Raw genomic sequence first — 112,103 nt, 5'->3', positions numbered from 1 at the left:
GACGCGCCGTTCATCTGCAGGGCGGAGCTGACGCCGAGCTTCTTGCGGACCATGAAGCCTTGGCCGTCGTAGTAGTTGATGCCGGTGAAGGCGAGGCCGAGAGAGGCGTCGCGCGTCATCGTCCAGGTCGAGTTGCGGACCAGGAGATCGACCTCGCCCGACTGCAGAGCGGTGAACCGGTCCTTGGCGGACAGCGGAATAAACTTGATCTTGGTCGGGTCGTTGAAGATCGCCGCCGCAACCGCGCGGCAATAATCGACGTCCAGACCGGTCCAGTTGCCCTGCGCATCCGGCACGCCGAAGCCAGCGAGGCCCGTGTTGGAACCGCAGTTCACCATACCGCGCTGCTTGACCTGCGCCAGCGTTGCCTGAGCGGAAGCACCGGTTGCCGTCAATGCTACGCCGGCGCCCGCGAAAAGGGCTGCTGCCAGAAACTTCTTCATCCACATTCTCCCATCGATGCAAAGCATTCCGGCCATGCCGGAAAGCCAAAAAACTGGTTTCGCCGCCGGCGGCTCCCTCACCGCTCGGTTATTCCAGAAATGAAGCGGCGTCCCCTCGCTTAAGTCGATTGCCAGAGCGACCCATGAGCGTCAAGCAAGGGTCATCCGCCATTCTCGCCCCTTGTTCGCCACATTCATCACATGCGAGTTTCTGAATGTGGTCAAGTGTGCCACCGTTCCGTCCTGCCCCAGACCTGTCGGTTCCATGAAAAAGCTGCCTCCGTCCGAATTTGCGCGCCTTGGCGAGCAAACCCGTCTCGTCCTTGCCGGGAGGGACCCGAGTGACAGCTACGGTTTTGTCAATCCGCCCATCGTACGAGGCTCGACCGTCGTTTATCCGAACACGGCCGACTTCCTCGTCCGCAAGGCCCGCTACACCTACGGCACGGATGGCAGCCCGACCCTCGATGCTTTGAAAGCGGCCGTCGAGACCGTCGAGAATGGCGCCGGCGTGGTAGTGACCCCCTCCGGCCTGCTGGCCTGCACGCTGGCGCCGCTGGCGGTGGTCTCGTCCGGCGATCACATCCTGGTGACGGACAGCGTCTATCGGCCGATGCGGAATTTCTGCGACACGTTCCTGAAGCGGATGGGTGTCGAGACCAGCTATTACGATCCGCTGATCGGCGCCGATATCGCCACGCTGTTCAAGCCCAACACGAAGCTGGTCTGGACGGAGGCACCGGGATCCCAGACCTTCGAGATGCAGGACATCCCGGCGATCGTCACGGCGGCCCATGAACGGGATATCCTCGTAGCGATGGACAACACCTGGGCGACGCCGCTGTTCTTCGACGCGCACGCGTTCGGCGTGGATCTGTCGGTGCAGGCCGGAACGAAATACTATGCCGGTCATTCCGACGTGCTGATCGGCACCATCTCTGCACGCACCCCCGAGCTCTACAAGAAGCTCAATGCCGCCTGGCACCAGCTCGGCCTCATCGTCGCGCCCGAAGATGCCTTCCTTACGCTGCGGGGCATGCGGACGATGGCCATTCGGCTCAAGGAACAGATGCCCGCGGGTATCGCCATTGCGCAATGGCTGAGCGAGCGGCCGGAAGTCGCGCGGGTGCTGCATCCTGCCCTGCCGGGCGCACCGGGCCACGAAATCTGGAAGCGGGATTTCACCGGCGCCTCCTCCCTGTTCTCGATCGAACTTAACCCCGTTTCGATGGAGGCCGTGGCTGCGATGCTGGACGGGCTGACGCTGTTCGGGATCGGCGCGTCCTGGGGTGGCTATGAGAGCCTCGTGCTTCCCTTCGATTGTCGCGACTATCGCACGGTGACCGTGCCGGCCCATAAGGGGCCGACGATCCGCATCCATATCGGGCTGGAAAGCCTCAACGATCTCAAGGCGGATCTCGACGCCGGCTTCGCGCGCTTGCGCGCCGCCGGCTGAGTAGAGGCGCGTCAGCCCCTCACGATCTCGACCTCCCGCCCAAGCAGCTTGGCCAGCTGCTTGACGCGGCCTTCGACGCGCGCGCTCGACAGCGCCGCCAGATCGTACGGAAAGCGCAGTCTCAGACGCTTGTCGACGCAGCCTGCCAAAATTCGCGGCAGTATGCCGGCCATCCCGGCGGAGAGCAGATAGGCCACCCGGAAGATCGCGGCGATGAGCTGGACGCGCTCGAAAAGCAGCGGAGACAGCAGCGTCTTGAGGCCGTCGGCGGCAGGCGAGACCGCCTTCAGCCCGGCATAGCGATGGAACATCGCCAGCGCCAGAAAAGCCCGGCCAACATGGTCGATGCCTGTGAAATAGGCATGGGCGATGACGTTCATGCTTTGCTCGCCACGATAGTCGGGATGCGCACGCCAGCCGATGTCGGACAGCAGGCAAACGGTCTCGATCATTCGCTCGGAGGTCTCGTCGGAGGCCAGCCCGGCTGTCTGCAGGATCCCTTGCGTCCAGCGCACGAGTTCGGCGGCATGGCGCGGATCGCGGGCGCGGAGCAGATTATAATCCCTCGCCGCCTGCAGAAGCGGATCGATCACCTGCTCGGCCGGCGAGAGCTGCTCATGCAGCAGCCCCTCGCGCACGCCCTGCGCCGAGACGATGATGCTGCGCGGCTTGCCGCGCTTGATCAGTTCGTCGAGCACCAGCGCGCCATAAGCCAGCAGAGGCCGACGCGCCGACGAAACGGCGTCGATCGCCTCCAGCATCGATGCGTCGGCCCGCTCGATCAGCTTGACGAAATCGGCCGCGTCCCGGGGCGGGATGGCGTAGCCGTGCATCACATTGAGCGGATAGGCGACGCGGCGCTGGTGAAGCGTCGCGAGCGCACGCCAGGTTCCGCCGACGGCGAAAAAGTCTCGCCCCTTCATCGCGTTGAGCTGCGGCAGCTTGTCGAGCTCGTCCTTGACGATCTTCTCCGCCGCCTTGAGCGAGCCTTTCGAGCGGTCGAGCAGGGCCAGCCCCCCGAGCGGCACGCTGGCGCCCTGCCCGACACCACCGCCAGATACGGAGATCAACTCCAGACTGCCGCCGCCGAGATCGCCGACGACGCCATCGGGCTCGTAGAAGCCGGACATGACTCCAAGCCCGGAAAGGATCGCCTCGCGCCCACCGGAGATCAGCTCGATCGGCTGGCCGACCGCTTCCTCGGCGCGCGCGATAAAGGCCGGACCGTTCTCCGCATAACGCGCGGCGGCCGTCGCGATGACGCGGATCTGGCCGACATGCATAGCCTGGCACAGGATGCGGAAGCGAATGAGGGCCTCGATCGCTTTCTCGATCGCGTCGTCGGCCAGTCGGCCGGTGGTCGCGACCTGCCGCCCGAGACCGGCCATTTCCTTTTCGTTGAACACCTGCGCAGGCGCGCGACCGAGCATCTCGTAGACGACGAGACGCACCGAGTTCGACCCGATATCGACGATGGCGATGGTGTCTGACAGCGCGAGCCGGCCGGGCGCGTGTCTCATCTCAGGCCTTGCGGCCGCCGCGGCGGGAAAGCGCACGGGGGCTCGAGCTTGAAAGCGATTTTCCACGTCCGGACAGACTCGGGTTCGTCATGAAGTACTTGTGGGCATTGAACGGTTCCTCGTTGGGCCCGGGCGTGACCCGGCGCGAGCCGCCATCGGGCAATATCGTCCAGCTCTGCTCGTTGTCGAGGAAGTTGGCGAGCATGATCTGGTCCAGCAGTTGCTGATGCACGGTCTGGTTCAGGATCGGCGTCAGCGCCTCGACGCGACGATCGAGGTTGCGCGGCATCAGATCGGCCGAGGAAATGTAGATCTTCGCCTTGGGCGAGGGCAAGCCGTGTCCGCCGCCGAACGCATAGATACGGGTATGTTCGAGGAAGCGGCCGATGATCGACTTCACCCTGATATTGTCCGAGAGGCCCGGCACACCCGGCCGCAGGCAGCAGATGCCGCGCACGACGAAGTCGATCTCGACGCCGGCCTGGCTCGCATCGTAGAGCGCGTCGATGATCTCGGGATCGACGAGCGAATTGCACTTGCCCCAGATCGCGCCCTTGCGACCGGCCTTCGCATAGGCGACCTCTTCGGCGATGTCGGCCAGGAGACGCTGCTTCAGGCCTGATGGCGAGACTGCCATGTTCTCCAGGCCGGCCGGCTCGGCATAGCCGGTGATGAAATTGAAGATCCGCGCCACGTCCTGGGAAAGAGCCGGATCGGCCGTGAAGAACGAGACGTCGCTGTAGATACGTGCGGTAATCGGGTGATAATTGCCGGTCGCGATATGACAATAGGTCACGAGCTGGCCGGCCTCGCGGCGCACCACGAGCGATAATTTGGCGTGAGTCTTCAGCTCGATGAAGCCGTAGACGACCTGGACGCCGGCGCGCTCCATCTCCTTGGCCCAGCGGATGTTGGCCTCTTCGTCGAAGCGGGCCTTGAGCTCGACCAGCGCCGTCACCGACTTGCCGGCCTCGGCCGCCTCCGTCAGGGCCTTGACGATCGGCGAGTTCGAGGACGTGCGGTATAGCGTCTGCTTGATGGCGACGACGGAAGGATCGCGCGCCGCCTGCTGCAGGAACTGCACGACGACGTCGAAGCTTTCATAGGGGTGGTGGACGAGCAGGTCCTTCTGGCGGATCGCGGCGAAGCAGTCGCCGCCATGCTCGCGAATGCGCTCGGGAAAGCGGGCATTATAGGGTTTGAATTTGAGATCGGGCCGGTCGACGCCGACGAGCTGCGACAGCTCGTTCAGCCCGATCATGCCATCGACCTCGACGACCTCGTCGCTGTCCACCTTGAGCTCACGCACGACCATGCGGCGCAGGTGTTCAGGCAAGCCGGTCGAGATTTCGAGCCGGATGACGACACCGAGGCGCCGCTGCTTCAGCATGGTCTCGAAGACCCGGACGAGGTCTTCGGCCTCCTCCTCGATGTCGAGGTCCGAGTCGCGGATGATGCGGAAGGAACCGGCGCCCTTCACCTCATAGCCGGGGAACAGCTTGGTGATGAAAAGCGAGACGGCGTCGTCCAGCGTGATGAAGCGGTGCAGACCTTCCCGGGCCAGATCCGGCAGTTCGATGAAGCGATCGATCTTGGTCGGCACGCGGATCAGCGCGTCGAGGTTGCGGCCGTCGCTCTTGCGCTCCAGCGCCAGCGCGACGGTGAAGCCGAGATTGGGGATGAAGGGGAACGGATGGGCCGGGTCGATGGCCAGCGGCGTCAAGACCGGGAAGATGTAGTTGAGGAAGTAATCCTCCAGCCAGATCCGGTCTTGCGGGCCGATGTCTCCGGGCGCCAGCAGGTGGATGCGATTCTCATGCAGGTCGCGGCGCAACTCGGCCCAGCGCGCCTGCTGATCGTCCGTCAACGCCAGCACGGCCTTGCCGATCTCGACCAGTTGCTCGGCGGGCGTCAGCCCATCCTGGCTGCGTGTAACGACGCCAGCCTTAAGCTGCTCGCGAAGGCCCGACACGCGGACCATGAAGAACTCGTCCAGGTTGTTGGCGGAAATCGAGAGGAAGCGCAGTTGCTCCAGCAGCGGGTGGCTGCGGTTCGACGCCTCTTCCATGACCCGGCGGTTGAACTGCAGCCAGGAAAGCTCACGATTCATGAAACGCCCGGGCTGCTGACGCACCGGCAGCGCCTCGCTTTCGCTCAAGGCCTTTTCCGGAGCATCCGTGACGATTTCGGTGCTCATGCGCTTCGCCCGGGTTCTGGTCGGTCTGATCATGTGCTCGTTGAAAGCCATTCTAGCGTGACGTTTCGATGACAAAACCGGATTTCATCTCGCCGGCTCACGAGAGGATGTCCATGGGGTCGTCCGGGAAAAGCTCGGCCAGCGCCTCTTGCACCAGCGGACGCGTGACGCGTCGGCCGCGCTCCAGCGCCAGCCGGTCGAGCCTCTCGACAACGAGCCGCGCGGCGCTGAAAGAACGCTCCATCCGCAACGCCAGCGTGTCGATCACAGCCGTATCGACCACAAGCTGGCGGTCGATGAAGAGCTTGACCAGGACAGCTCGCAGCAGCCCGTCATCGGGCGGGCCGATGATCGCGCCTGGCGCCAGCCGGAGCCGCGATAGAAGATCCGGCACCTTCACGCCCCAGAGATCGGGCGCGGAGCGTGCCGTCAGCAGCAGATGCCCGCCTCGCGCCTTGATCGCGTTCATCAGGTGGAACAGGGCCGCTTCATCGAACGGGCCTGCGTCGCAATTCTCGATCACGAGGGCGCCGTTCGAGATCAGATGCGCGACCTTGTCGTCGGCGATCTCGGAGGCGGGCACAGTCCAGGCATGGGCCCCGCGGGCCCAGATCGCCGCCAAATGCGTCTTGCCGGCGCCGGCCGGCCCGATCAGCCGCAGCCAGGACTCTGGCCAGTTCGGCCAGGCTTCGACGAGCCCGTAAGCCGCTTCGTTGGAAGGGCCGACAAGAAAATCCTCGATGCCGTGTCGGCTGTCGAGCGGCAGGTCGAAGGCCAGTTGGCGCGGGCGCGCGGGACTATCGGACATCGGGCTTCAGCGATCGAGATCGACCTTGACCACGATCTCCTTCGTCTCGGGTGCCGGCCCGCCCCGATAGAGGTTGCTGGCGAGATATTGGCGCAGCGCGAAGCGGCACAACACGCCGGCGATCGCGGCCATCGGCACCGCCATCAGCAGGCCGACGAAACCGAACAGGGTGCCGAAGGCGAGCAGCGCGAACATCAACCAGACCGGGTGGACACCGATGGAATCACCGACGAATTTCGGCTGGAAGATATTTCCTTCCAGGAACTGGCCGACGAAGAAGACGCCGAGCGTCGCCAGCGGCCAGGTCCAGTCCGGCCAGAACTGGACGGTCGCCACGCCGACCGAGAGCACGAGCCCGGTCAACGAACCGACATAGGGGATGAACGAAAGGAAGCCGGAGATGATGCCGATCAGGGCGCCGAAATTGACGCCGATGATGCTCAGCCCAATGGCATAGAAGGTGCCCAGCAGCAGGCAGACCAACGCCTGTCCGCGGAGGAACCCGGCGATGGCGATGTCCATCTCGCGCAGCAGGCCGCGAATGGTGTCGCGGTGGTCGCGCGGCAGCCAGCCATCGACGGTCGCCACCATGCGGTCCCAGTCGACCAGCAGGTAGAACGCGATCACGGGCGTCAGGACCAGCAGCGAGAACACACCGACAATCGCCGTGCCCCCGCTCCAGACCGACTGGAGCAAACCGCCGACCCATTTGGTCGCCTCCCCGACCAGATTGCCGAGCGAGTTCTGCGCCTCCTTGGCGATATCGCCACCGCCGAAGCGCTCGAGCCAGGGCGCGCCTTTTTCCATGAGCAGTTCCTGAAGCCGCGTCGCATCCTGCGGCAGCCGGGTCACGAGCCCTGCGAGCTGTTGACCCAGCAGCGGCGCGAGCAGCACCAGCGCCAGCACGAAGATCATCAGGAACACGACCAGGATCACGATGGTCGCGGCGAGCCGGCCCATCCCCATGCGCTCAAGGCGATCGGCCAAGGGATCGAGCAGATAAGCCAGCGCCAGAGCAGCGATGAAGGGCAGCAGGATGTCCCGGAAGATCACCAGGAAAATGACGAAGACGAGGAGCGATCCCAGCCAAAAGCCGATCTGGCGTTGCAACGTCATCCATCAGCCTCTTCGCGCGGCGGGCGCCCTCTCTTCAAGAGCGGCGCTTCCACAAAGTTCCCCAAAGGCAAGGCTATAGAGCGATCAGGCCGCCATATGCCGAAACCAGAAGGCGAGATAGGCTGCCATGGAGGCGAGCGTCAACATGGCGACCGCCGCCTGCCCTATCGAAAAGGCGATACCGGCATCGACGCCGAAGGCGCGGGAGCCGAGCAATAATGCTGCGAATCCGATCTGCGCCACCGTATTGAGCTTGCTGACGCGGAACGGCTTGATCGCAAGCGGCCGGCCCAACAACAACGACAGAAGAACCGCCGCGACGATCATCAGGTCGCGCATGACGATGAGGACGACGAGCCAGACGGGGACAGCCCCTACGATCGCAAGCGTCACGTAGATCGAGACGATCAGCGCCTTGTCCGCGAGCGGGTCGAGCCAGGCGCCGAGCTCGCTCGCCATCCCGCAGTGACGCGCCAGATAGCCGTCGACCGCATCCGATAGGCCGGCTGCGACGAAGATGACAAACGCCGTCTGCCACTGCGCGTTCACGATCGTCACGATGATCAGCGGAACCAGAAACAGCCGGGCCACGGTGATCAGGTTGGGGATCGTCATGCCGGCAGCTTGGCGCAACGCGGCAGATGACGCCAGCGGCCGGCAAGGCCGACAGCCATCCGCTTCTCACCCTTGACGCGCGCGAAGGCGGGTATCCGGCGCGCGTATTCGCCCGTGCGAAACGGCATCTGCCGATCCAAACGCCTTGCCAGCCGCCACCCGCTTGCCTATCGCTCGCGCGAACAGGAATTGAAGGCGAGAGCGTGATGAGCAAGCCCGGCGCGAACGGACTGACCTATGCGCAGGCAGGCGTCGATATCGATGCCGGCAACGCCATGGTGGACCAGATCAAGCCGCTCGTGCGCGCCACCCGGCGCCCCGGAGCGGATGCCGAGATCGGTGGATTCGGCGGGTTGTTCGACCTGAAGGCGGCGGGCTTCAGCGACCCGATACTGGTCGCGGCCAATGATGGCGTCGGCACCAAGGTGAAGATCGCGATCGAGAGCGGGCTGCACGCGACGATCGGCATCGACCTGGTCGCGATGTGCGTCAACGATCTCATCGTGCAGGGTGCCGAGCCGCTTCTGTTCCTAGACTATTACGCGACCGGCAAGCTCGATCCGCAGGTTGGGGTCGAGATCGTGCGGGGCATCGCCGATGGCTGCCGACAGGCCGGTTGCGCGCTGATCGGCGGCGAAACCGCCGAAATGCCGGGCATGTATGCGGAGAAGGATTATGATCTCGCCGGCTTCGCTGTCGGCGCGGCCGAGCGTGGCACCTTGCTGCCGCGCGAGGATCTGAAGCCTGGCGACCGGGTGTTCGGCCTGCCCTCCTCGGGGGTTCATTCGAACGGGTATTCGCTGGTGCGCCGCATCGTGCAGATGAGCGGTCTCGCCTGGGATGCCCCCGCCCCCTTCGCACCGGCCAAGACGCTGGCGAAGGCCTTGCTGGAGCCGACGCGCATCTATGTGAAGCCGCTGCTTCAGGCGCTGAAGATGACGGACGGCATCAAGGCGCTGGCGCATATCACCGGCGGCGGCTTCCCCGACAACATCCCGCGCGTGCTGCCGGCCGGCCTCGGCGTCTCCCTCGATCTGGCGGCGATCCCGGTCCCGCCCGTCTTCGGCTGGCTGGCGAAGGGCGGCGGGGTCGTCGAGCGTGAAATGCTGCGGACCTTCAACTGCGGCATCGGCATGATCGTCGCGGCCGATTCAGGCAAAGCTGAAGAGGTCTTCGCCGCGCTCGAAAACGCCGGCGAAAAGCCGGTCAGGCTCGGCGAGGTGGTCCCGGTTGCGGACGGCGAGGAGCAGGTCGCCTATCGCGGCACGCTCGCGCTGTGAGCGCACGCGGCCTGTCTTCCTCAGCCCTCATCCTGAGGAGCGCTTCGCAGAAGCGCGTCTCGAAGGATGGTTCTGGAGGCTCCGGCACCATCTGGAGCATCCTTCGAGACGCGGCCTGCAGCCGCTCCTCAGGATGAGGGCTTCGCATGATCGATGAGCAACCAAGCGTTGCCTCCCGCACCCGCGTCGGCGTCCTGATTTCCGGGCGCGGCTCCAACATGGCGTCGCTGGCCGAAGCCGCGCAAGCGCCGGATTATCCGGCCGAGATCGCGCTGGTCCTCTCCAACATTCCCGATGTCCTGGGATTGGAGCGGGCGCAGGGTTTCGGGATCGCCACGGCAACGGTCGACCACCGCGCCTTCGGCAAGGATCGGGAAGCGTTCGAGAGAACGGTGGACGAACGGCTGCGGGCGGACCAGATCGACCTCGTCGTGCTCGCGGGTTTCATGCGGATATTGACGCCATGGTTCGTCCAGCGCTGGGAGGGGCGGATGATCAATATCCATCCCTCGCTGCTGCCGCTGTTCAAGGGGACGCACACGCATCGGCAAGCTTTGGAGGCCGGGGTCATCGAGCATGGCTGCTCGGTGCATTTCGTCGTGCCGGAGCTCGATGCCGGGCCCGTGATCCTGCAGGCCAAGGTGCCGGTGCTGCCCGGCGACGACGAAGACGCCCTGTCGCAGCGCGTCCTCGTCGAGGAGCTCAGGCTTTATCCGGCCGCGCTGGCGGAGGTCGCGTCCGGGCGGGCGAGGCTGGTGGCCGGAGACGTCGAGCGCGGCTGAGACATATTCTGAAACTCGGGCGCTGAGGCGCCGCCCTGCCCGCCTTCGCGCTGGCAGCGCGCCCATTCCTCTCGCGCCTGCTCCTCCTCCTTCTGCCAGCGGCGGAAGAGATCGGCGCGGCGGCCCGGATAACGCTCCTCCAAAGCCGAAAGCTCGGTGATCCGGTCCGTGCGGAAATGTCTGAACGCCTGGCGCAGTTCGCACCAGGCGATGACGACGCGGACACGCTCGTAAAACGTCATGCCGATCGGCCAGATCATCCGCTGCGTCGCGTGTCCGCTCTCGTCGCTATAGGCGATAGAGAGCTTGCGGCCGTTGCGGATCGCGGCCCGGACGGGCCCGATATCGACTTGATCGACCGGCAGGTCACCGGGATAGGAGGCCGCGAACAACGCCCCATCCAGCAGCACGGGCCTGAGATGCGGCGGCAATACGGCCGCGACCTTGCTGACGACGTCCTCGGCCGCGCGAGCCAGCGTCGGGTCGGCCCGCTCCGTCAGCCAGCGCATACCGACGAGCACCGCCTCGATCTCGTCAGGCGAAAGCATCAAGGGCGGCAGGTCGAAGCCGGCATCAAGCACATAGCCGATTCCGGCCTCGCCGCGCACTGGCACGCCCTGCCGTACCAGAGCGCCGATGTCGCGATAGACCGTGCGTACGGAGACACCGAGCTCCGATGCGAGCGTCTCCGCGGTCACAGGTCGCCTGCGGCGCCGCAGGCTCTGGATCATGTCCAGCAAACGTTCGGCGCGCTGCACGGCTCTTATCCCCCACCGGTTCCTGATCGGCCATCGCGAACGCTCGGCGAGCGATGGCGTGTTTATCGGCAGCGTCAGGATGACTCAGCTCGACTGACAACTACTGTCAGGAGCATGGCAGCAGAAAGGCGGGAGGCAAAGTTGGCCCGGCTTGTTGTCCTCAAACGCCCCGAGCGTTCTGGTGACGAGAGGCCGTGGCCTATCCGTGCGCTCATTCTCGGGCCGAAGCTAAGTTTCGCCCGAGAATGACCTAAAGGCTTGATCAGCTCAGAACGGGCGCTTGAGCTTGCATTTGTCGAGGAAGCCCAGCGCCTTCTCTCGCGCCGAATCGTTGAAGTAGCCGGTGTCGCGGAACGACTGGATTTCGTCCTTGCTCATGGCTTCGATTGTGCCGTTGGCGTAGCAGCTGCAAGGTGTGTGCACCGCCTCGCGCATCGTCCCCATCAGGCCGGATTGGGTGACCAGGCAGGCATCGAAAGCGCGCAGCTTGATCATGTAGGGGGTAAGGTTCTTCGCCGTCGGGTCCGTTTGCGGGATCGGCGTCGTGCTGCTGGCGGCATAGGCCGCAGCGCTCAGAAGAAGCGAAAACCCACCGGCCAGAACGACCGCACTCATCCGCCGCATCATCATGATGTCCGCCCGTCTTTCTCGAAAGAAGCGGATCGCATGCTGATCGGCGCCGCCTTGCCTCCGCATGACACAGATGCCCGAAAGGTCAAGAGGACTGACCGTCACGCTTTCCTGATCCAGACCTTGTTGTCGTGGAAGGCGGCGCCGCCGAAGGGCGCGGGCGAATCCGCGCCGGTCAGCGTGTTGATGCCGCGCCCATGCCTGTGCGCCGCGTTCGGCCAGATCGACTCGGCGATCGCGACGCCGCGAACGACGCCGGGGAAGAGCACGGCCGTGAGGTGCACCGTCCCCCGGCGATTGCCGAGGATGACCTCATCGCCATCGATGATGCCAAGTCCCGCCGCGTCGTCCGGATGCAACATCACCGTGGGGCCGCCCTCTTTCTTCACGGAGCCGGGCGTCTCGGTGAAGGTCGAATTCAGGAAGCTTCGGGCCGGGCTGGTCGCGAGGCGGAAGGGATGTTCGTCGTCGGCGAGCTCGATCACATCCCACTGGTCAGGCAGGGCCGGCATCGCGGCATAAGGGCCGACAAGCCCGTCATTGGCGTTCGGCACCTTCGGCCAGTCCGGCTTGAAGCGGAACTTGCCGTCGCGATAGCCGAAGCCCTTGAGATAATGTGCCGTCTCGAAATCCGGCTGCACATCGATGAATTCGCTGGCGATCAGCTCCTCGAGCGTTCCGCGGCCGGTGTCCTGCAGGGTCTGGTCGACGATCTCGCGCGGCGTCATGGCGAAGCCGCGATGCTCGGCACCGAGACGCAAGGCGAGCGCCGAGACGACCTCGTGGTTCGAGCGGCATTCTCCCGGAGGCTCGATCAGCTTGCCGCCCCACATGATGTGTTGATGGCCGCCGCCCTGGTAGAGGTCGTCATGCTCCAGAAACTGGGTGGCGGGCAGCACGATGTCCGCCATCCGGGCGGTCTCCGTCATGAACTGCTCGTGGACGACGGTGAAGAGGTCTTCGCGGGCGAAGCCCTGTTTGACCAGCTCCTGCTCCGGAGCGACCGAGACCGGGTTGGTGTTCTGGATGAACAGCGCCTTGACCGCACCGCCCTGGCGCAAGGCGTCCGGATCGCCCGTCAGGACCCGCCCGATCTGCGATTGATCGAGCTGGCGCACGCTGCGATCGACGGTATCGAGCCCCTCGATCAGCCCCTTGCGCCATTTGTAGATGCCGCTGTTGCTGTGGAAGGCGCCGCCGCCCTCATATTGCCAGGCGCCTGTCACGGTCGGCACGCAGAGCGCGGCGTGCATGGCGACCGCGCCGTTGCGCTGGCGGGAGAAACCATAGCCCAGCCGGAAGAAGCTCTTCCGGCGCGTACCGACGAGTGCCGCGAATTCCTCGATCTCGGCAGCGGTGAGACCTGTGATGGCGGCGGCCCAGTCCGGCGTCCGGATTGCGAGATGCGCTTCCAGCTCGTCGGGACAGTCGGCATGGCGCGCGAGATAATCCCTGTCGGCATGGCCGTCGCGAAACAGCACATGCATGACCGCGCAGGCCAGCGCCGCGTCGGTGCCGGGCTTCAGGACAAGAGCGAGATCGGCCTGTTGCAGCGTGGCGTTGCGGTAGATATCGATGGCGACGATCTTGGCGCCGCGCTCCTTCCGGGCCTTGATCGCATGGTTCATCACATTGACCTGGGTATGAACCGGGTTGGTGCCCCAGATCACCACGCAATCCGACTTCGCCATCTCGCGCGGGTCCGGCCCCGCGAGACGCCCCGTCCCGGCGATGAAGCCGGTCCAGGCGGTGGTGGTGCAGATGGTCGAATACTGTCCCGAATAGCGCTTGACGTTGCGCAGGCGGTTGATGCCGTCGCGCATCACCAGCCCCATTGTCCCGGCATAGTAATAGGGCCAGACGGCCTGCGGTCCGTGCTCGGCCTCGATGGCGAGAAAGCGGCGTGCGATCTCGTCCAGAGCCTCGTCCCAGGAGATGCGCTCGAACGGCCCGGAGCCTTTCGGCCCGCTGCGCTTCAACGGATACAGAAGACGATCCGGATGGTGGATGCGCTCGGCGTAGCGGGCGACCTTCGCGCAGATCACGCCGTCGGTATAGCTCTGGCGCTTGGAACCGCGCACCCTTCCGATGCTGCGCCCGTCCACGACCTCGACCTCCAGCGAACAGGCGGAAGGACAGTCATGCGGGCAGACCGAGGGGCGGATGTCGATGCGGGGCAGCGCGTTCATGGGAAAGGTTCTAGAGTTTTTCTCGCCGCTGTTGAACCGTCATTGCGAGGAGCACAGCGACGAAGCAATCCAGTAAGACTGGGTTAGACGCTCCACCCCGTCCTCCTGGATTGCTTCGCTACGCTCGCAATGACGGCTTTGGAGCCCACCAAAGCGTAACAACCCGTCAACGCTAACCAGCCCTTAATCCTCATCACGGACATTGCCGGCAGATCCCTTGTGTGAGGTGCCTCGGCGCCGGAGTTGTGGACCATGCGTTGCGTTGCGTATCTGGCGGGCCTCGTGCTCGGCCTCGCTACTCTTTTGCCCGGTGCGGGACACGCCCAGTCTCGGGACTACACCCAGCTGACCTCGGCCCAATCGGCACAGAACTGGTATCTGACGCTGGGCGCCGGCGTGCGCTATCAGCCCGATTACACCGGCTCGGACGACTATGTCTTTCGGGCCCGGCCGATCATCTCGCTCGGCAAGGGCCTGAAGAGCACCTGGTGGAGCGCCGAGGACGATACGACGCTGAGCATCGGCGTGTTCTCCGGCCAGGGCTGGCGCATCGGCTTCTCGGGCGACCTGCTGTGGAAGCGCAGCGCCAAGGTCAATCCGGCGCTGGTTGCCGTGCCCGCGACGAAGTTCGGCGGCGAGGCCGGCGCCTTTGTCGAGTTCTACCCCGCATCCTGGCTGCGTGGCCGCGTCGATGTTCGTCGCGGCATCGTCGCGCATGACGGCATCGTCGCCGACCTGAAGCTCGACGCCTTCACCAATATCGGCCCCTGGACGCTTGGCGCGGGCCCGCGCATGCGCATCGCCTCGGCCGATTATGTCAGGACGTATTTCGGCACCGCCGGCGCCCTGCCCGGCACGGGCGGCCTGCTGCAGCGCTTCAATACGGGCGTGCATTCGGTCGGCGCGATCGCGCAAGCGACCTATAACTGGTCCGACAGCTTCAAGACGACGGCCTATGTCGAGTACAAGCGCCTCGTCGGCGACGCGGCTCGCTCGCCGATCGTGACGCCCTACGGATCGAAAAACTCGATCACGATCGGCCTGTCCGCGAGCTACTCCTTCGACACCGGCTCGAGCTATTCGTTCGGGATGTGAGGCCGTTGGAGGCCGTCTTGCTCGGGCTTGACCCGAGCATCTTGGAAACCGGAGTAATCGGGTCATGAGCTTCTCGGGTCAAGCCCGAGAATGACGACCTCCAAGATCAAACAAAAAAGGCGGGCTCGAAGCCCGCCTTTCGCGTCTCTAAAGCGCGGCTAAATCACCCGACGATTTCGTTGCCGGCGAAGAACTGGGCGATCTCGATGGCGGCCGTCTCGGCGGCATCGGAGCCGTGAGCGGTGTTCTCGCCGACCGACTGGGCGAAGAGCTTGCGGATGGTGCCTTCGGCCGCGTTGGCCGGATTGGTGGCGCCCATCACGTCGCGATACTTGGCGATGGCGTCCTCGCCTTCCAGCACCTGCACGACGACCGGGCCGGAGGTCATGAATTCGACGAGTTCGCCGAAGAAGGGACGCTCCTTGTGCACGGCGTAGAAGGTCTGCGCCTGCTCGGTCGTCATCTGGATGCGCTTCTGCGCGACGATGCGCAGGCCAGCCTTCTCGATGACCGCGTTGACCGCGCCGGTGACGTTACGCTTGGTCGCGTCGGGCTTGAGAATGGAGAAGGTACGCTGGACAGCCATCGAAAAATCCTTGGGGAGGTCGAATTCGGGAATGCGGCGCGCTTATAGCCGCCGCCTCCCCGCCCCACAAGGCTCGTGGCTCGATCCCGGCGTCAAACCCACCAGCCCTCATCCTGAGGAGCCGTTCCGTCAGGAGTGACGTCTCGAATGATGTTCGAGGAGGCTCCCGGACCAGCGGGATTATCCTTCGAGACGCAAGCTACGGTTGCTCCTCAGGATGAGGGCTGAACGGGGATATCCCGGCTCAGTGCCGCGTGAGAACCGCGCGGGCCTCGCGCAGCGCCACGGCGATCTCGTCGCGGCTCATCTCCGCCGCGAGTTCCTGACGGGCCGCGGCGGCGCGAGCGCAGCCGCGGGCGAAGGCGACATTGAACCAGGTTTGCGCCTTGACCCGGTCGACGGGGCCGGAGCGACCGGAGGCGTGCATCAGCCCCAGCTCGTAATAGGCCTCGGCCGCAACCTCCGCTGGTGCCACCAGCGAGGCGGGAATTGCGCTCATCTCCATACGTGCCATGACGAACCACCCTGTTGTCGTTGCTCGCCGATCACCCGTCCAAAGGTCCCCGGCCGATGAGCTGAGAGTGGCTGCGATCCTTAAAGCGGGCGCTAAATTTCGCGATGAATCCGGTGTCAACGAAACGTAATCGCCCGGTTAAATCAACGGATCGTTCACGACAAGATTCCGAAAAACCAAGTGATTTCAAACGACTGGCGATCGCCCCGAAACCGCGGCGTTGACGATGGATTCACCCTGCTCCACGGGGCCTGCCACTGAGCCCCACGCAACGACCGCCTTGATGCTCCGAAAAAGCGCGTTATCGTTCATATCTAAACGATGACGACGATCATCCGGCATGGGAGGATGGAATGAGGAACACAGGTTCAGCGCTCGGCGCGATGGCCGCTCTGGTATTGATCGGTTGCACGGCCGGCGCCTCGGCGCAGGAGGTTCTCGGCACCTGGCAGCGCGACACCGGCGCCTCGCGGGTACGTTTCGCCAAATGCGGAGACGCGCTTTGCGGAACGATATCCTGGCTGAAGGATCCCGCGGGGCCAGCCAAGGTCGGCCAGCGCATTTTCTACGACATGACGCCGAACGCGGCCGGCAAATGGAGCGGCAAGGCCTTCAATCCGGAAGACGGCAAGACCTATTCCGGCACCATGACGCTCGCCGGCGATACGCTGACCACCGCCGGCTGCGTGCTCGGCGGCCTGATTTGTCGCTCGGCCGGCTGGAGGCGGGCCGACTGAAGCCACAGACCGATCCCACTGCTGCCCGCGACGCTCGGCGTCATTCTCGGACGAAGCAAAGCTTCGATCCGAGAATCTCATGCCAGAATAGGCTCCCGCGCTCCTGCGTCCTGAGATGCTCGGGTCAAGCCCGAGCATGGCGTGCAGGCCCGACAGGCCACGGCCTCAGCGCGACTTTTGGCCGAACAGGACCGCTCTTTCCTCGGGCGTGCTGATGCCGGCCGGATTGCGAAGCTCTTCACCGACCTTGACGCCGCGTGCGACAGCCGGGCGAGCCATCATCGTCTCGATCCAGCGAGCGACGTTCGGAAACTGCGCGATATCCTGCCCCTGCTTTTCCCAGCTGCGAGCCCAGCCGATGCAGGCCATGTCGGCGATGGAATATTCCCCGCAGATGTAGTCGCGGCCTTCGAGACGCTTGTTCAGCACGCCGTAAAGGCGGTTAGCCTCGTTGGTATAGCGTTCGATGGCGTAAGGCACCTTTTCGGGCGCGTAGCCACGGAAGTGATGGGTTTGGCCAAGCATCGGCCCGAAGCCGCCCATTTGCCAGAACAGCCATTCGTCGACCTCGACGCGGTCGCGCTCGTCGCTCGGATAGAACTGCCCGGTCTTGCGACCGAGATATTGCAGGATCGCGCCGGATTCGAAGACCGAGATCGGCTTGCCGTCCGGCCCCTGCGGATCGACGATCGCCGGCATGCGATTGTTCGGCGCGATCGCCAGGAACTCCGGCTTGAACTGTTCGCCCTTGCCGATGTTCACCGGCACGACCGTATAGGGTAGCCCGCATTCCTCGAGCATGATGCTGATCTTGAAGCCGTTCGGCGTCGGCCAGTAATGCAGTTCGATCGGCTGGGTCTGCGGCGCTTGGGGCATGGGATGCGTCCTTTCCATAGGGCTTCGGGTGCGAAGCTAAGCAGCCGGGCGCCCGGCTGGAAGTGGCCGAGCCTGCCTGCGGTGCGGCCGCGCCATGCGGAGAACGCGCAAATCCATACACAGCCCTCATCCTGAGGAGGCCCGCAGGGCCGTCTCGAAGGATGGTCCAGGAGGTTCCGGGGCAAGCTGGAGCATCCTTCGAGACGCCGCTGACGCGGCTCCTCAGGATGAGGGCTGAGGTTCAGGGCGATGGCTGAGTTCCGGCGTCAGCGTTGGTCAGCCGAGCTGCATCTTGAAGCCCTCATGGCTCTGGGAGAAGCCGAGGTCGCGGTAGAAGCGGTGCGCGTCCAGCCGCAATTTGTTTGAGCTGAGTTCGATCAGCCCGACGCCCTGCTGCTTCGCGAAAGCCAGCGCATGCGCGATCATCAGCTTGCCGATGCCCATGCCACGGCATTCCGGCGCGACATGGACGCTCTCGATCTTGCCGCGCCTGGCGCCGCGCGCCACCATGCCGGGTATCGACGTGACCTGAAAGGTGCCGACGACCTCGCCGGCCCGCTCGGCAACGAAGAGTGTGTTGTCCTGGCTGGCTTCTATCTCGGCGAAGGCCTGCACGTAACCTGGGTGCCGGGCCTCCTCGCGGATAGCGTCCGGCGTCATCGTCTGCGTCGCGGCGCCATGCATGATCAGTTCGGCGATGCGGGCGGCATCGCCGGCCTTGGCGCGCCGGATGGTGATGTCGGCTGGAGATACGCGCGCGTTGGTCATCGGCGGCTTTCGGCTCAGGCAGAGACGGGAACGGTCATTCGACGAAGAGGCGCTTGGCCATCAGCAGCGTGTTCGGCGTGTCGTCGTGACCGTCGAAGCGAGCCTGACGCTGCAGAAAAAAGCCCATCCGCTCATAAAACGCGATCGCGGCCTCGTTGCGGCTCTCGACTTCGAGACGTGCCACCGGCGCTTCGGGGAAACAGGCCAGCGCCACCTGCAACAGGTGCGGCCGATGCCGGTGCCTTGCCAGGCCGGCAGGACATAAAGCCGTGTCAGCAGGGCCGTGCGGTCGCGCTCCTTGCGGGCCGACGCGGTGGCGACGATCTCATCGCCAACCAGCGCAACGAGAAAGACGCCCTCCTCGCGTCCGAGCTGGCTGGAGAGGTTCTCCAGCGAATGCCAGGCATTGGTGATCTCGGCGACGCGCTGCCAGCCATAGAGGCCGTCATAGGTGGCATGCCAGGTCTCGACCAACAGCGCCCGCACCGCCGGGAGATCGGCGGCTTCGGCGTCGCGGATGACGAGGCCGGCAGGCGTCACGCGCTCACTCGATTCCCAGCTTTGCTTTCAGGATCTCGTTCAGGGCCTGCGGGTTGGCCTTGCCGGCGGAGGCCTTCATCGCCTGACCGACGAACCAGCCCAGCATGGTGGGCTTGGCCTTGACCTGCTCGACCTTGTCGGGATTGGCGGCGATCAGCTCGTCGACCGCCTTTTCGATGGCGCCGGTGTCGGTGACCTGCTTCATGCCGCGGGCTTCGACGATCTGGCGCGGATCGCCCCCTTCGGTCCAGAGGATCTCGAAGAGGTCCTTGGCGATGCGGCCGGAGATGACGTTCTCGCCGATGAGGTCGACGAGACCACCGAGCTGGCTCGCGGAGACCGGCGAGGCGCCGATGTCCTTGCCTTCCTTGTTGAGGCGGCCGAACAGCTCGTTGATGACCCAGTTCGCGGCAGCCTTGCCGTCGCGGCCTGTCGCCACCGCCTCGAAATAATCGGCCTGATCGCGCTCGGCGACGAGGACCGAAGCGTCATAGGGCGACAGCCCGTATTCCGCGATGAAGCGCGCTTTCTTGGCATCCGGCAGTTCGGGCAAGCCGCCCTTGAGCTTCGCGACGAAGGCGTCGTCGAACTCCAGCGGCAGCAGGTCCGGATCGGGGAAGTAACGGTAGTCATGCGCCTCTTCCTTGGAGCGCATCGAGCGGGTCTCCCCCTTGGCGGGGTCGTAGAGCCGCGTCTCCTGGTCGATCGTGCCGCCATCCTCGATGATGCCGATCTGGCGGCGCGCCTCGGTGTCGACCGCCTGGCCGATGAAGCGGATCGAGTTGACGTTCTTGATCTCGCAGCGTGTGCCGAGCGGATTGCCGGGCTTGCGCACCGAAACGTTCACATCGGCGCGCAGATTGCCCTTTTCCATGTCGCCGTCGCAGGTGCCGAGATAGCGCAGGATGGTGCGCAGCTTGGTGACATAGGCCTTGGCCTCGTCGGCGGAGCGCAGATCGGGACGCGAGACGATCTCCATCAGCGCAACGCCCGAGCGGTTGAGATCGACGAAGCTCATCGTCGGGTGCTGGTCGTGGATCGACTTGCCGGCATCCTGTTCCAGATGCAGCCGCTCGATGCCGACCGTGATATGCTCTGTCGGCGAAAGATCGATGACGATCTCGCCCTCGCCCACGATCGGGCTCTTGAACTGGCTGATCTGATAGCCCTGCGGCAGGTCAGGATAAAAATAGTTCTTGCGATCGAAGACCGAGCGGTTGTTGATCTGGGCGTTGAGGCCGAGACCGGTGCGCACGGCCTGGCTGACGCATTCGGCATTGATGACTGGCAGCATGCCGGGCATGGCGGCATCGACGAGACTGACATGGGCGTTGGGCTCGGCGCCAAAGCCCGTGGAGGCGCCGGAAAACAGCTTGGCGTTGGAGGTGACCTGGGCGTGGATTTCCATGCCGATCACGACTTCCCAATCCCCGGTCGCGCCCTTGATCAGCTTCTTGGGGTCGGCGGGGCGGACATGCGCGTTCATCTGGACTCTTCCGGCTTCGAATTCAGCTTACGCGTTACGATGTCGGCGCGAAGGCAGCAAGTGTTGGAGGCTTCGGCGAGGGCCGGAAACAGCCGGAATTAGCCCGCCCTCATCCTGAGGAGCGCTCCGCAGGAGTGCGTCTCGAAGGATGCTCCCGGAGGCTCTGGAAACATCTGGAGCATCCTTCGAGACGCCGCGAGACCGCGGCTCCTCAGGATGAGGGCTCTTATTTGGATGCCGTGCCACCCACCACGATCACGATCCGTTGTGCTCCTGCAACCGGATGGCGGAAATATTGCTAGATTGCGACCAGAAAGCGTCATGTGATAGGTGATGGTTCTTGACATTCGTCACACCCCACCCCTTTTAGCGGCGACGACGGTGGGGAAGCATCCGTGGCGTGCCCCGCCTGCAATCCGGAGTCTTCCCATGTCAGGCAGCCGTTTCTTCGGCCTGGTGCTCACCGCCGCCGCATCCGCCACCCTGCTCGGGCAGGATTCGTGGGCTCAGGGCGCGCCGCCAGCCCCGCCCGTTCAGGTGTCCAGCCCACTCGCAAAGCGCGTCGCCAACTGGGACGAATATACCGGTCGCTTCGAGGCGAGCGAGCAGGTCGAGGTGCGCGCCCGCGTCTCCGGCTTCATCGACAGCGTCAGCTTCACAGACGGTGCCCTCGTCAAGAAGGGCGACCTGCTCTTTACCATCGATCAGCGACCTTACAAACTCGCCGTCGACGTGGCCAAGGCCGATGTCGCGCGCGCCAAGGCGCAGATCGAACTCTCCCAAAACGAGGTCGAGCGCGCCGAAGGCCTGACGCAGAACCGCACCATCACGGCGCGCGACGTCGACCAGCGCCGCGCTAACCTCAACAGCGCCATCGGCACGCAGCAAGGCGCCGAAGCGAACCTGAAGAACGCCGAGCTCAACCTCGAATGGACGGAAGTGCGGGCCCCCGCTGCCGGTCGCATCTCCAACCGCCGCGTCGATCCGGGCAACCTCATCGCGGGCGGCCAGTCGGGCGCGACGCTGCTGACGACGATCGTCGCGGTCGACCCGATCTACTTCACCTTCGACGTCTCCGAGGCGGATTATCTGCGCTACGCGCGCATGGCCAATCTGCGCGACAATGCCAGCAAGAACTCCGGCACGCAGGTCGAGGTTCGGCTTGCCGACGAGGCTAAATGGGAGCGCAAGGGCAAGGTCAACTTCCTCGACAACGCCCTGAACGCCCGTTCGGCGACGATCCGCGGTCGCGCCGTCTTCGACAACAAGGACCAGTTCCTGACGCCCGGCGTGTTCGGGCGGCTGCGCTACTACGCCGGCGAAAGCGACGCGCTGCTCGTGCCCGACACCGCGATCTCGTCCGACCAGGCTAACAAGATCGTGCTGACCGTCGGTCCCGAGAACAAGGTGGTGCCGAAGACGATCGTGCTCGGTCCGCTGAGTGAAGGCCTGCGCGTCGTTCGTTCCGGCTTGACCCCGCAGGACAAGGTCATCGTCGGCGGCAACGCAAACCCGATGGTGCGCCCCGGCGTCGCGGTCACACCGCAGCCCGGCGAGATCAAGGTCGCGACGACCAACTGACCGGGCCTTCGGCGCTCACGCGCCGGCCCGACGCTTGAACAGGGGCGCCTATGGCGCCCCGCCCGCCTTTTTCGGCCAGGACATCTTCCATGTTCCGCTTCGCCCATTTCTTCATCGACCGGCCGATCTTCGCGACCGTGCTCTCGATCCTGCTGACCATCGCGGGCGGCGTCGTCATGCGCACGCTGCCGATCGCGGAATATCCCGAAATCGCGCCGCCGACGGTCTCGATCGTCGCCACCTACCCCGGCGCCTCGGCCGAAACGGTCGCCGCCACGGTGGCGACGCCGATCGAGCAGGAGGTCAACGGCGTCGACGACATGCTCTACATCTCGTCGCAGTCGACCGGTGACGGCATCGTCACCATCAACGTCGTGTTCAAGGCCGGCGTCGACGTCGACCAGGCGCAGGTGCTGGTGCAGAACCGCGTCTCCTCGGCCGAACCGCGCTTGCCCGAAGCCGTCCGCCAGATCGGCGTGCAGGTCCGCAAGGCCTCGCCCGACGTGCTGATGTTCATTCAGATGATCTCGCCGGACGGGTCGCGGAACCAGCAATACGTCTCGAACTACGCCACGCTCTACGTGAAGGACGCCCTCACCCGCGTCGACGGCGTCGGCAACGTGCAGGTCTTCGGCGCGCGCGATTTCTCGATGCGCGTCTGGCTCGATCCCGCCAAGGTCGCGGCGCGAAACCTGACCGCTGGCGATGTCGTCACAGCGCTCCAGGCCGCCAACGTCCAGGTCGCGGCCGGCGCGATCAACCAGCCCCCGGCGAAGTCGAACGAGGCCTTCCAGCTCTCGGTCAATACGCTCGGCCGCCTGACCGACATCTCGGAGTTCGAGAACATCGTCGTACGGGCCGAAGCCAATGGCGGCGCGATCCGCGTCCGCGACATCGCCCGCGTCGAGCTCGGCGCGCAGGACTACACCACCAATAACTACCTCGATAACCGCGAGGCCGTCGCCATCGGCGTGTTCCAGCGCCCCGGGTCGAATGCGCTGAAGACCTCGGATGCGCTGATCGCGGAGATGAAGTCGATCGCCGCCACCTTCCCGACCGGCGTCGATTATCGCGTCATCTACAACCCGACCGAGTTCATCGCCCAATCCGTCGACGCGGTCGTGCACACGCTGTTCGAGGCGGTCGCGCTCGTCGTGATCGTGGTGATCCTGTTCTTGCAGACCTGGCGCGCGGCGGTGATCCCGATCGTCGCGATTCCGGTGTCGCTGATCGGCACCTTCCTCGTCATGGCGGCGGTCGGCATCTCATTCAACACGATCTCGCTGCTGGCGCTCGTGCTCGCCATCGGCATCGTCGTCGACGACGCGATCGTCGTGGTGGAGAACGTCGAGCGCTATCTGGCGCAGGGGATGACCCCGAAGGAGGCCGCGCACAAGACGATGGACGAGGTCGGCGGTGCGCTCGTCGCGATCGCGCTCGTTCTCTGCGCCGTGTTCCTGCCCACCGCTTTCATCAGCGGCCTTCAGGGCACGTTCTACCAGCAGTTCGCCGTCACCATCGCGGCGTCGACCGCGATCTCCTGCTTCGTCTCGCTGACGCTGTCGCCTGCCATGTCGGCGGTGCTCCTGCGGCCGCACAAGCACTACGACCCCAACGCCAAACACGGCTTCTTCTCCAAGCTGGGCGCGCCGGTTCGCTGGTTCTTCCATTATTTCAACGCCGGTTTCGACTGGCTCTCGCGCAATTACGGCCGCGTGACCTCGCGCCTGATCAAGCTCGCCGTCATCCTGCTGATCGTCTATGGCGGCCTGATCGCGCTCACGGCCCAGCGCCTTATGCAGACGCCGACAGGCCTCGTGCCGCAGCTCGACCGGGGCTATTTCATCCTGGTCTTCCAGCTGCCGCCGGGCTCGTCGCTGTCGCGCACCGACACGGTCATCCGCAAGGCCGGTGAACTCGCCCTGTCGCGGCCTGGCGTCGAGCATGCGGTGGCCTTCGCCGGCCTCGACGGCGCGACCTTCACCATCGCGCCCAATGCCGGCGTGATCTTCGTGACGCTCAATTCGTTCGAGGAGCGGGTCAAGAAGGGGCTGACCTATCAGGGCATCCTGAACGACCTACGCGGGCAGATGTTCGGCAATATCACCGACGCTTTCCCGCTCGTCATCGAGCCGCCGGCGATCTCCGGCATCGGCAATGGCGGCGGTCTCAAGGGCTATGTTCAGGATCGCAGCGGCCGCGGCCTCGCCGCGCTCGAAGGCGCGACCTGGATGGTGGCGGGTGCTGCGGGCCAGATCGACGGCATCCAGCAGCCCTTCACGCTGTTCTCGACCAAGACGCCGCAGATCTTCGCCGATATCGACCGCACCAAGGCGGAGATGCTCGGCGTCCCGATCACGCGCATCTTCGAGACGCTGTCGGTCTATATGGGCTCGGCCTATATCAACGACTTCAACCTGCTCGGCCGGACCTACCGCGTCACCGCGCAGGCGGACAACCCGTTCCGCCTGACGAGCCGCGACGTTGCCGATCTCAAAACCCGCAACGCGGACGGGGAAATGGTGCCGATCGGCTCGGTCGCGACCTTCCACGACACGACCGGCGCCTATCGCGTGCCGCGCTACAATCTCTATCCAGCCGCCGAAGTGCAGCTCTCGATGAAGCACGGCTATTCGACAGGGCAAGGCATCGCCGCGGTCGAGGCGCTGACCCAGAAGGTACTGCCGCCCGGCTTCGGCTTCGAATGGACCGAGATCGCGCTGCAGGAGAAGCTCGCGGGCAATACGGCGGTGATCGCCTTCGGCCTCGCGGTGATCTTCGTCTTCCTGCTGCTCGCGGCGCTGTACGAGAGCTGGCTGTTGCCGCTTTCGGTGATCCTGATCGTGCCGATGTGTATTCTGGCAGCGATGATCGGGGTGAACATCGCCGGGCTCGACCGCAACATCCTCGTCGATATCGGCCTTGTCGTGCTCGTCGGCCTCGCCGCCAAGAACGCGATCCTGATCGTCGAATTCGCCAAGCAGGCCGAGGAGGAAGGCATGCACCGGCGCGACGCGGCGATCGCCGCCGCGAAGACCCGTCTGCGGCCCATCCTGATGACCTCGATGGCCTTCGTGCTCGGCGTGCTGCCTCTGACGATCTCGACCGGCGCCGGCGCCGAAATGCGCGCGGCGATGGGCATCGCCGTCTTCTCCGGCATGCTCGGCGTGACCTTCTTCGGGCTGATCTTTACCCCGGTGTTCTATGTGATGGTGCGCTGGCTGGCCGATCTGCGCGGAAGCAAGAAGGCCCCAGGCGCGCCGCCGGTGCAGCCGACCGGGGCTCATTGAGCGCCAGACCTCATCCATCAAAAGAAAAAGGGCCGCTCGCGCGGCCCTTTTTCTTTTGATGGCTTGGAAGGCTTCAGTCTTGCGCCTGTATCGAGAAACGTATGCTCCCGATCCGGGAGGTCTTCATCCGGCCAGAGATGCTCGGGTCAAGCCCGAGCATGACGGCTGCCTGGGCCTTGGCTTCAGCCCCACCAACGCTCGGTGACAGGGAACCGGCCTGCCGCCTGCTCGATCACCGCACCCAGCGAGAACAGCGTTTCCTCGTCGAAGGGGCGGCCTATGAGCTGGAGGCCCAGGGGCAGGCCCTGAGCGTCCAGCCCCGCCGGCACGGCGATACCGGGCAGGCCGGCCATGTTCACCGTTACCGTGAAGACGTCGTTCAGATACATCTCGACCGGATCGGCCGAGCCCTTCTCGCCGATGCCGAAGGCCGCGGACGGCGTCGCCGGCGTCAGGACGGCGTCGATTCCATCCGCATAGACCGTCTCGAAGTCGCGCTTGATGAGGGTGCGGACTTTCTGGGCGCGCAGATAATAAGCGTCGTAATAGCCGGCCGAGAGCACATAGGTGCCGATCATGATGCGGCGCTTGACCTCGGCGCCGAAGCCGGCGGCGCGGGTCTTCTCGTACATCTCGACAATGTCCTTGCCCTGCTCGCGCAGGCCGTAGCGGACGCCGTCATAGCGGGCGAGGTTGGACGAAGCCTCGGCCGGCGCGACGATGTAATAGGCTGGCAAGGCGTATTTCGTGTGCGGAAGCGAAATCTCGACGATCTCGGCGCCAGCCGCTTTCAACCAATCGATGCCCTTCTGCCAGAGCGCGTCAATCTCGGGGTTCAGCCCGTCGAGCCGGTACTCCTTGGGAATGCCGATCTTCATGCCCTTGACCGAACGGCCGACCGCCGCCTCGTAATCGGGCACGGCCCGATCGACTGAAGTGGTGTCCTTCGGGTCATGCCCGGCCATGGAGCGCAGCATCACGGCCGTGTCGCGCACGGTCTTGCCGATCGGCCCGGCCTGGTCGAGCGAGGAGGCGAAGGCGACGATGCCCCAGCGCGAGCAGCGGCCATAGGTCGGCTTGATGCCGACCGTGCCGGTGAACGCCGCCGGCTGCCGGATCGAGCCGCCGGTATCGGTCGCGGTCGCGGCCAGGCAGAGGCTGGCCGCCACAGCCGCAGCGGAACCGCCCGACGAGCCGCCCGGCACGAGATGGGCGCCTTCGACGGCGCCGCCCGAGTTCCCTTCGACATTCGAACCCAGCCCTACATTGGAGCCTTTTCGGCGCCACGGGTTCACGACATCGCCGAAAGCCGAGGTCTCGTTCGATGAGCCCATGGCGAACTCATCGTTGTTGAGCTTGCCGAGCATCACCGCCCCGTCGCGCCAAAGCTGGCTGGAGACGGTCGATTCATAGGCCGGCACGAAGTTGCCGAGGATTTTCGAGCAGGCCGTGGTGCGCACACCTTCCGTCGCGAAGAGATCCTTGATGCCGAGCGGCAGGCCTTCGAGCGCGCCGCCCTGCCCCCTGGCAAGCTTCTCGTCGCTGGCGGCGGCCTGCTTCAGCGCGTGCTCGGGCGTTTCCAGCACATAGGCGTTGAGGGCACGGGCCTTCTCGACGGCGGCGATATGTGCCTGCGTCAGCTCGGTGGCGGTGAAATCCTTGGCCTTCAGCCCATCACGGGCTTCGGTCAGCGTCAGGCGGGTGAGATCGGTCACGGGGCTATCCAGCATCTAAACGGGCGGGCAGATCGAGGCCGTCATTGCGAGGGGCGAAGCGACGAAGCCATCCAGAGGCCGTAGCGCGGAACGGTTCAGTCCGGTCCTTTTGGATTGCTTCGCTGGGTTCGCAATGACTCGAGAGCGAGCGGGCGATGCGGCTTTACTCGATCACCTTCGGCACCATGAAATAATTGTCCTCGGAGGCCGGCGCATTGGCGACGATCCTGTCGGCGATCTCGCCATCATTCACCACATCCGCGCGCTGGGTCATCGCCATCGGCGTCACCGAGGTCATCGGCTCGACGCCCTCGACATCGACCTCGTTCAGCTGCTCGACGAAGCCGAGCATGGCGTTGAGCTCGCCTTGGAGCTTGGGCAGATCGGCCTCCGGAACGGCGATGCGCGCGAGATGCGCGACGCGCTTGACGGTGGCGAGATCGACCGACATGGCGGACTCCTGGATGGGGCGCGGATCAACGCGCCGGAAACGTTCGCCGCGCTATAGCGCGGCGAACGTGCCGACGTAAATCAGCATTGACTTCACGGAGCGGATTGTCGGGTTCAGACCGCGAAAACCTCGCCCTTGTTCGGCACGATGGCCTGGATGCCGCTGCCTTTCAGGCCGTCGACGAAAGCGTCGGCATTCTGATCGATCATCGGGAAGGTGCCGTAATGGCACGGGATCGCGATCTGCGGCTTGACGAAGCGCGTCATCGCCAGCGCCGCGACCTTGCCGCCCATGGTGAAGCGGTCGCCAATCGGGCAGATGCAGGCCTCGACGCCGTGAATTTCAGCCAGCAACGCCATATCGGAGAAGATATCGGTGTCGCCCATATGCCAGAGCGTCTTTTCGCCCTTTGCCTTCAGGATGGCGCCATTGGAGCTTCCGACGGGCACCATGACACCAGCCTCCCCCAGCCCGGCCGAATGGTCGGCCCGCGTGAGCGTGACGCTGAAGGGCCCGAGATCGACGGTGCCGCCGGTGTTCATCGGCTGGAAGCTCTTCAGCCCCTTCGACGCCAGATGCATGGCGAGATCGTAATTCGTCACGACGGTCGCGCCGGTCTTCGCGGCGATGTCGAGGGTGTCGCCGACATGGTCGCCATGGCCATGGGTGACCACGATATGCGTCACGCCCTGGGAAATCTGCGCGACATCGCCCTCGAAGGACGGATTGCCCGTGAAGAACGGGTCGATGAGGACCACCGCACCATCGATTTCGAGGCGGAAGGCGGAATGGCCGTACCAGGTGAGGTTCATGCGAAGGCTCCGGGCTCGCGATTGGCAGCGATATCTAAAGCGCTCCGGCGTTTCGACCAAGTCGACAATGCCGTTCGAGAGAGGCAGGTTGCCCCCATGACGATCCAAGGACCTCGCCCCATGACCGATGCCACGACCCTCGCCCGCCGGATCGCGCAGGGGCATGGCGACGAGCCTGCCGATGTCGTGATCAAGGGTGCACGGTTACTCGATCTCGTCACCGGCGCGCTGGTCGAGAGCGATATCGCTATTTGCGGCGATACGATCGTCGGCACCTATGGCACCTATGAGGGCCGTCACGTGATAGACGCTAGCGGGTTGATCGCCGTTCCCGGCTTCATCGACACGCATCTGCACATCGAATCCTCGCTGGTGACGCCGCTGGAGTTCGAGCGCTGCGTTCTGCCGCACGGCGTCACCACCGCGATCTGCGATCCGCACGAAATCGCCAACGTGCTGGGCGCCGAGGCGTTTCGCTATTTCCTCGCCTGCGCCGAGGCGATGCGGATGGACCTGCGGGTCAACCTGTCGAGCTGCGTGCCGGCGACGCATCTGGAGACCGCCGGCGCGAGGCTGGAAGCCGGAGACCTCATCCCATTCATGGATCATCCAAAGGTGATCGGGCTCGCCGAATTCATGAACTTTCCCGGCGTGATCCATCGCGATCCCGCCTGCCTCGCCAAGCTCGAAGCGTTCTCGAACCGCCATGTCGACGGGCACGCCCCGCTGGTGCGGGGCCAGGACCTGAACGCTTATCTCGCCGCCGGCATCCGCACCGATCACGAGACCACCACCGCCGACGAGGCCCGCGAGAAACTGGCCAAGGGCATGGCGATCCTGATCCGCGAGGGCTCGGTCTCGAAGGATCTGGAGGCGCTGATCCCGCTGATCTCGCGCGATACCTCGCCCTTCCTCGCCTTCTGCACCGACGACCGCAACCCCCTCGACATCGGCGAGGAAGGTCATCTCGACTACATGATCCGCACCGCGATCTCGCGCGGAGCCGATATCCTCGCGACCTACCGCATCGCCTCGCACTCGGCGGCGCGGAATTTCGGCCTGTTCGACCGTGGCTTCATCGGGCCGGGCAAGCGCGCCGATATCGTCCTTGTGGAGGATCTCGCCACCTGTTCGATCCGGCAGGTCGTGGCCGGGGGTCGATTGGTCGAGGACGCCCTGTTTGCGGGTCGGACCGCCATCGCCTCGGTTGGACATGGCAGCGTCAAGTGCCGGCCTGTCACGCCGGACGCTTTTCGCGTGAAGGCCCGCGATGGCGAGACGCCGGTCATCGGCGTCGTGCCGGGGCGGATCATCACCGAGCGGCTGTCGATGACCCTGCCCTCACGCGATGGCGAGGCCCTGCCCGACCTCGACCAGGATGCGATCAAGGTCGCGGTGATCGAGCGTCACGGCAAGAATGGCGGCATGGCGGCCGGCTTCGTCCACGGTTTCGGGATGAAGCGCGGCGCCATCGCCTCCTCGGTCGGGCATGACAGCCACAATCTCTGCGTCGTCGGCGTGGACGATGCCTCGATGGCTGCGGCCATCAATCGCCTGATCGAGATCGGAGGCGGGTTCGCCGTCGCCGATGGCGACAAGGTCGTCGCCGAGCTTGCCTTGCCGATCGCGGGATTGATGAGCGAACAGCCCTTCGAGGTGGTGCGGCATGATCTGGAGACGCTGCGAGCGGCGGCGAAGGCGCTCGGCGTGGTGCTGGCAGAGCCGTTCCTGCAGGTCGCGTTCCTGACGCTGCCGGTGATCCCGCATCTGAAGATCACCGATAAGGGTCTGGTCGATGTCGACCTTTTCGATTTCGTTTGAGAGGGGTCAGTTCTTCTCAGCCGTGCGTATCGACCTGAGCTAGCTATAGGCGGAAAGCGGTCTTCATCTCGGAGTCGGAAAGCGGGCCTTGGCTACGCTCCCGTCATGATCACGCGGCGCCTATGGATTTTGTACGCGCACCCGTGATTTGGGATCGCGGTCGTTGGTCAGAGCCCAAATAACGCGGCGCGCGCGCTACGTGAGGTTCAAGCCTCCATCCGAGAGCAAGATTTCCCCGGTGAGATAGTCCGACGCCACCAGCAGTGCGACGGCCTGGGCAATGTCCTCCGGCTTGGCAGCCCGGCGCATGGGCGACCGCTCCCGCCAGAGCGCCTGGGCAGCAGTCCAATCGGCTGTCAGGGGTGTATCCACCAATCCGGGAGCAACGGCATTCACCCGAATATCCGGGGCCAACGATACGGCGAGCAGACGGGTCATGTGGTTCAACGCCGCCTTGGAGGCAGCATAGGGGATCGATGCGCCCTTAGGTCTGACCCCGGCATGCGAGCTGATGTTGACGACACAGGCCGGACGACCTCGCCGCGCAGCGTCCCGCAAAGCGGTTTCGGCTTCTGCCACGAGGCGGAACGGCGCCACCACGTTGACCTCGTGCAACTCGTGCCAGACGGCCGGCGAGGCGGCCTTGAGATCGGCGTGAGGAATGACCTGGCTGATGCCTGCGTTGTTGACCAAAACATCGAGACGGCCCCAGCGGGCGATGGCCTGCCGCACCAGCCTGACCCTGTCGGCGTCGTCGGTTAGATCGGCCTGGACGTATGCGGCCTTCCCGAGTTCGGCGGCTAGCGCGTGTCCCGTCTCCGCAGAATTGCGCGAGTGCAACACAACCGCGTAGCCATCGCTGGACAGCCGACGAGCTATCGCTGCCCCGATGCCGGACGTGGACCCGGTCACGAGGGCGACGCGCGACTCATCATCAGGGACTTGGCTCAAGGGCTATACTCCATTCTGCGGCCATGCGGTCTCGGACCCGATGGCGAACGCGCGATCACCGCAATGGTCCAACGCGCGGCAGCGCCTCGGCTTTCGATGCCAGAGTTGCCGCGCCAGAAGCAGACATCCGCGGCGGCTTTGGGCCGATGCCGGTCATCCTAACAAATACTTTGCCCTAGATTCGCTCCTCCAGCGCGGCCATGACCTTTTCGGCCACTAGGCCTGATACGCGTCCGTTCGACTCGACCGTGTTACCGGCGATGTGCGGGGTTAGGATCAGGTTGGGCGTGCCTGCGAAGACCTTGGCGGCGCCTTTGCCGAGCGGCTCCTGCTCGTAGACGTCGATCGCCGCGCCGCCGAGCTTGCCGGCCTTGAGAGCTTTCACCAACGCAGCCTCGTCCATGATCCCGCCCCGCGCCGTGTTGATCAGGATCGCATCGGATTTCATGCGGGCGAAGGCCTTCGCATCAATCAGGCCGCGCGTTTCGGATGTCAGCGGCACATGCAGGCTGATGATATCGGCCTCGGCAAGCAGTTCGTCCAAGTCCAGCCGCCGCACACCGGACCAGGCGGGGTCGTCGGCCGGCAAGCGCGGATGGCAGGCGGAGACATCCATGCCCAACGCGCGCGCATGGTGGCCGACATCGCGTGCGATGGCTCCGAAGCCGACCAGACCCATGCGTTTGCCAGCGATCTCGCGGCCGATCAGCTGTGTCTTGGGAAACGTGCCGGCGAGCATCGCGGCATTGGCAAAATAAGCACCGCGCAGCAGGGTCATTGCCGTGCCGATGACATATTCGACGACGGAAAGGCTGTTGGCGCCCGTCGCTGGAAAGACGCGGATTTCGCGGGCGGCGCAGGCGGCCATGTCGATGTTGTCGAGGCCGACGCCGAGACGGCCGACCACCCTCAGTCGCTTCGCGGCTTCCAGCACATCTCCGCGCAGTTGGGTCTGGTTGCGGATGATGATGGCCGGCACTTCGGCGATGAGCTTCAGCAATTCGGCCGGTTTGGCGAAAAGCTCCGGATCATGATGGACGTCGTAGCGGGCGCGCAGCGCCGCAATGGCGGCCTCGTCCATGAACTCGGTGATCACGATATCGGTCATGGCGGTCCCTGCCTGCGCTCGTCGCGGTATAACGCGCTCATCGAGCACCTGCGATGGCCGAATGCATCTCCTGTAGGGATTGCGCATTCGTCGAGCGCAGGATGGTCTTTATGGAGGCGGCCCAAGCGTGCTAGCGCCAAGGCAATGAGCAAAGCCCCCGCACCTCCCAACCGGATCGTCCCGCTCGAAGCCTTTCTCGACCTTCCGATTTACGCCAGGCTGCTCGGGCTCGATCTCGGGTCGAAGACGATCGGACTCGCGCTTTCGGACGTGCAACGCCAGATCGCGAGCCCTCTGGAAACGATCCAGCGGGTGAAATTCGGCATCGACGTCGCCGCTCTGCTGAAGATCGCCGACAAGCACCAGATCGCCGGGTTGGTCATCGGCCTGCCGCTCAACATGGACGGAACAGAAGGCCCGCGCGTGCAGTCGACGCGCGCCTTCGTTCGGAACCTCGGCTCGCTGACGCCACTGCCGATCGTCCTGCAGGACGAACGCATGTCGACGCTCGCCGTGACGCGGACATTGCTCGAGGCCGACGCCTCCCGCGCCAAACGCGCTGCCGTCGTCGACAAGATGGCAGCGGCCTATATCCTGCAAAGTGCCCTCGACAGGCTGGCGCGCCTGCACCCGGAGGAGGAAGAGTTCGGCCCCTCACGATGAGTCCGGCATGCTCATGAAAAAGACCCGCGCCTTGCGACGCGGGTCTGGAACGGCTGAGGCCTACTCGCCTTCAAAATCAGCGGTGAAGCCGATAATCGTAGGGCTGGCTGTAATAGCCGTAAGCCGGCGCCGGAGCGTAATAGGCCGGCGGCGCGTCGTAATACCCGCCGTCGTCGTAAGGGTCATAGGAGCGCGAATGGGCTGCCGCAGCCGCCGCTCCGAGAATGCCCAGGCCGACGACACCCGCGGCGACAGCAGCGCCCCGGTTGGAACCCCGATGGCGATAGCGGTACTGGGTATAATTCGCCTGAACCTTGTCGAGGTTTGCCGCGTCTAATGACGGCGCGGTCTGCGCCATCGCGGGCATGGCGAGCCCTCCGAGGCCGATGCTCACCGCAGTCAAGGCGACCAGCGTTTTATTCCTGAAAGACATCATGACGACATCTCCTTTCATGGGCCGAGCTTCGTAAAATGCGCGACCCGCGTTGAATGAGAGCTGAACCGATCAAGGCGGCTTTGCGGCGGACACAGGACAGCCATTTCTCGCAGCCCTTGCCCGGCCTGTCGCCATATGAGAGGCCGGCTCGGTAGTCGCTTCCACAACGATTTCCCACGTTCAATGTTCCCCCTCCCCGGAGCCGCATCGATGCCGCGGCGAACGAAGCCGTCATGCTCAACAGCCTGATTTCCGTCTTCCTCGTCATCGCGACGGGGTGGTTTCTGAAAACGCGCGGCGTCGTCGCGCAGCCGCAATGGCTGGGTGTCGAGCGATTGACCTACCAAACGCTCTTTCCAGCGGTGGTGATCTATACGCTGGCGATGGCGGACCTCGGCAGCTTGCCCGTTCTTTCCATGGGGATCAGCCTGGTGCTCGCCATTCTGTGCGTCGCGGCGCTGCTTCTGGTGGCGCGCCCGCTGATGGCACGCGCCGGCATCGGCGGCCCGGCCTTCACCTCGATCTTCCAGGGCTCCGTCCGCTGGAACACTTTCGTTGCGCTTGCCTTGGCGTCCGGGCTGCAGGGGCGCACCGGCGCGACGCTGATGGCCATCGCGGTGGCGAGCATGATCCCGCTGCTGAACATCATGTGCGTGCTGGTTCTCGCCCGCTATGCCCAGGGCAGCAGACCGATGAGCGCGGGCGCCGTAACCCGATCGATCCTCTACAACCCCTTCATCTGGTCTTCGGCCGTCGGACTCGCGCTCAATCCGCTGCAAGGCTTCCTGCCGCCAGCCTTCATCGGCTACCTCGACATTCTCGGACGCGCCTCGCTCGGCATCGGCCTGCTGGTGGTCGGGGCTGGCCTCGATCTGAAACGTCTCGCGCGGCCGACGCTCGCACATGGCATCGCCGTCCTGCTCAAGCTGATCCTGCTTCCGGGCCTCGCCTGGTTCTTCGCCAACCGCCTCGGCGTCAGCGGGCCGGCGCTGAGCATGACGATCATCGCCGCGGCGGTACCGACCGCCACTGCCGCCTATTTCCTGGCTCGCGAACTCGGGGGTGACGCGCCGCTGATGGCTGAAATCACCACGTTGCAGACCCTGCTGGCACTGGCGACGCTACCCCTCGCAATGCTGCTATTGAACTAATATACAATCGATAGAATATAATCAGGAGATACACATTAAGGTTGTACCTCGTCCTCGGCTCAGCCGTCGGACGATCCGGGGTGGATTGCAGGGGAGTCGGCCTGATTATGGCGAGGAAAGCAGTCACCAAGCCCGATGTCGACCCGGAGCCGGACGATGCAGCCCCTATGGATCTTACCCAGGTCCCCCTCACCCCCCTCGAAGTCGCGACGTTCATCGAGAGCATGGCCGCCGAACTCCAGGTCATGGCGAATAGCTCTCATTTCGATACGCTGAGCTATTTCCTCGATATGACGAGGATCGAAGCCTCGGCCCAGATCGAGCAGTTGGCCAGGCGCCGGCCCAACTGAGATTGCGGCCGTCAGGCGGGGATGCAATATTGCGCCGTCAGGCGGGGATGCGTGTCAGCCCCCCGCCAGCATGACGCTGGATCTGCCCCGACAGCTCCATCTCGACCAGAGCCCGCCCGACTTCGCGGGCCGTCGAGCCGCTGCTGCGAACGAGATCGTCGAGCGAGATCGGAGTCAGGCTCAACAGGCCGAGCAGCCGCCGGTCCAGCGGAGCGGCCTCGTTCGGCGGCGCCGCAGCGGCGGTGTCGCTCATGGACGAAAGAAACGCTTCCGGCTGGCTTTCGATGACCGGTGCGGCCGGCACGCCCGGCAGATCGAGTTCGTCCCAGAGCGCCTCGCCGACATGGGCGGGCTCAGGCTCGCGCATCACCGAAAAACGCTGGAACAGGTCTCCGTCGCGCCCGAGCATCGGTTGGACCGCTTCGACGACATGGGCTGCTTCGGCGCAGAGCGTCGCGCCTTCGCGGATCAGGTGGTTGCCACCTTCGGCGCGGGGATCGAGCGGCGAGCCCGGCACGGCGAAAACGATCCGGCCCTGCTCATTGGCAAAACGAGCCGTGATCAGCGACCCTGAGCGCCGGGCCGCCTCCACGACCACCGTCGCGAGAGAAAGGCCCGAGACGATTCGGTTGCGCCGGGGGAAGTCGCGCCCGCGCGGGGCCCAGCCCAGCGGCATTTCGCTGATCAAGGCACCCTGCGCCATGATCTTTTCCGCCAATGCGAGATTCTGGGGCGGGTAGACGCGATCGAGCCCGCCCGCGAGAACGGCGACGGTCCCTGTGGGGAGGCTCGCCTCATGCGCCGCCGTGTCGATGCCGCGTGCCAGCCCCGAGACGATGACGAAGCCGGCCTCGCCGATATCGCGGGCGAGCCTGCCGGTGAATTTCATGCCGGCTGCGGAGGCATTTCGAGATCCGACCATGGCCACCGCCGGCTGCTGGAGCGCCGCCGTCTCGCCTAGCACCGCGATCAGAGGTGGTGCGGAGTCGATCGCCTGAAGAGCCGGCGGATAATCTGCTTCGCCGAGCGCGATGAAGCGACCGCCCAGGCGCTGCAGCGCGTCCATCTCCTGCTCTGCATCAGCCAGCGCGCAGACGCGGATGGCGCGACCCGCCTGCCGAGCCAGTTCGGGCACGGCGTCGAGGGCCGCACCGGCGCCGCCGAAGCGATTCGTCAGCGAGCGGAACGTGCGCGGGCCGATGCCCTCGCACCGGATCAGCCGCAGCCAATCGAGGCGCTGGCGGTCTGAAAGGACGATGCCAGCCATTCTCTCCGCTCAGCCCTTCTGGCCGATCTTGCCCTCACGGCCGGCCAGCAATCGGGCGATATTCGTGCGATGCATGAGCCAGAGCAGCGCCGTCAGTACCGCCATCACGAGCGCGGCTTGCGGCATGCCGAACGCCAGCCAGAGCAGCAGCGGCGCGACGATGCTCCCTGCCAGGGCCGATAGTGAGGAATAGCGGAAGAGCCAGGCCAGCGCGATCCAGACCGCCGCAAAGGCGAGCGCGACCCAGCCGTTGAGGCCGATGAGGATGCCGAGATAGGTCGCAACGCCTTTGCCGCCCTCGAAGCGCAGCCAGACCGGGAAGACATGGCCGAGAAATGCGCCGACGGCCGCCGCCATTGCCGCCTGCGGGCCGCCGAGCCAATGCCAGGCGACGAGAACTGCCGCCGTGCCCTTCAGCACGTCGCCGACGAGCGTTGCCGCCGCCAGCTTCTTGTTGCCGGTGCGCAGGACGTTGGTGGCGCCGATATTACCCGAGCCTATGCTGCGCAGATCCGGCCCGCCCGCGAGCCTGGTCAGGATGATGCCGAAGGGAATGGAGCCGAAGAGATAGCCGACGACGAGCGCGATCAGCGTAGCGGAGCCGGACAGGCCCCAGTTGAAAATATCGCTCATATCGCCCTCGGACCCTTGCCGCGTGCAGCCTAGCCCGGCTCGGCTTCATAGACCACACGCCCGCCGACGATGGTCGTCTCGACGATGCCCTGCAGACGCGATTCGTCGAAGGGCGAGTTCTTGGCCCGCGACTTGAGTTTGCGCTTGTCGACGACGAAGGGGGCATCCGGGTCGAGCAGCATCAGGTCGGCCGGCGCGCCGGGCGACAACAGGCCGCCCCCGATACCGAGCAACGACGCCGGTTTCGTCGACAGCGCCGCAAGCAGTTGCGGCAGCGCGATCTGCCCGGTGTGCACCATGCGAAGCGCGGCCGGCAGCAGGGTTTCGATGCCGAGCGCGCCGTCTGCCGCTTCAGTGAAGGGCTGGCGCTTCGTCTCGACATCCTGCGGATCATGATCGGAAACGACGACATCGATCACGCCTTCGGCCAGCGCCGCCACCATGGCGAGGCGGTCATCCTCGGTGCGCAGCGGCGGCGAGACCTTGCAGAAGGTCCGGTACTCGCCGACGTCGTTCTCGTTCAACGTGAGATTGTTGATCGAGACGCCGCAGGTGACGCGCAATCCGTCCTGCTTGGCCCGGCGCATGAGCTCGACCGATTCGGCGCAGGAGATCATCGCCGCGTGGTAGCGGGCGCCGGTGGCGCGGGCGAGCCGCAGGTCGCGCTCGAGCATCACCGTCTCGGCCTCCCGCGGAATGCCCGGCAGCCCCTTGCGGCTGGCAAATTCGCCCTCGTTCATCACGCCGGAGCCGCGCAGCTCGGGGTCCTCGACATGGTTCATGATCAGCGCGTCGAAGTTCAGCGCGTAGACCATGGCGCGGCGCATCACCTGTGGATTGCGGAGGCCTTTCGCGCCATCGCAGAACGCGACCGCGCCGGCTTCCAGCAGCAGGCCGATCTCGGTGATCTCCTTGCCGTGCAGGCCTTTGGTCAGCGCGGCGCAAGGCAGCACGTTGACAATCGCCTTGTCGCGGGCACGGCGCTTCAGGAAGTCGATGATCGCGGGGTCGTCGATCGGCGGATCGGTGTCGGGGCGGCAAACGACCGTGGTGACGCCGCCGGCCGCAGCCGCATGCGAGCCGGAACCGAGCGTTTCGCGGAATTCGGCCCCGGGCTCGCCCAGAAAAGCACGCAGATCGATCAGGCCGGGCGCGAGCACGAGGCCACGGGCATCGATTCGACGCACGCCCTCGCCCGTGGCTGGTGCCGCGCCCCATTCGACCGAGGCGATCTTGCCCGCGCGCAGCAGGACGGAGCCCGGCTCGTCGCGGCCCGTCACGGGATCGACCAGCCGCGCGTTGACGATCGCGATGTCCTGAAGCTCGGCCATGCCCGGTTCCACTCGCGCTTTCGACTCAGCTGTTGGGCAGGTGCTGGGCCAGCGCGTCCAGCACCGCCATGCGCACCGCCACGCCCATCTCGACCTGCTCGCGGATCAGGGACTGGGCGCCGTCGGCAACCTCCGATGAGATTTCGACACCGCGGTTCATCGGGCCCGGATGCATCACAAGCGCGTCGGGCGCGGCGCGTTCCAGCTTCTCGCGATCGAGCCCGTAATAGCGGAAGTACTCTTTCGGCGAGGGCACGAAGGCACCGTTCATGCGCTCGAGCTGCAGGCGCAGCATCATCACGATATCGGCGCCTTCCAGGCCCTTCTCCATATCGGTGAAAATCTCCACACCCATGCGCTCGATGCCGGGCGGCAGCAGCGTCGTCGGCGCGATCAGCCGGACCTTCGCGCCCAGGGCGTTGAGGAGGATGATGTTGGAGCGGGCCACGCGCGAATGCAGGATGTCGCCGCAGATTGCAACGGTCAGGCCCTGGATACGCCCCTTGTTGCGGCGGATCGTCAAAGCGTCGAGCAACGCCTGCGTCGGGTGCTCATGGGCGCCATCGCCGGCATTGACCACCGAGCAGCTCACCTTGCGGGCCAGCAGGTTGACCGCGCCGGCGGCGTGATGGCGCACGACGATGATGTCGGGCCGCATCGCGTTCAGCGTCGCGGCGGTGTCGATCAGCGTCTCGCCCTTCTTCACGGAGGAGGAGGCGACAGACATGTTCATCACATCCGCGCCAAGGCGCTTGCCGGCGAGTTCAAAGGACGCCTGCGTGCGCGTCGAAGGCTCGAAGAACAGGTTGATCTGGGTGCGGCCGCGCAGGGTGGCGGTCTTTTTCTCGACCTGCCGGGACAGCGCGACATAATCATCGGCCCCGTCCAACAGCGCCTCGATGTCGAGATGGGACAACCCCTCGATGCCGAGCAGATGGCGGTGCGGGTAGAGCGGGGCTGGCGATGTCATTTAAAGAGGGGTGTTTAGGCGCGAGTCGGTTTCGGCGCAAGCGGTGCCGGACCGGGAGGTACATGTCCTGTGGGTCGTGGAGCTTTGCGCCGATCGGCGCTATCCATCGGGTTTTCCGCTGCTCATGAGGATATCGCCTTGTCCAGCCCGATCGATGCCTTCGTCCCCGCTCCCGATGGCGCACCCTGGCGGACGATCGCGCCGACCGAGGCCGGCTTCGACCCGGAGAAGCTGAAGGCGGCGGTGGAGTTCGCACGCGATCAGGACAGTCCATGGCCGCGCGGCCTGTATTATCCCGATTGCACCTATGTCGGAAATCGCGAGTGGAACGAGAGCGGCCCCTGGACCGAGATCGTCGGGCCGGTGCGCGAGCGTGGCGGCCCGGCGGGGCTCGTCGTGAAGGGGGGACGCATCGTCGCCGAATGGGGCGATACGGCCCGAACCGACATGACCTTCTCGATCGCCAAGAGCTATCTCGCCGTGCTGGCCGGCATCGCTTTCGACGATGGCCTGATCCGGGATGTCGAGGAGCCGGTCGCCGCGACGGTTGCCGGCCCGGTCTTCTCCGGCCCGCATAACGGCCAGATCACCTGGCGCCATCTGCTCCAGCAATCGAGCGAATGGCAGGGCGAAATCTTCGGCAAATCCGATCAGGTCGATCATAACCGGCAGATCGGCCCCGGCGCCGACAACAGCCGCAAGGGGCAAAGGCGCGAGCTCGAGACGCCCGGAACCTTCTACGAGTACAACGACGTCCGCGTGAATGTGTTGAGCTACGCGCTGCTCGAACGCTTCCGCCGCCCGCTGCCGGAGGTGCTGCGCGAGCGGATCATGAATCCCATCGGCGCCTCGCCGGACTGGGAATGGCAGGGTTACAGCACCTCCTTCGTCGACATCGACGGGCTCTCCGTCCAGTCCGTGCCGGGCGGCGGCCATTGGGGCGGTGGGCTGTTCATCGGCGCGCGCGACCATGCACGCTTCGGCCTGCTGATCGGCCGCGGGGGCGACTGGGGTGGCCGGCAGCTCCTGTCACGCGACTGGGTCAAGCGCATGCTGACGCCCTCGCCCACGCTCGGCAATTACGGCTATCTCTGGTGGCTGGCGCGCGGGCCCGCTTCGCGGCCAAACGTGCCGGAAACGGCGTTCTCGGCGCTCGGCGCGGGCACCAACGTGATCTGGGTCGATCCCGAGCAGGACATCGTCGCGGTGCTGCGCTGGATCAACGGCGCGTCGACGGAGGGCTTCGTAGACCGTCTGCTGGCAGCGCGGGTTTGAGGTCGAAACCGTCATTGCGAGGATCGGAGCGACGAAGCAATCCAGGAGCACGGCGCCCAACGTTCTACCCAGTTCTCCTGGATTGCTTCGCTTCGCTCGCAATGACGGGTTAGTTTGCTCGCAATGACGAATGCCTTGCAAAACCCGCACTCGCGCCCAATGTCTCAGCGCTGCATCAGCAGGCCCCCGATCGTCGGTCGCCATCCAATCGGCGTTTGACACGGCCTGCCTGCTGAACCACTTTCGCGCGAAATTTCCGAACCGCAGTGGTCTTGCGGGTCGCGGAGCCGTCCTTGAGGGCGCTGTTCCGCGCTCTGATCAAGGCTGTCATCGAGACCGATCCCATGAAACTCCTCGTCGTCGAGTCGCCGGCCAAGGCCAAGACGATCAACAAATATCTGGGCTCCGATTACGAGGTCATCGCCTCGTTCGGGCATATCCGCGACCTGCCGGCCAAGGACGGCTCGGTCGAGCCCGACAACGACTTCCTGATGAAGTGGGAGATCGAGGGGCGCGGTGCCAAGCAGGTCGCCGAGATCGCGCGGGCCGTTAAGGGCGCCGAAAAGCTCATCCTCGCAACCGACCCGGATCGCGAGGGAGAGGCGATTTCGTGGCATGTGCTGGAGGCGCTGAACCAGAAGAAGGTTCTCAAAGGCATCCCGGTCGAGCGCGTCACCTTCAACGCCGTCACCAAGGAGGCGGTGCAGAAGGCCTTGGCCAATCCGCGTCAGGTCGATCAGGCTCTGGTCGATGCCTATCTGGCGCGCCGGGCGCTCGACTATCTCGTCGGCTTCACGCTCTCGCCGGTGCTGTGGCGCAAGCTGCCTGGCGCTCGGTCGGCCGGCCGGGTCCAATCGGTCTCGCTGAAGCTGGTTTGCGACCGCGAACGCGAGATCGAAGCCTTCCGGGCGCGGGAATATTGGTCGCTGGTCGCGACGCTGGCCACCGCGTCAGGGCAGACCTTCGAGGCCCGTCTCGCCGGCGCCGATGGCAAGAAGATCACCCGCCTCGACATCGGCAATGCCGAGGAAGCCAAGGCTTTCAAGGAGGCTCTCGAAACCGCGCTGTTCACCGTCGCGAATGTCGAGGCCAAGCCGGTCAAGCGCCATCCGTATCCGCCCTTCCAGACCTCGACCCTGCAGCAGGAAGCTTCGCGCAAGCTCGGCTTCGCGCCGGCCCGGACCATGCAGCTCGCGCAGCGGCTGTATGAGGGCGTCGATATCGGCGGCGAGACGGTCGGCCTCATCACCTATATGCGAACCGACGGCGTCGACATGGACGGCTCCGCCATCACCGCCGCCCGCAGCGTCATCGGCAAGGAATTCGGCGACGCCTATGTGCCGGGCGTGCCGCGCAAATACACCGTCAAGGCCAAGAACGCGCAGGAGGCCCACGAGGCCATCCGCCCGACCGATCTCGGCCGGCTCCCGGCCATGGTCGTGCGCCAGCTCGAACCGGACCAGGCCAAGCTCTATGAACTGATCTGGAAGCGCACCATTGCGAGCCAGATGGAATCGGCCGCACTCGAGCGCACCACCGTCGACATCGCGGCCAAGGTCTCCGGCCGGAATCTCGAATTGCGGGCCTCGGGCCAGGTCACGCTCTTCGACGGCTTCCTGAAGCTCTATCAGGAGAGCCGCGATGACGAGGAAGACGAGGACAGCAAGAAGCTCCCGGCGATGAAGGCCGAGGACAAGTTGGAAAAGCGGGCGATCGCGGCCGACCAGCACTTCACCGAACCGCCGCCGCGCTATTCCGAAGCCAGCCTGATCAAGCGCATGGAAGAACTCGGCATCGGCCGGCCCTCGACCTATTCCGCGACGCTGACGACTCTGCGCGACCGCGAATATATCCGCATCGACAAGAAGCGCCTCGTGCCCGAGGACAAGGGCATGCTGGTGACGGCGTTCCTGGAGAGCTTCTTCGGGCGCTATGTCGAATACGACTTCACCGCGAACCTGGAAGAGAAGCTCGACCGAGTCTCGAACGCCGAAATCGACTGGAAGGCGCTGCTGCGCGAGTTCTGGGAGGAGTTCACCGCCTCGATCAGCGAGACCAAGGACCTGCGTGTCGGCGACGTTCTGGAGGCGCTGAACGGCATCCTCGGCACCTACATTTTCCCGGCCAAGGCGGATGGCTCCGACCCGCGGGTGTGCCCGACCTGCGGCAACGGCCAGCTCTCGCTCAAGCTCGGCAAGTTCGGCGCCTTCGTCGGCTGCTCGAACTATCCGGAGTGCCGCTTCACCCGCCCGCTGACCGTGCAGGCGACCGACGGCGAGGCCACCACTGAGGGTGGCCAGGGTGCGCCGGGCGTGCGCGTGCTCGGCAAGGACCCGGTGACCGAGCAGGACGTCACGATGCGGGATGGCCGTTTCGGCCCCTATATCCAGCTCGGCGAAGGCGAAAAGCCGAAGCGCTCCAGCCTGCCCAAGGGCATGAGCCCGGGCAGCGTCACGCTGGAGCAGGCGCTCGCCCTGCTGTCGCTGCCGCGCGAGGTGGCGCGCCACCCCGTCTCGGGCGAGCCGATCCTCGTCGGCATCGGCCGCTTCGGACCTTATGTCCAGCACGGCAAGATGTACGCCAATATCGAAAAGGACGACGAGGTGCTGGAACTCGGCGCCAACCGCGCCATCGACCTGATCGTCGCCAAGGAGAGCGGCGGAGGACGCGGCGGCCGTGGAGCGGCAACACCGGGACGGGCGCTCGGCGAGCATCCGGAGGGCGGCGCGCTGGAGGTCAAGGCCGGGAAATACGGGCCTTACGTCGCCTGGGGCAAGATCTTCGCGACCCTGCCGAAATCGCAGTCGCCCGACGAGCTGACGCTCGAACAGGGCATCGCGCTGGTCAACGCCAGAGCCGAAATCAAGGGCGGCAAAGGCAAGCCGAAGGCTGCCGCGAAGGTGAAGGCTCCGGCGGCCAAAGCTTCGTCAGCCAAGACGGCTGCGGACAAAGCCCCTGCGGCCAAAAAGGCACCTGCGAAGAAAGCTGCCGCCAAGAAAGCTCCGGCCAAGAAGGCAACCGGTTCGGCAAAGGCTGCGAAGGCCAGTGCCGACTGACGCCGCAGCCCCATACGACGGTGGATAGATGCGGTTCGCCGGTTGGCTTTTCCTGGGCGGCGGCCTCGCCGTCTGCCTTGTCACCTTCGCCGGGTGGGTCTGGCTCAACGCCTATGCCTGCGCCTGTGCCTTCTCGAAGGTGCGCCTGCGCTGGGAGGATACGGAGGCGCTCGCCGTGTTCATCCCGCCCTTCGTCATCGGCTGCGTGATGATTCTTATCGGCGGCGCGCTGAGGTACGGCAGTCGCCCGCCGAAATCCTGACGCCGCCCGGTCGTCTCAGAGGCTCGCGACGACCGTGATCCGTCGGATGTCCCCGCGCAGGAAGGCCTGCAGGAAGCGCTCATAGTCGCGAAACGAGATGCAGCCGTTGGAGTCGCCATTCGGGCCGAGCATGAATGTGTGGGCGAGCAGGCCGGCGCGGCCATGGATGGCGCCGGAGCCGCCCACGGGCGTCAGGCGGATGGCGCGCACGCCATGGAACAGCGCCTCCCGCTCGGTGAGATTATAGGTATGGGGCGGGGTAACGCCCTTCATCCGAACATGGGCGTAGCGCGGGTCGTCGAGATATTCGCCGAGGCCTGAATGAGCCTCCAGCTTCTCGCCGTTCGGCATGTAGACCATCTTGGCGCTGATGTCGTAGATCGCCGTCCCGGCCTCGGCCGTGCGCGGGGGCGTGCCCACCGACGGGCTCATGCGCGTGACGCGGCCCCGGTCGATGGCCTCATCCTGCGGCGCGGCATAGGCCAGCGCCGTGCCGGCCTGCTGCTGCTTCTGAACGCCGAAGAGCTTTTCGAAGAAATTCCGATTGTCGGCGGCCGAGGGGGTCGGCGACGCGGCGGCGACGCGGTTGCGGCGGGAGGGTCCGGTCGACTGCGCAAGACGCGGCGGCGTGTCGCTCGGCGACGAGAGATCGGACGGACGCGGCATCGGCAGCAGAGCGGCGCCGGCGCCAAGCCCGGCCGCGACTTCCGAAGGAGAACCGCCGGCTGTGGCCGTTTCGGGCGGAAGCGAAGCGATCATATCCGCCGGGCGGGGCACGGGCAGCGGCACTAGGCGTTCGGCGAGACTCGCCGTCGCCTGGGCAGGCAGCGGCAGGCTCTGGCCGGCATCCGGCTGGTCGAGCGCTTGCGGCACCGCGGCCAGGTGCATTGCCGCGCCCACAGGACGGGAATTGCCGATCTGAGCCGGCGTGGTGCCCGCAAAAGTCGGGTCCAGCAGACCGCTGTAGATCGCCTGCGGCGTCGCTGTCGCACCGGCGCGAACCGGCGCATCGGCGACGATGGCGAAGGGGGAAGCCGCTTTGCGCTCGCTGAAGGCGACATCGACATTGGGATCGCGCGGGGAGAGATGGTCGAGCAGGCGCACGCCGGTCATGACGCCAAGGCTGAGCGCGGCAACCCAGAACACGCTGCGCAGGAACGGCCGACGACGGCGCCGCAAGCGCAGATGATGCGCCCCACCCCGCCGCGAAAAACTCGATGACCTCATGGCCGCACTCTCGACACGCTACGCTACGCCCCTAGCCGCGGACGCAATTTCGCGTGCCGCCTGCCCTCGCATCACGAGGGCGGGCGGGGCGCAACCTTCACGTCCGGCCATGCTGGGAGAACCCAAAATACGTTCTCTCTTGATAAGGCGCGTTGTTGGTTAATCGACGGTGAACCAGGCCGAAGCTTTTTGAGGGGCGCGGCGAAGCGGCTTCGCCGGCGACCTTTGAAAGCCATGCAAAGGCGGCGCGATGATGGCGCGCCGCCCCGCCACTGAAAGACGGAAGTTCTGGCAGGGCCGCCCTGATTCGTTCATCTTTGCAGGCCAAGGAACGAGCCCGGTCATTTCAGCCCAAGCCGAATCGCAGATGTCGCAAGGACCGCAGCCCGCCGATCCGGCGAGGCCCGCAACAGCGCCCGTGATCGTCACGCCGAAGCCGCCGCACAGCAGCTCGTTCGGTGCGCTCGGCGCGATCGTCGGCGGAGCGCTGATCCTGCAGATCGCCTCGACGATCGTGAATACGACCGTACCGTTGAAGCTGGCACTGGCACAGAAGCCGCCGCTGCTGATCGGCCTTGTCGGCTCGTCCTATTCGGTCGGCTTCCTGATCGCCTGTTTCGTCATCCCTTCCTTTATCCGCCGCGTCGGGCATATCCGCGCGTTTGCGGTCTTCGCCGGTTTGCAGGCGGCGCTGACGCTCGGCCTGCCGATGATGAGTTCCGATCTCTGGGGCTTCGCGCGGCTCGGCATGGGGTTCGCCGGCGCCGGCCACGCCATCTGCATCGAAAGCTGGATCAGCGGACAGGCCAAGGCCGGCCAGCGCGGGCGGCTTTTCGGCTTCTACCAGATCCTCAACCGCCTTGCGCTGATCGGCTCCCAGATCGCGGTCGGCTACATCTCGATGCAATCCGACAATATCTTCCTGTTCGCGAGCGCCGCCTTCTCGCTGGCGCTGATTCCGGTGGCGATGACCCGCGCCAAGGGTCCCGAGTCGGGCGAGGTCGTTTCCGTCAGGCTCAACACGATCTGGCAGTATGCGCCGGCAGCCGTGATCGGCTGCCTCTATGTCGGCATGATGGGCGGCGCATTGACGAACGTCGCCCCGGCCTACGGCATCCTGATCGGTCTCGACCAGCGCTGGGCGATTCTGCTCACCGCAGGCATCCAGATGGGCGCGCTGGTGCTGCAATGGCCGCTCGGCCTGCTGGCGGACCGGGTCGAGAGCCGCATCATCATGCTCGTCGCCACGATGTCGGTCGTGCTGTGCACGCTGGCGCTGGGCATGGTGTTTTGGCTGGACCTATCGCACGGGCGGTTCTGGCTGTTCGGCCTGTTCGCGCTGATCGGCGCGGGCAGCATGCCGATCTATACCGTCGCTGTGGCTCATGCGTATTTCAGGCTGGGGCGCGAGCGTGCGCTTGGGCTTTCCGCGCAGTTGCTGTTTTTGTGGGGCACCGGCTCGGCCATCGGACCGCTGGTGTCGAGCGCCTTCATGCAGGTGATCGGCCCCAACGGGCTGCTGGTCTATCTCGGGCTGTTGTCGGGCGCGGCGGCGATCTATCTCGGCTTCCGGATCCGCGTGAAGCCGCCGTCGGTCGCTCCTTTCGGCGAGCGCCTCTCGACCACGCCCACGATCCCGGAGGTTTCCCCGGCGGGGCGGCAGCAGGGCGGGAAGTAGGGTTCGACCGCGACCGTCATTGCGAGCGCAGCGAAGCAATCCAGAGGGACTGGGTCCATCCGTTCGACCCGGCCCCCCTGGATTGCTTCGTCGCTCCGCTCCTCGCAATGACGGTAGCGTGCCGCAAGAGCTGCGTCGTGAGGTCGGCTACTCCGCCGCCACAGCGTGCCGGCTCGGCTTCGCCTTGAGCTTCAGCGCCTCGAGCTCTTCCCGCTCGCGCGGTGTGTTGCGCATCAGCTGGTCCTTGCCGGGTCCGTATTGCACCGGCTGCTCGATATCGACGCCGTACCAGGCCGCCGCGCGCAGCACGAAGGATGGATCGGCGAGGTGCGGGCGGCCCAGAGCAACGAGATCGGCGCGGCCGGCCGCGATGATGGTGTTGATCTGATCCGCCGTGGTGATGTTGCCAACGCACATGGTCGCGACGCGGGCCTCGTTGCGGATGCGGTCCGAGAACGGTGTCTGGAACATGCGGCCGTAGGCGGGCCGTGACTCTCGCGCTGTCTGGCCGGTCGAGACGTCGACGAGGTCGCAGCCTTCTGCGGCAAAAGCCTCCGAGATCGCGACGGAATCGTCGGCCGAGAGGCCGCCCTCGGCCCAGTCGGTGGCGGAGATGCGGACAGACATGGGCTTGTCCTTCGGCCAGACCTCGCGCAACGCCCGGAACACTTCGAGCGGATAGCGCAGCCGGTTCTCGAGCGAGCCGCCATAGTCGTCGTCGCGCCTGTTGGTCAGTGGCGAAAGGAAGCTCGCCAGAAGATAACCATGGGCGCAGTGCAGCTCCAGCATATCGAAACCGGCCCGTTCGCCACGCTCCGCTGCCGCGACGAACTCGGCCTTGACCCGGTCCATGTCGCCGCGGGTCATCTCGCGCGGTACCTGGCTTTCCGGGTAGTAGGGCAGCGGCGACGCCGAGATGATCGGCCAGGAGCCGTCTGTCAGCGGGCGGTCCATGCCCTCCCACATCAGCTTTGAGGCGCCTTTGCGTCCCGCATGGCCGAGCTGGAGGCAGATCTTGGCAGCCGAATGGGCATGGACAAAATCGACGATGCGCGTCCAGGCGGCTTCCTGCTCGTCGGTCCACAGGCCGGCGCAACCGGGCGTGATGCGGGCATCGGACGCGACGCAGGTCATCTCGGTGTAGATCAGCCCCGGCCCGCCGATGGCGCGGGAGCCATAATGCATCAGGTGCCAGTCGCTCGGCAGGCCGTCTTCAGCGGAATACTGGCACATCGGCGAGAGCACCATGCGGTTTTCGACCCGCATCCCGCGCATTTCGAAGGGCTGGAAGGCGGGCGGCACAGGCGAGCCGCCCTTGCGTCGTTTCGCCAGCGAGCCGAGTTCCTTCGCCACGAGTTCATCGACCGCCGTGACCATCTCCGGCGCCCGCAGCGCGAGATTGTCGTAGGTGATCGCCTTGGAGCGGGTCATCAGGCCGAAGGCGAAGCGCAGCGGCTCGAAATCCCAGAAGCGGCGCAGCTCCTCGAACCAGACGAGCGAAACATCGGCCGCATGCTGGGTCTTCTCAACCTCCTCGCGGCGCTTGGTCTCGAACAGCTTCAGGCCGGCGGCGACATCGAGCTTGGCCTGCCCCATCGCCCTGTGCAGGGCAATCGCGTCCTCCATCGCCAGCTTGGTGCCGGAGCCGATCGAGAAATGCGCCGTCGCCTTGGCGTCACCGATCAGGACGACGTTGTCGACAACCCAGTTGCGGCAGCGGATCATCGGGAAATTGCGCCAGAGCGAGCGGTTGGTGACGAGGCTATGGCCTTCCAATTCCTCGGCAAAGACACCTTCGAGGAAGGCGGCCGACTGCGCCTCGTCCATGGCGCCCAGGCCCGCCTTCGCGAAGGTTTCCGGGTCGGTCTCCAGCACCCAGGTCGAGCGGCCGGCCTCGTACTGGTAGCAATGGGCAATGAACACGCCGTGCTCGGTTTCCTTGAAGAAGAAGGTGAAGGCGTCGAAGGGCCGCGTCGAGCCCATCCAGGTGAAATGATTGGGGCGCAGGTCCGTCTGCGGCTGGAAGCGCTCGCGCCAGGTTTCGCGGACGCGGCTGTTGATGCCGTCCGCGCCGACGACAAGATCGTAATCGCGCTTCAGCGCCTCGATATCGGCGATATCCGCGCCGAAATGCAGGCCGACGCCGAGTTCGCGCGCCCTCTCCTGCACCAGCATCAGCAGGGAGCGGCGCGAGCAGCCGCAAAAGCCGTTGCCCGGCACGCGGTAGCTGTCGCCCTTGAAGTGGATCTCGATGTCGTCCCAATAGGCGAAATTGTCGCGGATCGCGGCATAGCTCTTGGCGTCCGCCGCCTTGAAGGTATCGAGGGTCTGATCGGAGAAGACGACGCCGAAGCCGAAGGTGTCATCGGCCTGGTTGCGCTCGAAGACATCGACCGTGATTTCCGGCCAGTCCCGCTTCATCAGGAGCGCGAAATACAGCCCAGCCGGGCCGCCACCCACAACCGCGATGCGCATCGACGCCTCCATCCGGGGACCAGGCCGATCCGGCCTCAGAATTATTTTAAACCTGAAATGATTTTGGACTCAAGAGCGAACGGGCCTGATCATGGCGCGACCGGCCTCCGGCAAGCGCTCATCCAGAGGGGCCGCAGCACGCGGCTTCGGATCGCTACTTAAGATGAGGGCTCGGCCGGATGGCTCCCACCGCGCCTTCATCGCCCGCCTTGCAAATTGTTTCAGACTTAAAATATATTACGCCACGGAGGTTCTATGGCCATGGCTCTTCAGGGACAGCACGCGCTGGTCACGGGCGGCGCTCGCGGCATCGGCCGGGCCATCGCGCAGGCGCTGACGAATGCCGGCGCGCAGGTCAGCATCCTCGGGCGCGATGAAGCGGCCTTGCGGGAGGCGGTCGCGGCGGGCGCTGCGCAAGCCTGTGCCGCCTGCGACGGGCGTGACCCCGCCGCCGTCTCGGCGGCGCTGGGCCGGCTTTCGGCCACCCACGCCTTCGACATCGCCGTCGCCAATGCCGGCGCGGTCGAAACCGGGCCCTTCATGCGCAGCGACAGCGAGCGCTTCCGCCGGATGATCGACATCAACCTGATCGGCACGGTCAATCTCTTCCACGCCGTGCTGCCGGGCATGCTGGAACGTGGAAGCGGCCGGCTGGTCGCCATCGCATCCACGGCAGGGCATCGCGGCTACCCCTATGTCAGCGCCTATGCGGCGGCGAAACATGCCGTGATCGGGCTGGTGAAGTCGCTGGCGCTGGAGACGGCGCGCTCCGGCGTCACTGTGAACGCGGTTTCGCCCGGCTATGCTGACACCGACATGGTGGCGGCGGGGCTGGACACTATCGCCGCCAAGACCGGCAAAAGCCGCGATGAGGCGCTGGCGGAGATGGTGAAGGACAATCCGCAAGGAAGGCTGGTCGCGCCCGATGAGGTCGCCGCCGCCGTGCTTTATCTCTGCGGACCCGGCAGCGCGGCCGTGACCGGCCAGTCGCTGCTGGTTAATGGCGGGGAGTTCTGACGGTGGAAACGCCCTCCTCCGCCTTGCTGCTCGACCGCGAGACCAAGGCCAGCGAACGGCCCGGCGAGCACAAGGACGAGCTCAGGCTCTGGCTGCGGCTGCTAACCTGCTCGACGCTGATCGAGACCGAGATCCGCAACAGGCTGCGCGAGGAATTCAGAACCACGCTGCCGCGTTTCGACCTGATGGCACAGCTCGACAAGAGCGTGATCGGAATGACGGTCGGCGAAGTCTCGCAACGGCTGATGGTCTCGAACGGCAACGTCACCGCCGTCGTCTCAGGGCTGGTCTCGGACGGGCTCGTAGACAAGCGCTCTGCTCCGCAGGATCGGCGCGTACAGATTCTGACGCTGACGCCGCAAGGGCGCAAAGCCTTCAAGGCGATGGCCGAGCAGCATGAAGGCTGGATCGCCGACCTTTTCGCCGGGCTCGACCCCGCGCAGACGACGCAGCTTTTCCGGCTGCTCGGCGACACCAAGACATCTTTGCATCGCGCCATCTCCGCCCGGACGGAGCCCCCAGCCGATGCCGCCGCCAAGGGAGAGGCCTGATGGGCTCGATCGCCAACGCCACCACCTTGCCGCTCTCCGATTTCGTGCCCGAGCATTTCGGCCTGTCCGTCTCCGGCAAGGTCGCGACGGTGACGCTGAACCGGCCTGAGAAAAAGAATCCGCTGACCTTCGCAAGCTACCGCGAACTCACGGATTTCTTTCTCGCCGCGCAGAAGGATGAGGGCGTCAAGGCGATCGTCGTCACCGGCGCCGGTGGCAATTTTTCCTCGGGCGGCGATGTGTTCGAGATCATCGGCCCACTGGTCGCGATGGAGACCAGGGAGCTGCTGAAATTCACCCGGATGACGGGCGAGCTGGTCAAGGCGATGCGGGGCTGCCCACAGCCGATCGTGGCGGCGATCGACGGCGTCTGCGCGGGGGCCGGTGCGATCATGGCGATGGCGTCGGATCTCAGGCTCGGCACGGCGAGCAGCAAGATCGCCTTCCTGTTCAACCGCGTCGGCCTCGCAGGCTGCGACATGGGCGCCTGCGCGATGCTGCCGCGCATCGTCGGCCAGGGGCGCGCGGCCGAGCTGCTCTATACCGGCCGCTCGCTGAAGGGCGAGGAAGCGGAGCGCTGGGGCTTCCTGAACCGCCTCTGCGCGCCGGACGCCGTGCTGGCCGAGGCGCAAGCGCTGGCAGCCGAGCTGGCGGACGGGCCGACCTTCGCCAATGCCATGACCAAACGCATGCTCGAAATGGAATGGGCGATGTCGGTCGAAAGCGCGATCGAGGCCGAGGCGGTGGCGCAGGCGCTTTGCATGCAGACCGAGGATTTCGCCCGCGCCTATCACGCCTTCGCGGCGAAGCAGAAGCCGGTCTTCGAGGGGCACTGAGATGGGCGGAGCCGCACTCGGCCTCGACATCCTCAGCGACACACTGGATTGGCCGTTCTTCGAGGAGCGGCACCGCGCCTTTGCGGGCGAACTGTCCGGCTGGGCTGATTCCTATCTGGCCGATCTGCCGCATGACGATGTCGACGAGGCCTGCCGGGCCCGTGTGGCGGCTTTGGGGGCGGCAGGGTTTCTGAAGGCCGTGGTTCCGGCGGCCTATGGCGGGCTCGGCGAAAAGCTCGATGTCCGCACGCTCTGCCTTGCCCGCGAGATCCTGGCGGCGCGCGACGGGCTCGCCGATTTCGCCTTTGCGATGCAAGGCCTCGGCACGGGCTCGATCAGTATCGCCGGTTCGGAGGCGATGAAGCGGCGCATCCTGCCCGACGTCGCGGCGGGACGGCGCATCGCCGCTTTCGCGCTCTCGGAGAAGGAGGCGGGCTCGGATGTCGCGGCGATGGCGACGACTGCGACGCCGGACGGCAACGCCCATGTCCGCATCGACGGCGAGAAAAGCTGGATCTCGAATGGCGGCATCGCCGACCATTACGTCGTCTTCGCCCGCACAGGCGAGGCGCCCGGCGCGCGCGGGCTCTCCGCCTTTCTGGTCGAGGCCGACACGCCGGGCCTGAGCGTCACCGAACGGATTGAGGTGATCGCGCCGCATCCGCTCGCGACGCTGCGCTTCGAGAGCTGCCGCGTGCCGCTCGAAAACCGCATCGGCGGCCCAGGCGACGGCTTCAAGGTGGCGATGGCGACGCTCGACATCTTCCGCTCGACGGTCGGCGCAGCAGCGCTCGGCTTCGCGCGGCGCGCGCTGCATGAGACGCTTCGCCACGCGAACAGCCGCAAGCTCTTCGGCGGCACGCTCGGCGACCTCCAGCTCTCGCAAGCCGCCATCGCCGACAGCGCAGCCGAGGTCGAGGCGGCGGCGCTGCTGGTGTATCGCGCCGCCTGGACCAAGGATCGCGGCGCGGCGCGTGTCACGCGCGAGGCCGCGCTGGCCAAGCTCGTCGCGACGGAGAACGCCCAAAAAGTGATCGACCGGGCCGTCCAGATCCATGGCGGACTCGGTGTCACCAAGGGCGTCAAGGTGGAGGAACTGTACCGGGAGATCCGGGCGCTGCGGATTTATGAGGGCGCCTCCGAAGTGCAGAAAATCGTGATCGCGCGCGAGCTTCTGAAGGCCAAGAGCTGACCGGCGAAAGCCGACGAGAACGAGGGGTCACGGCAATGCAGTTTCACCGCTCTGGTCATGTCGACAGCTTCGCGCGGGACAATCTGCCGCCGGCGGAGCAGTGGCCGCAGATCGACCTCGCCAAGGCGGGGCTCTCCTACCCAGAGCGGCTGAACGCGGTCACCGAGCTGGTCGACGCGCATGTCGCGGCCGGGCGTGGAGATCGTATCGCCATCATCGGCGACCATTTCATCTGGAGCTATACGGCGCTGGCCGAGCGGATCAACCGCATCGCCAACGTGCTGACGCGCGATCTCGGCATGGTGTCCGGCCATCGGGTGCTGCTGCGCGCCGCCAACACGCCGATGATGGTCGCGACCTATCTGGCCGTGATCAAGGCCGGCGGCGTCGTGGTCGCGACCATGCCGATGCTGCGCGCCAAGGAGCTGGTCTATCCGATCCGCAAATCGAGGATCGCGCTGGCGCTGTGCGACCACCGCTTGCTTGGCGAGTTGAACAATGCGCGCGCGCAGACGCCGGACCTCGCCCGCATCGTTGCTTTCGGCGCGGACGACAGCGAACTCGAGCGGCTGATGGCACAGCCCGGCTATGAGCGCTTCGCGCCTGTGGATACCGCGAGCGACGATGTCTGCCTGATTGGTTTCACCTCCGGCACCACCGGCGAGCCCAAGGGCACGATGCATTTCCAGCGCGATCTGCTGGTCGTCTGCGACACCTATGGCGCCAAGGTGCTGAAAGCCGATGCGGACGACCGCTTCGTCGGTTCCGCGCCGCTCGCCTTCACCTTTGGGCTTGGCGGCATGGTGCTGTTTCCCTTCCGCATCGGCGCGGCTGCCGTATTGCCCGACAAGACCGGGCCTGCCGATTTGATCGAGGCGATCGAGCGGCACAAGGCGAGCGTGATCTTCACCGCGCCGACCGCCTACCGCGCCATGCTCGACAAGCTGGACGGGCGCGATATTGCCTCGCTGCGGCTCTGCGTTTCGGCTGGAGAAAACCTGCCGAAGCCAGTCTTCGAGGCCTGGAAGGCGCGCACCGGCCTGCCCCTGATGGACGGTATCGGCGCGACAGAGATGCTCCACATTTTCATCGCCGCGCCGCGCGAGGCGATCCGGCCCGGTGCCACCGGCATCCCCGTGCCGGGTTTTGAGGCCATGATTCTCGATCCGGACGGCAAGGAAGCGCCGAATGGCACGCCCGGCCGGCTGGCGGTGCGCGGCCCGATCGGCTGCCGCTATCTCGCCGATCTGCGCCAGACGATCTATGTGCAGGATGGCTGGAACGTCACCGGCGACACCTACATCCGCGATGGCGACGGCTATTTCTGGTATCAGGCGCGCTCGGACGACATGATCGTCTCCTCCGGCTACAACATCGCCGGGCCCGAGGTGGAGGCGAGCCTGCTCGCGCACCCCGACGTGATGGAATGCGGCGTCGTCGGCGCCCCCTGCCCGGATCGCGGGCAGATCGTGAAGGCTTATATCGTGCTGCGCGCGGGTCTTGCAGGCGATGCGGCGCTCGCCAAGGCACTTCAGGAGCATGTGAAGGCGTCAGTCGCGCCCTATAAATATCCGCGCGCGATCGAATTCGTCGAGGCCCTGCCCAAGACCGCCAGCGGTAAGTTGCAGCGCTTCGCGCTCCGCGAGATCGCGCGCGGCGAAAGCTGACACCCTTTTGGATATAAGCCGCAAACGGCCAAGACGAGGCGACACCGATGTCGAACCCAACCCCTTCCCGCGCGATCCTGCCCGAGGGCTGGCCCATGCCGCGCGGCTATGCCAACGGCATGGTCGCGAAAGGCCGTGTCCTGGTGACCGGCGGGCTCGTCGGCTGGGATGCGGCTGGCGTGTTCGCTCAGGGCTTCGTCGCGCAGTTGCGGCAGACGCTGATCAACATCAAGGCCGTGGTCGAGGCTGGCGGAGGCCGCGTCGAGGATATCGTGCGCCTGACCTGGTACGTCACCGACATCGACGCTTATCGCGCGAGTTTGAAAGAGATCGGCCCGGCCTATCGCGAGGCGTTGGGCCGGCATTTTCCGGCGATGGCCGTGGTCGGTGTCGCGGCCCTGGTGGAACCTGAGGCGCTGCTGGAGATCGAAGCGACGGCCGTGATCGGCGACTGAACCAATCGGCGACCCTGCGTCAGGCCGCCGCAGCCCAGGATGTGGGAAAAAGACTCACGCTCGAAAATTCATTCATCTTTCACCAAGAAACGAGGCGCAGGCTGCTCGGTGTCGCCATCCCGGCGACGCGTATCCGGAGCAGACCCATGTCCAGTATCGGTGGGGTCGGCGGTTCAAGACCGCCGCAACATCACAAACCGCCCAGCTTCGACCAGATCGACAGCGACAGTAATGGCGGCGTCAGCCTCGATGAATTCCAGGCCAGCGCGCCGAAGAACGCCGACAAGAGCAAGACCGACGCGCTGTTCAAGACGATGGACAGCGACAATGACGGCTCCGTCAGCAAGACGGAGATGGATGCCTTCAAGCAGAAAGCGAAGAAGGCCGACGACGCGCTGAACTCGTTCCTGTTCTCGCTGCAATCGCAGGATCCCTCCTCGACGCAGCCGGCTTCCGCCAGCGACGGCAAGGACATCTTCTCGCAGATCGACACCGATTCCAGCGGTGGCGTCAGCAAGGACGAGTTCGCCAAGGCGTTCGGGGACAGCAAGCTCGGCAGCGACCGCCTGAACCAGCTGTTCAGCGCGATCGACAAGAACGGTGACGGCTCGGTCTCGCAAGACGAGGTCAAGCAGTTCCAGACCTCGATGCAGGGGAACCGGGGACATCACGGGCACCATGGCCCGCCTCCCACCCCGCCCGCAGACGTGACGAACGCCACCCAAGCCTATGGCAGCGCCTCCACCCTGACGAGCACAGCCAGCAACACGAATACGGCCTACGCGAAGAGCGCCTGAACAGGCACCTGACCCCAGGCCGGTCGACACCGGCCGGAAGCGAGATCCACGACGCCGCCGGCAGAAGCCGCTGGCGCCGCTCGAAGACCAGGCAATCGGAGCCGAAAACGCTGTGGCTCGCCGCTTCAATGAAAATCGCGGGATTTCGGCAGCACCCTGACATCGCGCGGATGGCGATGGCGCTGCAAGGGCGGATTCCTCAATTCGTCGATGCGCGGCACCGGTTCCGCGCGGTGCGTGTCGGACAGCGAAAGCAGATCGCCCGAACGGTCGAAGATGCGCTGCGCCATCAGATGCGTGACCCCTTCCGGGCTTTTCTGCACCCTGCCCTCGACCAGCATCAGCCGCGCGCCCATCACCTCACGCCGGAAGCGCTCGAACAGCCGCGCCCAGATCACGACATTGGTGACGCCGGTCTCGTCCTCCAGCGTGACGAAGATGGCGTTGCCGTTGCCCGGCCGCTGCCGCACCAGCACGATGCCGGCGGTGCGGACGAAGGTCGCGTCCGATTTCGCTTCGGTCTCGGCGCAACTCAGGATGCGCTCGCGCCGGAAGCGCGGCCGCAGAAGTTGCATCGGGTGGCCCTTCAACGAAAGCCTGATCGTCTGATAATCGGCGACGATGTGCTCGGCGAGCGGCATCTTGGGCAGCGCCTGCGTCGGCTCGGCTCCGAGTTCGCGGGCCGTAGCGGCCTGAAACAAGGGCAGCGCCGCATCGTCAGGCAGGCGCCGCACCGCCCAGAGCGCCTCGCGGCGATCCAGGCCGAGAGACCGAAAGGCATCGGCATCGGCCAGCAAACGCATGGCACGCGCCGGAAGGCCGGCGCGGCGCATCAGTTGCTCGACATCGCGGTAGGGGCCGTTCGCTTCTCTCTCCTCCGCGATGGCCTTGCCCAATTTCTCCACGAAGCCGTCGATCTGGCGAAAGCCGAGACGCAGCGCGAAGGGGTGTTTTTTCGCAAGAGATTCTGCCGAACTTTGAATGGAACCGGAGAATCCCCTCTCCTGTAAGGAGAGGGGTAGGGGTGAGGTGTCGGCCATCTGACCAGCGGAGAGCCACCTTTCGGCAGCACCGCGGTGAGGCCTCGCCTTATCGTCCAACCGCCGACCCCTCACCCTGCCCTCTCCCTCCGGGAGAGGGTTCTCCGCGCCTTCTTCGTTCAGACCGCGGCTGCCCGTTGTGCCCGCCTCCAACCCATTGTCCCAGCTACTCAGGTTCACGTCGATCGGCCGGGCTTCGACACCGCCGTTCTCTTCCGCCTCCCGCACGATCTGGGCCGGTGCGTAGAAGCCCATCGGCTGGGAGTTCAGCAGCGCGCAGGCGAAGGCGGCCGGGTGCTTCTTCTTCAGATAGGAGGAGATGTAGACCAGCTTGGCGAAGGAGGCGGCGTGGCTCTCCGGGAAGCCATAGCTGCCGAAACCCTTGATCTGATCGAAGCAGCGCTGCGCGAAAGCGCGCTCATAGCCGCGCGCGACCATGCGCTCGACCATCATCTCCTCGTAATTTCCGATGGTGCCATCGTTGCGGAAGGTCGCCATCGCCTTGCGCAGTCCGTTGGCTTCGATGTCGTCGAACTCGGCCGCGACCATGGCCAATTTCATGGCCTGTTCTTGAAAGAGTGGAACTCCGAGCGTTTTTTCCAGAACCGACTCCAGCTCGTTTTGCGGATGCGGCGGCGCGGGCTTCGGGTACTCCGCCTTCTCAATTCCCGCCCGCCGCCGCAGATAGGGATGGACCATGTCGCCCTGGATCGGACCCGGCCTGACGATCGCGACCTGAATGACAAGATCATAAAGCTTTTTTGGCTTCAGCCGCGGCAGCATGTTCATCTGCGCCCGGCTCTCGACCTGAAAGACCCCCAAGGATTTGCCCTCGCAGAGCATCTCGTAAGTTTCTTTATCATCTTTCGGCACGTCGGCGAGGCCAAGCCGGCGCCCGGTATAGCTTTCCATCAGTTCGAAAGCCTTGCGGATGCAGGTCAGCATGCCGAGCGCCAGCACATCGACCTTCATCAGCTTTAGTTCGTCGATATCGTCGCGGTCCCATTCGATAAAGGTGCGTTCGGCCATTGCGGCGTTGCCGATCGGAACCGTCTCGTCGAGGCGCCCGCGCGACAAAATGAAGCCGCCGACGTGCTGGGAGAGATGACGTGGGAAGCCAAGAAGACGAATAGCGAAATCGACCGCGCGTCGTATCGTCGGGTTCTTCGGGTCGAGCCCGGCCTGACGCACGCGCTCGTCGCCGATGCCCGTGCCCCAACTGCCCCATTGCGTGTTGGCGATGCAGGCCGTGACGTCCTCGGTCAGGCCCAATGCCTTGCCGACATCGCGGATGGCGCTGCGCGGGCGATAGCGGATCACGGTAGCGGCAATGCCGGCGCGCTCACGGCCATAGGTTTCGTAGATCCACTGAATTACCTCCTCTCGGCGCTCATGCTCGAAATCGACGTCGATGTCGGGCGGCTCCTTGCGCTCGGTCGAAAGGAATCGCTCGAACAGGACATCGCTTTCCGCCGGATCGACGGCCGTAATGCCCAGCACATAGCAGACGGCGGAATTGGCGGCCGAACCGCGGCCCTGGCACAAAATGCCCCGGCTTTCGGCGAATTCGACGATATGGCGGATGGTCAGGAAGTAGCGGGCGTATTTCAGCCGCGCGATCAGGTTCAACTCCTTGTCCAGCAGGGCTCGAACCTTTGACGGGACTCCGTCCGGATAACAAATTTCCCCGCGCTGGCGCACCAGTTCCTCCAGCCACGCCTGATCGTTCCAGCCAGGCGGCACAGGCTCGTCGGGATATTCGTATTCCAGTTGTCCGAGATCGAATTCGATGCGGGAGAACAGGTGCTGCGTCTCGGTGATGGCGTCGGGCGCGTCGCGAAAGAGGCGGGCCATCTCCTGCGGGGTCTTGAGGTGGCGTTCGGCGTTGGATTCGAGCAGGCGCCCGGCTCGCTCGATGGTGACGCCTTCGCGGATGCAGCTCAGCACGTCCTGCAAATCGCGCTGATCGATCGAATCGTAGAGCGCGTCGTTGGTCGCGATCAGCGGCACGCGCCGGGTGGCCGCGATGGCGGCCAGCCGCGCAAGGCGGCGGCGGTCGTCGCCCCGGCGATGCATCGTGGCGCCAAGCCACAGCGCGCCGGGAGCCGCCTCGTCGAGACGCGCCAGCAGTGCAGGCAACCCGTCGAACCTGCGCCCCGGTATCAGGATCAGCAGAAGGTCGCGTGTATCGGCGAGAAGGTCCTCGATGACGAGCCGGCATTCGCCCTTCTTCACACCATCCTTGCGATTGCCGTGGCTGAGCAGGCGACAGAGCCGGCCCCAGCCCTCGCGATTGGCCGGGTAGAGCACGATGTCGGGCGTGCCATCTGAAAAGACCAGACGAGTACCGGTCGCGAGCTTGAAATCCTTCGCCATCGCTTGAAGTTCGTGCGGCTTGAACGGCAGATCGGCGAAGGCAGGGTTCTCGATCCAGAGATATTCGCCGGGGCTGCCGCCCTCCCTGATCTTTTCGGGCGCCGGCAACCCCGTCTCTCGCAGCTCCTTCAAGGCCGCCCACGCACGCACGACGCCGGCGACCGTGTTGCGGTCGGCCAGCCCCAGGCCCGTATGGCCGAGCAGCAGCGCGGTCAGCATCATGTTCGGGCCGGGCGAGGCGCCGCGCAGGAAGGAGAAGTTCGTCGCGGCAACGGGCTCGGCGAAGGCGCTCATGGCACGGCCCGTCCTTGCCTTCCGCAGCCCTCATCCTGAGGAGCGGGCAAGGCCCGCGTCTTGAAAGATGTCCCAGGTGGCTCCGGGACCTCCTGAAACATCTTTCGAGACGCCGCTTCGCGGCTCCTCAGGATGAGGGTTGCGGCAAGGGGTGCCCAAAAAGCTTGCAGCCTCATGCGAAAAGCCCATGCAGATACCAGCGCGGCGGCGCCTGCTCGGCCTCGTAGAAGCCGATGCGGTAGAGCCAGAAGCGGTGTCCTTGCGCATCCTCGACGCGGTAATAATCGCGCATCGGCTCGTCGGAGCCGTCGCGCCACCACTCGGGCGCGATGCGCTCAGGCCCCTCGGCACGGGCGACGTCATGGATCAGGCGCCGCCAGCGGAAGCGGATCGGCGGGCCGTCCGGCACTTCGGCGATCGCCTCGACCGGATGGGGCGGCTCGAAGAGCTGGAGTGGCCGGGCCGGCGGCTCTTGCGGTTCTGGCGCGGCCCAGATGCATTCGGGTAGCGGCACGGCGGCGGAGCGCGCCTTGGCGCCTCGGACGGGATGGTGGCTGTCCTGCTCGGCAAAGCGCAGCACCCGGTCGCGGCCAAAGCGGGTGACGAGCCGGTCGACGAGATCGGCCACAGCCTCCTCCTCCACGGCCCGGCCGTCGAGACTGTGCTGGGGCGTGGCCATCGGCTCGCAGACCGGGACGGCGAGCTTGACGGCATCGAAGCCGAAGCCGGGATCGAGCGGATCGGCCAGAGCCTCGATCCGCTCGCGATAAAGCCTGAGCAGCGCCTTGGCGTCGCGCGAGGGTCGTCCGGTTTCGAGCGTGAGGCGGCGCACAGCCCCGTCGCTGCGGAAGAAGCCGATCTCGAAAACGCGCCCGCCCTCGCCGCGCGCCTCAAGCACGCGCGCCGCCTCGCCGATCAGACGGAGAACGACATCCTCGAGGCTCGCCGTGTCGGCGAAGGGCTCGGCGAAGTGACGTTCCACCACGCAGTCCGGCGGCGGGCGCAAGGGCGTGATCCGGCGGTCCTCGTGACCCAGCGTGCATCTGAGCCGGATCGCGAGTTCCTCGCCGAAGCGGGCGGTCAGCGTCTGCGAGGGACGCGCCGCCAGATCGGAAAGCGTCTTCAGCCCCGCACGGGAAAGAGCGATCACGGTCTCGGGCTCGATGCCCAGCGCCGCCGTCGGCAGGCCGAGCAACGCCGCCTCCTCCCGACCCGGCGGGAGAATGCCGCCAGGTCCGTGACGGCCATAGGCGTGGGCGGCCTCGGGGGTGCCGGCAACGGCGACCTTCAGCGCGAGGCCGAGCCGGTGCACGAGGCGCTGGATGAGGGCGACCAGCGCCTCTTCACCCCCGAAAAGATGGGCGCAGCCGGTGATGTCGAGCAGCAGCCCGTCGCGTTCGTCCAATGCGACAAGCGGGGTAAAGCGATCGCAGAAGGCAGCGATATCCTCCAGCAGAACCTGATCCGCCATCGGCTGCGATTCCAACGCGACTAGGTCGGGAATGCGGGCGCGGGCATCGGCAAGCGTCAACCCGCGCGTCAGGCCGAGCCGAACGGCGTTCCTGTCGCAATCGACGATGCGCATCGCGTTGCGGTCGATCGCGACGAGGACATGGGGTTTCTCAGCCGGCGCGCCGAAGGCCGGAATCCTGCCCCTGCGCCGCAGGCGATCCGTCGCCAGGAAGGGAAACCAGAGAGCGAGATAGCGGCGGGGCATGGTGCGTCCGGGGGGCCAATCGGTCGAAGGCGGTTCTTTCCGCAAAGAAACGTCGGTCACGGTCCCACTCCACACGCCACTCACGCTGCGCCGCGCCGCCTCTCTGGCGCAGCAAACTCACCTCGAAAGCCGGAGCCCCCGGCGCATTCGCCACGAGCGCGCGGGAGGCCAGCGAGGCCACCCGCCAGCGCGTTCGCGCCGCGCTCGGCGCTTCCCGCGCCGCCACGCGCAGCAAAAGCACGGTCACTCCCGCCCCTTCCGCCGCCAGCGAAAGACGCCGGCTCGCCGTGAGGTCGAAGGACTTGGCCTCGCCCCAGGGCTCGATCAGCACGGCGCCGAGCGCCGGGCAGCGCGCCCCTTCCGCCCCGGCCCGCAGAACCCCCTCCGCATCACGCGCCCGCACCAGCAGCAGGCGCGCTGGATCGAGCCCCAATTCGTTCAGGCCCGGGGCATGAAGTCGGCCTGTCTCGACATCAACGAAATCCTGCCTTGCCCAGAGGATCGGCCGTTCCGCGGCCTCTTCGACTCCGCCCGCAGCGCGTAAGGCGAGGCCGAGAGCAAAGCCCGTCGCCGCAGCCAGATCGGCCGTGCCGGCGGCATGGATTTCATGCAGGGCAGCCCGCTGAAGCCCTCCCGCCAGCACGATGTCGATGTCCGGCACGCCGAGCGCGACACGGCCGGCCGCGACGGGGCCGGCGCGCAAGGCCGCTGCCGCCAGGGTGCTGCGCAGATCGGACAGGGAGGGCGAGGCGGCGTTCTGCATGCGAGGACAGGATCTTTTGTTCGCTCTTTGTTCCGATACAGAACGACACAGATATGGCCGCGAGTCGAGTCCTTGCCGTCGCAAGCCGAAAGACACCCTTACCTGGGGTTTTGGACCGCTCCTTGAAGCATCATGAAAATGGAAAACTGTTTTATTCCAGCATTCTATCGCGAAGGGACATGCGCTCCGTCATCCCTCAAAACCGTGTATACGGGACCGTGGTATTCTGGGGATTACTGCCATTTCCGGTTCTGGAGTGGATGCCGGTTTCCTCTCCTTGGCATGGAAAACCCGGACCCTTCGCCATATCCGGTGCGGGACCGAACACGCCGCTTTCCCAGACCCATGCAGCATGCTTTAGCTTGCCCGCATGTGGGGGATTCTCTCGGCGTACTGGCCGCATATCTTCGCTGTCGTCTCTCTGGCGATGGCGACCGCCGCCACCGTGCATGCGGTGATGACGAAGGACGAGGTCCGCGCCGCCATCGGCTGGACGGCCGTGATCGTGCTTTCGCCCGTCATCGGTGCCGTGCTCTATGCGATTGCCGGCATCAACCGGATCCGCCGAGCGGCCATCCTTTCGCAGCGTCCAGGCCATCGCACCGGCGACGATTCGGCTTTCCATATCGGCCAGGACGAGGTTGCGGCGCTGTTCGGCCAGCGGTTCTCCGCCATGAAGACGCTGGGCGACCGCGTCGCGCGCCATCCGCTGACGCGGGGCAACACGATCCACACCCTGCGCACCGGCGACGAGGCCTATGCCGCGATGCTGGAGGCCATCGGTGAGGCTGAGCGCAGCATCCTGCTCGAGACCTATATCTTCGACCGCGACCCGATCGGCCTGCGGATCGCCGATGCGCTGATCGCCGCGAAAGCGCGTGGTGTCGTCGTCAAGGTTCTGATCGACGCCGTCGGCGCGCGCTATTCGGTGCCGAGCATCGCCGGCCGTCTGGCCCAGGGCGGTATCGATGTGCGCGTCTTCAACGGCAACATCATCGTCGGCTTAAGACTGCCCTATGCCAATCTGCGGACCCACCGGAAGATCATCGTCGTCGACGGGACGGTCTCCTTCATGGGCGGCATGAACATCCGCCAGGGCTTCACCTCCGAGTTCTCGGGAGATGGCGCAGCCCATGACACGCATTTCCGCGTGACCGGGCCGGTTGTGGCCGACCTCTTCGCCATCGCGAGCGAGGATTGGCGCTTCACCACGAATGAAGCGCTCGAAGACGAGGTCTGGGACATCCCACCCCCGCCCGAAGCGGATTCGCCCGTGCTGATGCGGGCCGTGCCGTCCGGCCCCGATTCCTGCCTGGAGAACAATCACAAGCTGCTGATCGGCGCGCTGTCGATCGCACGGCGCTCGGTCAAGGTCATGTCGCCCTATTTCCTGCCGGATCAGGAGCTGATCAGCGCCCTGGTGACGGCGGCGCGGCGCGGCGTCTCGATCGACATCGTGGTGCCGGCGGTCAACAATCTCGTGCTGGTCGACCGCGCGATGACGGCGCAGTTCGACCAGATGCTCAAGAATTATTGCCGGATCTGGCGCTCGACCGGCCCGTTCGACCATTCGAAGCTCCTCGCGATCGATGGCTCATGGGCCTATGTCGGCTCCTCCAACCTCGACCCGCGCTCGCTCCGGCTCAATTTCGAGATCGATGTCGAGGTTCTCGACCATGGTTTCGCCGGCGGAATCGAAGCGCGGATCGATACCGCGATCGAGACGGCGCAGCCGGTGACGCTCGACGCCTTGCGCGCCCGCTCCTTCCCCATCCGCCTCATCGACCGCCTGATCTGGCTCGGCTCGCCCTATCTCTAAGAATGGTCACGAACCCGACCTTTTCGTTCGTAGATTAGTTTCACGATTCGAGCCGACCTTCCCCAACAGCTGGCGCCGCGATGCAGAAAAAGAGCCCGAGCCTGCCGGCCAGCATCATCGCATCGCTGCGCGAGCGCCGTCGCGGCGGGGGGGCTCCGATGGGAGCGCGGCAGGCCGGGACGCTCGTCGCCTCCTACAATGTCCACAAATGCGTCGGCGTCGACGGCCGCTTCGACCCCGAACGCATCGCGAGCGTGATCGCCGAGATCGGGCCGGACGTGATCGCCCTGCAGGAAGCCGACAAGCGCTTCGGTGAGCGCCACGGGCTGCTCGACCTCGCCTGGCTGGAGCGCGAGACCGGCCTGCTGCCGGTTCCGCTGACACCGCGCGGAGCGTCCCATGGCTGGCATGGCAATCTCGTGCTGTTCCGGCAAGGACTGGTGCGGGACGTTCACCAGGTCACGCTGCCGGGGCTGGAGCCGCGCGGCGCGCTTGTCGTCGATCTCGACCTGGCGGACGGCACGCCGCTCAGGCTGGTCGCGGCGCATCTCGGCCTGCTGCGGCGCTCGCGTTCCCAGCAGGCGCGCATGATCATCGACATCATGCGCGGTCGCCAAGAGCGACTGACGCTGCTGATGGGCGATCTCAACGAATGGCGGCTCGGACCGCGCTCGTCGCTGGAAGCCCTCGGCCCCGCCTTCGGCACTCTCCCCGTCCCGGTGCCGAGCTTCCCGTCCGGCCTTCCGCTGTTGGCGCTGGACCGCATCATCGCCAACCGGCCGGAAACCCTGTCGCAGGTGGAGGTCCACGATACGCCGCTGGCGCGGGCGGCCTCGGACCATCTGCCGATCAAGGCCTATATCGATGCGGCGCTAGCCAGCCTGCAGCTCGGCGAAGCCCCTTTTCTGACGGATAATTTCGCGCTTTCATCCGCTGCAGAAGCTGAATCCGCGCCCCTGGCGGGGCTGATGGCCGGTGAGCCGCGCGACAAGCGTAATGGCGAGCTCGTCCGCAAGGCCGGCGCCAAGCTGAGGCGCGCGGTTGGCCGCACGCTGGGACGGCGGGATGGGCCGCGGCAGTAAACGCGTCCGATGCTCTTCACCGTCATTGCGAGCGTAGCGAAGCAATCCAGAAGGACTGGGTTGAACGTCTAACCCAGTCCCTCTGGATTGCTTCGTCGCTGCGCTCCTCGCAATGACGGCCTGAGCACAACGGCACCTTCCTGCCGCTCCGTCATGACGCTCATGCACCGTGCCGCTGGCTATCCGCCCCGAAGCGCGCAATCTGACGCTTCCAGAGTCGCTTGCCACGCGGACTTCAGATGCAGGTTTCGCCCGTCGAACGGCCCAGTGCCGCGGATCTCTTCCTGATCTTCGCACGCATCGGGCTGACCAGCTTCGGCGGCGGTCTGTCGGGCTGGCTGCTGCGGGAATTCGTGCAGCGGCGGCGCCTGATGAGCGAGGAGGAATTCCTCAACGGGCTCTCGATCGCGCAGGCCCTGCCGGGCGTCAACGTCACCAACATGGCGATCTGGATCGGATACAAGCTGCGCGGGCGCAACGGCGCCATCGCCTCCTGGCTCGGCATCATCGTGCCGGCGGCGATCGTGATCGTCGGGATCAGCCTGATCTTCACCGCCCTTTCCGGCTTTTCGTTGACGCATGTCGCCTTGTCCGGTGCGGCCGCAGCGGCGATCGGGCTTTCGCTCTCAATGGGGCTGACGGCGGCGCGCCGGGTCCCGCGACGCGCCTTCCCGCTCGCAGTGATGGCAGCAACCTTCGTGGCCGTCGCCTTCCTGCAGTTCCCGCTGATCTGGACCGTGCTGGTCGCCGGCTCGCTCAGCGTCGCCGTCTCCTACCGCAACGGCTAGCCTCGATGCCTGCTATCGCCTGGAGCATCCTGCTGGTCTTCCTGCCGCTGTCGGTCGTCACCATCGGCGGCGGGCAAAGCGCGATTGCCGACATGCACCGGCAGATCGTCGATGTGCATGGCTGGATGACGGCGTCGCAATTCGTCGATGCTTTCGCGATCGCAAGGCTGGCGCCCGGTCCCGGCTCGCTGCTGGCGACGCTGATCGGCTGGCAGATCGCCGGGTTCTGGGGAGCGCTGGCGGCCACCATCGGCATCTTCGGCCCCACCGCGCTGCTGATCTACGGCGTCGCGCATCTCTGGTCGCGCTATGAGGGCGCGCGGCTGCTGACGGCGCTGGAGCGGGGGCTGCGGCCGGTCGCGGCGGGCATGATCCTGGCGGCGAGCTATGTCCTGATCCGCTCGCTCGACTCGGGCTGGATCGGCCGTGGGCTCGCCTTGGCCTCGACCGCGCTGCTGATGGCGACGCCGGTCAACCCGCTGCTGCTGATCGGCGGCGGGGCGGGCTGCTTCGTCGTGCTGCACATGCTCGCGCTGGTCTGACGCGGAATCGATCACCGTTTTGCAGGATTGGCCGGACTAAAAGCGGCTCTATTCCAGCCCCTATTGTCCGCTATCTGAGGTGGCGCTCAGCGGCGCAAGGCGCCGAGCGGCTCGGCCGCATATCTCAGAAAAATCCGCGCCCTGCCGCCGCGCGCTCGGCCAGGAGGGACGCGACTTCGTAGCCGCGCCCGTCGCGCCGTGCCGTCTCCTGCGCTGTCGCAAGGATCGCCGGCAGTCCGAGCGTCTCGGCATAGTGCATCGGCCCGCCACGCCAGCCCGGAAAACCGTAGCCGTTGACCAGCACCAGATCGATGTCCGAGGCCCGCGCGGCGATGCCTTCGGCCAGGATTTTCGCGCCTTCGTTGACCATGGCCGCGATGACACGCTCCTGAATCTCGGCAGCGGAGAATTTACGCTGCGGCCGGCCCGTCGCCGTCGCATGAGCACGGACCATCGCCTCGACCGCCGGATCGGGCTGCCGTTTGCCGTCCTCGTAGCGATACCAGCCCTTGCCCGCCTTCTGGCCGAAGCGACCCTGTTCGCAAAGCCGGTCGATCAACGGCACGTCGCGCTGGTCTTTCGGGCGAGTTTCGGTGAGGCGTTTGCGCCGCGCCCAGGCAATGTCGAGGCCGGCGAGGTCCTGTACCGCGAACGGGCCCATCGCCATGCCGAATGCTTCCAGTGCGACGTCGATCTCCTGCGGCAGGGCGCCTTCCTCCAGCATGAACTCGCATTGCGGGCGGAACTTCGCCAGTATCCGGTTGCCGATGAAGCCATCGCAGACGCCCGACATCACCGCGATCTTGCGCAGCTTGCGGGCGATGGCAAAGCCGGTCGCCAGCGTTTGCGGCGATGTCCGCCGCCCTCGCACGATCTCCAGCAGCTTCATGATGTCGGCCGGCGAGAAGAAGTGGAGCCCCAGGAAGCGCTCCGGCGCCGGCAGGATGTCGGCCATCGCCTCGATATCGAGATAGGAGGTGTTGGTCGCGATCAGCGTCTCGGCGGGGACCGTCGCTGCGATCCGTCGCAAGAGATCGAGCTTCACCTGCATGTCCTCGAACACCGCCTCGACCACGAGGTTGCAGGATGCGAGCGCCGCCATGTCGAGAGCGGTCGCAAGCCGCGACAGCCGCTCGTCGCGCATGGTCTCGGTGATCCGGCCGGAGCGAAGCGAGCGCTGATAGAGCCCTTCGATGCGCTCGCGGCCGGCTGCTAGCGCAGCGTCGCTCGCCTCCAGCAAAGTGACGCTGTAGCCGGCATCGAGGAAGGCGACCGCGATCCCCGAGCCCATCGTGCCGCCGCCGATGACCCCGATATGAGCGATGGGAAGCGGGCGCACCCCGTCGAGCTCGGGCAGCTTGGACGCCTCGCGTTCGGCCATGAAGAGATGGCGCAAGGCGCGAGACTGGTCCGAATCCCTCAGTTCGAGGAACGTCCGACGCTCGGCCGCGAGCCCTTCCTCGAAGGATCCGTTTACCGCCGCCTCGACCAGCTCGATCGCCTTCAATGGCGCGATCTGGCCCTTGGCCGCTCGGCAGAGCTTGTTGACGGCGGTCTGCCAGTCCGAGATAGATGGTGCCGTCACCTGACGCTGCGAGGTCATGACCGGCGCATGCCCGGCCAGCTCGCGCGCAAAGCGGAGCGCGGCTTCCCGCAGATCGCCTTCGGCGATCCGGTCGACAAGGCCCAGCTTCAGCGCTTCCACGGCGCCGAGCATCCGGCCGCTAGCGATGAGATCGAGCGCGGCGACGGGTCCGATCAGGCGCGGCAGCCGCTGCGTGCCACCGGCACCCGGCACCAAGCCCAGCTTGACCTCGGGCAGGCCGACCGACCCGGACGCAGCGATAATGCGGGCATGAGCCGCAAGCCCGATCTCGCAACCAGCGCCCAGGGCCGTGCCATGCCAGGCGACGATGACGGGCTTGGCGCACGCTTCGATCTCGCCCAGCACATCCGGCAGATGTGGCTCACGCGGTGGTTTGCCGAATTCGGTGATATCGGCGCCGGCCGTGAACGTCCGCCCGGCGGCCGCGATGACGATCGCCCGGACGGTTGCATCCTCCGCAAACTCGCGGATGGCCTCGAGAAGGCCATGCCTGACGCTCTGGGACGTCGCATTGACCGGAGGGTTGTCGATCTCGACCACTCCGATGCCATCGGCACGCGCAAGCCTGATCCCACTCATCAAAGCTTCTCCCGACCGCTACGGCACCGGCATTCAGGGATCGCGGATAGGCATCGCCGCCGCCACCGTCAACCCGCGTCGCCCCAGCTCGGCGGCAGTGCCCTTCCAGCCACATGATGCTCCGGAAGCGCGGTCGGCGGTCGATTTGCCCTAGCGTCTGCGGTTGGCTAAGCGCCTTATGATCAACTCGTTCGCCGGCTCGCTCCTTTTGCGGCCACCCTGTACAGATGCAGACGGCAGACCTCACAAGGACAGGCCGTCGCATGATGAGACAAGCAGTGCGCGAAACCGCCGATGCGACGACAGCCGACGCCCGGACGAGCCTCGGCATGAACGAATTCCGGATCGAACCCGCCATTCTGGCCCGCAAACGCGTCGTCATCTTCGATTTCGACGGCACGCTGGCCGACAGCGTCGAGTGGTTCTTCGGCGTCGTGAACCAGCTTGCGCGTCGCTATGGCTTTCGCGAGTCGACGCCCGAGCAGCTGGACGCGCTACGCGGCAAATCTCCGCTGGAGATCCTGACGGCGCTCGGCATTCCCAGGTGGAAGCTGCCTGCGATCGCCCGCCACACCCGCGCGCTTGCCGCCCAACATATCGACCAGATAAAGCTTTTCGACTGGGTCGGAGAGCTGCTGGCGGAGCTGAAGGCGAGCGGCATGCTGATCGTCGTCGTCAGTTCCAATTCTGCCGCCAACATCGAATGGGTTCTGGGGCCCCATGCCGCTTTCATCGACCATTACGAAACAGGCGCGTCCCTTCTCGGCAAGTCGCTGAAGTTCAAGCGCGTGCTCAAGCGGCTGGGCGTGCGGGCGGACGAGGTGCTCTCCGTCGGGGACGAGGTCCGCGACATCGATGCCGCGCGTCGGGCTGGCATCGCCAGCATCGGCGTCGCCTGGGGCGCGTCCCATGGCGCGGCCCTGGTGGCGGCGCAGGCCGCACAGCTCGCGATGACGCCCGATCAGCTGAAATCGTTTCTCCTGCCACGATAAGCAGGCCTACACGCCGCCCGATCTGTCCTTACGGTTGGGCGACCGGCTCTGCTCCCGCGCGAGCCTCAATTGAAGATGAGCTTCACGCAACCATTGATCGACCCCTGACGCGACCGGATCGTCACGCTCGATCTCGCGCTTGAGAGCCTGCAGCTCCTCCTCGGCAGCCTCAGCCCTTGCGCGCGCGGCCGCAGCATCGGCCTCGGCCAGGATGGCGCGATCCTGCGCCTCCTGCATCGAGGCGACCGCTTTGCGGGCGATCTCATAGGCGTTGCTCGCCAATCGCTCCGAGCGGCGCTGGGCCTCCCGCAGCTTTTCACCGGTCTCGCGGATGAATTGCAGCGACGAGGAGCAGTCCTGAACCGGCTCTTCGGGTTCCGACAGAAGCGGCGGCTTTTCCTTCGATTTCGCGATAAGCTCGGCGAAGCGCGCAAAGAGTTCGACATCGCCATGTTTCGGCGAAAAAGGACCGGCAGACGGCTCGATCTCCGCATTCATGTCGGCATCACGGCAGGAGGCTCGACAATTCGAACTCGATCGCCTTTTGCAGACCGACCAGATGGTTCTCCGCCTCGACCGCCCTCGCCTCAGCCCGGCTCAGCCGCTTTTGAAGCTCGATCTCGGCAGCGGCCATCTCCTCGCAGCGCGTCACCGCGGCAACGGCGAGCGCATTGGCCTCGGCCCTGCCGGTGTCGGCGACCTTGACCTTGCCGTGCCAGCTCCGGATCAACTGCTCGAGCTTGTCCGCTTCGCTCTGGCGCTCGTCCTTTTCGCGGCGGAGCTGGTCGCGAAGCGTCGCAAGCTGCCGGTTCGCGACCTCGTTTTCATGCTGTAGCGAGCGGATCAGCTCGGCCGCGCGCTCCACGCAAGCCAGCGTGGTATGAAACCCTGGGTCATCGCGCAGCGTGATCGGCCCGGCCTGGACGGGCTTGGTCAGCGCCCCCGACTCTGCAACCAGTTTAGGAAATCCGGCGGTTTCGCTCATGTCATCCACTGATGCCTGTCAAGGCGACGACAACGTCGAGATCAACTTAAAGTTGCAATCTCATCAATACGTTATCGGCTATCGGCCCCCCAGCCCGACTCTCTTCCTACGGTTCAGTCAGGGACGGCCGTCTCCTCCCGGTCGTCCGAAGCGGCGGGATCAGAGCCCTTTTTAAGCATCGGGGTGAAGGACGCGACGACCGTGTCATGAAGCTTCGCCAGCCAAAGTTCGGCCTCGGCTGCCCGCGTCTCGGCGAGGCCGACGCGCTCCTCGGTTTCGGCGAGTTTCCGTTCGCCACTCGCGATGACGGCGTTCAGACGCTTGATCTCGTCGCCAGCCTCTTGAAGCACCTGCGCCAGATGCTCCTCCAGCTGGTTCGCGCGTTCCTCGCCGATCCGGATCGCCTCGCTCGCCTCCTGCACGAGCTCCAGGGCGGAAGACCAGTCGCGCAATGCGGCCGGCGCCGGCGCCGCTCCCTCGATTCCCGCCTGCTCGGTCACAGGCAGCGCCAGAGGCACGACCTTGTCGGCAAGATGGAGCGGTGGCGCCTGGCGCGCACGCAGCATCCCGGAATTCAACACGGCGGGAGCAAAGGATGAGACATCCTTGAGCGCTTGATCGTTCACGTTCAGCCCCTCGTTTTCGTTATCGGTCGACAAGACATCAGGCTCCATCAGGCCGATTTGCCGGGGGGCGTGAACGGACGGACATTGCTGGCCTCATCCTCCGGCAGGGTTTCGGCGGCCTGATCGCCCTCGCCCCGGACGGCATCGCGCCAGCCGCGGCCGGAACGCTTCAACGCCTCATGCTGCTTCTGCAGCGCGACGCGGGTTTCGCGGGCGATGTCGAGCGCGCCTTGTAGCAATGTCCGCTCCGAACGCTCGTTCTCAAGATCTTCCGCCAGGCGCCGGTTGGCAAGGTCGAGTTCGGAGCGTGCCGCCTCGTGCTTGCGGGTCAGATCCGCGATCCGATCGTTCAGGCCGGTGGTGCGCAGGCTCGCCTGTTCGAGCGCCGCGTCCTTGGCGGCCAGCGCCTTGTTGAGCATCGCGGCACGGCTGTCGAGTTCGGTGCGCAGGCGCTGCGCCTCTTGGAAGCGCTCGGTCTGACGCAGGAGATCGGCCTGCAACGCCTCGACCCGCCGTTCGGCGGTGGCCCGGGCAATGCTGGCTTCCTTGAGATTGCGCTCGGCGATCCGGTGCGCCTCGTCCTTCTCGCGCAGCAGGTTGCGCGTCTGAGCCAGGAGCTGCTCGGTCGTGGACGCCCGATTTTCGGAGGCTTCGAGCTTCATCAGCAGCGCCGCACGCTCCGTCCGATAGCTGCCGACCTCGATCTCGTATTGAGATTCGGCCCGCTCGCGGGCCTCGGTCTGCGCCGCGAGATCGCCTTCGACGGCGCGCAGCTTTTGCCGGCTGGCATCGAACGCGGCCTCGATGTCCTTATGCCGCTGGGTGAGATCGGCCAGATGCCCGCTCTGCTCCTCACTGAGGATCTGGAGTCTGCGGCTGTCCTGATCGAGGATGCCGAGACGCTCGCGGGCACCCAGCAACTCGTGCTCGGAGCGCGAGAGCGCGGAATCGGCGGCCTGAGCTTCCAGCCGCAGAGCCTTGTTCTCGCCGGTCAGGGCCTTGTTCTGCTCGGTCTCGCCGAAAAGCTGACGCTCCAGATTCTCGACAGCGAGCGTCTTGTCACGCAGGGCGATCGCCTGCTCTGTCATCGCCTGCTCGCGCTCGATCAGCTCGCTTTCCGCCTGGTCGGCGCGGGCCAGCGCGTCGGCCAGCTCGTTACCGATCGCGCCGAGCCTGGCGGCCGATTCGCCGAGATCATTGCGCAGCGTGCCGCCCGATTGGCGCTCCTGCGCCAGCGAGGCCTCAAGCTCGGCAATCCGCATCCCCGAACGCGGCAGCTCGTCGCTGATCTGGATCAGCGGCTCGAGGATCGAGGAAAAGTCTTCCCGCAGGGTGCGGAGATCGTCGAGCCGGTCGAGCATCTCCCCGATGCGCTGGCGAACGACCTCGTCGCGCTGGCCGATCGCGTCCAGCGACAGCGCTTTGGCGGGAACAGGAGCCGGGCCTCGCTCACTGGGCACACGGCCGTCGCGCCTTACCTCAACCTCAGCGCCATCCGGCGACGAGGCATTGCCAGACAGGACACTGCGGAAGGTCTTCCATGCCATGACGGTCCACGATCCCATTTCCACCCAACGTTCCAGCGCCATTCAGCGTCACGCAATGAGGGCGAATCGCGGCCACGGGACTATACTTGCTGAAACCGTCGATCAAACAGAATTGGCTCGACCGACGCCCCAACAAACCTCCCACAACACGCGATCTGACTGCCTGCGGCTTGTAACGTTATTGATTATATTTATATCTCTTAGATTAACACCGCGCCGGCTCACAGTCCAGCGGCCAAAAGCCCCCATTTAACCGAACGTTAACAGCATTGTATTTCCGCACCACCGGCCCGCCAGATGCCGGAAGCAGGGTCATGCGATTGCGCGGGTACAGGTCGCGCGATTGCTTCGGCGTCGGGCGGGCGGAGTGGCAGCCGCTTCGGTCCGATGCCACGTTCGCGGAATCTTGGAAACGTCGGACATCGGCCCGCTGCGCCGAAAGCGCTCGATGCGAAAGCAGTGGAAATGGCTCCAAGGAGCGATGGCGCGGTCTACGGGAGTCGAACCCGTCTCCCCAGCGTGAAAGGCTGGTGTCCTAACCGATAGACGAAGACCGCGTGTCGTCGCGGGCCAAGGCCGCGTCGTCGAAGCGGGGCGAGGTATAGTGGGGCGAATGCCACTCCGCAAGCACCCGGCGAGAGAAATTGTGATGGCTAAGGCAATGCTCCCGCGCTTTGCTCAGACCGGGCGCGCCAGGTCGAGGATACGCAGCTCCGCCGTCTCATTGCCGCCCCAGCGATTGAGCGTCAGCGTCGCGGCGAGATGGACGCTCTCCCCGCGCGCGGCCAGCAGTGCCTGCCCCAGCGGCTCCTGCGCGGCGCGAAAGGCGACACCGCCGATCGAGCCGCCATCGCCGCTGCGCAGCTTGATCCGGATATGGCCGCCGGTGCCGATGGGTATCACCTCGATCAAACGATGCGAGGGGAACACGAAGACGGGCTCGGGACTGCCGGCGCCGAACGGCCCGGCCTTGTCGACCTCGGCGAGCAGCCTGGGCGAAGCTCCGCCCGCGCTCAAGGCCGCGTCCACCAGAAGCGCCTCGGCCTCGCTCGCACCCGCGACATCGCGGGCCAGCTGCTGGTTGAGGAAAGCGTGAAAGGCGCTCGCCTGATCTGGCCCGAGGGTGACCCCCGCCGCCATCGCGTGGCCCCCGCCCTTGACGGCGAGCCCGGCCTCGACCGCCGCCCTCACCGCGCGGCCGAGATCGACGCCGGCGATCGAGCGGCCGGAGCCGGTCGCGCCGCCGCCCGCGTTGAGGGCAAGCGCGAAGGCCGGCCGGCGGAACCGTTCCTTGAGACGCGCCGCGACCAGTCCGACGATGCCGGGGTGCCAATCGGCGCTGGCCGCGAGCAGGACCGGCAGCGCCTCGCTGACACCGGCCAATTCATGTTCGGCCTGCGAGACCGCCTCGATCACGGCCAGGCGCTCGATGTCCTGCCGCTCCTGATTCAGCCGGTTGAGTTCGGCCGCGATCGTTTTGGCCTCGACCTCGTCCGTCGTCAGCAACAGCCGGGCGCCCAGCGCGGCGTCGCCGATGCGGCCTCCGGCATTGATCCGCGGCCCCAGCAAAAAGCCGAGGTGCCAGGGTTGAACAGGGCCATCGAGCCCGGCGACGTCCATCAGCGCGGTCAGGCCCAGCCGCTTGCGAGCGCGCATCATCGCGATGCCCTGCCGGACGAAGGCCCGGTTCAAGCCTTGCAGCGGCACGACATCCGCCACTGTCGCCAGCGCGACGAGATCGAGCAGTGCCAGCAGATCGGGCTCGCCGCCTCGCGAGGCCCAGACGCCCTGACGGCGCAGCTCGCGGCTCGTCGCCACCAGCGCGAGGAAGACGACGCCCGCCGCGCAGAGATGGCCGAGACCGGAGAGATCGTCCTGCCGGTTCGGATTGACCAGGGCCTCGACGGCGGGCAGCCGCTCCGGTGCCTGATGGTGATCGAGCACCACGATATCGAGGCCGAGCCGGCGCGCCTCGGCGAAGGGCTCGTCGCTGGTGGTGCCACAGTCGACCGTGACGAGCAGGGTGGCGCCCTCGCCCGCCAGCATCCTGATCGCCTCGCTGTTGGGCCCGTAGCCCTCGATCAGGCGATCGGGAATATGGATGCGAGGGCGCGCTCCCGCCTCTTGCAGGAAGCCCGAGAGCAGGGCCGACGAGCAGGCGCCGTCGACATCGTAGTCGCCGAAGATCGCGACGCGCTCCCCGGTCACCGCGGCGCGCGCCAGGCGTACAGCGGCCGGCGCCATGTCGGTCAGCACCGAGGGATCGGGCAGCAGGTCGCGCAGCCTCGGCTCGAGAAAGCGCAGTGCTTCGCTGGGCTCGACGTCGCGCGCGGCGAGCAGGCGCGCGACGATGTCGGACAGCCCTTCCTGCTGGCTCAGTGCCTCGGCGCGGCCGAGGCCGGGCATGTCCAGCCTGTCCCGCCAGGGGCGGCCGAGCGCGGAGCGGGTCACGCCGAGAAAGGCGCGGGATGTCGGCAGACTCATGATGTCCCGGCGTCGCGCAAGCGGGGCGCGAGGTCAACCGCCAATAGCTTTCCGGCTCGAGCCTCCAACGCAAAACGGCCGAGCCAAGGCCCGGCCGCATGCGGAACGCCTAGCGCCCGGCTCAGTCGAGCTTGAACTTGCCGAAGTCGCGATGTTCGCCCTGGATGCGGCGAACCGTGCCGGTGATCGAGCGATAGACGATCGTTTCGGTTTCGATCACGTCCTTGCCGAACCTGACGCCCTTGAGCATGCCGCCATCGGTGACGCCGGTGGCGCAGACGATGGTGTCGCCAGAGGCCATCTCTTCCATGCTGTACTTCTTGTTGGGATCGGTGATGCCCATGGTGAGGGCGCGTGCGCGTTTCTCCTCGGTGTCGAGGATCAGGCGGCCCTGCATCTGGCCGCCGACGCAGCGCAATGCCGCCGCCGCGAGCACGCCTTCCGGCGCGCCGCCGATGCCGAGGTAAAGGTCGATGCCGGTCTTGTGCGGCTCCGTGCAGTAGATCACGCCGGCGACATCGCCATCGGTGATCAGGCGGATCGAGCAGCCGGTCTTGCGGACCTCCTCGATCAGCTTGGCATGGCGCGGGCGGTCCATGATCAGCGTGGAGATCTCGCTCGGCTTGACGCCCTTGGCCTTGGCCAGCGCGTAGATGTTGTCCGTCGCCGAGGCGTCGAGATCGACGACACCGCGGGCATAGCCCGGGCCGATCGCGATCTTGTTCATGTAGACGTCAGGCGCGTTCAGGAGCTTTCCAGCTTCGGCCATCGCCATCACGGCGATGGAATCGGGCATATCCTTGGCGCAGAGCGTCGTACCTTCGAGCGGATCGACCGCGATGTGGACCTTCGGGCCCTGCTTGTTGCCGACCTTCTCGCCGATAAAGAGCATCGGAGCCTCATCGCGCTCGCCTTCGCCGATGACGATCTCGCCGTCGATCGGCAGGCGGTTCAATTCGCGGCGCATCGCATCGACGGCGGCCTGGTCGGCGGCCTTCTCATTGCCGTGGCCGCGCAGGCGGGCGGCGGCGACGGCGGCGCGCTCGGTGACGCGCACCAGCTCCATCGAAAGGTAGCGCTCGATGATCTGATCGGGGGAAATACGGAGATCGGCGGACATAAAAGGCTCCTGTTGAAGGAAGTCGGCACTCGGCGAGAGGCAGTCGATAGAACCGATTGCCTCTTGCTTACCGCCTACTCCCGCTCGATGCGAATGACTTGCGGCGGTTCGACGACGTGGCCGTCGGCCGAGACTTTCTCCAGCGCCGCGCGGATCACGGTTTCGCTGGTGGCGTAGGTGATGAGCACGACCGGCACGGGCGCGCCCGAGCGGCCGCCCGGATCGCGGCTCGCGGCCTCGGGCGAGCGGCGCTGGACGATGCTCTCCAGCGAGATATCGGCCTCCGCCATGCGCGTGGCGATGGCCGCCATCCCGCCCGGACGATCGGCTACCGCCAAGCGGATGTAATAGCCACCCTCATGGCGCTGCATCGGCGCGCGGGTCGGCTCCTCGAGGCGTGCCACAGGCAGGCCGAAGGGCAGGCCCGCCGTGCCGCGCGCGACATCGGCAATGTCGGCGACGACGGCCGAGGCCGTGGGATCGCCGCCGGCTCCCGGGCCGACGAGCGTGATCTCGCGCACCGCATCGGCATCGATCGAGACGGCGTTGAGCACGCCCATGACCTGCGCGATGGGCGAAGCTTTCGGCACCATTGTCGGGTGCACCCGCTGCTCGATGCCGGTCTTGGTGCGCTCGGCGACACCCAGCAGCTTGATGCGATAACCGAGATCGTCGGCCATCTTCAGGTCGAGCGGCGTGATCGCCGAAATGCCTTCGACGTGAATCGCTTCGGCGTCGATCTTCGTGCCGAATGCGAGGCTGGTCAGGATGGCGAGCTTGTGGGCGGTGTCGAAGCCCTCGACATCGAAGGTCGGGTCGGCTTCGGCATAGCCGAGCCGCTGGGCGTCCTTCAGACAGTCCGCGAAGGTCAGGCCTTCGAGCTCCATGCGCGAGAGGATGTAGTTGCAGGTTCCGTTCAGGATGCCCGACAGGCGGGTGATATTGTTGCCGGCGAGCGCCTCGCGCAGCGTCTTCACCACAGGAATGCCACCGGCCGAGGAGGCCTCGAAGGCCAGCGCCGCGCCGTTGGCCTCCGCCAGTTCAGCCAGTGCGATACCGTGGGCCGCGAGCAGAGCCTTGTTGGCCGTCACGACGGACTTTCCTGCTGCCAAGGCAGCCTCGACGGCCGCTTTGGCCGGTCCTTCCGAACCACCCATCAATTCGACGAGGCAATCGATGTCATCGGACTGCGCGAGCGCCACGGGATCATCGAACCAGGCCAGCCCGCCGAGATCGATGCCGCGATCGCGGCTCCGGTCACGCGCCGAGACGCCGACGACGCGAATGGCCCGGCCGCAGCGAGAGGCAAGCGCGTTTTCCTGTCGCCGCAGGATCTTCAGCACCGACACGCCGACCGTTCCCAGCCCGGCAAGGCCGATGCGCAGGGGCTGCGAGGCGTTGGAGGCGAGCGCGCTGGTCATCGGCGCGGGGTCGCACGGGGCGGTGCACGAGTCAACGATGAAGCGGCGCGGATCTGCGGTCCGGAGCGGCCCGCGCCTCAGCCGAAGTGGCAGATAATCTCGGCGGCGACGCGCTTCACCTTGCCGTCCTCGAAGCCGAGATAGACGCGCAGAAGGTTGCTGACGAAGGCGGTCGTCTTGACGGTGTGCACGGCCTCCAGCGTCGCGCCTTCCGACACCGCGCTGTTCTCGATTTCCGGCTTCCAGAACCACGCCGAGGGCGGGGCGATCGTCGCGCCGGCCAGGATGCGTTCCGCCTCGGCGCGGTCGGTGCCGAGCGGGATGTTGCGCGTCACCGCCTCGGTGACGTCGCGGGCGCATTCACGGGCATTGCCCTCGACCAGTACATCCTGAACCAGCTTCGAATCCGTCTGCGGGATGCGGCCCTTCGAATAGTCGTAGGTCGCCACGAGACAGATCACCGCGAAGGCGGCGAAGGCGATGCCGAGCAGGCGGCCTTTACGTTGCATGACAGCAGGTCCCGGAGGCGACGCGGAATCGAGGTTCCGCTGCGTTCCGGTTCCCATGTTTTCAGGGCGCGGTCCAGAGCCATTGTCCGTCATTGCGAGGGGCGTCAGCGACGAAGCAATCCAGGGGGCCGATTGCGACGGTTCAACCCAGTCCTGCTGGATTGCTTCGCTGCGCTCGCAATGACGGAGCCGGTCATCGCCGCTTGAGCGCCGCCCTACCCCGCCTTCGGCATCTGGATGACATTGTGGAGCGTCGCGTCGGCGCCCTTTAGGAAGCGGCCGATATTACGGGCTGCCTGACGGATGCGCTGCTCGTTCTCGACAATGGCGATGCGGACGAAATCGTCGCCATGCTCGCCGAAGCCGATGCCGGGCGCCACCGCGACCTCTGCCTTCTCGATCAGCAGCTTGGAGAACTCCAGCGAGCCGAGATGGCGGAATTTCTCGGGAATCGGGACCCAGGCGAACATCGACGCTTCTGGCGCCGGAAACTCCCACCCTGCCTTGCCGAAGCTCTCGACCAGCGCGTCGCGGCGCTTGCGATAGATATCGCGCATATCGCGGATGCAATCGTCGGGGCCGTTGAGGGCCGCCGCCGCCGCCACCTGGATCGGGGTGTAGGCGCCGTAATCGAGATAGGATTTCACACGCGCCAGTGCCGCCAGCAGGCGCTCGTTGCCGACCGCGAAGCCCATGCGCCAACCAGCCATCGAGAACGTCTTCGACATCGAGGTGAACTCGACCGCGACATCGATCGCGCCCGGCACCTGCAGTATCGAAGGCGGCGGACTGCGGTCGTCGAAATAGACCTCGGCATAGGCCAGATCCGACAGCAGGATCAGCTCATGCTTCTTCGCGAAGGCGACGAGATCTCGATAGAAATCAAGCGACGCGACATAGGCTGTCGGGTTGGCCGGGTAGCACGTGACCAGCGCGATCGGCTTCGGAACCGAATGGATCATCGCCCTTTCCAGCGCCGGAAACATTGCCGGCGTCGGCTCGGCCGGAACGGAGCGGATCACACCGCCCGCCATCAAAAACCCAAAGGCGTGGATCGGGTAACTCGGGTTCGGGACCAGCACGACGTCACCCGGCCCGGTGATCGCCTGCGCCATGTTGGCGAAGCCCTCCTTCGAGCCGAGGGTGGCGACGACCTGGGTTTCAGGGTTGAGCTTCACGCCGAAGCGACGCTCGTAATAGTTGGCCTGGGCGCGGCGCAGGCCGCCGATGCCCTTGGAGGCCGAATAGCGGTCGGTACGCGGCTTCCCGGCGGTTTCGACCAGCTTCTCGATCACATGCTTCGGCGCCGGCAGATCGGGATTGCCCATGCCCAGGTCGACGATGTCGACGCCCTTGGCCCGCTCGGCGGCCTTGATCTTGTTGACCTGCTCGAAAACATAAGGCGGCAGCCGCTTGATGCGGTGAAAATCGGTCATCTCGAACAGGTCCCGGTGCCGCGTATCAAGTCGCCCTTCGGCGCCCCGATCACTTCCTTGCGTCAAGGGTGCTTAGCATCGCATCTTTCGCCAGAACAGAGGAAAAGGCGCAAGATTTTTGCGAGTTGCCGCCGCGCCGTTCGATCCGAAGGTCAGATCATCCTGCGAGCTCGTAATTACGGCTCGGTCCGGCCGAAGGCTACCGGGGGCTCAATTCGTCGGGATCTGCGCCGGTTTGGGTGCCGCCGTCGTCCCCAGGGCCTTGGCGTTGTTGCCCGCCGCCTCGTTAGCCTTCTGCTTGCCCTCGAGCTGCTTCTGGATGTTCTCGAAATTTGCCCGCGGCTTGCAGGGGTCTTTCGGATCGCGAATCGGCGTGGGAGCCCTGAAACGGGCGGCCTGGCCGCTCGCCACATAAGGAGGCGGCGTGGTCGGGCCAGGGCAGAGTTGCGTGGTACGGACGTCCTGCCCGACGGCGATATAGTCGGTCTGGGCCGGGCGGGTCTCGCGGACGAAGGCCTTGGCCTCCTGCGGTGTCGTCGCCATGCCGACGGCCTCGGCCGTCCCTTTCACCACGCCTTCGTCGGAGGCGCAGCCCGCCAAGGCGAGTGCCGATCCCAGCACCAGGGCCGGCAGCATCTTCGCGGACAAACAGGTCGGCATTCGGGACATCCAGCTCATTGTCGAATTTCGTTGGTAAAGCACAGAGACAGCGTCCTTAATACAACCAAATTGGGAAGCCATGCGCTACCTCAAGGCTAAAAGGGGAGGACGGATCATGGGGCGGGACTCAACGAATGGTCCGACGACGGACCCAGGCGGCCCCTCTGCGCCGACACCTGACTTCGATCAGTTCGCGCAAAACATGGGGCGGCTCGTCGAGGAGTATGGCAAGGTCACGGCCGCCTATATCAAACCGATCGAACGCGGGGAGGCCAAGCCCAGCCAAGGCGAAGAGGCTAGCGATATGGTCAAGACGCTTGGCCGCGTCGCAGAACGCTGGGTCAACGACCCCGCGAAGATCATCCAGGCGCAGGCCGCGCTCACCGGCGACTTCATGAATCTGTGGGGCGCGGCCTTCAAGCGCGCGAATGGCGATGCCGCCGACCCGGTCGTCGAGCCCGACAAGCGCGACGGGCGCTTCAAGGACCCGGACTGGTCGGGCCAGCCGATGTTCGACTTCATCAAGCAAGCCTATCTCATCGGCTCGCGATGGGCCGAGATGATGGTCGATCAGGCCGACGGGCTGGACGAGCACACCCGCAACAAGGCGCGCTTCTACATCAAGCAGATCGCGGGGGCGCTCTCCCCTACAAACTTCATTGCCACCAATCCGGAGCTGATGCGGGAGACCTTGCAGCAAAACGGGGAAAATCTCGTGCGCGGCATCAAGATGTTCGCCGAGGATGTCGAGGCTGGCGGCGGCGAACTCAAGATTCGCCAGTCGGACCCGAGCCGCTTCGAGGTCGGCGTGAACATCGCGACCACGCCGGGCAAGGTGATCTTCCGCAACGACGTCATGGAGCTCATCCAATACGCGCCCACGACTCCGCAGGTGCTCAAGCGCCCGCTCCTGATCGTGCCGCCCTGGATCAACAAATTCTACATCCTCGACCTCAACCCGGAGAAAAGCTTCATCCGCTGGTGCGTCGAGCAGGGGCTGACGGTGTTCTGCATCTCCTGGGTCAACCCCGATGCCCGCCACGCCGCCAAGGACTTCGAGAGCTATATGCGCGAGGGCATCTTTGCGGCTCTGGGCGCGATCGAACAGGCGACAGGCGAGAAGAAGGTTTCGACCATCGGATATTGCGTCGGCGGCACGCTGCTCGGGGTGACCCTCGCCTACATGGCCGCCACCGGCGACAAGCGGATCGGGAGCGCGACATTCTTCACGACGCAGGTCGATTTCTCGCAAGCCGGCGAGCTTTCGGTCTTCGTGGACGAAGACCAGATCCGCGCCATCGAGGAACAGATGGCCCGCACCGGCTTTCTGGACGGCTCCCGCATGGCCGGGGCCTTCAACATGCTGCGGCCGAACGATCTGATCTGGTCCTATGCCGTGAACAATTACCTGAAGGGCAAAGCCCCCGCCCCCTTCGACCTGCTCTACTGGAACTCGGATTCGACACGGATGCCGGCCGCGAACCACTCCTTTTATCTCCGCAACTGCTACCTCGATAACAAGCTCGCCAAGGGCGAGATGGAAATCGGCGGCAAACGGCTCGATCTCGGCAAGGTGACGATCCCGATCTACAATCTCGCCACGCGCGAAGACCATATCGCGCCTGCCGCTTCGGTCTTTATCGGCTCGCAAAGCTTCGGCGGGCCGGTCGAGCATGTCGTTGCCGGCTCCGGCCACATCGCCGGCGTCGTCAACCCGCCTGCCAAACAGAAGTACCAACACTGGACCAACGGGCCTGCCCAGGGCTCGCTCGAAGGCTGGATGGCGAGCGCGACCGAGCATCCGGGCAGCTGGTGGCCGCATTGGTTCGGCTGGCTGGAAAAACAGGCGCCCCGCAAGGTCAAGGCGCGTGAGCCGGGCGGCGGCAAGCTGGAGCCGCTGGCCGATGCGCCAGGGACCTATGTGAAGGTTCGGGTGTAATCATCCGCGCTTCTGCAATGGATGATCCGGACGCAGCGAAGCGCATATCCGGGATCCATTTCGGAACCTTGATTGGAAGCGCTCCCGAATGAGTCCTGGGTCAAGCCCGGGACGACCGGTCGCTAAAGAGCCCTTCTCAAAAGCCGGCCTCAGTGCCGATAGTCCGGCTCCTCGGCGTCGAGTTGGCGGCGGATCGAATCCAGGTGGAGCTGGGCTGATTCGGGGTCGCCCTCGCGCATCTGGCGATAAGCGGCGTCTGCGATCTCGGCCGCGACCGGGATGATCTTGCGCCCGGTCGACATCGCCAGCACCTGCACCTGTGCCGCCCGCTCCAGATAATAGAGATCGTCCCAGGCTTCGGCGACGTTCGGCGCCAGCACCATCACACCGTGGTTGCGCATGAAGACGATGTCGGCGTCACCGACACTGCCGGCAATGCGCGCCCCCTCCGAATGGTCGAGCGCCAGGCCGTTGTAGTGCTCGTCGACCACGGTGCGACCATAGAATTTCAGCGACGTCTGCCCGGCCCAGACCAGCGGGTCGCCTTCCGTCATGCAGAGCGCGGTCGCATAGGGCATGTGCGTATGGAAGGCGACCTTGGCGCGCGGCACGCGCTTGTGCACCTCGGCGTGGATGTAAAAGGCGGTCGCCTCCGGTTGTCCCACGCCATCCACGACGTTGCCATGGAAGTCGCAGACGAGCAGCTGCGAGGCTCTGATCTCGCGGAACGCCAGGCCGTAAGGGTTGACCAGGAACAGATCGTCGTGGCCCGGCACCACGGCAGAGAAGTGGTTGCAAATGCCCTCCTCGAAGCCATAGCGCGCCGCCATGCGGAAGCAGGCGGCCAGGTCCTCGCGGGCGCTGCGGATCGCATCGGTGCCGAACCCCGGATGATTGGCGCCGTGAGCCAGATCGGGCGGAGTATCGGAGCGGTTCAGGCTGTGGGCCATTCTGGTCTTCCCTGTCGAGCTGTCTTGCGGAACCGTCGCCCGCCTCGCCGTCGCCGCCGCGCGCACCCGCGAGCCGTCGATCAGGCCGGCATCATCGACATCATCGTCCCGATTGTGAAGCGGTGCGCTGTCGCCATTGTCGGCCGATCTGGCGCAATACGCGGCGAAAACGAAAAAAGCCGGTCCTGAGACCGGCTTTTCAAGGAGACCGAGATATTTCGGCTCAGTATTTGCGCACCACCGGATGGACCGGAACCGTCTGGACCGGATCGTCCCAGCGATAGGTCAGGCCGGCCGAGACGACGTTGATGTAGGGCTTGGCGTCGGCGGAGTAGAGCACGACGTTCTGCTGCGGGTTGGCGCCGAGATAGTTCACACGGGCCTTTTTCACGTCGATGAAGGTGTAGCCGACGTCGAGCTTGAGCTTGTTGGTGAGCTGGTAGCTCAGGCCGGCCGACAGCCAGAGGCGGTCGTTGTCGGCGATGAAGATCTGGCGGTTGCGATCGTTGACGGCCGACAGCTCGTAGCCGACACCGGCGCGAAGCGTCAGGTCGCTGTTGTACTTGTACTCGGCGCCCAGCGAGAAATACCAGGCATCGTCATACTGGAAGTTCAGGCTGGTGACCGGGACGCCAAGGCCCTTGGCGACGATCGGGATGTTCCGGAAGCGGCTCCAGTTGGTCCATTCGACGCCGGCGTGAACCTGCCACTGGTCGTTGATGACCTGCGAGACGCCGAAGACCACTGAATCCGGCAGATTGAGATTGGCCTTGACCGGAATGACGGCCAGCGGCGTGCGGAAGGTGCCTTCCAGCGTCTGACGGACCTCGGAGCGATAGGCCAGGCCGATCGACGTGCCCTGCATCGGCGTCAGGGTGAAGCCGAAGCGATAGCCAAAATCGACAGTGTCGCCTTCGAGGATCACGGGCGCAGCAGCCGGTCCGATGCCGGACGCCTGCTTGAGCGAAGCGTTGAAGTACTGGACCTGAAGCGCGGCACCGATCGAGAGCCAGTCGTTGACCTGATAGCCGATCGTCGGCGAGACGTTGATCGTCGCGACCTTGGCCGAGCGGCCATAGACCTGAGCCGCATTGACCTGATTATCCGGCTTGGAGCGCAGACCGTAGGGCGCGCCCGTCGTCATGCCGATCCAGAGCCGGTCGGTCAGCTGCCAGGCCGAATAGGAGGCCGGGATGAAGGCGCCGTCGCCGCCCAGATTACCGGTCCCGTTCTGGATCGGGCTCAGCGGCCCGCCGGGCACTGCGAGGCGGGTCGGGCCGTTGGGATCATAGGACGCGTTGGCGTTGAGATAGGTGAAGTTCCACTGGCTGTTGCGGCCCGGGAACATGGTGATGGTCGCCGGGTTCCAGGCCATCGAACCCATGCCGATGCCGCCGGAGGCAGCGCCCGCATAGGCCATCCCGAGGCCTTCGGCGCTCTGGCCGCTGCGGATCGCAAAGGAGCTGGCCGAAGCCGTCCCGGCCGCGAGAAGCGCAGCGAGCGAAACCGAGGCAGCGGCTGCGGTGCGAATGAGGCCCTTCATCGAGTCCATCCCAATTTCTGTTTCGTTGAGGGCCGATGCCCTGCTCGATTCGGACCATGAACCGAGCGGATTTTTGCCGCAATCCCTTCCCGCCGGTCCTGTTTTGCCGTCCAATCGCCTTCTTTTGCAGCGCACCATCGCAAAACAGGCCCGAAAATGCTTGAAATGACGGCATCGCCGGAAAGATTGTTTCCAAACAGACTGTTTAGATACGAACTATCTCGGATTTCGAGACGCGGGCCGGGTTCCTGCATGCCGACGAAAACGCCCTCTGCCATCGCTTTGCCGGCGCGCGTTGCTTTCCCGCAACAACCCGGCCGGCCGGATCGGGCGGGATCGTCATGCGTCGGGAGATATTGCTTTCGCGGCCACCATCCGGGCAGGATCATGGCCTACTGCATCGTTTGAAAGACGGGGGAAACACCTTGAAACTGCTTCGTTACGGCGCACCCGGCCAAGAGAAGCCGGGCCTGCTCGACGCCACCGGCGCGCTCCGCGACCTCTCCGGCGTCATTCCCGATCTGGCCGGCAAGGCGCTGAATTCGGCTTCATTGGCCCGGATCAAGGCGCAGTCTCCGGAATCGCTGCCGCTGGTCTCCGGTTCACCTCGCATCGGCGCCTGCGTCGGCGACGTGCATAATTTCATCGCGGTCGGCCTGAACTTCGCCGACCACGCCGCCGAGACCGGCGCCGAGATCCCGAAGGAACCGATCCTCTTCAACAAGGCACCGAACTGCATCGTCGGCCCCAATGACGACGTGCAGATCCCCAAGGCATCCAAAAAAACCGACTGGGAAGTTGAACTCGCGATCGTCATCGGCGATGGTGGCTCCTACATCTCCGAAGACAAGGCGATGGATGCGATTGCCGGTTTCTGCGTCTGCAATGACGTCTCGGAGCGGGAGTTCCAGGCCGAGCGCGGCGGCCAATGGGCCAAGGGCAAGGGATGTCCGACTTTCGGTCCGCTCGGCCCCTGGCTGGTGACGACCGACGAGGTCGCCGACATTCAGAACCTCGCCATGTGGCTGGAGATCGACGGCGAGCGCGTCCAGAACGGCTCGACCAAGACGATGATCTTCGGCGTGAAGCACCTCGTCCATTACATCAGCCAGTTCATGCGGCTGGACCCGGGCGACGTCATCACCACCGGCACGCCCCCGGGCGTCGGCCTCGGCTTCAAGCCACCGCGCTTCCTCAAGGGCGGCGAGACCGTCACGCTCGGCATCGAGGGCCTTGGCACGCAGAAGCAGAAATTCCTGCCCTGGCAGGGCTGAGCTTCAGGCAGACCAAACGAAAAGGGCCGCTCGCGCGGCCCTTTTTTGTCTGGTCGAGGTGCCACGTCAGGCCTCCGGCAGGCCTAGCATCAGGCGGATGTTCTGCACGGCGGCCCCGGAGGCACCCTTGCCGAGATTATCCAGGCGGGCGACGAGAACGGCCTGCGCGAGATCGTCCTGACCGAAGACCCGCAGCTCCAGCTTGTTGGTATCGTTCAGCGCCTCCGGCTCGATCTTGCCGTGGGCCTCCGGCGGCAGCACGCTGACATAGGTCGAGCCCGCATAGTGCTCCGCCAGCGCGTGGTGCAGATCGGCGACGCCCGGCTTGCCGGGCAGCATGTCAAGGTGCAGCGGCACGCAGACGAGCATGCCCTGCCGGAAATTGCCGACGGACGGCACGAAGATCGGCCGGCGCGTCAGCCGCGCATAGGCTTGCAACTCCGGCAGATGCTTGTGGCGCAGACCCAGCCCGTAAAGATCGAAGGCCGGAGCCACGCCGCTCTCGTAATCGGCGATCATCGCCTTGCCGCCGCCGGAATAGCCGGAGACCGCATTGACGGTGACCGGATGATCCTGCGGGATCAGCCCGGCATCGACGAGCGGCCGCAGCAGCGCGATCGCTCCGGTGGGGTAGCAGCCGGGATTGGCGACGCGATCGGCGCCGGCGATCGCATCGGCATGTCCGGGCGCGAGTTCGGCGAAGCCATAGACCCAGCCCGGCGCGATCCGATGAGCCGTCGCGGCATCGACGATCTTGGGCGCGTCGGCACCGAGTTCGTCGGCCAGCGCGACCGATTCCTTGGCGGCATCGTCCGGCAGGCAGAGCACGACGAGATCGACGGAAGACATCATCGCCTTGCGGGCGACGGGGTCCTTGCGCTTGTCGGGGTCGATGCTCTTCAGCGCGATTTCCGGCAGCGCGGCCAGGCGATCGCGGATGCCAAGACCGGTGGTGCCGGCTTCGCCGTCGATGAAGATGGATTTCAGATTCTGGGTCATGGTCATCCCCTGGGCGGGCGGTTCGGCAGCGGCCGAAGTTGGCTAAGGGCATAAAAAAACCGCGCTCGGGGCGCGGTCGCGGGCGTTCGGACTTTAGCCGAGCGTCATCGCGGGCGCACCAAGGCGGCCTGAAACGGGCGACGTCGGATGATCATCGGCTTCATGCTCAAGTGTATGTTCGCATGGGCTCGTGCTGTCAATCGCGGCGTCGGCCCCAGCGGCCTCCCGCCAGCCAGACATAGAGGCACCATGGCAGGATCAGCGACGACACGGTCAGCGCGATCCGCAGGACCGCCCAGAAATTGGCATGGCTGAGCGCGCGCCCGTCCAGTTCCGGCACGCTCTGGACGAAGCCGAGGACGAGCGCCGGAGCCAGAAAGATCACCAGCGCCCGCGCGATGCGCCGGCCGCGCGGCAGTTCGCTGCGAGCCAGCATCATCAGAGCCGGCATTGCGATCATGCCGAAGGCGATCAGTGTGAGCAGGATGCGCATGATGGAATAGCCTGCCCTAGCGCCCGCCGCCGACCCGCAGGATCGAGCCAACAACATAGGAGGCCGCCTCGGACATGGCGAAAAGCACCATCTCGGCGATCTCGTCCGGCTGCGCGCCCCGGCGCAGCGGGATCGAGGGTGCGATACGTGCCAACCGCCCCGGTTCGCCGGACGAGAGGGCATGGATGTCCGTGTCCGTCATGCCTGGCGCAACCGCATTGACCCGAATGCCGGAGGGTGCGAGCTCGCGGCCCAACCCGATGGTGAAGGAATCGACCGCGCCCTTCGAGGCGGCATACCAGACGAACTCGTCAGGCGCGCCGAGGCCTGCGGCGATCGAGGAAATCATGACGATCGACCGGTTAGGCGCCGCCGCGTTGGCCAGCAGCGCCCGCGCCGCCTCGCGCCCGGTCAGAATGGCGCCCGTGACGTTGACGTCGATGCAGTGGCGGATCATCTCAGGATCGGCCTCCGCCAGCCGGCTCGACGGGCCTGTAATGCCGGCATTGACCACCACCTGCGTCAGCGGGCCCAGTGCGGCGCCAGCCTGAGCGAAGACGCTTGAGATATCGGGCTGGAGCGACATGTCGCCCTGAAGCGCGACGGCTTTCGCGCCGGCATCCTCACAGGCTTTCACGATCCCGGCCGCGGCTCCGGCGTTGCTCTGGTAGTTCACGGCCACGTCGTAACCGCGTTTCGCCGCCATCACACAGATGGCCGCGCCGATGCCACGGCTGCCGCCGGTAACCAGAAGAACGGGACGGGACATGGCGGGCTTCCTCGCAATCTTGGTCAGTCTCCAGCCCTCACCCTAAGGAGCGGGCCAAAGGCGCGCGTCTCGAAGGATGCTTCAGGAGGCACCCAGCCGTCTGGACCATCCTTCGAGACGATCGCTTCGCGGTCTCCTCAGGATGAGGTCTGAAGAAGCAGAAAGCCAATGCAAAAGGGCGGCTCTTGCGAGCCGCCCTTTTGCATATCCGAATGATCGAAAACGATCAGCGCTTCGAGAACTGGAAGCTGCGGCGAGCCTTGGCGCGGCCGAACTTCTTACGCTCGACGACGCGCGAGTCACGGGTCAGGAAGCCTTCCTTCTTGAGCGGGCCGCGAAGCTCGGGCTCATAGAAGGTCAGCGCCTTGGAGATGCCATGACGCACGGCGCCGGCCTGGCCGGAAAGACCGCCGCCCTTGACCGAAACGACGACGTCATACTGCGTGACGCGGTCGACGAGCTGGAGCGGCTGCTTGAGCACGAGGCGCAGCACCGGCCGAGCGAAGTAGATCTCCTGGTCGCGGCCGTTGACCGTGACCTTGCCGGAGCCGGGCTTGATCCAGACGCGGGCGATGGCGTTCTTGCGCTTGCCGGTGGCATAGGCGCGGCCCTGCGCATCGACCTTCTTGACGTGGACCGGAGCTGCCGGCTGATCGGGCTTGGCGACTTCGCCGAGCTGGGAGAGAGACTGAAGAACCTCGGCCATGGTCAGACCCTCTTGTTCTTGCTGTTGAGCGCGGCGACGTCGAGCGCCTCCGGCGACTGGGCGGCGTGCGGGTGCTCGGTGCCCTTGTAGACGCGCAGATTGCCGAGGATCTGGCGGAAGAGCGGGCCGCGCGGCAGCATGCGCTCGACGGCCTTCTCGACGATACGCTCGGGGAAGCGACCTTCGAGAATGAACTTGGCCGAACGCTCCTTGATGCCACCCGGGAAACCGGTGTGGTGGTAATACACCTTCTGATCGCGCTTGCGCCCGGTCAGGGAGATCTTCTCGGCATTGATGATGATGACGTTATCGCCACAGTCGACATGGGGGGTGTAGGCCGCCTTGTGCTTGCCGCGAAGACGCATCGCCACAACGGAGGCGAGACGGCCGACGACGAGCCCAGAGGCGTCGATCACAACCCACTTCTTTTCGACATCGGCGGGCTTGAGCGAGATGGTCTTCATCGCGACACCCTTCGGTTTGAAGTCTGCAAAAAGGACACGCCGCCGGGACCCGGCGGCGGTGTGCCGTGGGGATAGGGGCTGCGGCAGCCGGTGTCAAGCGCTTTCGATGAGCACTCCGCGCAAAAAATACAGCGTTTTCAGCATCCTAACAAAAATGGTATTATAGTACCGTAATGCGGACTTGCGCTGGTGGGCGGCGCTGTATCACGATCGCGGGCAGGAGGAACGACATCATGCATTCGAAACACACCGCCACCGCCGCCCTCATGCTGGCCTTTATCGCCAGCGCGCCGGCCCGGGCCGATGTGAACGTCATCAGTTCGGGCGGCTTCACAGCCGCCTACAAGGAGCTTGTCCCGGCCTGCGAAGCCAAGATCGGCCAGAAGGTCGTCAGCGCCTATGGCGCCTCGATGGGCGCGGCGCCGGACGCAATTCCCAACCGGCTAGCTCGCGGCGAGCCTGCCGATGTCGTCATTCTAGCGGGCGACGCGTTCGATACGCTGGTGAAGGACGGCAAGGGCATGGGCGGCACCCGGACCGACCTCGCCCGCTCGGCGATCGGCCTCTCAGTCAAGGCCGGCGCGCCGAAGCCCGACATCTCGACGGTTGAGGCGCTGAAGAAGACGCTGATGGAGGCGAAGTCCATCGCCTATTCGGCCAGCGCCAGCGGCACCTACCTCTCGGAAGAGCTGTTCCCGAAGCTCGACCCGAGCGGGCAGGTGATGGCGAAGTCCAAGAAGATCTTCAGCGAGCGCGTCGGCACGATCGTTGCGCGCGGCGAGGCCGAACTCGGCTTCCAGCAAGTCAGCGAACTCGTGCCGGTCCCAGGGCTCGATTTCGTCGGCACCTTGCCGGAGGAGGTGCAACGGGTGACGATCTTCTCGGCAGGCCTTGCGGCCAACGCCAAGGAGCCGACGGCCGCAAAGGCGCTGATCGCCTGCCTCGGCGGAACCGATGCGGCGGCGACCATCCGCAAGACCGGGCTCGATCCGATTCCGGCGAAATGAAAACTCAGCGGGCGGGGATCGAATAGGTCCCCGTCGCGTGGCAGACCAGATCGGGCTTGCCCTGCGAATAGAGGCTGACCTCGCCGACCGCCAGGCGCTTGCCGAGCTTCAGCAACCTTGCTTCGCCCACCAGAGCCGCCTGGCCGGGTTTGCGCAGGAAGTTGTAGTTGAGGCTCGTCGTCACGGCGAGACCGACCGGGCCGATCTGCGCGAGAATCGCGACGTAGAGTGCGAGATCGGCCAGGGCCATCATCGTCGGGCCGGAGATCGTGCCGCCGGGGCGCAGGTGGCGCTCGTGATAGTCGCACCGCATCCGGGCGGTCATCGGACCGACCTCCTCCACGAAATAGGTCCGCCCGCCATAGAGCAGCTGCGGGAAGACCTCGTCGAGATAAGCCTCGATCTCGGAGGCAGTCATAAGCGGCGGTCTGGCGGTGGTCATGCGGGAACCGGAGGCTGGTGCGGAGCTTCTCCCCTTGCAGCATGGCGACCGCGCCCCGACAATAAGTCAAAATGCGGAAAGGGAGGCCCATGAACGCCCATCAGACATCCGAGGCCGTGCTGCTTCGTGCCGACGCGGACGGGATCGCCACCTTGACGCTCAACCGGGCGCAGACGCGCAATCCGCTGAGCGAAGCCACGCTGATGGCGCTGAGCGAGACATTCTCGGCGATCGCGGAGGACAAATCGGTCAAGGTCGTGGTGCTGGCGGCTGCCGGTCCGGTTTTCAGCGCCGGCCATGACCTCAAGGAGATGTCGGCTCATCGCGCCGACGAGGATCATGGCCGGGCCTATTTCACCGCGATACTCGGGCTCTGCTCTGCGGTGATGCAGCAGATCACCGCCCTGCCCCAGCCCGTCATCGCCGCCGTCGAGGGAACCGCCACGGCGGCCGGATGCCAGCTCGTTGCGAGCTGCGATTTGGCGGTAGCCGGCGAGGAGGCGAAATTCTGCACACCCGGCGTCCATATCGGCCTGTTCTGCTCGACGCCGATGGTCGCGCTCTCGCGCAACCTCTCGGCGAAACACGCCATGGAGATGCTGCTGCTGGGCGAAATGGTGCCGGCCGAGGAAGCGGCTCGGATCGGCCTCGTCAACCGCGTCGTGCCGGCCGGCGGGGCGCTCGCGGAGGCGCAGCGGTTGGCCGGGGTGATCGCCTCGAAGTCGCCCGCGACCGTCAAGGTCGGCAAGCGGGCGTTCTATGAGCAGCGCGAGATGGGGCTGATGATGGCCTATGACCACGCCTCGGCCGTGATGGTGGACAACATGCTGGCGAGGGACGCCGAGGAAGGCATCGGCGCGTTCATGGAGAAGCGGGCACCGGTCTGGGAAAATTGATGTTCTGGGGCGGTCATCCCGGGCGACCGAAGGGAGACCCGGGATCCATTCCCCGAAAAAGGTTCAGGCATGGATCCCGGATCTTCGCGGAGTTTATCCGTGGGCCGATCAAAGATCGGACCCGAGGGCTTCGTCCGGGATGACGGAGCGATTCAGACGCCCTATTGCCTTGTGCCTCCCCTCGTAAAGCCATCCTCATGATCCACGATTCCTACCCCGACAGCCTCATCCGCGAGGTCATGACGTCCGTGAAACGGATCGCGCTTGTCGGCGCGTCCGCCAACGAAGCGCGGCCGAGCTGGATCGTGACAAAATACCTGCTCGACCGGGGCTATGATGTCGTGCCCGTCAACCCCGGCCTTGCGGGCCAGAGCATTCTCGGCCGGGCCGTCTATGCCGCGCTGAAGGACATTCCCGGCGCGGTCGAGATGGTCGAGATCTTCCGCAACTCGGAGGCGGCCGGCCCGATCACCGACGAGGCGCTGGCGCTCGAACCTTTGCCGAAGGTGATCTGGATGCAGCTTTCGGTGCGCAACGACGAGGCTGCTGCGCGGGCCGAGGCGAAGGGCGTCACCGTCATCATGAACCGCTGCCCGAAGATCGAATATGGCCGGCTCTCCGGCGAGATCGGCTGGCAGGGCATCAATTCGCGGATTCTGTCGTCGAAGAAGCCGATGCTGGGCAAGGGTTTCCAGAAGCGGACGATCTTCGGGCCGGGGACGTGACCGTCCCGTCATTGCGAGGAGCGTAGCGACGAAGCAATCCAGGAGCGGCAGCGCTCTACGACCCCTGGATTGCTTCGCTTTCGCTCGCAATGACGGCAGCGGAGGGAGAATGATCATGAACGAACTCGCCACCACCTGCTGCATCGCCGGCGGCGGCCCGGCTGGAATGATGCTGGGCTTTTTGCTGGCGCGGGCCGGCGTCGATGTCATCGTGATCGAGAAGCATGCCGACTTCCTGCGCGACTTTCGCGGGGACACCATTCATCCCTCGACGATGCAGCTGATGCGGGAACTCGGCCTGCTCGACGACTTCGTGAAGCTGCCGCATACGCGGGAGGCCCATATCGTCGCCCGCTTCGGCGAAGAGGACGTGCCGATCGCGGATTTCAGCCATCTGCCGGTCGCGGCGCCCTATATCGCCTTCATGCCGCAATGGGATTTCCTTGATTTCCTGGCCGATCGTGGCCGGGCGCTGCCGCATTTCCGGCTGCTGATGCAGGCGAAGGCGACGGGCCTGATCCGCGAAACGGGCCGAGTGGTCGGCGCCACGGCCGAGACGACGGAAGGACCTGTGACGATCCGAGCCGATCTCGTGGTCGCGGCCGATGGGCGTCACTCAGACCTGAGACAGGCTGGCGGCTTTGCGGTCCGCGAGATCGGCGCGCCGATGGATGTTCTCTGGTTTCGGCTGTCGCGGCGTGAGAGCGATGTCGCGCAGACCTTCGGGCAGGTCGGGCGCGGGCGCTTCGCCGTGATGCTGAACCGGGGCGATTACTGGCAATGCGCCTATGTCATTCCGAAAGGGACACTCGACGGGTTGAAGGCGGCGGGGCTCGATGCCTTCAGGCAGGGGCTCGGCCAGCTATTGCCGGTGATCTCCGACCGTGTGGACGAGCTTGCGAGCTGGGACGATCTCAAGCTGCTGTCGGTCGCGGTCGATCGGCTCGATCGCTGGTGGCAGCCGGGCCTGCTCTGCATCGGTGACGCTGCCCATGCGATGTCGCCAATCGGTGGCGTCGGTGTGAACCTCGCCATACAGGACGCGGTCGCCGCGGCGAACCGGCTGGCGCGACCGCTGCGGGACAAGCGGCTCACGGAGGCCGATCTTGCCGCCGTGCAGGCGCGCCGGATGTTTCCGACCAAGGCGACGCAGGCACTGCAGGTCGGCATCCAGAACCGCGTCATCACGCCGATCCTTTCCGGCAGCGGGCCGGTGAGGCCACCTGCTGTGCTTGCCCTGCTCAGATGGTTTCCCGCTCTCCAGCGCATCCCGGCACGGCTCATTGGGATGGGTTTCCGGCCCGAGCATATCGGCCCGGAGCTGGCACCGCGGCCCCGAATTGACGCCCTGCATACCGTTCTTTAAAACGAACGAACCGTCTCGTCAGAAGATTTCAGGGAGCACGCCATGACCGACCGGATGCCCGGCTTCAACACGCTCGCGATCCATGCGGGGGCCGCTCCCGATGCGGCGACGGGCGCGCGCGCAACCCCGATCTACCAGACCAGCTCCTTCGTCTTCGACGATGTCGACCACGCAGCGTCTCTGTTTGGCCTGCAGGCCTTTGGCAACATCTACACTCGCATCGGCAACCCGACGAATGCGGTGCTGGAAGAGCGCGTCGCGGCGCTCGAAGGTGGCACGGCGGCGCTTGCCGTGGCGTCGGGCCATGCGGCCGAGTTTCTGAGCTTCCACGCCCTGCTCCAGCCCGGCGACGACTTCGTCGCTTCGCGCAAGCTCTATGGCGGCTCGATCAATCAGTTCAACCACTCCTACAAGAACTTCGGCTGGAACGTGATCTGGGCCGATTCCGACGATCTCGAGGCTTTTGCCGCCGCCGTCACGCCGAAAACCAAGGCGATCTTCATCGAATCCATCGCCAATCCCGGCGGGGTCGTGACCGACATCGCGGCGATCAGCACTGTCGCGAAGAAACACAATATCCCGCTCATCGTCGACAATACGATGGCTTCGCCCTACCTCATCCGCCCCTTCGAGCACGGGGCCGACATCGTCGTGCACTCCGCGACGAAGTTCCTGGGTGGCCACGGCAATTCGATCGGCGGGCTGATCGTCGATGGCGGCTCGTTCAACTGGGTCGGTGACGAGCGCTATCCGATGCTTTCCAAGCCACGGCCGGAATATAACGGCATGGTGCTGGGCGAGACCTTCGGCAATTTCGCCTTCGCCATCGCGACGCGCGTGCTCGGCCTGCGCGATCTTGGGCCCGCGCTCTCGCCCTTCAACGCCTTCCTGCTGCTGACCGGAATCGAGACGCTGCCGCTGCGCATGCAGAGGCATTGCGAGAATGCGTTGAAGGTGGCGCAGCATCTGGCTCAGCATCCGGCCGTGGAATGGGTGAGCTATCCCGGCCTGCCCGGCGATAAATATCACGAGCTCGCCAAGCGCTACTCGCCGAAGGGCGCCGGCGCCGTCTTCACCTTCGGGCTGAAGGGGGGCTATGAGGCCGGCGTCAAGCTCGTCACGGAGCTGAAGCTGTTCTCGCATCTCGCCAATATCGGCGATACGCGCTCGCTGGTGATCCACCCGGCCTCGACCACGCATCGCCAACTCACCGACGAGCAGAAGACGGCCTCGGGCGCCGGCCCGCAGGTCATCCGCCTGTCGATCGGGCTGGAGGATGCCGAGGATCTGATCTCGGATCTGGACCAGGCGCTGACCTGATCGCCATACCCGTCTGTCATTCCGGGACGCTGCGCAGCAGCGGACCCGGAACCCACGACCGGGCCGCAGCGGTTTTGGGCAACGCTTGGTAAGGCTCACCCGGTCGTGGGTTCCGGGTTCACGCCTGCGGCGTGCCCCGGAATGACAGCGGGTCGAACCTCACACCCGCGCCGCCTGCTCGGTCCGCGCGACATTGACCACGATCATCGCCAACACGGTGAAGCCGAGCGCCTGGTGGGCGAGGCCGGCCCAGAGCGGCACGACGAGCAGCAGCGTGGCGATGCCCAGCGCCGACTGCGCCAGCACCAGCCCGGCGATAGCATTGGCGCGCTTGGCGCTGCCGGAGGCCGGCGCGGCCCGGCGCATCCGCAGTGCGTGCCAGAGAGCCAGCGCGAACAGGATGTAGGCGCCGAGGCGGTGGTTGAACTGCACCAGCGCGAGATTGTCGATGAAGTTCTCCCAGAACGGCGTCTGCGCGAACAGCAGCGAGCTCGGCGGGACGAGCGACCCGTCCAATAGCGGCCAGGTGTTGAAGGTGAAGCCGGCGCGCGCGCCGGCGACCAATCCGCCGAGTGCGATCTGCACGAAGGCCAGAAGCAGAAGCAGCCATGCCATGTCCCTGCCCCTCGCCGGCTCGACCCGACGCAGCGGTGTCATCGCGGTGGCGAAAGCGATGACCGAGGCGAAAAATAATCCTGCAAAGGTGAGATGAAGCGTCAGCTTCACCGGCGCGACGGCGACCATGCCAGGCTGGAGGCCGGACGCGACCATGATCCAGCCGATCGCGCCTTGCAGGCCCAGCAGCAGCCCCATGCCAAAGAGGATCGCGATCTGGCGGCCGGGCAACAGGCGGCGCAGTGCCACCACGAGAAACCCGGCGAGGAAGACCAGTCCGATGAAACGGCCAAGCTGGCGGTGGCCCCATTCCCACCAGTAGATGAACTGGAATTCGCCGATGCGCATGCCCTGGTTAAGCAGCTGATATTGCGGGCTCGCCTTGTATTTCGCGAATTCCTCGGCCCAGGCCCCGCCCGAGAGCGGCGGCAAAGCGCCGGTGATCGGCTTCCATTCGGTGATCGAGAGGCCAGAGCCGGTGAGACGGGTGGCGCCGCCGACGACAACCATGAGGAAGACCAGCGCGGCGACGCACCAGAGCCAGCGGCGGATGCCGGAATGCCTTGTGCTCACGGCGGAGGCCACGGCTTTGTGGTTCACGGCAAGCGTCACGGAGCGGCTTTCGGTCATCGGTCGATGCGCTTCACAAGCGCGGTTCCCGGTGACATAGACCCCTCCAACATCGGCGACAACGCCCGGATTGCCGCAGCCGTTGCAGGCGCCAAGGGAAAACGAGATGAGACAACGCAGCCGCAAGCTGGTCGGAACGGTGGCGATCCTCGTCTTCGTCTGCGTCTATGCGCTCGTGGCAATGGCGCTGGCGCAGGGACGGATCACCGAAGCGCCGAAGCTGGTGCAGACGGTGGCCTATGTTGTCCTTGGCCTCGCCTGGGTGCTGCCGCTGCTGCCCCTGATCAAGTGGATGGAGCGCCGGGACGAAGTGTGATGCGGCCCGGTATTTCTCACCACGGTTGTCATTCCGGGGCTTCGCGAAGCGAAGAACCCGGAACCCACGATTGGGCGAAGGCTCAAAATGGCGTGTTGGAGGTTCCACCCCGTCGTGGGTTCCGGGGTTCACGCCTTTGGCGTGCCCCGGAATGACAAATCGCTTGGCAGACCTCTAGCCGATACTCAGCCGCCTTCCGCGGTTCTTCAGCCAGAACGGCAGGCCCGACAGCATGGCTCGCAGCGCCGCCTCGTTCTGATGCAGCCCGTTCAGGGAGACGCGCGGCAGGGCGTGGGGGCTGTCGGCAAGTTCCGGCCACAGATGGCCCGGCCGTGTGGTGACCGCGCTGGCAAAGCCGGCATCGCGCGCCAATGCAAACTCGCGTGGGCCAGCCGAGGTCGGATCGCCGACCGGATAGGCGAAATGGCGGACGGGGATGCCCAGCTCCGCTTCCAGCCTGGCTTTGCTGTCGACGATCTCGCCCCGCGCGAACCCGGTCTCGTGCTTGGCCAGCATCGGATGCGTGAGCGTGTGGGCGCCGATGGTGACGCCGGGCGCGCCGGCCAGCGCCCGCAGGGTCTCCCATGGCAGGCATTCGCGCTCGACCAGCGAGGCGGCATCGACGCCGGCACGACCGGCCAGCTTGGAAATCACTGAAAGCAGAGTCGCTTCCGGCCCTTTGCGCAGTCGCCAGTAGAGCTTGTCGAAGGCTGTAGTTTTCTCCGCTGCCGTGGCCGATCGCATGGCGAACGGCCCATCGAACAGCTTGAGTTCGATCGCGGGCAGCGCCCGAAGCGCCTGTTCCAGCTCAAGCCACCAGAGGCGCGCGGTGCGGTCGGCGAAGCCGGGGGTGACGAACATGGTCCAGGGCGCGCCGTGCTTCGCCAGCACCGGCCAGGCGTGCTCGACATTGTCGCGGTAGCCATCGTCGAAAGTCAGCGCGACGAAGAAGCGCCCGTTCTTCGGTTTGCCAAGGCGCTCCAGCGCTTCGTCGAGCGAGACGAGATCATAGTTTTCGGCACGGATCAGCCCCAGCGCCGCGTCGAGGAAATCCGGGGTGATCTCCAGCAGCGCGTTGGGCGCGAAGTCACGACCCACCACTGGGCGGACATGGTGCAAGGTCAGGATCACACCGACGCCTTGGGCGAACCCGCGACTCCACCGGTCGGCGCCGGTTGCCGTCATCATTCGGAAGGCGGCCGCGATGGCCTTGTGACGCGCGTTCATCGGCAGCCCGTGCAACCAGCCGCTAACGCTGTCGAAGGATCGCGCGGCGGTTCGCGGCGAGCATGGACGGTCCGTTCACAATGCCGGGTTAAGGAGCGGCATCCCGCCGGCGCAGGAGGCGCTCAAGACCGTGCAGGCGCCCGCCCGATCCATCGATCTTCCCCCGCCGCTCGGCGAAGGCTCGCCGACGACCGCCAAGCCCTGGCGCTCGATCACGATCGAAACCGACATCGCCACGCTGGAGACCGCGTGGCGCGGCTTCGAGGCCGAGGCCCTCGCGACGCCCTACCAGTCCTATGGCTGGGTCAGCGCCTATGTCGCGACGATCGGCGCCTCGGCCGCGATGATTTTCCGATATGCCGTGCTGCGGGACGAGGCTGGAGCGCTTTGCGCGATATTGCCGCTGGTCATCACGCGTCGCGCCGGGGTCCGCTTTGCCGAGATCATCGGCGGCAAGCACGCCAACTACCATATGGGTCTCTACGCCCCGGCCTTCGCAGCCCGTTTCGACACAGGGCTGGCGCGCACGATGCTGAGCGAGATCGGCGCCGCGATCGGCGAACTCGATGCGCTCGTCTTCGTCAATCAGCCGCTCGCCTGGATGGGGCAGCCCAACCCTCCTGCCCTCATCGCCTCGGGGCCGAGCCCGAGCCGCGCCTACAAACTCGCGCTGATTCCCGGCGATGGCGAAGCCACGCTCAGGCGCTCGATGAGCAGCCACGCCCGCAAGAAGCTCAAGAACAAGCGCAGCCGTTTTGCCGATTTCGGGCCTTCCGCGGTGACGCGGGCGCGGGGAACGGCAGAAATCGCGCGCGTGATCGACCTCTTCCTGGCGCAAAAGGCGGAGCGCTTCCGTTTGATGGGCATTCCCGATCCGTTTGCGCCAAACGCCATCAGGCGCTTCCTCGTTGCCGGGGCGCAAGGCGAGCAGCCGGCGCTCGAGGTCTACTCGCTCGACCTCAACGAAAACTGCGTCGCCACCTATGTCGGCGCCGTCCAGGGTTCCCGCTTCTCCGGCATGGCAACCGCGTTCGACATGACGAGCGAGACGGTGAAGACGAGCCCCGGCGAGTTGCTGCTCGCGGAGCTGATCCGCCTCAAATGCTCAGAGGGGTATGAGAGCTTCGATCTCGGCGTCGGCGAAGCGCGTTACAAGACCAGCTTCTGCGACGATCACGACGACCTCGTCGACAGCTTTCTGCCGCTGACGCTCAAGGGGCGGCTGTTCGTCCAAACTGCCCGGATCAAGCGCGAACTGAAGCGCCGCATCAAGGCGTCCCCGCTGGCGCTGAAGCTGACCTACCGGCTCTCCGGCTTGCTGCGCCGAAAGGCGCAGACCGGCGCGGACGGCGACTGATCCGGCTCAGGCCTCGACCGGCGCCGCTGGCTTTAAGCCTCCACCGGCGCCGGCGCCTCTTGCGCCTGCGGTATCGGCCGCGGCATGTCCTGCTCGGCATCGAGAATAATGGATACCGGGGCCGTGGTCAGCTCGCTCAGGCGATAGGCCGCCTCCAGCGCGTGGCCGTTGCCGACATGGCCGCCCATCACCAGGCCACCCTGAATGCGGCGCGCCAGCGGCTCCAGCATGGCGCTTTCGTCGTTCGAGGCGGCGGCTATCAGCACCCAGTCATAGGTCTCGCTCAACGCATCGAGCGCGACATCGACGAGGTCGGCGGCGGCGAATACGGCTTCCCGGCCGGCCTTGCCCGGCCCGATGCTGTGGAGACGCGAGCCGGCCTGACGCATGATGATATCGGAGAACATCGCCTCCCCCGCGAGCAATTCGGAGAAGCCGGGCTGGCCGTGATCGTCGTCGCTGGCGAGATCGACCAGGATACAGCGGCAGCGCTGCGCCAGCAGTTCGGCGAGTTCGCTCGGCCCGGTCGCTCCGTCGCCGCCGGCGTCGAGCACCAGTGCGATCGGCGCCATGCCACGGCGTGGCTCCTGCGTGCGCTCCGCGATCTCGGCCAGCGTCAGTTCCGGATGAGCAAGGTCGAGCCTGATCTGACCGAGGCGGCCGGTATGGGTCAGCAACCCGGCGACGCGCTCACGGCGCGGGGTCTCGGGCTGCGCCCGTTCCTGGAGCGGAGCCCCGCCGCCCGCAGGCCCGACCGGGACCCAGCGCGGCATGTTCGGCATTTCTTCGCCACGACCGTTCAGCAGTTCGCGGGTGACGACCGTCGCGAGCGCAATCAGGAACGCAGCCAGCGTCGCAACGAGCACCACCGGCACTTTTTTGGGAAAGGACGGCTCCGTCGGTTCGACCGCGCGGGAAACGATGCGGGCGTCGGCAGGGGTCGCGTTCAGCGTGTCGCGCGCGGAGGCCTCGCGATAGCGCTGCATATATTGTTCGAGCTGTTCGCGCAGCGTGCGGGAATCGCGTTCCAGCGCGCGCAACTGCACCTCGCTGTCGTTCGAGCTTGAGACGTTCTTCTTCTGCCCGTCGAGCGCGGCCTGGAAGCTTTCGACCCGCTGGCCGGCGATCTTGGCCTCGTTCTCCAGCGTGCGGACGGTGCGCTCGGCGGCGGCGCGCAGCTGGCCCTCGAGATCGGTGAGCTGGGCGGTCAGCTCCTTGATGCGGGGGTGACCGGGCAGCAGGCTGCGCGATTCGGCGGCGATCTGCGCGCGCAGCGTGACGCGCTGCTCGATCAGGCGGCGAACGAGTTCGTTGTTGGCGACATCGGGAATTTCAAAGGTGCGCCCCTGCTTGATCGCATCGCGAATAAGGCCGGCCTTCGCCTGAGCTTCGGCCTGCTGGCTCCTGGCCCCCGACAGCTGGGTCGAGAGATCGCCGAGTTGCTGCGAATTGATCGTCGTGTTGTTCGGACCGGAGAACAGCCCATGCTCCGAACGGAAGGCCTCGACCTTCGCATCGGCCTCGGCGACGCGCTTGCGCAGTGGCTCGATATTGCCCGACAGCCAGGTGGAAGCGCTGCGGGCATTGTCCTGCTTCGCCGCCTCCTGGAATTCGAGATAGGTCTCGGCGATGATGTTGGCGCCCTTCGCGGCCAAAGCCGCGTCCCGCGAGGTGAACTCGATCGAGACGATCCGCGAGCGGCCGACCGGATAGACCAGCAACCGCTCGAAGTACTTTTCCAGCACTCGGTCTTCCGGCGAGCGGTCGGCCGGGTGGCTGCCCAGACCGACCATTACGGCGATCTTGCGCAGTGCGCTCAGAGCGCCGGCGCCGGAATCGAATTCGGCATTGCCGACAAGGCCGATCCGCTTGATCGCCTCCCGCGCCAGATCGCGGGACATGATGACCTGCACCTGGCTCTGCACGGCCTCGGGGTCGAACTGGCTGGCGCTGTCGCCGGACTGACCGGGCAAGGCATAGAAGCCGCCGCGACTTTCCAGCAGGATGCGCGCCTCTCCCGTATAACGCGACGTGACGACGTTGACGGCGATGAAGGACAGCACGAGCGCTGCCAGCGTCGGGCCCAGAATCCAGAGCTTGTGGCGCTTGATCGCGATCCAGAGCGCCGAGAGGTCGAGCATTTCGCCCCGCCCCTCGCCGCCGTCACGCGCATCGATCCCGACTGCAGCGGTCATGCTCAACCCGTTCAACGCAAAACTCGGCGCGCCATGGCAGCGCGTGACGGCATTGAAGGTGGGTTAAGGTTATCGTCCGGTTAAGCGCACCGAAGAACAGGCCTGCGCAATCTTGCGGAAGTCTTTGTTAACCATATCGACCTAACGCTTCGACCACGTTCCGCACAGGTTCAAGCCAGTGATGACTCGACGCCTTCTCCCCCTCGCCTTGGCTGCCGCGCTGGCCGTGAGCGCTTGCGCGCCGCAGTATCAGGCGTCGGAGTATGCGCTCGCGCAGGCAGCGGGACCCTACCGCCTCGCCAGCGGCGACAAGCTTCGCGTCATCGTCTTCGGGCAGGACAACCTCTCCAACATCTACGCGGTCGACGGCTCGGGCCGGATCACGATGCCACTGATCGACACGGTCGAGGCGCGCGGACGCACCACCCAGCAGCTCGCGCAGGCGATCGAGACCAAACTGCGCGGGGGATATCTGCGCGAGCCCAAGGTCGCGGTCGATGTCGACACCTATCGACCGTTCTTTGTCCTCGGCGAGGTCACGACCTCCGGTCAGTTTCCGTTCGTCAACGGGATGACGGTGCAGACCGCCGTCGCCATCGCCGGCGGCTTCACCCCACGCGGCCAGCGCAACTCCGCTGAAGTGACACGGCAGATCGACGGCCAGCTCGTGACAGCCAACGTGCCGATCACCTATCCGGTCCTGCCGGGCGATACGATCGTCATCAAGGAACGCTGGTTCTAAGCGGCCATTCGAGGATCCATCCTTTGTCCGGCGCGCCGCTCAAGATCCTGCATGTCTTCCGGGCGCCGCTCGGCGGCCTCTTTCGTCATGTGCTCGACGTCGCGCGCGGGCAGGCCGAGCGCGGGCATGAGGTCGGCATCTTCTGCGACGCGACCAGCGGTGGGGCTCGCACCGACGAGGTTTTCCGCGAACTCGCGCTAACGATGAAGCTTGGCATCACGCGGGTGCCGATGTCGCGCTATCCGAGCCTGACCGACGTCAAGGCGCAACTTTCGGCGGTTGCGCTGCGCAAGCGTCTGGCCCCGGACATCGTGCACTGCCACGGCTCGAAGGGCGGCTTCTATGGCCGGCTACCGGCGCTTTTCGACAGAAAACGCCGCTACGCGACGGCCTATACGCCCCATGGCGGCAGCTTCAATTACAAGCCCGGCAGCCGCGAACATAAAATCTACATGACGGTGGAGCGGTTGCTGGAGCCGGCGACGGACGTGTTTCTCTTCGAGAGCCGCTTCATCGCGGGGCGGTTCGAAGCCTGTGTTGGGCATATGCCCCGTACCGACCACAGGGTCGTGCTCAACGGCATTTCCGAGGCCGAGTTCGAGCCGATCGACCATGCGAGCGCCGCCTTCGATCTGCTTTATCTGGGCGAGTTGCGCTCCGCGAAAGGCGTCGACACGCTGATCCACGCGCTTGCCCTGTTGCGTAAGCGTGAGCAGCTAGCACCGAGCATCCTGATCGTCGGCTCCGGTCCGGACGAGGCGGAGCTCAAGGCGATGACGAAGAACGAGGGCATCGCCGATCAATGCGTCTTCGAACCGCCGGGCCCGATCAGGCGTGCGCTGGCCAAAGCACGGATCATGGTCATTCCGTCGCGCGCGGAATCGCTGCCTTACGTTATCCTGGAGGCTGCGGCGGCAGCCCAGCCGTTGATCGCGACCGATGTCGGCGGCATCGGCGAGATCTACGGGCCGCTGCACCGCCATCGGCTGATCGAAGCCAACGACGTGAGGGTCCTGGCCGATGCAATCCAGGCCATGCTGGCCCGGCCCGAAAACGAGCGCAGACAGGAGGCAGTCGATCTCGCCGCCACGGTGCGGCAAAGCTTCAGGCTGGACGCGATGATCGACGGCGTCCTCGATGCCTATCGCGACGCGCTCAGCGCACGTCGCGCGGCCGCTACATCAGCTTGAGGCCGACAACACCCGCGATCACGAGCAGGATGCCGAGCCAACCGGCAGCGCTTATGCGTTGGCCGAAAGCGAGCGCGCCGATGATCGCCGTCGCGACAAGCCCGACGCCTCCCCAGACCGCATAGGCGACCGAGAGATCCATTCCCTTGATCGCCTGGGACAGCGCGCCGAAAGCGCCCATCACCAGCGCCACACCGGCAAAACCGTGCAGGCGCGCGACGAAGCCGTTGGAGAGCTTCAGGAAATAAGTGCCGGACAGTTCGAGCGCGACGGCAAGGCCTAGCCAGAGATAAGGAACGAGCGGCGAGAAATCGACATTCACACGAGTCTCCCCTCGGCAAGCTGGCCGGGCTGACCGCGTTTGAGCAGGGGCTTGCCGTCCTTCACCCCCGCCTCGATCAGGACGATTCCAGCCAGAATGGCGCCAAGGGCGACCAGGCGGCCGGGCGTAAGGTGCTCGCCGAACAGCACGTGGCCAATGGTCGCGATGCCGACGATGCCGAGGCCTTCCCAGACAGCGTAGGCCACCGCCATGGGAATGACGCGAAGCGCGATGCTGACGAGGGCGAACGAGAAGCCGATCAGCAGCAGTGGGAGAAAGGCGACGAGCCAGGATGAGGAGACGACCGATTTGAGCGCAGCGGTCGCAACGATCTCGACGGCGATGGCCGCGAGGAGAACCAACCAGTGAAATGACATAGTGCACACAGGCTAAGCCAACGCCGACACCGCAAGAACGGCGCCGGGACAGCAAAGCAATCCTTCAGATAATGAAATCGCGAGGTCCGAAATCAAAGATCGCAGCAACAAGATCGCGGCGAACGGCACGGCGACAAAAACAACGCCCGCAACGGCGAAGGTCGGTCGCTCAAAATGTGCTTCTCAGACACTCATCGAGGAGGGATATGCGCCCGGCCCGGATCATTGTCAACTCTCAATGACTTTATAAAACAGTCACTTAAGGAAATCTTCTTACAGAAACGATGCTTTCGAAGCCGGTACAACACATTGGTCCGTCAGGGTAATTCGAGGTTTTTCCCGATCCGTTTTCGCATCGGCAAAAAACGCTCTCGCAAGGCTGTTCGGGCTATCGAATCAGCCGAAACAGCGACGGTTCCGGTTAAGCGTTCCGTGAAGAATTTGAGCTAGACCGCGATCGGGATCGCAGCGCCGAGAACGCTGCGTTCCGGGTTGAGGACACCGGTCATGGCTGCTTTCGACGTCCGCGACATGATGAAGGCGGATGCTGCCTCCGCGGCGCCGACCAGCTTCGGCGGTGCGTCGGATTCCCGCACGCATCGTTTTCATCCGCTCGCCGAGCGTATCGCCGCGATCCCGGTCAAACCGACGCTGTCGCCGGTCATGATCGAAGGGCTCGTGCGACTGGCCGATGCGACCACGATCGTGGTGGTGGGCGCGCTGGTCTATGTCGCCTATGCCGCCGGCCAGGTCGCCTCGGTGATGACCTATCAGATCACGGTGGCGACGCTGGCCATCGGCGCGCTCGCGCTGTTCCAGGCGCTCCGGCTTTATCCGGTGGGAGCGCTGCGAAACTTCGTCGGAACCGCGATACGGCTGATCAGCGGTTGGACCATGCTGTTCCTGATCGCGCTCGCGACCTTCTTCTTCCTCAAGGTCGGCGAGCAGATTTCGCGCGGCTGGCTGCTCGGCTTCTATCTCAGCGGCACCGGCGCACTGCTGGCCGAGCGGCTGATCGCGAGCCAGATCGTGCTGCGCCTGACCCGTTCCGGGCGGCTGGAGCGGCGCACGGCCATCGTCGGCGGAGGTGAGGCCGGGACCGCGCTGATCAAGGCGCTGGAGGCCCAGAACGACACCGGCCTGCGGATTTGCGGCGTGTTCGACGATCGTGGCGACGCGCGCTCGCCTGATCTCGTCGCTGGCTATCCCAAGCTCGGAACGATCGACGATCTCGTCGAGTTCGCGCGGCGCACCAAGCTCGACCTTGTGATCTTCACCCTGCCGATCTCGGCCGAAGCGCGGCTGCTGACGATGCTGCGCAAGCTCTGGGTGCTGCCGATCGACATCCGCCTCTCCGCGCACATGTCGAAGCTGCGCTTTCGCCCGCGCTCCTATTCCTATTTCGGCGCCGTGCCGGTGCTGGATGTGTTCGACCGCCCGATCGCGGATTGGGACGTCGTGGTCAAATGGCTGTTCGACAAGATCGTCGGCACGCTGGCGTTGATCGCGTTGTCGCCGGTGATGCTGGCGGTCGGCATCGCGGTGAAGCTCGATTCGAGCGGGCCGGTCTTCTTTCGCCAGAAGCGGTACGGCTTCAACAACGAGACGATCGACGTCTTCAAGTTCCGCTCGCTCTACCATGAGATGACAGACCATACCGCGGCCACGCAGGTCACCAAGGGCGACAAGCGCGTCACCCGCGTCGGCCGCTTCATTCGCAAGACCTCGCTCGACGAACTGCCGCAGCTGTTCAACGTGGTGTTCAAGGGCGATCTCTCGCTGGTCGGCCCGCGCCCGCACGCCATCCACGCCTCCACCTCGAACCGCGCCTATGAACAGGTGGTCGACGGTTATTTCGCCCGCCACAAGGTCAAGCCCGGCATCACCGGCTGGGCTCAGGTGAATGGCTGGCGCGGCGAGACCGACACCGACGACAAGATCCAGCGCCGTGTCGAGCACGACCTGTATTACATCGAGAACTGGTCGGTGCTGCTGGACATGTATATCCTGATCAAGACGCCGTTCTCACTCCTGACCAAGAGTGAGAACGCCTATTGAGCGCCCTCGCCGATTCCTTCGCCGGCAGCGGGGCGCCACGTTCACGCTTGAGGCTTTCCTATGGAGCCCTCAAGCGCGGGACGCTGTGGCTGCTGGGTGCATCGAGCGGCTTCGCGCTGATCGAGCCCTCGCCCTATGAGATCGCCTTCCTGCTGGCGCTGTTCATCTACACGCTGACGGGCATCCGCTTCTCGCAGAAACTCCTGCCCCTCGCCGTTCTGTTGCTGCTTTTCAATCTTGGCGGCGTCATTTCGCTGATCCCGTGGATGGACGACCCCGATGCGGTGCGCTTCATCGCGGTATCGCTTTACCTGATGCTGACCGGGATCTTCCTGGCTGCGATCATGGCGGAGGATGCGGGCGGCCGGCTGGAGACCCTGCGGCAGGGCTACCTCTTTGCGGCGTGGTGCGCGGGCGGGGCCGCCGTCCTCGGCTATTTCGACATTGCCGGCCTTGGCGAGGCTTTCACGCTTTACGGACGCGGCTCGGGGACCTTCAAGGACCCGAATGTGCTGGCGCCCTATCTCGTCTTGCCCATCGTCTATGGCATGCAGCGCGTTTTGACGGGCCAGGCAGGCATCCTGCGTGGCCTGCTGCTGATCAGCGTGCCGCTCGCCGGGCTGTTCCTGTCGTTTTCGCGCGGCGGCTGGGGGGTGCTCGTCGGCGCCCTGGTTCTGATGATCGGGCTTACCTTTCTGACGGCGCCGACCGCACATCGCCGTGCCCGCATCGTCGGGATGTCGGCGGCGGCTCTCGTCGTGATGGTGGCGGCGTTGCTGGTCGCCCTGTCATTCGAGAATATCCGCGCGGTCTTCGAGGTCCGCGCCAGTCTCGACCAGGATTACGACCAAGGCGTCACCGGCCGCTTTGGCAATCAGCTGCGCGCGATTCCGATGCTGCTCGACGACCCCAATGGCTTCGGGCCGCTGCGCTTCCGCTGGCTCTTCCAGCAGGCCGACCCGCACAATGTCTATGTCAACGCCTTTGCCTCCTATGGCTGGCTCGGCGGCATCGCCTGGCTCAGCCTGATGGTCGCGACCTGCTATGTCGGATGGCGTCTGGTCTTCCGGCGCGGGCCGCTCCAGCAACATGCGATCGCGATCTGGTCCGTCCTGTTCGTGCTGATCCTGCAAGGCCTGCAGATCGACACCGACCATTGGCGCCATCTCTACCTCATGCTGGGGTTGGTATGGGGGCTAGCGGCGCTGCCCGCCCAGCCCGGCGACACCTCACGCCGATGAGCCCAGCCGCAGCACCCGCCCAGAACCAGAACATCCAGGCGCTGCGTGCGATCGCGGCGCTGATGGTGGTCGTCGCTCATGCAGGCCATGAGACCGAGGCGCTGGCCCCGCGCGTCGGGCGCCCCGCTATCGACCTGTCGATGCTTCAGCTGGGAGCCGGCGTCGATATCTTCTTCGTGATTTCCGGCTTCATCATGGTCTACGCCTCAGCGGGGCTTTACGGCTGGCCGGGCGCACCGGGGCAATTCCTGCTGCGGCGGCTGGTCAGGATCGCGCCGCTTTACTGGCTGCTGACGACGGCACTGCTCGCGGGCGCGACTGTTGCGCCGCAGCTTCTCAACGTCGGCGTAGGCGACTGGCAGCACATCCTCGCCTCGTATCTCTTCATCCCGAGCCTGAGGGGTGGCGACGAAATCCGGCCGGTGATGGCGCTGGGCTGGACGCTGAACCTGGAGATGTTCTTCTACGTCATCTTTGCCACGACATTGATGCTGCCCCTGCGGCTTGGGCTGGCGGCGTTGACGGTACTCCTTTCGGCGCTGGCTCTCGGTGGCGCCCTTTTCCAGCCGGCGCAGGTGCAGCTCGCCTTCTGGACGCAAGGCATCATCCTCGAATTCCTGTTCGGCTGCCTGCTCGCGCTTTGCTTCATGAAAGGCATGCGGCTGAGTGCTCCCCTCGCCATCCTGGCGGTCGCGCTGGGGCTGGCGGCGATGATCAGGATACGGGGTTTCGACGACGCGCCCGGCTGGCCGCCGGCGCTGCGCTGGGGCGTGCCTGCGCTTCTCGTCGTGGCAGGCGCAGCCCTTTATCGCGGGCGGACGCCGCGCATCGCTGGGTTGTTGGTGGGGTTGGGCGATGCGTCCTACAGCCTCTATCTGGTCCACCCGTTCGCACTGAGGCCGCTGCGCGATGTCTGGGCAAAGCTCGTCGGCGGGGCCTTGCCGCTCGAAATCTACATGCTCTGCGCCGTCGCCTTTGGCGTGATAGTGGCTCTCCTGCTCCGCCGCTTCGTGGAACGGCCGCTCCTGACGCTCTGCCAGACTTCGCTGAAGGAGCGGAGTCGACCACCTAAGGCCGCACCGACCCTCCACGCCCCTGTGGGCACGCCCCCCTAAGCGGCCGGGATGGCGGGCATCGTCCGCGTTGATGACCGCCATACCGTGACGTTGGCACAGCAAGATGCATCAAGCGCATTGCATCCCGATCGGCCCATCACTATAAGCCGGTCCGTCGGAGCGTAGCGCAGCCCGGTTAGCGCACTTGTCTGGGGGACAAGGGGTCGGAGGTTCGAATCCTCTCGCTCCGACCATTCTTCTCATCAGCGATCGCCATGGTTGCCACCGGTCGCTGTCGTGCGGCCGGCGCCGCTTCACTGCCGATCGAGCCAGTCCTTCAGCAGACCGATATCCGTCTGTGACAGTCCGTGCCCCGTCGGCACGGCCCGGTGCTCGACATCGGCGCCCAGCGCGGCAAACGCAGCCGCAAGGGCCTCCGATGCCGCAGACGGCATGATCGGGTCGATCAGTCCCGAAAGCAGCAGCACCGGCTTCTTTGTCAGATCCGGCTCCGGCAACTTGTGGAAGGGCGGCATGGCGCGCAGCAGCGCGGCCCCCGCCAGGACCTCAGGCCGCAGGAGCAGCAGGCTCGCGGCAATGTTGGCTCCGTTGGAGTAGCCGAGCGCGATCGGCGCCGGCAGACCGTGCCGCTCGCGCGATTCCTCGATGAAATCGGCGAGCTCATGCGTCCGACGGACCAGATCGTCTTCGTCGAAAATGCCCTCGGCCAACCGGTGGAAGAAGCGCGGGGCCGAACCTTCGAGCACCTTGCCGCGCGGCGAAAGCAGCGTGGCGCCGGGCGCAACCGTGCGTCCGAGCGGCAGCAGATCGCGCTCGTCGCCGCCGGTGCCGTGCAGCAGCAGGATCGGCGGGCGAGCGGAATCGAGGCCTGGCTCGAACACATGGATGAATTCGGCACGGGTGGCGGTCGTGGTCATGGCGAATCTCCCTGTCATAGCGGAGGGGCCGCCCCGTCCTCGAAAGCGGCGGGGCGGCCCCTAGGTTTTGAATCAGGCCAGCACTGGGAGCGCGGCCTCGATCTCCTTGCGATGCTCCTCCAGGCCGGGCGGCAGCTTCAAAGCCCGGCCCAGTTCAGCGGCCGGCTCGTCCACGGCAAAACCGGGGACATCGGTCGCGATCTCGAACAGGACATGGCCAGGCTCCCGGAAATAGACCGAGCGGAAGTAGCTCCGATCCCGCTGTTCCGTCGTGCGGATACCGTGGTTCTCGGCCAGACGCTGCACCATCCCCTCCTGCGCCGCATCATCGGCCGCCCGGAAGGCGATGTGATGCACCGAACCGGCGCCCTGTCGCGCCGGCAGGAAGCCGCCCGCGACTCGCAGATCGACGATCCCGCCGACAGGCGTATCGGCGACCTTGAAGCGGATCAGCGTGTCCTCGCGTCCCGCTTCGACAAAGCCGAAGATGTCGGTGAGGATCGCCGCCGTGGGCGCCGCATCCGCCAGCAGCAGGCTGACGCTGTGGAAGCCGCGAATGGCATTCTCAGTGCCGATGCCGCTTTCGGACCAGTACGGCTCGGCCTCGACACCGGGCACGCCGACAAGCGCCAGGCGCATCCCGTCCGGATCGCGGAAGCTCAGCACGCTCTCACCGAAGCGCCGGGCAGGTGCCTCATGCGGCACGCTCTGCTCGATGAAGCGGTGAGTCCAGAAGCCGATCGAGCCTTCCGGGACCCTGAAGACGGTTTCCTGGGTCTCGCCGATGCCGAGCCGGCCGGGCGCGGCATGATCCCAGGGGAAGAAGGTCAGGATCGAACCCGGCGCGGCATCGGCATCCCCGTAATAGAGGTGATAGGTGCCCGGATCGTCGAAATTCACCGTCTTCTTGACGAGGCGCAGCCCGAGCACTCGGCCATAGAAGTCGAGATTGCGGCGCGCGGGGCCGGAAATCGCGGTGACGTGGTGAAGCCCGTGGATCTGCATGATGTCCTCCATCTTCGGAAGCCGCCCGGTCGAGCGGTGTTGTTGGATGCAAGATCGTGCCATCTCGATCCGAACGCTAGAGGCGGCGCATTGCGCCGTTGCAATATGCCGATCCGTCCCGCACAATCCGCGTGGCCGATAAACCGACTGTCTGCAGGCCAGTGACGATCACGATGGAACCACGATGACACCTGCCGCGAAGGCGCTCGCCTGGGACGATTTCCGCCTGATCAAGGCGATTGCGGAAGAGCGGGCCCTGCCGGCCGCCGCCCATAAGCTGGGCATCAATCACTCGACGGTGTTCCGACGTCTCGGCCAGATCGAGGATGCGGTCGGAGTCAAACTGTTCGAGCGTCATCGCAGCGGTTACGTCGCGACACCTGCCGGCGAGGAGATGGTGCTGCTCGCAGGCCGCGTGGACGAGGACATCACCGCCTTCACGCGCAAGCTCGCAGGCCAGGAGATCAAACCGGCCGGCGAATTGCGGGTCGCGACCAACGACACCCTGCTGGTCGACCTCCTGACACCGCTTTTCGCAAAATTTCTGGCGCAGTGCCCGGATATCCGGCTCGACATCCTCGTCGGCAACCGCGCCGCCAATCTTTCGAAGCGGGATGCGGATGTCGCCATCCGTGCGACCGACAATCCGCCCGAGACGCTGGTGGGCCGCAAGCCCGCCCGGATCGCCTGGGCCGTGTACGGAAAAGCAGCCGACTTTCCCGCGCCGCGAGCTTGGGAGGGGGACGAACTGTGGGATCGACCGTGGGTCTCGCTCGGCGAGACCTTCGCTATGATGAGCGCGGTCCGCACCATCGCCCGCCAAGTCACACCCGAGCGGATCGTCTACAAGCTCGACACGGTGCTCGGGCTTGCGGAGGCCGTCGAAGCTGGCATCGGCATCGGCTTCGTGCCCTGCTTCATCGCGGATGTGCGCCCCGGGCTGACGCGACTTTCGGCGCCCGACCCCAAGCTTGCCGCCGATCTGTGGCTGCTGACGCATCCCGACATGCGCCATACCCCGCGAGTCCGGCTTTTCCTCGATTTCATGGCGGCGGAAATTTCGCGCTTGAAGCCGTTGATCGAAGGATCGCGTCGAGAGGACGCCGACGACAGTCCAGCCGAGGCCTGAGCGCAGCACGACTGCGAGGCAATATGCGGTTCCCGCCGCTCGCCATCGACGCTAGTCTCCCCGTATGGAAATCATCGTTCCGCTCATCATAGGGCTCAGTCTGATCTGGCTGATCGGTCGCGGCGTGCCCTGGAACGCCAAGCTGATGACGATCGTCGTTGCGCTCGCGGTGATCGTCCTGATCGTCGCTGTGGAACGGGCCGGCTACTGGCCCGAAGCCTTCCACCGCCGTTGAGCGGTCAGACCGATACCAGCTTCAACCCGACGATGCCGGCAACGATCAGGCCGATGCAGGCCAGCCGCATAGCGCCGGCGGGCTCGCCAAGCAGGACCATGCCGAGGATCGCTGTACCGACCGTGCCGACCCCCGTCCAGACCGCGTAAGCCGTCCCGACCGGCAGGCTCTTCAAGGCCAGTCCGAGCAGACCGACGCTGACGACCATGCTGATCAGCGTCAAAGCCGTAGGCACGAGCCGGGTGAAGCCTTGCGTGTATTTCAGGCCGATCGCCCAGCCGACCTCGAACAGGCCCGCGATCAGGAGGTAGATCCAAGCCATGACGAGGCTCCCGCTGATGGAGCGGGTCGTCCCGCGAGGTGCTGGAATGGCAGAGTGCCGGGGTCGTCCCCGGCGCATGGGATGGCGGCTTCCTTCGGTGCGGTCAAGCCAGTCCAGCCCGACCGTTCCCAGCGCGGTTGGCTCAGGCCGGTTCCTCGACGGGCTTCAACGCCCGTTCGAGGATGCCACGGCATTCTCCAAGTTCGCGCATCACGGCTGTCAGCACGGTGATGTCGTCGAGCCCTTCCGGGACGGCATGCTTGGGCACCCAACCCGCTGGCTCGCTGCCGGCCGCTTCGGTGCCGGGCGCCCCCGGCGCTTGCGCCATCGAGCCGATCGCCGCGCCGCGCCCGATCGCCTGGACATGGCGCGGCCCCTGCTCCTTGAGGATGCGCTGCAGGCCCTTGATCGTATAGCCTTCGCCGTAGAGCAGACGGCGGATGCCCTTGAGCAACG

101 protein-coding genes, 2 tRNA genes and 2 pseudogenes (2 of these 105 cut by a window edge) are annotated in these 112,103 nt (G+C 65.6%); 44 read left to right on the top strand and 61 right to left on the bottom strand.

The window, feature by feature from the left end; genetic code table 11:
• Positions 1 to 443: the start of an amino acid ABC transporter substrate-binding protein gene (locus AC1DR6_RS11225; protein WP_476829300.1), read on the bottom strand. Its footprint begins 580 nt before the window's first position; the window shows 443 of its 1,023 coding nt (coding positions 1-443); it begins with the start codon at positions 441 to 443; the stop codon falls past the left edge of the window.
• Between the two features lie 265 nt (positions 444 to 708).
• Between AC1DR6_RS11225 and metC the strand changes: the two genes are divergently transcribed.
• Positions 709 to 1,899 (top strand): cystathionine beta-lyase, encoded by a 1,191-nt coding sequence (gene metC, locus AC1DR6_RS11220; RefSeq protein ID WP_476829299.1) that lies wholly within the window; start codon positions 709 to 711, stop codon positions 1,897 to 1,899.
• Positions 1,900 to 1,910: 11 nt separating this feature from the next.
• Here metC and ppx read toward each other — a convergent pair whose 3' ends face one another.
• The 6 genes from ppx to AC1DR6_RS11190 all read right to left on the bottom strand — a co-directional run bounded on the left by ppx (position 1,911) and on the right by AC1DR6_RS11190 (position 8,283).
• Positions 1,911 to 3,419 carry an exopolyphosphatase gene (ppx, locus tag AC1DR6_RS11215; protein ID WP_476829298.1) on the bottom strand — a complete coding sequence of 503 codons (1,509 nt, stop codon included), beginning with the start codon at positions 3,417 to 3,419 and terminating at the stop codon, positions 1,911 to 1,913.
• Between the two features lies 1 nt (position 3,420).
• Positions 3,421 to 5,616, bottom strand: coding sequence for an RNA degradosome polyphosphate kinase (locus AC1DR6_RS11210; protein ID WP_476829297.1), 2,196 nt, complete (start codon positions 5,614 to 5,616; stop codon positions 3,421 to 3,423).
• 97 nt (positions 5,617 to 5,713) lie between these two features.
• Positions 5,714 to 6,424 (bottom strand): P-loop NTPase family protein, encoded by a 711-nt coding sequence (locus AC1DR6_RS11205; protein WP_476829296.1) that lies wholly within the window; start codon positions 6,422 to 6,424, stop codon positions 5,714 to 5,716.
• A gap of 6 nt (positions 6,425 to 6,430) precedes the next feature.
• Positions 6,431 to 7,540, bottom strand: a complete 1,110-nt coding sequence (locus AC1DR6_RS11200; RefSeq protein ID WP_476829295.1) for an AI-2E family transporter — start codon at positions 7,538 to 7,540, stop codon at positions 6,431 to 6,433.
• Between the two features lie 84 nt (positions 7,541 to 7,624).
• Entirely contained in the window at positions 7,625 to 8,155 is a 531-nt protein-coding gene (locus tag AC1DR6_RS11195) for a CDP-alcohol phosphatidyltransferase family protein (RefSeq protein ID WP_476829294.1), read from the bottom strand.
• Positions 8,152 to 8,283 (bottom strand): hypothetical protein, encoded by a 132-nt coding sequence (locus AC1DR6_RS11190; protein ID WP_476829293.1) that lies wholly within the window; start codon positions 8,281 to 8,283, stop codon positions 8,152 to 8,154. Before AC1DR6_RS11190 ends, AC1DR6_RS11195 begins: the two co-directional genes overlap by 4 nt.
• Positions 8,284 to 8,361: 78 nt before the next feature.
• On the opposite strand from AC1DR6_RS11190, the gene purM reads away from it, so the two are divergent.
• Together purM and purN are read left to right on the top strand one after the other, a co-directional pair.
• The gene (purM, locus tag AC1DR6_RS11185; protein ID WP_476829292.1) at positions 8,362 to 9,435 is read left to right on the top strand and encodes a phosphoribosylformylglycinamidine cyclo-ligase; all 1,074 of its coding nucleotides are present in this window, start codon (positions 8,362 to 8,364) and stop codon (positions 9,433 to 9,435) included.
• A 146-nt stretch (positions 9,436 to 9,581) separates the two neighbouring features.
• Entirely contained in the window at positions 9,582 to 10,217 is a 636-nt protein-coding gene (gene purN, locus AC1DR6_RS11180; protein WP_476829291.1) for a phosphoribosylglycinamide formyltransferase, read from the top strand.
• A gap of 89 nt (positions 10,218 to 10,306) precedes the next feature.
• On the opposite strand, the pseudogene AC1DR6_RS11175 reads toward purN, so the two are convergent.
• From AC1DR6_RS11175 to AC1DR6_RS11165, 3 genes and pseudogenes are all read right to left on the bottom strand, one after another.
• A pseudogene (locus tag AC1DR6_RS11175) lies at positions 10,307 to 10,975 on the bottom strand (helix-turn-helix transcriptional regulator); the annotation flags it as partial.
• 267 nt (positions 10,976 to 11,242) lie between these two features.
• Positions 11,243 to 11,590, bottom strand: a complete 348-nt coding sequence (locus tag AC1DR6_RS11170) for a hypothetical protein (protein ID WP_476829290.1) — start codon at positions 11,588 to 11,590, stop codon at positions 11,243 to 11,245.
• A gap of 116 nt (positions 11,591 to 11,706) precedes the next feature.
• Entirely contained in the window at positions 11,707 to 13,794 is a 2,088-nt protein-coding gene (locus AC1DR6_RS11165; protein WP_476829289.1) for a molybdopterin-containing oxidoreductase family protein, read from the bottom strand.
• A 252-nt stretch (positions 13,795 to 14,046) separates the two neighbouring features.
• Here AC1DR6_RS11165 and AC1DR6_RS11160 point away from each other — a divergent pair, with 252 nt between their 5' ends.
• On the top strand, positions 14,047 to 14,889 hold the full coding sequence (locus AC1DR6_RS11160; protein ID WP_476829288.1) for a MipA/OmpV family protein: 843 nt from the start codon (positions 14,047 to 14,049) through the stop codon (positions 14,887 to 14,889).
• Positions 14,890 to 15,052: 163 nt separating this feature from the next.
• On the opposite strand, the gene ndk is transcribed toward AC1DR6_RS11160, so the two are convergent.
• Together ndk and AC1DR6_RS11150 are read right to left on the bottom strand one after the other, a co-directional pair.
• A complete protein-coding gene (ndk, locus tag AC1DR6_RS11155) occupies positions 15,053 to 15,475 on the bottom strand; it encodes a nucleoside-diphosphate kinase (protein WP_476829287.1) in 423 nt (140 codons plus the stop codon).
• Positions 15,476 to 15,719: 244 nt separating this feature from the next.
• Positions 15,720 to 15,974, bottom strand: a complete 255-nt coding sequence (locus tag AC1DR6_RS11150; protein ID WP_476829286.1) for a hypothetical protein — start codon at positions 15,972 to 15,974, stop codon at positions 15,720 to 15,722.
• Positions 15,975 to 16,342: 368 nt separating this feature from the next.
• Between AC1DR6_RS11150 and AC1DR6_RS11145 the strand changes: the two genes are divergently transcribed.
• Positions 16,343 to 16,726: a DUF2147 domain-containing protein gene (locus AC1DR6_RS11145; RefSeq protein ID WP_476829285.1), complete on the top strand. Its 384-nt coding sequence runs from the start codon at positions 16,343 to 16,345 to the stop codon at positions 16,724 to 16,726.
• Between the two features lie 165 nt (positions 16,727 to 16,891).
• Here AC1DR6_RS11145 and AC1DR6_RS11140 read toward each other — a convergent pair whose 3' ends face one another.
• From AC1DR6_RS11140 to gatB, 4 genes are all read right to left on the bottom strand, one after another.
• Positions 16,892 to 17,602, bottom strand: a complete 711-nt coding sequence (locus AC1DR6_RS11140) for a glutathione S-transferase N-terminal domain-containing protein (protein ID WP_476829284.1) — start codon at positions 17,600 to 17,602, stop codon at positions 16,892 to 16,894.
• 276 nt (positions 17,603 to 17,878) lie between these two features.
• The gene (locus AC1DR6_RS11135) at positions 17,879 to 18,370 is read right to left on the bottom strand and encodes an N-acetyltransferase family protein (protein WP_476829283.1); all 492 of its coding nucleotides are present in this window, start codon (positions 18,368 to 18,370) and stop codon (positions 17,879 to 17,881) included.
• Between the two features lie 60 nt (positions 18,371 to 18,430).
• Positions 18,431 to 18,910 carry a GNAT family N-acetyltransferase gene (locus tag AC1DR6_RS11130; RefSeq protein ID WP_476829282.1) on the bottom strand — a complete coding sequence of 160 codons (480 nt, stop codon included), beginning with the start codon at positions 18,908 to 18,910 and terminating at the stop codon, positions 18,431 to 18,433.
• 4 nt (positions 18,911 to 18,914) lie between these two features.
• On the bottom strand, positions 18,915 to 20,396 hold the full coding sequence (gene gatB / locus AC1DR6_RS11125; RefSeq protein WP_476829281.1) for an Asp-tRNA(Asn)/Glu-tRNA(Gln) amidotransferase subunit GatB: 1,482 nt from the start codon (positions 20,394 to 20,396) through the stop codon (positions 18,915 to 18,917).
• 429 nt (positions 20,397 to 20,825) lie between these two features.
• On the opposite strand from gatB, the gene AC1DR6_RS11120 reads away from it, so the two are divergent.
• Both AC1DR6_RS11120 and AC1DR6_RS11115 read left to right on the top strand, forming a co-directional pair.
• Positions 20,826 to 21,977 (top strand): efflux RND transporter periplasmic adaptor subunit, encoded by a 1,152-nt coding sequence (locus AC1DR6_RS11120; RefSeq protein ID WP_476829280.1) that lies wholly within the window; start codon positions 20,826 to 20,828, stop codon positions 21,975 to 21,977.
• 89 nt (positions 21,978 to 22,066) lie between these two features.
• On the top strand, positions 22,067 to 25,267 hold the full coding sequence (locus AC1DR6_RS11115; RefSeq protein ID WP_476829279.1) for an efflux RND transporter permease subunit: 3,201 nt from the start codon (positions 22,067 to 22,069) through the stop codon (positions 25,265 to 25,267).
• A gap of 182 nt (positions 25,268 to 25,449) precedes the next feature.
• On the opposite strand, the gene gatA is transcribed toward AC1DR6_RS11115, so the two are convergent.
• From gatA to AC1DR6_RS11100, 3 genes are all read right to left on the bottom strand, one after another.
• Positions 25,450 to 26,982 carry an Asp-tRNA(Asn)/Glu-tRNA(Gln) amidotransferase subunit GatA gene (gene gatA, locus AC1DR6_RS11110; protein WP_476829278.1) on the bottom strand — a complete coding sequence of 511 codons (1,533 nt, stop codon included), beginning with the start codon at positions 26,980 to 26,982 and terminating at the stop codon, positions 25,450 to 25,452.
• A 163-nt stretch (positions 26,983 to 27,145) separates the two neighbouring features.
• Positions 27,146 to 27,433: an Asp-tRNA(Asn)/Glu-tRNA(Gln) amidotransferase subunit GatC gene (gatC, locus tag AC1DR6_RS11105; protein ID WP_476829277.1), complete on the bottom strand. Its 288-nt coding sequence runs from the start codon at positions 27,431 to 27,433 to the stop codon at positions 27,146 to 27,148.
• Between the two features lie 113 nt (positions 27,434 to 27,546).
• A complete protein-coding gene (locus AC1DR6_RS11100; RefSeq protein WP_476829276.1) occupies positions 27,547 to 28,245 on the bottom strand; it encodes a metal-dependent hydrolase in 699 nt (232 codons plus the stop codon).
• A gap of 120 nt (positions 28,246 to 28,365) precedes the next feature.
• Here AC1DR6_RS11100 and ade point away from each other — a divergent pair, with 120 nt between their 5' ends.
• Positions 28,366 to 30,066 (top strand): adenine deaminase, encoded by a 1,701-nt coding sequence (gene ade / locus AC1DR6_RS11095; RefSeq protein WP_476829275.1) that lies wholly within the window; start codon positions 28,366 to 28,368, stop codon positions 30,064 to 30,066.
• Positions 30,067 to 30,261: 195 nt separating this feature from the next.
• On the opposite strand, the gene AC1DR6_RS11090 is transcribed toward ade, so the two are convergent.
• Entirely contained in the window at positions 30,262 to 30,978 is a 717-nt protein-coding gene (locus tag AC1DR6_RS11090; RefSeq protein WP_476829380.1) for an SDR family NAD(P)-dependent oxidoreductase, read from the bottom strand.
• Positions 30,979 to 31,192: 214 nt separating this feature from the next.
• Positions 31,193 to 32,125 carry a hydroxyacid dehydrogenase gene (locus AC1DR6_RS11085; RefSeq protein ID WP_476829274.1) on the bottom strand — a complete coding sequence of 311 codons (933 nt, stop codon included), beginning with the start codon at positions 32,123 to 32,125 and terminating at the stop codon, positions 31,193 to 31,195.
• Between the two features lie 144 nt (positions 32,126 to 32,269).
• On the opposite strand from AC1DR6_RS11085, the gene ruvX reads away from it, so the two are divergent.
• Entirely contained in the window at positions 32,270 to 32,788 is a 519-nt protein-coding gene (gene ruvX / locus AC1DR6_RS11080; protein WP_476829273.1) for a Holliday junction resolvase RuvX, read from the top strand.
• A 76-nt stretch (positions 32,789 to 32,864) separates the two neighbouring features.
• Here ruvX and AC1DR6_RS11075 read toward each other — a convergent pair whose 3' ends face one another.
• Positions 32,865 to 33,224 (bottom strand): hypothetical protein, encoded by a 360-nt coding sequence (locus AC1DR6_RS11075; protein WP_476829272.1) that lies wholly within the window; start codon positions 33,222 to 33,224, stop codon positions 32,865 to 32,867.
• Positions 33,225 to 33,457: 233 nt separating this feature from the next.
• On the opposite strand from AC1DR6_RS11075, the gene AC1DR6_RS11070 reads away from it, so the two are divergent.
• Positions 33,458 to 34,375 carry an AEC family transporter gene (locus AC1DR6_RS11070; protein WP_476829271.1) on the top strand — a complete coding sequence of 306 codons (918 nt, stop codon included), beginning with the start codon at positions 33,458 to 33,460 and terminating at the stop codon, positions 34,373 to 34,375.
• 107 nt (positions 34,376 to 34,482) lie between these two features.
• The gene (locus AC1DR6_RS11065; RefSeq protein ID WP_476829270.1) at positions 34,483 to 34,725 is read left to right on the top strand and encodes a hypothetical protein; all 243 of its coding nucleotides are present in this window, start codon (positions 34,483 to 34,485) and stop codon (positions 34,723 to 34,725) included.
• A gap of 37 nt (positions 34,726 to 34,762) precedes the next feature.
• Here the strand turns inward: AC1DR6_RS11065 and dprA are convergent, their stop codons facing one another.
• The 4 genes from dprA to AC1DR6_RS11045 are packed head-to-tail and all read right to left on the bottom strand — an operon-like array spanning position 34,763 to position 38,926.
• Entirely contained in the window at positions 34,763 to 35,983 is a 1,221-nt protein-coding gene (gene dprA / locus AC1DR6_RS11060; protein ID WP_476829379.1) for a DNA-processing protein DprA, read from the bottom strand.
• An 18-nt stretch (positions 35,984 to 36,001) separates the two neighbouring features.
• Positions 36,002 to 36,625, bottom strand: coding sequence for a glycerol-3-phosphate 1-O-acyltransferase PlsY (gene plsY / locus AC1DR6_RS11055; RefSeq protein WP_476829269.1), 624 nt, complete (start codon positions 36,623 to 36,625; stop codon positions 36,002 to 36,004).
• Between the two features lie 29 nt (positions 36,626 to 36,654).
• Positions 36,655 to 37,956, bottom strand: coding sequence for a dihydroorotase (pyrC, locus tag AC1DR6_RS11050; protein WP_476829268.1), 1,302 nt, complete (start codon positions 37,954 to 37,956; stop codon positions 36,655 to 36,657).
• Positions 37,957 to 37,981: 25 nt separating this feature from the next.
• Complete coding sequence (locus tag AC1DR6_RS11045; protein WP_476829267.1) at positions 37,982 to 38,926, bottom strand: aspartate carbamoyltransferase catalytic subunit; 945 nt, start codon at positions 38,924 to 38,926, stop codon at positions 37,982 to 37,984.
• Positions 38,927 to 39,064: 138 nt separating this feature from the next.
• On the opposite strand from AC1DR6_RS11045, the gene AC1DR6_RS11040 reads away from it, so the two are divergent.
• The 3 genes from AC1DR6_RS11040 to AC1DR6_RS11030 all read left to right on the top strand — a co-directional run bounded on the left by AC1DR6_RS11040 (position 39,065) and on the right by AC1DR6_RS11030 (position 43,519).
• On the top strand, positions 39,065 to 40,201 hold the full coding sequence (locus tag AC1DR6_RS11040; RefSeq protein ID WP_476829266.1) for a serine hydrolase domain-containing protein: 1,137 nt from the start codon (positions 39,065 to 39,067) through the stop codon (positions 40,199 to 40,201).
• Positions 40,202 to 40,545: 344 nt separating this feature from the next.
• Positions 40,546 to 43,257, top strand: a complete 2,712-nt coding sequence (gene topA, locus AC1DR6_RS11035) for a type I DNA topoisomerase (protein ID WP_476829378.1) — start codon at positions 40,546 to 40,548, stop codon at positions 43,255 to 43,257.
• Positions 43,258 to 43,285: 28 nt separating this feature from the next.
• Positions 43,286 to 43,519 carry a hypothetical protein gene (locus AC1DR6_RS11030; RefSeq protein WP_476829265.1) on the top strand — a complete coding sequence of 78 codons (234 nt, stop codon included), beginning with the start codon at positions 43,286 to 43,288 and terminating at the stop codon, positions 43,517 to 43,519.
• A 15-nt stretch (positions 43,520 to 43,534) separates the two neighbouring features.
• Here the strand turns inward: AC1DR6_RS11030 and AC1DR6_RS11025 are convergent, their stop codons facing one another.
• Complete coding sequence (locus tag AC1DR6_RS11025) at positions 43,535 to 44,746, bottom strand: DUF2778 domain-containing protein (RefSeq protein ID WP_476829264.1); 1,212 nt, start codon at positions 44,744 to 44,746, stop codon at positions 43,535 to 43,537.
• A gap of 367 nt (positions 44,747 to 45,113) precedes the next feature.
• Between AC1DR6_RS11025 and AC1DR6_RS11020 the strand changes: the two genes are divergently transcribed.
• On the top strand, positions 45,114 to 46,424 hold the full coding sequence (locus AC1DR6_RS11020) for an MFS transporter (protein ID WP_476829263.1): 1,311 nt from the start codon (positions 45,114 to 45,116) through the stop codon (positions 46,422 to 46,424).
• A 147-nt stretch (positions 46,425 to 46,571) separates the two neighbouring features.
• On the opposite strand, the gene AC1DR6_RS11015 is transcribed toward AC1DR6_RS11020, so the two are convergent.
• Entirely contained in the window at positions 46,572 to 48,899 is a 2,328-nt protein-coding gene (locus AC1DR6_RS11015; protein WP_476829262.1) for a bifunctional salicylyl-CoA 5-hydroxylase/oxidoreductase, read from the bottom strand.
• Positions 48,900 to 49,154: 255 nt separating this feature from the next.
• Here AC1DR6_RS11015 and AC1DR6_RS11010 point away from each other — a divergent pair, with 255 nt between their 5' ends.
• The 7 genes from AC1DR6_RS11010 to AC1DR6_RS10980 all read left to right on the top strand — a co-directional run bounded on the left by AC1DR6_RS11010 (position 49,155) and on the right by AC1DR6_RS10980 (position 55,414).
• The gene (locus tag AC1DR6_RS11010) at positions 49,155 to 49,916 is read left to right on the top strand and encodes an SDR family NAD(P)-dependent oxidoreductase (RefSeq protein WP_476829261.1); all 762 of its coding nucleotides are present in this window, start codon (positions 49,155 to 49,157) and stop codon (positions 49,914 to 49,916) included.
• Between the two features lie 23 nt (positions 49,917 to 49,939).
• Positions 49,940 to 50,467, top strand: coding sequence for a MarR family winged helix-turn-helix transcriptional regulator (locus AC1DR6_RS11005; RefSeq protein WP_476829377.1), 528 nt, complete (start codon positions 49,940 to 49,942; stop codon positions 50,465 to 50,467).
• Positions 50,467 to 51,303: an enoyl-CoA hydratase family protein gene (locus AC1DR6_RS11000; protein WP_476829260.1), complete on the top strand. Its 837-nt coding sequence runs from the start codon at positions 50,467 to 50,469 to the stop codon at positions 51,301 to 51,303. Before AC1DR6_RS11005 ends, AC1DR6_RS11000 begins: the two co-directional genes overlap by 1 nt.
• Before the next feature lies 1 nt (position 51,304).
• Entirely contained in the window at positions 51,305 to 52,495 is a 1,191-nt protein-coding gene (locus AC1DR6_RS10995; RefSeq protein ID WP_476829259.1) for an acyl-CoA dehydrogenase family protein, read from the top strand.
• 35 nt (positions 52,496 to 52,530) lie between these two features.
• The gene (locus tag AC1DR6_RS10990) at positions 52,531 to 54,162 is read left to right on the top strand and encodes a benzoate-CoA ligase family protein (protein ID WP_476829258.1); all 1,632 of its coding nucleotides are present in this window, start codon (positions 52,531 to 52,533) and stop codon (positions 54,160 to 54,162) included.
• A gap of 47 nt (positions 54,163 to 54,209) precedes the next feature.
• The gene (locus AC1DR6_RS10985; protein ID WP_476829257.1) at positions 54,210 to 54,617 is read left to right on the top strand and encodes a RidA family protein; all 408 of its coding nucleotides are present in this window, start codon (positions 54,210 to 54,212) and stop codon (positions 54,615 to 54,617) included.
• 146 nt (positions 54,618 to 54,763) lie between these two features.
• Positions 54,764 to 55,414, top strand: a complete 651-nt coding sequence (locus tag AC1DR6_RS10980; protein WP_476829256.1) for an EF-hand domain-containing protein — start codon at positions 54,764 to 54,766, stop codon at positions 55,412 to 55,414.
• A 125-nt stretch (positions 55,415 to 55,539) separates the two neighbouring features.
• Here the strand turns inward: AC1DR6_RS10980 and AC1DR6_RS10975 are convergent, their stop codons facing one another.
• The 3 genes from AC1DR6_RS10975 to AC1DR6_RS10965 all read right to left on the bottom strand — a co-directional run bounded on the left by AC1DR6_RS10975 (position 55,540) and on the right by AC1DR6_RS10965 (position 61,604).
• Positions 55,540 to 59,124 carry an error-prone DNA polymerase gene (locus tag AC1DR6_RS10975; RefSeq protein WP_476829255.1) on the bottom strand — a complete coding sequence of 1,195 codons (3,585 nt, stop codon included), beginning with the start codon at positions 59,122 to 59,124 and terminating at the stop codon, positions 55,540 to 55,542.
• A 172-nt stretch (positions 59,125 to 59,296) separates the two neighbouring features.
• Positions 59,297 to 60,841, bottom strand: a complete 1,545-nt coding sequence (locus AC1DR6_RS10970) for a Y-family DNA polymerase (protein ID WP_476829254.1) — start codon at positions 60,839 to 60,841, stop codon at positions 59,297 to 59,299.
• A complete protein-coding gene (locus AC1DR6_RS10965; protein ID WP_476829253.1) occupies positions 60,747 to 61,604 on the bottom strand; it encodes an ImuA family protein in 858 nt (285 codons plus the stop codon). The genes AC1DR6_RS10970 and AC1DR6_RS10965 overlap by 95 nt, the downstream gene beginning before the upstream one ends.
• A 370-nt stretch (positions 61,605 to 61,974) precedes the next feature.
• On the opposite strand from AC1DR6_RS10965, the gene AC1DR6_RS10960 reads away from it, so the two are divergent.
• The 4 genes and pseudogenes from AC1DR6_RS10960 to AC1DR6_RS10945 all read left to right on the top strand — a co-directional run bounded on the left by AC1DR6_RS10960 (position 61,975) and on the right by AC1DR6_RS10945 (position 65,835).
• Positions 61,975 to 63,423 carry a phospholipase D-like domain-containing protein gene (locus tag AC1DR6_RS10960; RefSeq protein ID WP_476829252.1) on the top strand — a complete coding sequence of 483 codons (1,449 nt, stop codon included), beginning with the start codon at positions 61,975 to 61,977 and terminating at the stop codon, positions 63,421 to 63,423.
• 80 nt (positions 63,424 to 63,503) lie between these two features.
• Positions 63,504 to 64,289: pseudogene (locus tag AC1DR6_RS10955) on the top strand (endonuclease/exonuclease/phosphatase family protein); the annotation flags it as partial.
• 455 nt (positions 64,290 to 64,744) lie between these two features.
• Positions 64,745 to 65,293, top strand: coding sequence for a chromate transporter (locus AC1DR6_RS10950; RefSeq protein WP_476829251.1), 549 nt, complete (start codon positions 64,745 to 64,747; stop codon positions 65,291 to 65,293).
• 5 nt (positions 65,294 to 65,298) lie between these two features.
• Positions 65,299 to 65,835, top strand: a complete 537-nt coding sequence (locus tag AC1DR6_RS10945) for a chromate transporter (protein WP_476829250.1) — start codon at positions 65,299 to 65,301, stop codon at positions 65,833 to 65,835.
• Between the two features lie 124 nt (positions 65,836 to 65,959).
• On the opposite strand, the gene AC1DR6_RS10940 is transcribed toward AC1DR6_RS10945, so the two are convergent.
• A complete protein-coding gene (locus AC1DR6_RS10940) occupies positions 65,960 to 68,020 on the bottom strand; it encodes a 3-hydroxyacyl-CoA dehydrogenase NAD-binding domain-containing protein (protein ID WP_476829249.1) in 2,061 nt (686 codons plus the stop codon).
• 263 nt (positions 68,021 to 68,283) lie between these two features.
• On the opposite strand from AC1DR6_RS10940, the gene AC1DR6_RS10935 reads away from it, so the two are divergent.
• Entirely contained in the window at positions 68,284 to 69,012 is a 729-nt protein-coding gene (locus AC1DR6_RS10935; protein WP_476829248.1) for an HAD hydrolase-like protein, read from the top strand.
• A gap of 6 nt (positions 69,013 to 69,018) precedes the next feature.
• Here AC1DR6_RS10935 and AC1DR6_RS10930 read toward each other — a convergent pair whose 3' ends face one another.
• From AC1DR6_RS10930 to AC1DR6_RS10880, 11 genes are all read right to left on the bottom strand, one after another.
• Positions 69,019 to 69,510, bottom strand: a complete 492-nt coding sequence (locus AC1DR6_RS10930) for a hypothetical protein (RefSeq protein ID WP_476829247.1) — start codon at positions 69,508 to 69,510, stop codon at positions 69,019 to 69,021.
• 7 nt (positions 69,511 to 69,517) lie between these two features.
• Positions 69,518 to 69,997 (bottom strand): hypothetical protein, encoded by a 480-nt coding sequence (locus AC1DR6_RS10925; RefSeq protein ID WP_476829246.1) that lies wholly within the window; start codon positions 69,995 to 69,997, stop codon positions 69,518 to 69,520.
• A 113-nt stretch (positions 69,998 to 70,110) separates the two neighbouring features.
• Positions 70,111 to 70,656 carry a hypothetical protein gene (locus tag AC1DR6_RS10920; RefSeq protein ID WP_476829245.1) on the bottom strand — a complete coding sequence of 182 codons (546 nt, stop codon included), beginning with the start codon at positions 70,654 to 70,656 and terminating at the stop codon, positions 70,111 to 70,113.
• A 14-nt stretch (positions 70,657 to 70,670) separates the two neighbouring features.
• Positions 70,671 to 72,170 (bottom strand): chromosome partitioning protein ParA, encoded by a 1,500-nt coding sequence (locus tag AC1DR6_RS10915; protein WP_476829244.1) that lies wholly within the window; start codon positions 72,168 to 72,170, stop codon positions 70,671 to 70,673.
• A 482-nt stretch (positions 72,171 to 72,652) separates the two neighbouring features.
• A tRNA-Glu gene (locus tag AC1DR6_RS10910) sits at positions 72,653 to 72,727 on the bottom strand.
• Positions 72,728 to 72,848: 121 nt separating this feature from the next.
• Positions 72,849 to 74,654 carry a single-stranded-DNA-specific exonuclease RecJ gene (recJ, locus tag AC1DR6_RS10905; protein ID WP_476829243.1) on the bottom strand — a complete coding sequence of 602 codons (1,806 nt, stop codon included), beginning with the start codon at positions 74,652 to 74,654 and terminating at the stop codon, positions 72,849 to 72,851.
• 121 nt (positions 74,655 to 74,775) lie between these two features.
• Positions 74,776 to 75,774 (bottom strand): class II fructose-bisphosphatase, encoded by a 999-nt coding sequence (gene glpX, locus AC1DR6_RS10900; RefSeq protein ID WP_476829242.1) that lies wholly within the window; start codon positions 75,772 to 75,774, stop codon positions 74,776 to 74,778.
• A 74-nt stretch (positions 75,775 to 75,848) separates the two neighbouring features.
• Positions 75,849 to 77,195, bottom strand: coding sequence for a homoserine dehydrogenase (locus AC1DR6_RS10895; protein WP_476829241.1), 1,347 nt, complete (start codon positions 77,193 to 77,195; stop codon positions 75,849 to 75,851).
• A 77-nt stretch (positions 77,196 to 77,272) separates the two neighbouring features.
• On the bottom strand, positions 77,273 to 77,704 hold the full coding sequence (locus tag AC1DR6_RS10890) for a hypothetical protein (RefSeq protein ID WP_476829240.1): 432 nt from the start codon (positions 77,702 to 77,704) through the stop codon (positions 77,273 to 77,275).
• Positions 77,705 to 77,919: 215 nt separating this feature from the next.
• Positions 77,920 to 79,140 carry an LL-diaminopimelate aminotransferase gene (locus AC1DR6_RS10885; RefSeq protein WP_476829239.1) on the bottom strand — a complete coding sequence of 407 codons (1,221 nt, stop codon included), beginning with the start codon at positions 79,138 to 79,140 and terminating at the stop codon, positions 77,920 to 77,922.
• A gap of 210 nt (positions 79,141 to 79,350) precedes the next feature.
• On the bottom strand, positions 79,351 to 79,800 hold the full coding sequence (locus tag AC1DR6_RS10880; RefSeq protein WP_476829238.1) for a hypothetical protein: 450 nt from the start codon (positions 79,798 to 79,800) through the stop codon (positions 79,351 to 79,353).
• Positions 79,801 to 80,002: 202 nt separating this feature from the next.
• On the opposite strand from AC1DR6_RS10880, the gene phaC reads away from it, so the two are divergent.
• Positions 80,003 to 81,739, top strand: coding sequence for a class I poly(R)-hydroxyalkanoic acid synthase (phaC, locus tag AC1DR6_RS10875; RefSeq protein WP_476829237.1), 1,737 nt, complete (start codon positions 80,003 to 80,005; stop codon positions 81,737 to 81,739).
• 149 nt (positions 81,740 to 81,888) lie between these two features.
• Here phaC and AC1DR6_RS10870 read toward each other — a convergent pair whose 3' ends face one another.
• The 3 genes from AC1DR6_RS10870 to AC1DR6_RS10860 all read right to left on the bottom strand — a co-directional run bounded on the left by AC1DR6_RS10870 (position 81,889) and on the right by AC1DR6_RS10860 (position 84,621).
• A complete protein-coding gene (locus tag AC1DR6_RS10870) occupies positions 81,889 to 82,689 on the bottom strand; it encodes an aldolase (protein WP_476829236.1) in 801 nt (266 codons plus the stop codon).
• A gap of 223 nt (positions 82,690 to 82,912) precedes the next feature.
• Positions 82,913 to 84,232, bottom strand: coding sequence for an OmpP1/FadL family transporter (locus tag AC1DR6_RS10865; RefSeq protein WP_476829235.1), 1,320 nt, complete (start codon positions 84,230 to 84,232; stop codon positions 82,913 to 82,915).
• Positions 84,229 to 84,621: a hypothetical protein gene (locus AC1DR6_RS10860; protein ID WP_476829234.1), complete on the bottom strand. Its 393-nt coding sequence runs from the start codon at positions 84,619 to 84,621 to the stop codon at positions 84,229 to 84,231. Before AC1DR6_RS10860 ends, AC1DR6_RS10865 begins: the two co-directional genes overlap by 4 nt.
• A gap of 36 nt (positions 84,622 to 84,657) precedes the next feature.
• Here AC1DR6_RS10860 and AC1DR6_RS10855 point away from each other — a divergent pair, with 36 nt between their 5' ends.
• Complete coding sequence (locus AC1DR6_RS10855) at positions 84,658 to 85,506, top strand: fumarylacetoacetate hydrolase family protein (RefSeq protein ID WP_476829233.1); 849 nt, start codon at positions 84,658 to 84,660, stop codon at positions 85,504 to 85,506.
• Positions 85,507 to 85,572: 66 nt separating this feature from the next.
• On the opposite strand, the gene argC is transcribed toward AC1DR6_RS10855, so the two are convergent.
• The 5 genes from argC to rplM all read right to left on the bottom strand — a co-directional run bounded on the left by argC (position 85,573) and on the right by rplM (position 88,937).
• Complete coding sequence (argC, locus tag AC1DR6_RS10850) at positions 85,573 to 86,505, bottom strand: N-acetyl-gamma-glutamyl-phosphate reductase (protein WP_476829232.1); 933 nt, start codon at positions 86,503 to 86,505, stop codon at positions 85,573 to 85,575.
• A 196-nt stretch (positions 86,506 to 86,701) separates the two neighbouring features.
• Positions 86,702 to 86,998, bottom strand: coding sequence for a hypothetical protein (locus AC1DR6_RS10845; protein WP_476829231.1), 297 nt, complete (start codon positions 86,996 to 86,998; stop codon positions 86,702 to 86,704).
• 16 nt (positions 86,999 to 87,014) lie between these two features.
• A complete protein-coding gene (locus AC1DR6_RS10840; protein WP_476829230.1) occupies positions 87,015 to 87,767 on the bottom strand; it encodes an SDR family oxidoreductase in 753 nt (250 codons plus the stop codon).
• Positions 87,768 to 87,993: 226 nt separating this feature from the next.
• Positions 87,994 to 88,473, bottom strand: a complete 480-nt coding sequence (gene rpsI, locus AC1DR6_RS10835; protein ID WP_476829229.1) for a 30S ribosomal protein S9 — start codon at positions 88,471 to 88,473, stop codon at positions 87,994 to 87,996.
• 2 nt (positions 88,474 to 88,475) lie between these two features.
• Positions 88,476 to 88,937, bottom strand: a complete 462-nt coding sequence (rplM, locus tag AC1DR6_RS10830) for a 50S ribosomal protein L13 (protein WP_476829228.1) — start codon at positions 88,935 to 88,937, stop codon at positions 88,476 to 88,478.
• Between the two features lie 233 nt (positions 88,938 to 89,170).
• On the opposite strand from rplM, the gene AC1DR6_RS10825 reads away from it, so the two are divergent.
• Positions 89,171 to 89,944: a substrate-binding domain-containing protein gene (locus AC1DR6_RS10825; protein WP_476829227.1), complete on the top strand. Its 774-nt coding sequence runs from the start codon at positions 89,171 to 89,173 to the stop codon at positions 89,942 to 89,944.
• 4 nt (positions 89,945 to 89,948) lie between these two features.
• On the opposite strand, the gene AC1DR6_RS10820 is transcribed toward AC1DR6_RS10825, so the two are convergent.
• Positions 89,949 to 90,386 carry a PaaI family thioesterase gene (locus AC1DR6_RS10820; RefSeq protein WP_476829226.1) on the bottom strand — a complete coding sequence of 146 codons (438 nt, stop codon included), beginning with the start codon at positions 90,384 to 90,386 and terminating at the stop codon, positions 89,949 to 89,951.
• A gap of 89 nt (positions 90,387 to 90,475) precedes the next feature.
• On the opposite strand from AC1DR6_RS10820, the gene AC1DR6_RS10815 reads away from it, so the two are divergent.
• From AC1DR6_RS10815 to AC1DR6_RS10800, 4 genes are all read left to right on the top strand, one after another.
• A complete protein-coding gene (locus AC1DR6_RS10815; protein ID WP_476829225.1) occupies positions 90,476 to 91,282 on the top strand; it encodes an enoyl-CoA hydratase in 807 nt (268 codons plus the stop codon).
• Between the two features lie 197 nt (positions 91,283 to 91,479).
• Positions 91,480 to 92,007 carry a CoA-binding protein gene (locus tag AC1DR6_RS10810; RefSeq protein WP_476829224.1) on the top strand — a complete coding sequence of 176 codons (528 nt, stop codon included), beginning with the start codon at positions 91,480 to 91,482 and terminating at the stop codon, positions 92,005 to 92,007.
• Between the two features lie 115 nt (positions 92,008 to 92,122).
• Positions 92,123 to 93,373, top strand: coding sequence for an FAD-dependent oxidoreductase (locus tag AC1DR6_RS10805; protein WP_476829223.1), 1,251 nt, complete (start codon positions 92,123 to 92,125; stop codon positions 93,371 to 93,373).
• A gap of 42 nt (positions 93,374 to 93,415) precedes the next feature.
• Entirely contained in the window at positions 93,416 to 94,693 is a 1,278-nt protein-coding gene (locus AC1DR6_RS10800; RefSeq protein ID WP_476829222.1) for an O-acetylhomoserine aminocarboxypropyltransferase, read from the top strand.
• Between the two features lie 159 nt (positions 94,694 to 94,852).
• Here the strand turns inward: AC1DR6_RS10800 and AC1DR6_RS10795 are convergent, their stop codons facing one another.
• A complete protein-coding gene (locus AC1DR6_RS10795; protein ID WP_476829221.1) occupies positions 94,853 to 95,938 on the bottom strand; it encodes a COX15/CtaA family protein in 1,086 nt (361 codons plus the stop codon).
• A 106-nt stretch (positions 95,939 to 96,044) separates the two neighbouring features.
• Between AC1DR6_RS10795 and AC1DR6_RS10790 the strand changes: the two genes are divergently transcribed.
• Positions 96,045 to 96,254: a DUF2842 domain-containing protein gene (locus AC1DR6_RS10790; RefSeq protein ID WP_476829220.1), complete on the top strand. Its 210-nt coding sequence runs from the start codon at positions 96,045 to 96,047 to the stop codon at positions 96,252 to 96,254.
• Positions 96,255 to 96,428: 174 nt separating this feature from the next.
• Here the strand turns inward: AC1DR6_RS10790 and AC1DR6_RS10785 are convergent, their stop codons facing one another.
• Positions 96,429 to 97,481, bottom strand: coding sequence for a polysaccharide deacetylase family protein (locus AC1DR6_RS10785; RefSeq protein WP_476829219.1), 1,053 nt, complete (start codon positions 97,479 to 97,481; stop codon positions 96,429 to 96,431).
• Between the two features lie 130 nt (positions 97,482 to 97,611).
• Between AC1DR6_RS10785 and AC1DR6_RS10780 the strand changes: the two genes are divergently transcribed.
• Complete coding sequence (locus AC1DR6_RS10780; protein ID WP_476829218.1) at positions 97,612 to 98,838, top strand: GNAT family N-acetyltransferase; 1,227 nt, start codon at positions 97,612 to 97,614, stop codon at positions 98,836 to 98,838.
• 32 nt (positions 98,839 to 98,870) lie between these two features.
• Here AC1DR6_RS10780 and AC1DR6_RS10775 read toward each other — a convergent pair whose 3' ends face one another.
• Positions 98,871 to 101,033: a GumC family protein gene (locus AC1DR6_RS10775; RefSeq protein ID WP_476829217.1), complete on the bottom strand. Its 2,163-nt coding sequence runs from the start codon at positions 101,031 to 101,033 to the stop codon at positions 98,871 to 98,873.
• Positions 101,034 to 101,214: 181 nt separating this feature from the next.
• On the opposite strand from AC1DR6_RS10775, the gene AC1DR6_RS10770 reads away from it, so the two are divergent.
• Together AC1DR6_RS10770 and AC1DR6_RS10765 are read left to right on the top strand one after the other, a co-directional pair.
• Positions 101,215 to 101,775, top strand: coding sequence for a polysaccharide biosynthesis/export family protein (locus AC1DR6_RS10770; protein ID WP_476829216.1), 561 nt, complete (start codon positions 101,215 to 101,217; stop codon positions 101,773 to 101,775).
• Between the two features lie 23 nt (positions 101,776 to 101,798).
• Positions 101,799 to 102,965, top strand: coding sequence for a glycosyltransferase (locus AC1DR6_RS10765; protein WP_476829215.1), 1,167 nt, complete (start codon positions 101,799 to 101,801; stop codon positions 102,963 to 102,965).
• Here AC1DR6_RS10765 and mdtI read toward each other — a convergent pair.
• Positions 102,952 to 103,287: a multidrug/spermidine efflux SMR transporter subunit MdtI gene (gene mdtI / locus AC1DR6_RS10760; RefSeq protein ID WP_476829214.1), complete on the bottom strand. Its 336-nt coding sequence runs from the start codon at positions 103,285 to 103,287 to the stop codon at positions 102,952 to 102,954. The two genes, AC1DR6_RS10765 and mdtI, sit on opposite strands and share 14 nt — an antisense overlap.
• Positions 103,284 to 103,664, bottom strand: coding sequence for a DMT family transporter (locus AC1DR6_RS10755; protein WP_476829213.1), 381 nt, complete (start codon positions 103,662 to 103,664; stop codon positions 103,284 to 103,286). Before AC1DR6_RS10755 ends, mdtI begins: the two co-directional genes overlap by 4 nt.
• Before the next feature lie 507 nt (positions 103,665 to 104,171).
• On the opposite strand from AC1DR6_RS10755, the gene AC1DR6_RS10750 reads away from it, so the two are divergent.
• The 4 genes from AC1DR6_RS10750 (at position 104,172) to AC1DR6_RS10735 (ending at position 108,272) form a co-directional block, all read left to right on the top strand.
• Positions 104,172 to 105,722, top strand: coding sequence for an undecaprenyl-phosphate glucose phosphotransferase (locus AC1DR6_RS10750; protein WP_476829212.1), 1,551 nt, complete (start codon positions 104,172 to 104,174; stop codon positions 105,720 to 105,722).
• Complete coding sequence (locus tag AC1DR6_RS10745; protein WP_476829211.1) at positions 105,719 to 106,963, top strand: O-antigen ligase family protein; 1,245 nt, start codon at positions 105,719 to 105,721, stop codon at positions 106,961 to 106,963. The genes AC1DR6_RS10750 and AC1DR6_RS10745 overlap by 4 nt, the downstream gene beginning before the upstream one ends.
• Positions 106,960 to 108,078: an acyltransferase family protein gene (locus AC1DR6_RS10740; RefSeq protein ID WP_476829210.1), complete on the top strand. Its 1,119-nt coding sequence runs from the start codon at positions 106,960 to 106,962 to the stop codon at positions 108,076 to 108,078. Before AC1DR6_RS10745 ends, AC1DR6_RS10740 begins: the two co-directional genes overlap by 4 nt.
• A 116-nt stretch (positions 108,079 to 108,194) precedes the next feature.
• A tRNA-Pro gene (locus AC1DR6_RS10735) sits at positions 108,195 to 108,272 on the top strand.
• Between the two features lie 60 nt (positions 108,273 to 108,332).
• Here AC1DR6_RS10735 and AC1DR6_RS10730 read toward each other — a convergent pair.
• A complete protein-coding gene (locus AC1DR6_RS10730) occupies positions 108,333 to 108,956 on the bottom strand; it encodes an alpha/beta hydrolase (RefSeq protein ID WP_476829209.1) in 624 nt (207 codons plus the stop codon).
• Positions 108,957 to 109,028: 72 nt separating this feature from the next.
• Complete coding sequence (locus AC1DR6_RS10725; protein WP_476829208.1) at positions 109,029 to 109,961, bottom strand: ring-cleaving dioxygenase; 933 nt, start codon at positions 109,959 to 109,961, stop codon at positions 109,029 to 109,031.
• 184 nt (positions 109,962 to 110,145) lie between these two features.
• Between AC1DR6_RS10725 and AC1DR6_RS10720 the strand changes: the two genes are divergently transcribed.
• Together AC1DR6_RS10720 and AC1DR6_RS10715 are read left to right on the top strand one after the other, a co-directional pair.
• Positions 110,146 to 111,090: a LysR family transcriptional regulator gene (locus AC1DR6_RS10720; RefSeq protein ID WP_476829207.1), complete on the top strand. Its 945-nt coding sequence runs from the start codon at positions 110,146 to 110,148 to the stop codon at positions 111,088 to 111,090.
• Positions 111,091 to 111,154: 64 nt separating this feature from the next.
• Positions 111,155 to 111,325 (top strand): hypothetical protein, encoded by a 171-nt coding sequence (locus tag AC1DR6_RS10715; protein ID WP_476829206.1) that lies wholly within the window; start codon positions 111,155 to 111,157, stop codon positions 111,323 to 111,325.
• Positions 111,326 to 111,329: 4 nt separating this feature from the next.
• On the opposite strand, the gene sugE is transcribed toward AC1DR6_RS10715, so the two are convergent.
• Together sugE and AC1DR6_RS10705 are read right to left on the bottom strand one after the other, a co-directional pair.
• The gene (gene sugE, locus AC1DR6_RS10710; RefSeq protein WP_476829205.1) at positions 111,330 to 111,647 is read right to left on the bottom strand and encodes a quaternary ammonium compound efflux SMR transporter SugE; all 318 of its coding nucleotides are present in this window, start codon (positions 111,645 to 111,647) and stop codon (positions 111,330 to 111,332) included.
• A 142-nt stretch (positions 111,648 to 111,789) separates the two neighbouring features.
• A protein-coding gene (locus tag AC1DR6_RS10705; protein ID WP_476829204.1) for a MerR family transcriptional regulator crosses the window boundary here: on the bottom strand, positions 111,790 to 112,103 show its 3' portion. It continues 199 nt past the right edge of the window; only the last 314 of its 513 coding nucleotides appear in the window; its start codon lies off the right edge, out of view; its stop codon occupies positions 111,790 to 111,792.

The sequence above is a fragment of the Allobosea sp. P5_A5 genome, assembly GCF_056400625.1.
The sequence above is the reverse complement of the archived record's forward strand: the minus strand, read 5'-3'. Positions and strand labels throughout refer to the sequence as shown.

Excerpts from the sequence above, each read along its gene's own strand:
- metC (WP_476829299.1), top strand. The coding sequence starts at position 709 with ATGAAAAAGCTGCCTCCGTCCGAATTTGCGCGCCTTGGCGAGCAAACC.
- ppx (WP_476829298.1), bottom strand. The coding sequence starts at position 3,419 with ATGAGACACGCGCCCGGCCGGCTCGCGCTGTCAGACACCATCGCCATC.
- AC1DR6_RS11210 (WP_476829297.1), bottom strand. The coding sequence starts at position 5,616 with ATGAGCACCGAAATCGTCACGGATGCTCCGGAAAAGGCCTTGAGCGAA.
- AC1DR6_RS11205 (WP_476829296.1), bottom strand. The coding sequence starts at position 6,424 with ATGTCCGATAGTCCCGCGCGCCCGCGCCAACTGGCCTTCGACCTGCCG.
- AC1DR6_RS11200 (WP_476829295.1), bottom strand. The coding sequence starts at position 7,540 with ATGACGTTGCAACGCCAGATCGGCTTTTGGCTGGGATCGCTCCTCGTC.
- AC1DR6_RS11195 (WP_476829294.1), bottom strand. The coding sequence starts at position 8,155 with ATGACGATCCCCAACCTGATCACCGTGGCCCGGCTGTTTCTGGTTCCG.
- AC1DR6_RS11190 (WP_476829293.1), bottom strand. The coding sequence starts at position 8,283 with ATGCCGTTTCGCACGGGCGAATACGCGCGCCGGATACCCGCCTTCGCG.
- purM (WP_476829292.1), top strand. The coding sequence starts at position 8,362 with ATGAGCAAGCCCGGCGCGAACGGACTGACCTATGCGCAGGCAGGCGTC.
- purN (WP_476829291.1), top strand. The coding sequence starts at position 9,582 with ATGATCGATGAGCAACCAAGCGTTGCCTCCCGCACCCGCGTCGGCGTC.
- AC1DR6_RS11170 (WP_476829290.1), bottom strand. The coding sequence starts at position 11,590 with ATGAGTGCGGTCGTTCTGGCCGGTGGGTTTTCGCTTCTTCTGAGCGCT.
- AC1DR6_RS11165 (WP_476829289.1), bottom strand. The coding sequence starts at position 13,794 with ATGAACGCGCTGCCCCGCATCGACATCCGCCCCTCGGTCTGCCCGCAT.
- AC1DR6_RS11160 (WP_476829288.1), top strand. The coding sequence starts at position 14,047 with ATGCGTTGCGTTGCGTATCTGGCGGGCCTCGTGCTCGGCCTCGCTACT.
- ndk (WP_476829287.1), bottom strand. The coding sequence starts at position 15,475 with ATGGCTGTCCAGCGTACCTTCTCCATTCTCAAGCCCGACGCGACCAAG.
- AC1DR6_RS11150 (WP_476829286.1), bottom strand. The coding sequence starts at position 15,974 with ATGAGCGCAATTCCCGCCTCGCTGGTGGCACCAGCGGAGGTTGCGGCC.
- AC1DR6_RS11145 (WP_476829285.1), top strand. The coding sequence starts at position 16,343 with ATGAGGAACACAGGTTCAGCGCTCGGCGCGATGGCCGCTCTGGTATTG.
- AC1DR6_RS11140 (WP_476829284.1), bottom strand. The coding sequence starts at position 17,602 with ATGCCCCAAGCGCCGCAGACCCAGCCGATCGAACTGCATTACTGGCCG.
- AC1DR6_RS11135 (WP_476829283.1), bottom strand. The coding sequence starts at position 18,370 with ATGACCAACGCGCGCGTATCTCCAGCCGACATCACCATCCGGCGCGCC.
- gatB (WP_476829281.1), bottom strand. The coding sequence starts at position 20,396 with ATGAACGCGCATGTCCGCCCCGCCGACCCCAAGAAGCTGATCAAGGGC.
- AC1DR6_RS11120 (WP_476829280.1), top strand. The coding sequence starts at position 20,826 with ATGTCAGGCAGCCGTTTCTTCGGCCTGGTGCTCACCGCCGCCGCATCC.
- AC1DR6_RS11115 (WP_476829279.1), top strand. The coding sequence starts at position 22,067 with ATGTTCCGCTTCGCCCATTTCTTCATCGACCGGCCGATCTTCGCGACC.
- gatC (WP_476829277.1), bottom strand. The coding sequence starts at position 27,433 with ATGTCGGTCGATCTCGCCACCGTCAAGCGCGTCGCGCATCTCGCGCGC.
- AC1DR6_RS11100 (WP_476829276.1), bottom strand. The coding sequence starts at position 28,245 with ATGAACCTCACCTGGTACGGCCATTCCGCCTTCCGCCTCGAAATCGAT.
- ade (WP_476829275.1), top strand. The coding sequence starts at position 28,366 with ATGACCGATGCCACGACCCTCGCCCGCCGGATCGCGCAGGGGCATGGC.
- AC1DR6_RS11085 (WP_476829274.1), bottom strand. The coding sequence starts at position 32,125 with ATGACCGATATCGTGATCACCGAGTTCATGGACGAGGCCGCCATTGCG.
- ruvX (WP_476829273.1), top strand. The coding sequence starts at position 32,270 with ATGAGCAAAGCCCCCGCACCTCCCAACCGGATCGTCCCGCTCGAAGCC.
- AC1DR6_RS11075 (WP_476829272.1), bottom strand. The coding sequence starts at position 33,224 with ATGATGTCTTTCAGGAATAAAACGCTGGTCGCCTTGACTGCGGTGAGC.
- AC1DR6_RS11070 (WP_476829271.1), top strand. The coding sequence starts at position 33,458 with ATGCTCAACAGCCTGATTTCCGTCTTCCTCGTCATCGCGACGGGGTGG.
- AC1DR6_RS11065 (WP_476829270.1), top strand. The coding sequence starts at position 34,483 with ATGGCGAGGAAAGCAGTCACCAAGCCCGATGTCGACCCGGAGCCGGAC.
- plsY (WP_476829269.1), bottom strand. The coding sequence starts at position 36,625 with ATGAGCGATATTTTCAACTGGGGCCTGTCCGGCTCCGCTACGCTGATC.
- pyrC (WP_476829268.1), bottom strand. The coding sequence starts at position 37,956 with ATGGCCGAGCTTCAGGACATCGCGATCGTCAACGCGCGGCTGGTCGAT.
- AC1DR6_RS11045 (WP_476829267.1), bottom strand. The coding sequence starts at position 38,926 with ATGACATCGCCAGCCCCGCTCTACCCGCACCGCCATCTGCTCGGCATC.
- topA (WP_476829378.1), top strand. The coding sequence starts at position 40,546 with ATGAAACTCCTCGTCGTCGAGTCGCCGGCCAAGGCCAAGACGATCAAC.
- AC1DR6_RS11030 (WP_476829265.1), top strand. The coding sequence starts at position 43,286 with ATGCGGTTCGCCGGTTGGCTTTTCCTGGGCGGCGGCCTCGCCGTCTGC.
- AC1DR6_RS11025 (WP_476829264.1), bottom strand. The coding sequence starts at position 44,746 with ATGAGGTCATCGAGTTTTTCGCGGCGGGGTGGGGCGCATCATCTGCGC.
- AC1DR6_RS11020 (WP_476829263.1), top strand. The coding sequence starts at position 45,114 with ATGTCGCAAGGACCGCAGCCCGCCGATCCGGCGAGGCCCGCAACAGCG.
- AC1DR6_RS11015 (WP_476829262.1), bottom strand. The coding sequence starts at position 48,899 with ATGCGCATCGCGGTTGTGGGTGGCGGCCCGGCTGGGCTGTATTTCGCG.
- AC1DR6_RS11010 (WP_476829261.1), top strand. The coding sequence starts at position 49,155 with ATGGCCATGGCTCTTCAGGGACAGCACGCGCTGGTCACGGGCGGCGCT.
- AC1DR6_RS11000 (WP_476829260.1), top strand. The coding sequence starts at position 50,467 with ATGGGCTCGATCGCCAACGCCACCACCTTGCCGCTCTCCGATTTCGTG.
- AC1DR6_RS10995 (WP_476829259.1), top strand. The coding sequence starts at position 51,305 with ATGGGCGGAGCCGCACTCGGCCTCGACATCCTCAGCGACACACTGGAT.
- AC1DR6_RS10990 (WP_476829258.1), top strand. The coding sequence starts at position 52,531 with ATGCAGTTTCACCGCTCTGGTCATGTCGACAGCTTCGCGCGGGACAAT.
- AC1DR6_RS10985 (WP_476829257.1), top strand. The coding sequence starts at position 54,210 with ATGTCGAACCCAACCCCTTCCCGCGCGATCCTGCCCGAGGGCTGGCCC.
- AC1DR6_RS10980 (WP_476829256.1), top strand. The coding sequence starts at position 54,764 with ATGTCCAGTATCGGTGGGGTCGGCGGTTCAAGACCGCCGCAACATCAC.
- AC1DR6_RS10975 (WP_476829255.1), bottom strand. The coding sequence starts at position 59,124 with ATGAGCGCCTTCGCCGAGCCCGTTGCCGCGACGAACTTCTCCTTCCTG.
- AC1DR6_RS10970 (WP_476829254.1), bottom strand. The coding sequence starts at position 60,841 with ATGCCCCGCCGCTATCTCGCTCTCTGGTTTCCCTTCCTGGCGACGGAT.
- AC1DR6_RS10965 (WP_476829253.1), bottom strand. The coding sequence starts at position 61,604 with ATGCAGAACGCCGCCTCGCCCTCCCTGTCCGATCTGCGCAGCACCCTG.
- AC1DR6_RS10960 (WP_476829252.1), top strand. The coding sequence starts at position 61,975 with ATGTGGGGGATTCTCTCGGCGTACTGGCCGCATATCTTCGCTGTCGTC.
- AC1DR6_RS10950 (WP_476829251.1), top strand. The coding sequence starts at position 64,745 with ATGCAGGTTTCGCCCGTCGAACGGCCCAGTGCCGCGGATCTCTTCCTG.
- AC1DR6_RS10945 (WP_476829250.1), top strand. The coding sequence starts at position 65,299 with ATGCCTGCTATCGCCTGGAGCATCCTGCTGGTCTTCCTGCCGCTGTCG.
- AC1DR6_RS10940 (WP_476829249.1), bottom strand. The coding sequence starts at position 68,020 with ATGAGTGGGATCAGGCTTGCGCGTGCCGATGGCATCGGAGTGGTCGAG.
- AC1DR6_RS10935 (WP_476829248.1), top strand. The coding sequence starts at position 68,284 with ATGATGAGACAAGCAGTGCGCGAAACCGCCGATGCGACGACAGCCGAC.
- AC1DR6_RS10930 (WP_476829247.1), bottom strand. The coding sequence starts at position 69,510 with ATGAATGCGGAGATCGAGCCGTCTGCCGGTCCTTTTTCGCCGAAACAT.
- AC1DR6_RS10925 (WP_476829246.1), bottom strand. The coding sequence starts at position 69,997 with ATGAGCGAAACCGCCGGATTTCCTAAACTGGTTGCAGAGTCGGGGGCG.
- AC1DR6_RS10915 (WP_476829244.1), bottom strand. The coding sequence starts at position 72,170 with ATGGCATGGAAGACCTTCCGCAGTGTCCTGTCTGGCAATGCCTCGTCG.
- recJ (WP_476829243.1), bottom strand. The coding sequence starts at position 74,654 with ATGAGTCTGCCGACATCCCGCGCCTTTCTCGGCGTGACCCGCTCCGCG.
- glpX (WP_476829242.1), bottom strand. The coding sequence starts at position 75,774 with ATGTCCGCCGATCTCCGTATTTCCCCCGATCAGATCATCGAGCGCTAC.
- AC1DR6_RS10895 (WP_476829241.1), bottom strand. The coding sequence starts at position 77,195 with ATGACCAGCGCGCTCGCCTCCAACGCCTCGCAGCCCCTGCGCATCGGC.
- AC1DR6_RS10890 (WP_476829240.1), bottom strand. The coding sequence starts at position 77,704 with ATGCAACGTAAAGGCCGCCTGCTCGGCATCGCCTTCGCCGCCTTCGCG.
- AC1DR6_RS10885 (WP_476829239.1), bottom strand. The coding sequence starts at position 79,140 with ATGACCGATTTTCACCGCATCAAGCGGCTGCCGCCTTATGTTTTCGAG.
- AC1DR6_RS10880 (WP_476829238.1), bottom strand. The coding sequence starts at position 79,800 with ATGCCGACCTGTTTGTCCGCGAAGATGCTGCCGGCCCTGGTGCTGGGA.
- phaC (WP_476829237.1), top strand. The coding sequence starts at position 80,003 with ATGGGGCGGCTCGTCGAGGAGTATGGCAAGGTCACGGCCGCCTATATC.
- AC1DR6_RS10870 (WP_476829236.1), bottom strand. The coding sequence starts at position 82,689 with ATGGCCCACAGCCTGAACCGCTCCGATACTCCGCCCGATCTGGCTCAC.
- AC1DR6_RS10865 (WP_476829235.1), bottom strand. The coding sequence starts at position 84,232 with ATGAAGGGCCTCATTCGCACCGCAGCCGCTGCCTCGGTTTCGCTCGCT.
- AC1DR6_RS10860 (WP_476829234.1), bottom strand. The coding sequence starts at position 84,621 with ATGATCCTGCCCGGATGGTGGCCGCGAAAGCAATATCTCCCGACGCAT.
- argC (WP_476829232.1), bottom strand. The coding sequence starts at position 86,505 with ATGACCCAGAATCTGAAATCCATCTTCATCGACGGCGAAGCCGGCACC.
- AC1DR6_RS10845 (WP_476829231.1), bottom strand. The coding sequence starts at position 86,998 with ATGCGCATCCTGCTCACACTGATCGCCTTCGGCATGATCGCAATGCCG.
- AC1DR6_RS10840 (WP_476829230.1), bottom strand. The coding sequence starts at position 87,767 with ATGTCCCGTCCCGTTCTTCTGGTTACCGGCGGCAGCCGTGGCATCGGC.
- rpsI (WP_476829229.1), bottom strand. The coding sequence starts at position 88,473 with ATGGCCGAGGTTCTTCAGTCTCTCTCCCAGCTCGGCGAAGTCGCCAAG.
- rplM (WP_476829228.1), bottom strand. The coding sequence starts at position 88,937 with ATGAAGACCATCTCGCTCAAGCCCGCCGATGTCGAAAAGAAGTGGGTT.
- AC1DR6_RS10825 (WP_476829227.1), top strand. The coding sequence starts at position 89,171 with ATGCATTCGAAACACACCGCCACCGCCGCCCTCATGCTGGCCTTTATC.
- AC1DR6_RS10820 (WP_476829226.1), bottom strand. The coding sequence starts at position 90,386 with ATGACCACCGCCAGACCGCCGCTTATGACTGCCTCCGAGATCGAGGCT.
- AC1DR6_RS10815 (WP_476829225.1), top strand. The coding sequence starts at position 90,476 with ATGAACGCCCATCAGACATCCGAGGCCGTGCTGCTTCGTGCCGACGCG.
- AC1DR6_RS10810 (WP_476829224.1), top strand. The coding sequence starts at position 91,480 with ATGATCCACGATTCCTACCCCGACAGCCTCATCCGCGAGGTCATGACG.
- AC1DR6_RS10805 (WP_476829223.1), top strand. The coding sequence starts at position 92,123 with ATGAACGAACTCGCCACCACCTGCTGCATCGCCGGCGGCGGCCCGGCT.
- AC1DR6_RS10800 (WP_476829222.1), top strand. The coding sequence starts at position 93,416 with ATGACCGACCGGATGCCCGGCTTCAACACGCTCGCGATCCATGCGGGG.
- AC1DR6_RS10795 (WP_476829221.1), bottom strand. The coding sequence starts at position 95,938 with ATGACCGAAAGCCGCTCCGTGACGCTTGCCGTGAACCACAAAGCCGTG.
- AC1DR6_RS10790 (WP_476829220.1), top strand. The coding sequence starts at position 96,045 with ATGAGACAACGCAGCCGCAAGCTGGTCGGAACGGTGGCGATCCTCGTC.
- AC1DR6_RS10785 (WP_476829219.1), bottom strand. The coding sequence starts at position 97,481 with ATGAACGCGCGTCACAAGGCCATCGCGGCCGCCTTCCGAATGATGACG.
- AC1DR6_RS10775 (WP_476829217.1), bottom strand. The coding sequence starts at position 101,033 with ATGACCGCTGCAGTCGGGATCGATGCGCGTGACGGCGGCGAGGGGCGG.
- AC1DR6_RS10770 (WP_476829216.1), top strand. The coding sequence starts at position 101,215 with ATGACTCGACGCCTTCTCCCCCTCGCCTTGGCTGCCGCGCTGGCCGTG.
- AC1DR6_RS10755 (WP_476829213.1), bottom strand. The coding sequence starts at position 103,664 with ATGTCATTTCACTGGTTGGTTCTCCTCGCGGCCATCGCCGTCGAGATC.
- AC1DR6_RS10750 (WP_476829212.1), top strand. The coding sequence starts at position 104,172 with ATGGCTGCTTTCGACGTCCGCGACATGATGAAGGCGGATGCTGCCTCC.
- AC1DR6_RS10740 (WP_476829210.1), top strand. The coding sequence starts at position 106,960 with ATGAGCCCAGCCGCAGCACCCGCCCAGAACCAGAACATCCAGGCGCTG.
- AC1DR6_RS10730 (WP_476829209.1), bottom strand. The coding sequence starts at position 108,956 with ATGACCACGACCGCCACCCGTGCCGAATTCATCCATGTGTTCGAGCCA.
- AC1DR6_RS10725 (WP_476829208.1), bottom strand. The coding sequence starts at position 109,961 with ATGCAGATCCACGGGCTTCACCACGTCACCGCGATTTCCGGCCCCGCG.
- AC1DR6_RS10720 (WP_476829207.1), top strand. The coding sequence starts at position 110,146 with ATGACACCTGCCGCGAAGGCGCTCGCCTGGGACGATTTCCGCCTGATC.
- AC1DR6_RS10715 (WP_476829206.1), top strand. The coding sequence starts at position 111,155 with ATGGAAATCATCGTTCCGCTCATCATAGGGCTCAGTCTGATCTGGCTG.
- sugE (WP_476829205.1), bottom strand. The coding sequence starts at position 111,647 with ATGGCTTGGATCTACCTCCTGATCGCGGGCCTGTTCGAGGTCGGCTGG.